The 115,343-nt window shown below is 68.4% G+C and carries 93 protein-coding genes and 5 pseudogenes (1 of these 98 running past the window's edge); 58 read left to right on the top strand and 40 right to left on the bottom strand.

The features are described 5' to 3' along the window. A pseudogene (locus BRW65_RS07435) lies at positions 1–364 on the top strand (HNH endonuclease signature motif containing protein); the annotation flags it as partial. A 10-nt stretch (positions 365–374) separates the two neighbouring features. Here the strand turns inward: BRW65_RS07435 and BRW65_RS07440 are convergent. The 3 genes and pseudogenes from BRW65_RS07440 to BRW65_RS07450 form a co-directional block, all read right to left on the bottom strand. Beyond that, positions 375–1,443: pseudogene (locus BRW65_RS07440) on the bottom strand (quinone-dependent dihydroorotate dehydrogenase); the annotation flags it as partial. Positions 1,444–1,469: 26 nt separating this feature from the next. Continuing rightward, positions 1,470–1,724, bottom strand: coding sequence for a DUF5703 family protein (locus BRW65_RS07445; RefSeq protein ID WP_073873071.1), 255 nt, complete (start codon positions 1,722–1,724; stop codon positions 1,470–1,472). Next, complete coding sequence (locus BRW65_RS07450; protein ID WP_073873074.1) at positions 1,721–2,788, bottom strand: YncE family protein; 1,068 nt, start codon at positions 2,786–2,788, stop codon at positions 1,721–1,723. Before BRW65_RS07450 ends, BRW65_RS07445 begins: the two co-directional genes overlap by 4 nt. Positions 2,789–2,914: 126 nt before the next feature. Here BRW65_RS07450 and BRW65_RS07455 point away from each other — a divergent pair, with 126 nt between their 5' ends. From BRW65_RS07455 to BRW65_RS07485, 7 genes are all read left to right on the top strand, one after another. Then, the gene (locus BRW65_RS07455; protein ID WP_073873077.1) at positions 2,915–3,217 is read left to right on the top strand and encodes a hypothetical protein; all 303 of its coding nucleotides are present in this window, start codon (positions 2,915–2,917) and stop codon (positions 3,215–3,217) included. Between the two features lie 73 nt (positions 3,218–3,290). Further along, the gene (locus BRW65_RS07460; protein WP_073873080.1) at positions 3,291–4,079 is read left to right on the top strand and encodes a histidine phosphatase family protein; all 789 of its coding nucleotides are present in this window, start codon (positions 3,291–3,293) and stop codon (positions 4,077–4,079) included. A 73-nt stretch (positions 4,080–4,152) separates the two neighbouring features. Then, positions 4,153–4,740, top strand: coding sequence for a DUF3090 domain-containing protein (locus tag BRW65_RS07465; protein ID WP_046186213.1), 588 nt, complete (start codon positions 4,153–4,155; stop codon positions 4,738–4,740). After that, complete coding sequence (locus BRW65_RS07470) at positions 4,724–5,539, top strand: SCO1664 family protein (RefSeq protein WP_073873083.1); 816 nt, start codon at positions 4,724–4,726, stop codon at positions 5,537–5,539. The genes BRW65_RS07465 and BRW65_RS07470 overlap by 17 nt, the downstream gene beginning before the upstream one ends. Positions 5,540–5,570: 31 nt before the next feature. Then, positions 5,571–6,359: a 3'(2'),5'-bisphosphate nucleotidase CysQ gene (locus tag BRW65_RS07475; protein WP_073873086.1), complete on the top strand. Its 789-nt coding sequence runs from the start codon at positions 5,571–5,573 to the stop codon at positions 6,357–6,359. A 24-nt stretch (positions 6,360–6,383) separates the two neighbouring features. After that, entirely contained in the window at positions 6,384–7,619 is a 1,236-nt protein-coding gene (gene mshC, locus BRW65_RS07480; protein ID WP_073873089.1) for a cysteine--1-D-myo-inosityl 2-amino-2-deoxy-alpha-D-glucopyranoside ligase, read from the top strand. 33 nt (positions 7,620–7,652) lie between these two features. Next, complete coding sequence (locus BRW65_RS07485; RefSeq protein WP_073873092.1) at positions 7,653–8,537, top strand: SDR family oxidoreductase; 885 nt, start codon at positions 7,653–7,655, stop codon at positions 8,535–8,537. Here the strand turns inward: BRW65_RS07485 and BRW65_RS07490 are convergent. Further along, positions 8,534–9,424 (bottom strand): PAC2 family protein, encoded by an 891-nt coding sequence (locus BRW65_RS07490; RefSeq protein ID WP_084187749.1) that lies wholly within the window; start codon positions 9,422–9,424, stop codon positions 8,534–8,536. The genes BRW65_RS07485 and BRW65_RS07490 overlap by 4 nt on opposite strands. A 366-nt stretch (positions 9,425–9,790) precedes the next feature. Between BRW65_RS07490 and metH the strand changes: the two genes are divergently transcribed. Beyond that, positions 9,791–13,558 (top strand): methionine synthase, encoded by a 3,768-nt coding sequence (metH, locus tag BRW65_RS07495; protein ID WP_073873095.1) that lies wholly within the window; start codon positions 9,791–9,793, stop codon positions 13,556–13,558. Between the two features lie 19 nt (positions 13,559–13,577). On the opposite strand, the gene BRW65_RS07500 is transcribed toward metH, so the two are convergent. From BRW65_RS07500 to BRW65_RS07545, 10 genes are read right to left on the bottom strand one after another with little or no spacing between them, the layout of a single operon-like run. Then, positions 13,578–14,336, bottom strand: coding sequence for a mannan-binding family protein (locus BRW65_RS07500; protein WP_073873495.1), 759 nt, complete (start codon positions 14,334–14,336; stop codon positions 13,578–13,580). Then, the gene (locus tag BRW65_RS07505) at positions 14,336–15,046 is read right to left on the bottom strand and encodes a tetratricopeptide repeat protein (protein ID WP_073873098.1); all 711 of its coding nucleotides are present in this window, start codon (positions 15,044–15,046) and stop codon (positions 14,336–14,338) included. The genes BRW65_RS07500 and BRW65_RS07505 overlap by 1 nt, the downstream gene beginning before the upstream one ends. Positions 15,047–15,070: 24 nt before the next feature. After that, positions 15,071–16,330 (bottom strand): MlaD family protein, encoded by a 1,260-nt coding sequence (locus tag BRW65_RS07510; RefSeq protein ID WP_073873101.1) that lies wholly within the window; start codon positions 16,328–16,330, stop codon positions 15,071–15,073. After that, positions 16,327–17,541 (bottom strand): MlaD family protein, encoded by a 1,215-nt coding sequence (locus BRW65_RS07515; protein WP_073873104.1) that lies wholly within the window; start codon positions 17,539–17,541, stop codon positions 16,327–16,329. The genes BRW65_RS07510 and BRW65_RS07515 overlap by 4 nt, the downstream gene beginning before the upstream one ends. Continuing rightward, on the bottom strand, positions 17,538–18,659 hold the full coding sequence (locus BRW65_RS07520) for an MCE family protein (protein ID WP_432206403.1): 1,122 nt from the start codon (positions 18,657–18,659) through the stop codon (positions 17,538–17,540). Before BRW65_RS07520 ends, BRW65_RS07515 begins: the two co-directional genes overlap by 4 nt. Continuing rightward, positions 18,650–19,696: an MCE family protein gene (locus BRW65_RS07525; RefSeq protein WP_073873109.1), complete on the bottom strand. Its 1,047-nt coding sequence runs from the start codon at positions 19,694–19,696 to the stop codon at positions 18,650–18,652. The genes BRW65_RS07520 and BRW65_RS07525 overlap by 10 nt, the downstream gene beginning before the upstream one ends. After that, positions 19,689–20,744: an MlaD family protein gene (locus BRW65_RS07530; protein ID WP_073873111.1), complete on the bottom strand. Its 1,056-nt coding sequence runs from the start codon at positions 20,742–20,744 to the stop codon at positions 19,689–19,691. The genes BRW65_RS07525 and BRW65_RS07530 overlap by 8 nt, the downstream gene beginning before the upstream one ends. Continuing rightward, positions 20,741–22,309, bottom strand: a complete 1,569-nt coding sequence (locus tag BRW65_RS07535) for an MlaD family protein (RefSeq protein WP_073873113.1) — start codon at positions 22,307–22,309, stop codon at positions 20,741–20,743. The genes BRW65_RS07530 and BRW65_RS07535 overlap by 4 nt, the downstream gene beginning before the upstream one ends. 11 nt (positions 22,310–22,320) lie before the next feature. Beyond that, positions 22,321–23,184 carry an ABC transporter permease gene (locus tag BRW65_RS07540; RefSeq protein ID WP_073873115.1) on the bottom strand — a complete coding sequence of 288 codons (864 nt, stop codon included), beginning with the start codon at positions 23,182–23,184 and terminating at the stop codon, positions 22,321–22,323. A gap of 18 nt (positions 23,185–23,202) precedes the next feature. Beyond that, entirely contained in the window at positions 23,203–24,042 is an 840-nt protein-coding gene (locus tag BRW65_RS07545; RefSeq protein ID WP_073873117.1) for an MlaE family ABC transporter permease, read from the bottom strand. A gap of 304 nt (positions 24,043–24,346) precedes the next feature. On the opposite strand from BRW65_RS07545, the gene BRW65_RS07550 reads away from it, so the two are divergent. From BRW65_RS07550 to hisG, 3 genes are read left to right on the top strand one after another with little or no spacing between them, the layout of a single operon-like run. Then, positions 24,347–24,946, top strand: a complete 600-nt coding sequence (locus tag BRW65_RS07550) for a TetR family transcriptional regulator (RefSeq protein WP_073873120.1) — start codon at positions 24,347–24,349, stop codon at positions 24,944–24,946. A gap of 56 nt (positions 24,947–25,002) precedes the next feature. Continuing rightward, positions 25,003–25,284, top strand: a complete 282-nt coding sequence (locus BRW65_RS07555) for a phosphoribosyl-ATP diphosphatase (RefSeq protein WP_067310353.1) — start codon at positions 25,003–25,005, stop codon at positions 25,282–25,284. Between the two features lie 2 nt (positions 25,285–25,286). Continuing rightward, entirely contained in the window at positions 25,287–26,144 is an 858-nt protein-coding gene (gene hisG, locus BRW65_RS07560; protein WP_073873124.1) for an ATP phosphoribosyltransferase, read from the top strand. Here the strand turns inward: hisG and BRW65_RS07565 are convergent. After that, positions 26,118–26,810: a TetR/AcrR family transcriptional regulator gene (locus BRW65_RS07565; RefSeq protein ID WP_244168024.1), complete on the bottom strand. Its 693-nt coding sequence runs from the start codon at positions 26,808–26,810 to the stop codon at positions 26,118–26,120. The genes hisG and BRW65_RS07565 overlap by 27 nt on opposite strands. Before the next feature lie 144 nt (positions 26,811–26,954). Here BRW65_RS07565 and BRW65_RS07570 point away from each other — a divergent pair, with 144 nt between their 5' ends. Both BRW65_RS07570 and BRW65_RS07575 read left to right on the top strand, forming a co-directional pair. Continuing rightward, on the top strand, positions 26,955–27,464 hold the full coding sequence (locus tag BRW65_RS07570) for a DUF4126 domain-containing protein (protein ID WP_073873127.1): 510 nt from the start codon (positions 26,955–26,957) through the stop codon (positions 27,462–27,464). Then, positions 27,461–28,843 carry an FAD-containing oxidoreductase gene (locus tag BRW65_RS07575; RefSeq protein WP_073873129.1) on the top strand — a complete coding sequence of 461 codons (1,383 nt, stop codon included), beginning with the start codon at positions 27,461–27,463 and terminating at the stop codon, positions 28,841–28,843. The genes BRW65_RS07570 and BRW65_RS07575 overlap by 4 nt, the downstream gene beginning before the upstream one ends. A 44-nt stretch (positions 28,844–28,887) precedes the next feature. On the opposite strand, the gene BRW65_RS07580 is transcribed toward BRW65_RS07575, so the two are convergent. Together BRW65_RS07580 and BRW65_RS07585 are read right to left on the bottom strand one after the other, a co-directional pair. Next, entirely contained in the window at positions 28,888–30,183 is a 1,296-nt protein-coding gene (locus BRW65_RS07580) for a DEAD/DEAH box helicase (RefSeq protein WP_073873132.1), read from the bottom strand. A gap of 268 nt (positions 30,184–30,451) precedes the next feature. Continuing rightward, entirely contained in the window at positions 30,452–31,366 is a 915-nt protein-coding gene (locus tag BRW65_RS07585; RefSeq protein ID WP_073873135.1) for a RecB family exonuclease, read from the bottom strand. A 73-nt stretch (positions 31,367–31,439) separates the two neighbouring features. On the opposite strand from BRW65_RS07585, the gene trmI reads away from it, so the two are divergent. Beyond that, the gene (gene trmI / locus BRW65_RS07590; protein WP_073873138.1) at positions 31,440–32,282 is read left to right on the top strand and encodes a tRNA (adenine(58)-N(1))-methyltransferase TrmI; all 843 of its coding nucleotides are present in this window, start codon (positions 31,440–31,442) and stop codon (positions 32,280–32,282) included. Between the two features lie 7 nt (positions 32,283–32,289). Here the strand turns inward: trmI and BRW65_RS07595 are convergent, their stop codons facing one another. Next, complete coding sequence (locus tag BRW65_RS07595; protein WP_073873141.1) at positions 32,290–32,583, bottom strand: DUF503 domain-containing protein; 294 nt, start codon at positions 32,581–32,583, stop codon at positions 32,290–32,292. An 8-nt stretch (positions 32,584–32,591) separates the two neighbouring features. Next, positions 32,592–33,212: a hypothetical protein gene (locus tag BRW65_RS31670; protein ID WP_073873144.1), complete on the bottom strand. Its 621-nt coding sequence runs from the start codon at positions 33,210–33,212 to the stop codon at positions 32,592–32,594. Between the two features lie 310 nt (positions 33,213–33,522). Between BRW65_RS31670 and arc the strand changes: the two genes are divergently transcribed. Next, positions 33,523–35,352, top strand: a complete 1,830-nt coding sequence (gene arc / locus BRW65_RS07605) for a proteasome ATPase (RefSeq protein ID WP_073873499.1) — start codon at positions 33,523–33,525, stop codon at positions 35,350–35,352. A 72-nt stretch (positions 35,353–35,424) separates the two neighbouring features. Here the strand turns inward: arc and BRW65_RS07610 are convergent, their stop codons facing one another. Together BRW65_RS07610 and BRW65_RS07615 are read right to left on the bottom strand one after the other, a co-directional pair. Then, positions 35,425–36,069 (bottom strand): hypothetical protein, encoded by a 645-nt coding sequence (locus BRW65_RS07610; protein WP_073873147.1) that lies wholly within the window; start codon positions 36,067–36,069, stop codon positions 35,425–35,427. A gap of 9 nt (positions 36,070–36,078) precedes the next feature. Beyond that, a complete protein-coding gene (locus BRW65_RS07615; RefSeq protein ID WP_073873150.1) occupies positions 36,079–37,263 on the bottom strand; it encodes a hypothetical protein in 1,185 nt (394 codons plus the stop codon). 89 nt (positions 37,264–37,352) lie between these two features. Between BRW65_RS07615 and dop the strand changes: the two genes are divergently transcribed. From dop to BRW65_RS07670, 11 genes are all read left to right on the top strand, one after another. Further along, positions 37,353–38,861: a pup deamidase/depupylase gene (gene dop / locus BRW65_RS07620; protein WP_073873153.1), complete on the top strand. Its 1,509-nt coding sequence runs from the start codon at positions 37,353–37,355 to the stop codon at positions 38,859–38,861. A 115-nt stretch (positions 38,862–38,976) separates the two neighbouring features. Beyond that, on the top strand, positions 38,977–39,171 hold the full coding sequence (locus BRW65_RS07625; RefSeq protein WP_073873156.1) for a ubiquitin-like protein Pup: 195 nt from the start codon (positions 38,977–38,979) through the stop codon (positions 39,169–39,171). Continuing rightward, positions 39,168–40,061 (top strand): proteasome subunit beta, encoded by an 894-nt coding sequence (gene prcB, locus BRW65_RS07630; RefSeq protein ID WP_073873159.1) that lies wholly within the window; start codon positions 39,168–39,170, stop codon positions 40,059–40,061. The genes BRW65_RS07625 and prcB overlap by 4 nt, the downstream gene beginning before the upstream one ends. Then, complete coding sequence (gene prcA, locus BRW65_RS07635) at positions 40,058–40,831, top strand: proteasome subunit alpha (RefSeq protein ID WP_073873162.1); 774 nt, start codon at positions 40,058–40,060, stop codon at positions 40,829–40,831. The genes prcB and prcA overlap by 4 nt, the downstream gene beginning before the upstream one ends. Positions 40,832–41,010: 179 nt before the next feature. After that, positions 41,011–42,369, top strand: coding sequence for a Pup--protein ligase (pafA, locus tag BRW65_RS07640; RefSeq protein ID WP_139272919.1), 1,359 nt, complete (start codon positions 41,011–41,013; stop codon positions 42,367–42,369). A 164-nt stretch (positions 42,370–42,533) separates the two neighbouring features. Beyond that, positions 42,534–43,526 (top strand): helix-turn-helix transcriptional regulator, encoded by a 993-nt coding sequence (locus tag BRW65_RS07645; protein ID WP_073873165.1) that lies wholly within the window; start codon positions 42,534–42,536, stop codon positions 43,524–43,526. After that, complete coding sequence (locus BRW65_RS07650; protein ID WP_073873168.1) at positions 43,523–44,494, top strand: helix-turn-helix transcriptional regulator; 972 nt, start codon at positions 43,523–43,525, stop codon at positions 44,492–44,494. Before BRW65_RS07645 ends, BRW65_RS07650 begins: the two co-directional genes overlap by 4 nt. A 72-nt stretch (positions 44,495–44,566) precedes the next feature. After that, on the top strand, positions 44,567–44,854 hold the full coding sequence (gene tatA, locus BRW65_RS07655) for a Sec-independent protein translocase subunit TatA (RefSeq protein ID WP_073873171.1): 288 nt from the start codon (positions 44,567–44,569) through the stop codon (positions 44,852–44,854). Positions 44,855–44,899: 45 nt separating this feature from the next. Continuing rightward, complete coding sequence (tatC, locus tag BRW65_RS07660; RefSeq protein WP_139272920.1) at positions 44,900–45,868, top strand: twin-arginine translocase subunit TatC; 969 nt, start codon at positions 44,900–44,902, stop codon at positions 45,866–45,868. Between the two features lie 96 nt (positions 45,869–45,964). Beyond that, positions 45,965–48,748, top strand: a complete 2,784-nt coding sequence (locus BRW65_RS07665; RefSeq protein WP_073873503.1) for a DEAD/DEAH box helicase — start codon at positions 45,965–45,967, stop codon at positions 48,746–48,748. An 80-nt stretch (positions 48,749–48,828) separates the two neighbouring features. Continuing rightward, positions 48,829–49,569, top strand: coding sequence for a DUF4333 domain-containing protein (locus tag BRW65_RS07670; RefSeq protein ID WP_073873175.1), 741 nt, complete (start codon positions 48,829–48,831; stop codon positions 49,567–49,569). A gap of 7 nt (positions 49,570–49,576) precedes the next feature. Here BRW65_RS07670 and BRW65_RS07675 read toward each other — a convergent pair whose 3' ends face one another. Further along, positions 49,577–50,557 carry a 5'-3' exonuclease gene (locus BRW65_RS07675; protein WP_073873179.1) on the bottom strand — a complete coding sequence of 327 codons (981 nt, stop codon included), beginning with the start codon at positions 50,555–50,557 and terminating at the stop codon, positions 49,577–49,579. A gap of 102 nt (positions 50,558–50,659) precedes the next feature. On the opposite strand from BRW65_RS07675, the gene BRW65_RS07680 reads away from it, so the two are divergent. From BRW65_RS07680 to BRW65_RS07705, 4 genes are all read left to right on the top strand, one after another. Continuing rightward, positions 50,660–51,787: a M24 family metallopeptidase gene (locus BRW65_RS07680; protein WP_073873183.1), complete on the top strand. Its 1,128-nt coding sequence runs from the start codon at positions 50,660–50,662 to the stop codon at positions 51,785–51,787. A 35-nt stretch (positions 51,788–51,822) separates the two neighbouring features. Further along, a complete protein-coding gene (locus BRW65_RS07685) occupies positions 51,823–54,078 on the top strand; it encodes an alpha/beta hydrolase-fold protein (protein WP_073873187.1) in 2,256 nt (751 codons plus the stop codon). 89 nt (positions 54,079–54,167) lie between these two features. Then, the gene (locus BRW65_RS32180) at positions 54,168–56,975 is read left to right on the top strand and encodes an ADP-ribosyltransferase (protein WP_244168025.1); all 2,808 of its coding nucleotides are present in this window, start codon (positions 54,168–54,170) and stop codon (positions 56,973–56,975) included. A gap of 397 nt (positions 56,976–57,372) precedes the next feature. Beyond that, the gene (locus tag BRW65_RS07705) at positions 57,373–57,594 is read left to right on the top strand and encodes a hypothetical protein (RefSeq protein ID WP_073873198.1); all 222 of its coding nucleotides are present in this window, start codon (positions 57,373–57,375) and stop codon (positions 57,592–57,594) included. Between the two features lie 14 nt (positions 57,595–57,608). On the opposite strand, the gene BRW65_RS07710 is transcribed toward BRW65_RS07705, so the two are convergent. Further along, a complete protein-coding gene (locus BRW65_RS07710; RefSeq protein ID WP_073873200.1) occupies positions 57,609–58,022 on the bottom strand; it encodes a F420-dependent biliverdin reductase in 414 nt (137 codons plus the stop codon). A gap of 35 nt (positions 58,023–58,057) precedes the next feature. Here BRW65_RS07710 and BRW65_RS07715 point away from each other — a divergent pair, with 35 nt between their 5' ends. From BRW65_RS07715 to BRW65_RS07730, 4 genes are read left to right on the top strand one after another with little or no spacing between them, the layout of a single operon-like run. Then, entirely contained in the window at positions 58,058–58,807 is a 750-nt protein-coding gene (locus BRW65_RS07715) for an SDR family NAD(P)-dependent oxidoreductase (protein WP_073873202.1), read from the top strand. Between the two features lie 46 nt (positions 58,808–58,853). Further along, positions 58,854–60,026 (top strand): precorrin-6y C5,15-methyltransferase (decarboxylating) subunit CbiE, encoded by a 1,173-nt coding sequence (cbiE, locus tag BRW65_RS07720; protein ID WP_073873204.1) that lies wholly within the window; start codon positions 58,854–58,856, stop codon positions 60,024–60,026. Beyond that, the gene (gene cobM / locus BRW65_RS07725; protein WP_073873206.1) at positions 60,023–60,778 is read left to right on the top strand and encodes a precorrin-4 C(11)-methyltransferase; all 756 of its coding nucleotides are present in this window, start codon (positions 60,023–60,025) and stop codon (positions 60,776–60,778) included. Before cbiE ends, cobM begins: the two co-directional genes overlap by 4 nt. After that, the gene (locus BRW65_RS07730; protein ID WP_073873209.1) at positions 60,778–61,503 is read left to right on the top strand and encodes a cobalt-precorrin-6A reductase; all 726 of its coding nucleotides are present in this window, start codon (positions 60,778–60,780) and stop codon (positions 61,501–61,503) included. Before cobM ends, BRW65_RS07730 begins: the two co-directional genes overlap by 1 nt. Here BRW65_RS07730 and sigC read toward each other — a convergent pair. Both sigC and BRW65_RS32615 read right to left on the bottom strand, forming a co-directional pair. After that, a complete protein-coding gene (sigC, locus tag BRW65_RS32185) occupies positions 61,500–62,057 on the bottom strand; it encodes an RNA polymerase sigma factor SigC (protein WP_244168034.1) in 558 nt (185 codons plus the stop codon). The genes BRW65_RS07730 and sigC overlap by 4 nt on opposite strands. 180 nt (positions 62,058–62,237) lie before the next feature. Further along, a pseudogene (locus BRW65_RS32615) lies at positions 62,238–62,873 on the bottom strand (DUF2275 domain-containing protein); the annotation flags it as partial. 134 nt (positions 62,874–63,007) lie between these two features. Here BRW65_RS32615 and BRW65_RS07740 point away from each other — a divergent pair. Further along, positions 63,008–64,588: a PPE family protein gene (locus BRW65_RS07740; protein WP_073873211.1), complete on the top strand. Its 1,581-nt coding sequence runs from the start codon at positions 63,008–63,010 to the stop codon at positions 64,586–64,588. On the opposite strand, the gene BRW65_RS07745 is transcribed toward BRW65_RS07740, so the two are convergent. The 3 genes from BRW65_RS07745 to cobG are packed head-to-tail and all read right to left on the bottom strand — an operon-like array spanning position 64,585 to position 67,791. Continuing rightward, entirely contained in the window at positions 64,585–66,066 is a 1,482-nt protein-coding gene (locus tag BRW65_RS07745) for a precorrin-2 C(20)-methyltransferase (RefSeq protein ID WP_073873213.1), read from the bottom strand. The genes BRW65_RS07740 and BRW65_RS07745 overlap by 4 nt on opposite strands. Beyond that, positions 66,063–66,689, bottom strand: coding sequence for a precorrin-8X methylmutase (locus BRW65_RS07750; RefSeq protein WP_073873214.1), 627 nt, complete (start codon positions 66,687–66,689; stop codon positions 66,063–66,065). Before BRW65_RS07750 ends, BRW65_RS07745 begins: the two co-directional genes overlap by 4 nt. Positions 66,690–66,693: 4 nt before the next feature. After that, a complete protein-coding gene (gene cobG / locus BRW65_RS07755) occupies positions 66,694–67,791 on the bottom strand; it encodes a precorrin-3B synthase (RefSeq protein WP_073873217.1) in 1,098 nt (365 codons plus the stop codon). Between the two features lie 67 nt (positions 67,792–67,858). On the opposite strand from cobG, the gene BRW65_RS07760 reads away from it, so the two are divergent. The 4 genes from BRW65_RS07760 (at position 67,859) to BRW65_RS07775 (ending at position 73,451) form a co-directional block, all read left to right on the top strand. Then, positions 67,859–68,527 (top strand): alpha/beta hydrolase, encoded by a 669-nt coding sequence (locus BRW65_RS07760; protein WP_073873219.1) that lies wholly within the window; start codon positions 67,859–67,861, stop codon positions 68,525–68,527. 3 nt (positions 68,528–68,530) lie between these two features. After that, positions 68,531–72,103, top strand: coding sequence for a cobaltochelatase subunit CobN (gene cobN, locus BRW65_RS07765; protein WP_073873220.1), 3,573 nt, complete (start codon positions 68,531–68,533; stop codon positions 72,101–72,103). Between the two features lie 100 nt (positions 72,104–72,203). Beyond that, a complete protein-coding gene (locus BRW65_RS07770) occupies positions 72,204–72,590 on the top strand; it encodes a PPOX class F420-dependent oxidoreductase (protein ID WP_073873222.1) in 387 nt (128 codons plus the stop codon). A 6-nt stretch (positions 72,591–72,596) separates the two neighbouring features. Next, on the top strand, positions 72,597–73,451 hold the full coding sequence (locus BRW65_RS07775) for a type 1 glutamine amidotransferase domain-containing protein (RefSeq protein WP_073873224.1): 855 nt from the start codon (positions 72,597–72,599) through the stop codon (positions 73,449–73,451). Between the two features lie 5 nt (positions 73,452–73,456). Here BRW65_RS07775 and BRW65_RS07780 read toward each other — a convergent pair whose 3' ends face one another. Continuing rightward, complete coding sequence (locus BRW65_RS07780; protein WP_073873226.1) at positions 73,457–74,164, bottom strand: dienelactone hydrolase family protein; 708 nt, start codon at positions 74,162–74,164, stop codon at positions 73,457–73,459. Between the two features lie 73 nt (positions 74,165–74,237). On the opposite strand from BRW65_RS07780, the gene BRW65_RS07785 reads away from it, so the two are divergent. From BRW65_RS07785 to lnt, 3 genes and pseudogenes are all read left to right on the top strand, one after another. Further along, a complete protein-coding gene (locus BRW65_RS07785; protein WP_073873228.1) occupies positions 74,238–74,774 on the top strand; it encodes an FxsA family protein in 537 nt (178 codons plus the stop codon). A gap of 106 nt (positions 74,775–74,880) precedes the next feature. After that, complete coding sequence (locus BRW65_RS07790) at positions 74,881–76,413, top strand: amidohydrolase (RefSeq protein WP_139272937.1); 1,533 nt, start codon at positions 74,881–74,883, stop codon at positions 76,411–76,413. A 274-nt stretch (positions 76,414–76,687) separates the two neighbouring features. Continuing rightward, positions 76,688–79,307, top strand: a pseudogene (gene lnt / locus BRW65_RS07795) (apolipoprotein N-acyltransferase). Here lnt and rbpA read toward each other — a convergent pair. Continuing rightward, the gene (rbpA, locus tag BRW65_RS07805; protein WP_007170328.1) at positions 79,282–79,617 is read right to left on the bottom strand and encodes an RNA polymerase-binding protein RbpA; all 336 of its coding nucleotides are present in this window, start codon (positions 79,615–79,617) and stop codon (positions 79,282–79,284) included. The pseudogene lnt and the gene rbpA overlap by 26 nt on opposite strands. 171 nt (positions 79,618–79,788) lie before the next feature. On the opposite strand from rbpA, the gene BRW65_RS32005 reads away from it, so the two are divergent. The 3 genes from BRW65_RS32005 to BRW65_RS07820 all read left to right on the top strand — a co-directional run bounded on the left by BRW65_RS32005 (position 79,789) and on the right by BRW65_RS07820 (position 95,628). After that, a complete protein-coding gene (locus BRW65_RS32005) occupies positions 79,789–80,139 on the top strand; it encodes a hypothetical protein (protein WP_073873233.1) in 351 nt (116 codons plus the stop codon). A gap of 329 nt (positions 80,140–80,468) precedes the next feature. After that, positions 80,469–93,005: a type I polyketide synthase gene (locus BRW65_RS07815; RefSeq protein WP_073873235.1), complete on the top strand. Its 12,537-nt coding sequence runs from the start codon at positions 80,469–80,471 to the stop codon at positions 93,003–93,005. Between the two features lie 25 nt (positions 93,006–93,030). Then, positions 93,031–95,628, top strand: coding sequence for a sugar epimerase family protein (locus BRW65_RS07820; protein ID WP_073873237.1), 2,598 nt, complete (start codon positions 93,031–93,033; stop codon positions 95,626–95,628). A 73-nt stretch (positions 95,629–95,701) separates the two neighbouring features. Here the strand turns inward: BRW65_RS07820 and BRW65_RS07825 are convergent, their stop codons facing one another. The 7 genes from BRW65_RS07825 to BRW65_RS07850 all read right to left on the bottom strand — a co-directional run bounded on the left by BRW65_RS07825 (position 95,702) and on the right by BRW65_RS07850 (position 101,132). Continuing rightward, the gene (locus BRW65_RS07825) at positions 95,702–96,133 is read right to left on the bottom strand and encodes a hypothetical protein (RefSeq protein ID WP_073873239.1); all 432 of its coding nucleotides are present in this window, start codon (positions 96,131–96,133) and stop codon (positions 95,702–95,704) included. An 18-nt stretch (positions 96,134–96,151) separates the two neighbouring features. Beyond that, positions 96,152–96,847, bottom strand: a complete 696-nt coding sequence (locus tag BRW65_RS07830; RefSeq protein WP_073873241.1) for a hypothetical protein — start codon at positions 96,845–96,847, stop codon at positions 96,152–96,154. Then, positions 96,844–96,972, bottom strand: coding sequence for a hypothetical protein (locus tag BRW65_RS32620; RefSeq protein WP_279627650.1), 129 nt, complete (start codon positions 96,970–96,972; stop codon positions 96,844–96,846). Before BRW65_RS32620 ends, BRW65_RS07830 begins: the two co-directional genes overlap by 4 nt. A gap of 15 nt (positions 96,973–96,987) precedes the next feature. Continuing rightward, positions 96,988–97,791, bottom strand: coding sequence for a CbbQ/NirQ/NorQ/GpvN family protein (locus BRW65_RS07835; RefSeq protein ID WP_073873243.1), 804 nt, complete (start codon positions 97,789–97,791; stop codon positions 96,988–96,990). Continuing rightward, the gene (locus BRW65_RS07840) at positions 97,788–99,317 is read right to left on the bottom strand and encodes a nitric oxide reductase activation protein NorD (RefSeq protein WP_073873245.1); all 1,530 of its coding nucleotides are present in this window, start codon (positions 99,315–99,317) and stop codon (positions 97,788–97,790) included. Before BRW65_RS07840 ends, BRW65_RS07835 begins: the two co-directional genes overlap by 4 nt. 188 nt (positions 99,318–99,505) lie before the next feature. Next, positions 99,506–100,153 (bottom strand): hypothetical protein, encoded by a 648-nt coding sequence (locus BRW65_RS07845; RefSeq protein WP_139272938.1) that lies wholly within the window; start codon positions 100,151–100,153, stop codon positions 99,506–99,508. A gap of 379 nt (positions 100,154–100,532) precedes the next feature. After that, a complete protein-coding gene (locus BRW65_RS07850; protein ID WP_073873249.1) occupies positions 100,533–101,132 on the bottom strand; it encodes a TetR/AcrR family transcriptional regulator in 600 nt (199 codons plus the stop codon). Positions 101,133–101,344: 212 nt separating this feature from the next. Between BRW65_RS07850 and BRW65_RS07855 the strand changes: the two genes are divergently transcribed. From BRW65_RS07855 to BRW65_RS07865, 3 genes are all read left to right on the top strand, one after another. Then, entirely contained in the window at positions 101,345–102,133 is a 789-nt protein-coding gene (locus BRW65_RS07855; RefSeq protein ID WP_073873251.1) for an SDR family NAD(P)-dependent oxidoreductase, read from the top strand. Positions 102,134–102,196: 63 nt separating this feature from the next. After that, positions 102,197–103,276, top strand: coding sequence for an NAD(P)H-dependent amine dehydrogenase family protein (locus BRW65_RS07860; protein WP_073873253.1), 1,080 nt, complete (start codon positions 102,197–102,199; stop codon positions 103,274–103,276). Positions 103,277–103,344: 68 nt separating this feature from the next. After that, entirely contained in the window at positions 103,345–104,568 is a 1,224-nt protein-coding gene (locus tag BRW65_RS07865) for a cytochrome P450 (protein ID WP_084187754.1), read from the top strand. Between the two features lie 18 nt (positions 104,569–104,586). On the opposite strand, the gene BRW65_RS07870 is transcribed toward BRW65_RS07865, so the two are convergent. After that, entirely contained in the window at positions 104,587–105,255 is a 669-nt protein-coding gene (locus BRW65_RS07870) for a hypothetical protein (protein ID WP_073873255.1), read from the bottom strand. Between the two features lie 79 nt (positions 105,256–105,334). Here BRW65_RS07870 and BRW65_RS07875 point away from each other — a divergent pair, with 79 nt between their 5' ends. From BRW65_RS07875 to BRW65_RS07885, 3 genes are read left to right on the top strand one after another with little or no spacing between them, the layout of a single operon-like run. Further along, on the top strand, positions 105,335–106,852 hold the full coding sequence (locus BRW65_RS07875; protein WP_073873257.1) for a carboxylesterase/lipase family protein: 1,518 nt from the start codon (positions 105,335–105,337) through the stop codon (positions 106,850–106,852). An 18-nt stretch (positions 106,853–106,870) separates the two neighbouring features. Further along, positions 106,871–108,883, top strand: coding sequence for a phosphotransferase (locus BRW65_RS07880; protein WP_073873258.1), 2,013 nt, complete (start codon positions 106,871–106,873; stop codon positions 108,881–108,883). Then, positions 108,880–109,371 (top strand): gluconokinase, encoded by a 492-nt coding sequence (locus tag BRW65_RS07885; RefSeq protein ID WP_073873260.1) that lies wholly within the window; start codon positions 108,880–108,882, stop codon positions 109,369–109,371. Before BRW65_RS07880 ends, BRW65_RS07885 begins: the two co-directional genes overlap by 4 nt. A gap of 3 nt (positions 109,372–109,374) precedes the next feature. Here the strand turns inward: BRW65_RS07885 and BRW65_RS07890 are convergent, their stop codons facing one another. Further along, a complete protein-coding gene (locus BRW65_RS07890) occupies positions 109,375–110,403 on the bottom strand; it encodes a DoxX family protein (protein ID WP_073873262.1) in 1,029 nt (342 codons plus the stop codon). A gap of 94 nt (positions 110,404–110,497) precedes the next feature. On the opposite strand from BRW65_RS07890, the gene pncA reads away from it, so the two are divergent. The 3 genes from pncA to BRW65_RS07905 all read left to right on the top strand — a co-directional run bounded on the left by pncA (position 110,498) and on the right by BRW65_RS07905 (position 112,607). Further along, positions 110,498–111,058: a pyrazinamidase PncA gene (gene pncA, locus BRW65_RS07895; protein ID WP_167374011.1), complete on the top strand. Its 561-nt coding sequence runs from the start codon at positions 110,498–110,500 to the stop codon at positions 111,056–111,058. Then, positions 111,058–111,858 carry a ketosteroid isomerase family protein gene (locus tag BRW65_RS07900; RefSeq protein WP_073873264.1) on the top strand — a complete coding sequence of 267 codons (801 nt, stop codon included), beginning with the start codon at positions 111,058–111,060 and terminating at the stop codon, positions 111,856–111,858. The genes pncA and BRW65_RS07900 overlap by 1 nt, the downstream gene beginning before the upstream one ends. A gap of 110 nt (positions 111,859–111,968) precedes the next feature. Beyond that, complete coding sequence (locus BRW65_RS07905; RefSeq protein ID WP_073873266.1) at positions 111,969–112,607, top strand: hypothetical protein; 639 nt, start codon at positions 111,969–111,971, stop codon at positions 112,605–112,607. A 6-nt stretch (positions 112,608–112,613) separates the two neighbouring features. Here BRW65_RS07905 and BRW65_RS07910 read toward each other — a convergent pair whose 3' ends face one another. Continuing rightward, positions 112,614–112,964, bottom strand: coding sequence for a DoxX family protein (locus BRW65_RS07910; RefSeq protein ID WP_073873268.1), 351 nt, complete (start codon positions 112,962–112,964; stop codon positions 112,614–112,616). A 238-nt stretch (positions 112,965–113,202) separates the two neighbouring features. Between BRW65_RS07910 and BRW65_RS32195 the strand changes: the two are divergent. From BRW65_RS32195 to BRW65_RS07925, 3 genes and pseudogenes are all read left to right on the top strand, one after another. After that, a pseudogene (locus BRW65_RS32195) lies at positions 113,203–113,492 on the top strand (RNA polymerase subunit sigma); the annotation flags it as partial. Next, positions 113,482–114,804, top strand: coding sequence for an ABC transporter substrate-binding protein (locus BRW65_RS07920; protein WP_073873272.1), 1,323 nt, complete (start codon positions 113,482–113,484; stop codon positions 114,802–114,804). The pseudogene BRW65_RS32195 and the gene BRW65_RS07920, both read left to right, overlap by 11 nt. After that, a protein-coding gene (locus tag BRW65_RS07925; protein ID WP_073873274.1) for a carbohydrate ABC transporter permease crosses the window boundary here: on the top strand, positions 114,801–115,343 show its 5' portion. The gene runs 405 nt beyond the window's last position; only the first 543 of its 948 coding nucleotides appear in the window; it begins with the start codon at positions 114,801–114,803; its stop codon lies off the right edge, out of view. Before BRW65_RS07920 ends, BRW65_RS07925 begins: the two co-directional genes overlap by 4 nt.

The raw sequence follows: 115,343 nt of genomic DNA on the forward strand, positions 1-115,343 counted from the left end.
GGTGGCGCTCTATCACGGCAAGCGTCTGGCCTCGCCCGGCCAGCGAATTGTCCTGTACGCCAAGGACCGCGGCTGTTCCCATCCCGGTTGTGATGTACCGGGCTACTACTGCGAAGTCCACCACGTCGAAGACTGGGCGGACACGCACCGCACCGACATCGACCAACTCACCCTGGCCTGCGGACCGCACCACCGGCTCCTCGAGAAGGGCTGGACCACTCGAAGACGTGCCAACGGCGACACCCAATGGATCCCGCCACCCCACCTTGACCGCGGACAGCCCCGCGTCAACAACTTCCACCACCCGGAAAAGATCCTCGCCCGGGAACACGCAGAAGACGACGAAGAAGAAGGCGCGGCTTAACTGGCCGCGTCGCCGGCCTTCGGCGCCGCCGACCCGACGGCGTCGCCGAGCGAGGCGAACCCGCCGTCGCGCAGCCGGCGCGCGATGCCGTCGTGAATGCGCTTGGGCCACAAGCCTCCTCCGTAGATGAAGCCGGTGTAGCCCTGCAACAGCGACGCGCCCGCGGTGATCCGCTCCCAGGCGTCGTCGGCCGTCTCGATGCCGCCGACGCTGATCAGTACCAGGCGGTCGCCGACGCGACGATAGAGCCGGCGAAGCACCTCGACGGCCCGGCCCGCCACCGGCGGCCCGGAGATGCCGCCCGGGCCCAGCGCGTCGACCCCCGGCGTCTGCAGGCCATCGCGCGACACGGTCGTATTGGTGGCGACAATGCCGGCCAGGCCGAGCTCGACCGCGAGGTCGGCGACGTCGTCCAGATCGGCGTCGGAAAGGTCGGGCGCGATCTTGACCAGCACCGGCTTCGACGTCTCGGCGAGGACGGCCGACAGGATGGGCCGCAGCGCCTCGACGGCCTGCAGGTCGCGCAGGCCGGGCGTGTTCGGCGAGCTGACGTTCACCACCAGATACGACGCCAGCGGCCCGACCAGGCGGGCGCTGGCCCGGTAGTCGCCGACGGCGTCGGTGGCAGGCGTGGTCTTAGTCTTACCGATGTTGACCCCGATCGGAACGTCGGGTCGGTGTCGCGCCAGTTGGACGGCCAGCGCGCCGGCGCCCAGGTTGTTGAAGCCCATCCGATTCAGCAGCGCGCGGTCGGCGGGCAACCGGAACATGCGGGGGGCCGGGTTGCCGGGCTGCGGGCTCGCGGTGACGGTCCCGACCTCCGCATAACCGAAGCCGAGCGCGCCCCAGGTCAGCAACCCCTTGCCGTCCTTGTCGAAGCCGGCCGCCAGCCCCAGCGGCGCCGGGAAACGCACCCCGAACACCGTGCTCGCCAGCACCGGATCCCTCGGGCCGAGCAGCCGGTGCAGCAGGCGCCGCGCCGGGCCGAGGGCGGTGGCGCCGCGCAGCACCGCGAAGACCAGCGTGTGGATGCGCTCGGGTGGAACCAGGAAGAGCAGCCGCCGCACCAGGCTGTACACCACGCGGTCGCGCGTTTGCGGCCCCGTCACAGTTCCGGCTGGTCCGGCCGCCGGGTGCCCAGCCGAGATTTCTTGCGGCGCAACAAAACTCGTCTGCTGCCGTCTGTGTAGAGCCGTACCCGGGTCAGCTCCCACCCGCGATATTCGGCCTCGATGGACAACCGGGTGGACGCGCTGAGCCGGGTGACTTCCGGCGGCAGGCGCAGCGGCACCCACTCGTACTCGTCGGACAGCTCGGTGTCCCAGCCCGCGGGCAGCCGACCGCTGCGCGGCGCGGTCAACGCGTACCCGCCGCGTGCTGGATCACCTGCACCCCCGCACCGGATCCCGACACCACGTACAAGGTGTCCGACGCTTCATCGAAGGCCAGTGAGTTCGGTTGCTGCACGGTTGGGTAACGCACCTTTTCGACTGGAATTCCGGTGGACAAATCGTAACCAACCACCATATTGGAAGCGGTCTGGGTTACCCAGGTCAACGCGCGGGAACCGGCCAGGCCGTACGGCGCCCGAGGCACGGGATAGGCCTGCCGCAGGATCAACGGATCCACGCCGTACACCAGCAGCTGGCCACCGCGGGTGTCGGCGACCAAGACCCGGCCCAGCGGATCCGCGGTCATGGTGGTCGCGCCTTCGCCGGCCCGCAGCGCTTGCTGGGCCTTGCCGTCGGCGCCGATCGTGGTCACCGATGTCTGGCCCCGGTCCAGGACCGCCGTCGTATTCCCTTGCGTGGCAAGCGAATCGACCCTTGCGAAGATCTTGCTGCGGGTGCCGACGGTCGCGGTGCTGACGGTGCCGGGCGTCGGCGAGGCCGGTGTTGGGGAAGTGAGGGTGTAGACGGTCCCGTCGGCGCTGCCCAGCACCAGCTTGCCGTCGGCACGCAGGGCGACCGCGGTGAAATCGGCCTGCTGGGCGTCGACGACGTTCACCTGCGTCGCCCGGCCGGCCGCCAGGTCGACGACGAAATAGGCACCCCGGGCGGCCAGGAACAGCGTGCCGTGGCCGTCATCGGTCAGCGCGGCCGCCGGCCCTGGCAGGGGGATGGCTTTCGGCTCGGCCTTCGGATTGCCGAAGACGGTGACGGTCCCCGGCCCCGCCGGGGCGGCGCCGGGCGCCAGCACCGCCAGCTGGTGCGTGCCACCGTCGTAGGTGGCTGCGGTCGCGGCGGCGGCCAGCTGCCGCACCTCGCCGGCCGGGCGCTGCGACGCCGGTGGAGACACCGCGGCCGTGGCCGGTTCGATGGTGGGCGGTGCGGATTTGAATGTATTGGACGAACATCCCGCGATCGCGCACAGCAAAAGCGCCGTGACAAGCAAACGGCGCTGAGCTGCCAATCGATGACGCATGTGCCGTGACAGCAATTATTTTCCCTCGCGTAATGACGGTGGAGTTCCGAGTCTAAGGAACGCCTTCGCATCCAATATGGCCATGTCGCCCACATCAAGTTCCGCGGGCGAGGTATCGTCGGTTTCATGGCCGTCATCGTTGACCGGCAGACCGCGGAAAAAGAGTTTGCTGTCGAAGATATGTCGACAGGAATCTTCGCCAGCGGGTATGGACAAGTCGGTGATGGGCGCAGTTTTTCGTTCCACATCGAACACCGCTCGCTCGTCGTCGAGATTTACCGACCGCGCCTCGCCGGGCCAGTTCCCCAGGCCGAAGAGGTGGTCGCCACGGCGGTCCGCAGCCTGGTCGAGATCGACCTGACCGACGAACGCAGCCTGGTCGCCGCCGTGCGCGACTCGGTGGCGCACGCTGTGCCGGTATCGCATTAGTCGGTAGCGCCTTCGCACCGGGTACGGTCGTGGTCGTGGTTGCCCCCGCCTGTCGGATGTTGGACACCGCGGCATGACGGTCATCCTGCTGCGGCACGGTCGATCCAGCTCGAACACCGCCGGGATCCTGGCCGGCCGCTCCGAGGGCGTCGACCTCGACGACAAGGGCCGCGATCAAGCCGCGGGGCTGATCGACCGGATCGGTGACCTGCCCATCCGCGCGCTCATCAGTTCGCCGTTGCTGCGCTGCCGGCGCACCCTCGAGCCGCTCGCCGAAGCGCTGTGCCTCGAGCCGCTGATCGACGACCGGCTGGCCGAGGTGGACTACGGGGACTGGACCGGCCGCAAGATCGCCGAGCTGGCCGGCGAGCCGCTGTGGCGGGTCGTGCAGGCGCACCCGAGCGCGGCGGTGTTTCCCGGCGGCGAGGGACTGGCGCAGGTGCAGGCGCGCGCCGTGTCCGCCGTCCGCGAACACGATCGGCGGCTCGCCCTGGAATACGGCGCAGAGAACGGCGGGGACGTCCTGTGGGTGGCCTGCACTCACGGTGATGTCATCAAGGCGGTCATCGCCGACGCCTACGGCATGCACCTGGACGCGTTCCAGCGGGTCACCGCCGACCCGGCGTCGGTGAATGTGATCCGATACACCGAATTGCGCCCGTTTGTGTTGCACGTCAACCACACCGGTGCGAGATTGGCTGCAGCGCTGCGGGCCGGGCCACCGCCAAAGAACGACACGCAAGACGGGGGGCAGGACAAGGGGGCGGCCAAGACCGATGGTGAGTCCCCGGTGCCCGCAACGGAACAGCCGGTCGCGGTCGTGCCGACCAGCGACGCGGTGGTCGGCGGCTCAACTGATTGATTCCGCTTAAAACAGGCGGAGCGGGGCAATCGAATCGCACGGCGAAGGCAACAGCCGGTATTTTGGAGGTGCCATGGCCCGCGCAATCCACGTCTTCCGCACACCCGACCGCTTCGTGGCCGGGACCGTTGGTCAGCCCGGAAACCGAACCTTCTACATCCAGGCGGTCCACGATTCCCGGGTGGTGTCGGTGGTGTTGGAGAAGCAGCAGGTTGCGGTCCTGGCGGAGCGCATCGGCGCGCTGCTGCTCGAGGTGAATCGCCGATTCGGCACGCCGGTCCCGCCGGAGCCCGCCGAGGTGGAGGACTTGAACCCGTTGATCACACCCGTGGATGCCGAGTTCCGGGTCGGAACCATGGGCCTGGGCTGGGATTCCGAAGCCCAGACCGTGGTGGTCGAGTTGCTGGCCGTCACCGACGCCGAGTTCGACGCATCCGTGGTGCTCGACGACACCGAGGAGGGGCCCGACGCGGTGCGGGTGTTCTTGACGCCGGAGTCGGCGCGGCAATTCGCCACCCGCTCCAATCGCGTCATCTCAGCGGGGCGGCCGCCCTGCCCGCTGTGCGACGAACCGTTGGACCCCGAAGGCCATATCTGCGCGCGCGCCAACGGCTATAGGCGCAGCGCGCTGCTCGGGCCTGACGATGAACTTGAGGCCTGACGACCGTGAGGTGTTGCGCAACGGTGAGCTGACGGTCCTCGGACGCATCCGCTCGGCCAGCAACGCCACCTTCCTGTGCGAGTCCACGCTCGGCGAATCCACGGTCCACTGCGTCTACAAACCGATCTCCGGTGAGGCCCCGCTGTGGGATTTCCCCGACGGGACGCTGGCGGGCCGCGAACTCGCCGCGTACCTGGTATCGACGCAGCTGGGCTGGAACATCGTGCCGTACACGGTGATTCGTCACGGGCCGGCCGGCCCGGGCATGTTGCAGCTGTGGGTGGAGCAGCCCGGCGACGCGGCCGACTCCGAGCCCAGGCCCGGCCCGGACCTGGTCGACCTGTTTCCCGCCAACAAGCCGGAACCGGGCTATCTGCCGGTGCTGCGGGCCTACGACTACGCCGGCGACGAGGTCGTCCTGATGCACGCCGACGACATCCGGTTGCGGCGCATGGCGGTCTTCGACGTGCTGATCAACAACGCCGACCGCAAGGGCGGTCACGTGCTGCGCGACATCGAGGGCCACGTCTACGGCGTCGACCACGGGGTGTCCCTGCACGTCGAGAACAAGCTGCGCACGGTGCTGTGGGGCTGGGCTCACAAGCCGGTCGACCAGACAATGCTGGAGGCGGTCGCCCGGCTCACCGAGGCCCTGGGCGGTTCGCTGTGCGACGAACTGGCCGAGCACATCACGCGTGCGGAGATCGCGGCGTTGCACAGGCGCGCGCACGCGCTGCTCGACGACCCGGTGATGCCCGGACCCAACCGGCAGCGCCCCATTCCGTGGCCGGCGTTCTAAAGCTCGGACCGGCGTCGGAGATACTGAACCGGTGAGCCAGGGCCCGGATGAGTTGACCGATGCCGCTCTGGCCGCCGAACTCGCCGCGGACGCGGGCGAACTGCTGCTGAACGTGCGCGACGAGATCGGCTTCGGACATCCGTGGGCGTTGGGCGACGCCGGAGACAGCCTGGCGAACGAGCTGATCCTGCGGCGGCTGCGCGTCGAGCGGCCCGACGACGCGGTCCTCAGCGAGGAGGCCTACGACGATCTGGTCCGGCTGAAGCACGACCGGGTGTGGATCATCGACCCGCTGGACGGCACCCGTGAGTTCTCCACGCCGGGCCGGGACGATTGGGCGGTGCACATCGCGCTGTGGCAGCGCCCCACGAACGGCCGGCGGGAGATCACGGACGCGGCGGTGTCGTTGCCGGCCCGCGGGAACACGGTGTACCGCACCGACACCGTCACCGCCGATACCGCGCGCGTCGGCATACCCCATACGTTTCGCATCGCGGTCAGCGCCACCCGGCCACCCTTCGTGCTGCACCGCATGCGCCAGTCGTTGGCCATCCAGCCGGTGGCGATCGGCTCAGCGGGCGCCAAGGCGATGGCCATCATCGACGGCGACGTCGACGCCTACCTGCACGCCGGTGGCCAGTGGGAATGGGACAACGCGGCGCCCGCCGGGGTGGTGATGGCCGCCGGCATGCACGCGTCGCGGCTGGACGGCTCACCGATGCGCTACAACCAGCGCGACCCGTACCTACCGGACTTCGTGATGTGTCGCGCGGAGGTGGCGCCGATCCTGCTCGCCGCCATCCGCGACGCGTGGCGCTGACTTCCCGCGTTTAGAGTCGTTGGCATGCAGTCGTGGCAGTCTCCACCGGTGCCGGTGTTGCCGGGCCGTGGCCCGGAACTGCGGCTGTTCGACACCTCCGACCGGCAGGTGCGGCCGGTGGCGCCCGGATCGACGGCGACGATGTACGTCTGCGGCATCACCCCGTATGACTCGACGCATCTGGGTCACGCGGCCACCTACCTGACCTTCGACCTGGTCTACCGGCAGTGGCTGGACCTGGGCCATGCCGTGCACTACGTGCAGAACGTCACCGACGTCGACGATCCGCTGTTCGAACGCGCGCAGCGCGACGGTGTCGACTGGCGTGAGCTCGGCGATCGTGAGGTCGCGCGTTTTCGCGAGGACATGGCGGCGCTGCGGGTCCTGCCGCCGCGCGACTACGTCGCGGCCACCCAGGCGATCCCCGAGGTGGTCGAGCTCGTCGAGAAGATGTTGGCGTCGGGTGCGGCATACGTCGTCGACGGCGACTTCCCGGATGTCTACTACCGCGCGGACGCCACGCCGCAGTTCGGCTACGAGTCCGGCTACGACCGCGAAACCATGCTTCGGCTGTTCGGGGAGCGCGGCGGCGACCCGGACCGGCCGGGCAAGACCGACGAGCTGGACGCCCTGCTCTGGCGGGCGGCCCGGCCGGGGGAGCCGAGTTGGCCCTCGCCCTTCGGGCCCGGCCGGCCCGGCTGGCATGTCGAGTGCGCGGCGATCGCGCTCAGCCGCATCGGCAGCGGCCTGGACATCCAGGGCGGCGGCAGCGACTTGATCTTCCCGCATCACGAATTCACCGCCGCACACGCCGAATGCGTAAGGGGCGAGCGGCGATTCGCCCGCCACTACGTGCACGCGGGCATGATCGGCTGGGACGGGCACAAGATGTCCAAGAGCCGGGGCAATCTGGTGCTGGTGTCGACCTTGCGCGCCCAAGGCATCGAGCCGGCGGCCATCCGGCTGGGCCTGCTGTCCGGCCATTATCGCGCCGACCGGTTCTGGAGCCAGCAGGTGCTCGACGAGGCCACCGCCCGGCTGGGGCGCTGGCGCACCGCGACGGGGCTGCCCGCCGGCCCGGACGCCGCCGACGTGGTCGCGCGGGTGCGCCAATACCTGGCCGACGACCTGAACACGCCCAAAGCGCTTGCCGCGCTTGACGGTTGGACAACCGACGCGCTCGAGTACGGCGGTCACGACACCGAGGCCCCGCGGCTGGTGGCAACCGCGATCGACGCGCTGCTTGGAGTGGAACTGTGAACACGGGGTTGTGAGCGCGGTACGTTGTCGGCCATGACGTCGCTGCAGGACAAGGTTGTTTTGATCACCGGCGGGGCCCGCGGAATCGGGGCCGACGTCGCCCGTCGGCTCGGCAACAAGGGCGCCAAACTGGTCCTCACCGACCTCAACGACGCCGAGCTGGCCGCGCTGGCGGCCGAAATCGGCGAGGACCGCGTACTGACCGCCGTCGCCGACGTCCGTGACCTGCCCGCCATGCAGGCCGTCGCCGCCCGGGCCGTCGAACGCTTCGGCGGCATCGACGTCGTGGTGGCCAACGCCGGCATCGCCAGCTACGGATCGGTGCTGCAGGTCGACCCCGAGGCGTTCAAGCGGGTCATCGACATCAACGTGCTCGGCGTGTTCAACACCGTGCGTGCCACGCTGCCCGCGGTGATCGAGCGCCGCGGCTATGTGCTCATCGTCTCGTCGCTGGCCGCCTACGCCGCGTGCCCGGGCCTGGCCCCCTACAACGCGTCGAAGGCCGCCGTCGAGATCTTCGCCAACGCGCTGCGGCTCGAGGTGGCGCACCGTGGCGTCAGCGTCGGCTCGTCGCACATGTCGTGGATCGACACCGCCCTGGTCCGCGACACCGAGGCCGACCTGCCGGCCTTCGGCAAGCTACTCGGCAGCTTCCCGTGGCCGCTGAACAAGACCACCACGGTCGACAAATGCGCGGACGCCTTCGTCAAGGGCATCCAGGCCCGCCGGAACCGGATCTACTGCCCGCGCTGGGTGGCCCTGTTCCGCTGGATCAAGCCGGTGCTGTCCACCCCGGCCGGGGAGCTGCCCTTGCACAAGCCCACCGCGGAGCTGTTGCCCCAACTGGACGCTCAGGTCGTCGCGCTCGGGCGCTCCACCAGCGCCTACAACCAGGGCCTGGGCAAGAAGCAGGGCTAGCGGCCGAAGCCGGGCCGCCGCCGGCGCAGGTAGCGCTCGAACTCCGCGGCCAGCGCGTCGCCGTCGATCTTGCCCAGGGCCTCGTTCATGTCGACCTCGGCGTCGCCGCGCTGTTCCAGCGACTGCACGTACTCGGCCAGGTCCTCGTCCTCGGCGGCCATCTCGGTGATGGCCTGCTCCCACTCCTCGGCGTCGGTGGGCAGGTCGGCCAGGGGTACCTCGATGTCGAGCACGTCTTCGACGCGGCGCAGCAACGCGACCGTCGCCTTCGGGTTGGGTGGCTGCGACACGTAGTGCGGCACCGCCGCCCAGAACGTCACGGCGGGGATCCCGGCGGCGACGCAGGCGTCCTGGAACACGCCGGCGATGCCGGTGGGCCCCTCGTAGCGGCTCTCCTCGAGCCCGAAGCGTTTCGCCGATTCGGGGGAGTAGGCGGCGCCCGAGACCGGGACGGGGCGGGTGTGCGGCGTGTCGGCCAGCAGGGCGCCGAGGATGACGACGGTATCCACGTTGAGCTTGTCGGCGATGGCGACCAGCTCGGCGCAGAAGGTGCGCCAGCGCATGTTGGGCTCGACGCCGTGCATCAACACGACGTCGCGGTCGCTGCCTGGCGGCCGGCAGTGCGAAATCCGCATGGCCGGCCACACCAGCTCCCGGGTGACCCCGTCGACCTGCCGAATGACCGGGCGGTTCACCTGGTAGTCGTAATACGCCTCGTCGTCGATCTCCAAGATCGGGTCGGCTTCCCAGATCGCCTCGAGGTGCTCAAGCGCGTCGCTGGCCGCGTCGCCGGCGTCGTTCCAGCCCTCGAACGCCGCCACGACGATGGTGTTGTGCAGCTCGGGCAGTGCCGCTTCGCCAAAGGGTGGGCCATCGGACGGGGTCACAGAATCAGCGTACGGCCTTTGCGGCCGATGTTCGGCCTTGCGTGGCAGGGATCTGTCGACCTCCCGGGGCATTGCATAGGACGACTATCCTTGTGGGGTGTGCGCCGACCTGACCCGCGACGACATCGACAGCCGGCGTCGACGCGGTCGGGGTGAAATACGTTCGGCTTCACACTGGTTAACCTTGGTAACTACCCCGTCGCAGGCAGGATCCACGGGCTGTCGATCGCGGCGATGAGTTGGGCGTCCAGACGTCGTCGGGGGACGACGTAGACTTTTTTGGTCGAGAGGCGTTGCAACGGATCTCCGGTCCACCGGTATCCGCCACGCTCGGCAGAGTCAAGGACGCCTTCCGCTACGGAAGGAATGCACGTGAACGTCCCCACAAACGCCCCGGCGCCAGAGACCTTCGTGCCCAACATCCGTCCGGACTGCACCGAAGAGCTGACGGCCGCTCTCCGTGAGCGGATCGTGGTGATCGACGGCGCGATGGGTACGGCGATCCAGCGTGACCGGCCCGACGAGGCCGGCTACCGCGGCGACCGCTTCACCGAGTGGCCGACCGCTCTGCAGGGCAACAACGACCTGCTCAACCTGACCCAGCCGCAGATCATCGAGGGGATCCACCGCGAGTACCTCGACGCCGGTGCCGACATCCTGGAGACCAACACGTTCAACGCGAACGCGATCTCGCTCTCCGACTACGGCATGCAGGATTTCGCCTACGAGCTGAACTACGCCGGCGCCGCCCTGGCCCGCAAGGCGGCCGACGAGTACAGCACGCCGGAGAAGCCGCGCTACGTCGCGGGCGCGATCGGTCCGACCACGCGCACCGCGTCGATCTCGCCGGACGTCAACGACCCCGGAGCCCGCAACGTCTCCTACGACCAGCTGGTCGCCGCCTACCTGGAAGCCGCCAACGGCCTGGTCGACGGCGGGGCCGACCTGCTCATCGTCGAGACGATCTTCGACTCGCTGAACGCGAAGGCCGCGGTGTTCGCCGTCGAGACCTTGTTCGAGGAGCGCGGACGCCGCTGGCCGCTCATCATCTCGGGCACCATCACCGACGCCTCCGGGCGGACGCTATCCGGTCAGGTCACCGAGGCGTTCTGGAACTCCATCCGGCACGCGAAGCCGATCGCGGTCGGCCTCAACTGCGCCCTGGGTGCGCCGGAGATGCGGCCTTACATCGCCGAGATGGCACGGATCGCGGACACTTTCGTGTCCTGCTACCCGAATGCCGGCCTGCCCAACGCCTTCGGCGAATACGACGAGACCCCGGAGCGCCAGGCCGGCTACATCGCCGACTTCGCCGAGGCCGGCTTGGTCAACCTGGTCGGTGGTTGCTGCGGAACGGCGCCGCCGCACATCGCCGAGATCGCCAAGGTCGTCGAGGGCAAGCCGCCGCGTGAGGTGCCGCAGATCCCGGTGGCCACGCGGCTCTCGGGCCTCGAACCGCTCAACATCACCGAGGACTCCCTGTTCGTGAACATCGGTGAGCGCACCAACATCACCGGCTCGGCCCGGTTCCGCAACCTGATCAAGGCCGAGGACTACGACACCGCGCTGTCGGTCGCCCTGCAGCAGGTCGAGGTCGGCGCGCAGGTGATCGACATCAACATGGACGAGGGCATGATCGACGGCATCGCCGCGATGGACCGGTTCACCAAGCTGATCGCGGCCGAGCCGGACATCAGCCGCGTCCCGGTGATGATCGACTCCTCCAAGTGGGACGTCATCGAGGCGGGCCTGAAGAACGTGCAGGGCAAGCCGATCGTCAACTCGATCTCCATGAAGGAGGGCGAGGAGAAGTTCATCCGCGAGGCCCGGCTGTGCCGCAAGTACGGCGCCGCCGTCGTCGTGATGGCCTTCGACGAACAGGGTCAGGCGGACAACCTGGAGCGCCGCAAAGAGATCTGCGGGCGCGCGTACCGGATCCTGACCGAAGAGGTCGGCTTCCCGCCCGAGGACATCATCTTCGACCCGAACTGTTTCGCGCTGGCGACCGGCATCGAGGAGCACGCGACCTACGGGATCGACTTCATCGAGGCCTGCGCCTGGATCAAGGAGAACCTGCCCGGGGTGCACATCTCCGGCGGTATCTCCAACGTCTCGTTCTCGTTCCGGGGCAACAACCCGGTGCGCGAGGCGATCCACGCGGTGTTCCTCTACCACGCCATCAAGGCCGGACTGGACATGGGCATCGTCAACGCCGGTGCGCTGGTGCCCTACGACTCGATCGACCCCGAGCTGCGGGACCGCATCGAGGACGTCGTCCTCAACCGTCGCGAGGACGCGGCCGAACGGCTCCTGGAGATCGCCGAGCGGTTCAACAAGTCGGATAAGGCTGAGGACCCGAAGGCGGCCGAGTGGCGCAGCCTCGGAGTCCGGGAGCGGATCACGCACGCGTTGGTCAAGGGGATCGACGCGCATGTCGACGACGACACCGAGGAGTTGCGGGCCGAGATCGCCGCGGCGGGTGGCCGCCCGATCGAGGTGATCGAGGGTCCCCTGATGGACGGCATGAACGTCGTCGGCGACCTGTTCGGCTCCGGCAAGATGTTTCTGCCCCAGGTCGTGAAGTCGGCCCGGGTGATGAAGAAGGCTGTCGCGTACCTGCTGCCGTTCATCGAGGCGGAGAAGGAGCAGAACGGCACAGCGGCGACGAAGGACACCAACGGCACCATCATCATGGCCACCGTCAAGGGCGACGTCCACGACATCGGCAAGAACATCGTCGGAGTTGTCCTGCAATGCAACAACTTCGAGGTGATCGACCTCGGGGTCATGGTGCCCGCGCAGAAGATTCTGGATGCGGCGAAGGAGCACGATGCCGACATCATCGGGCTGTCCGGCCTGATCACCCCGTCGCTGGACGAGATGTCGAACTTCGCCGTGGAGATGGAACGTGAGGGGCTGGAGATCCCGCTGTTGATCGGCGGCGCGACCACCTCGCGCGCCCACACGGCGGTGAAGATATCGCCGCGTCGCAGCGGTCCGGTGGTGTGGGTCAAGGACGCGTCCCGTTCGGTGCCGGTCGCCGCCGCGCTCCTCGACGACAAGCAGCGTCCGGCGCTGCTGGAGGCCACCGAGAAGGACTACGCATCGCTGCGCGAACGGCACGCCCAGAAGAACGAGCGGCCGATGCTGACGTTGGAGAAGGCCCGCGCCAACCGGACGCCGATCGACTGGGGCGGCTACACGCCGCCGGTGCCCGCCATCGGTGTGGGAGTGCGGGAGTTTCAGGATTACGACCTGGCCGAGCTGCGGGAGTACATCGACTGGCAGCCGTTCTTCAACGCCTGGGAGATGAAGGGCAGGTTCCCCGACATCCTCAACAACCCTGCCTCCGGCGAGGCCGCCCGCAAGCTCTACGACGACGCCCAGCAGATGCTCGACACCCTGATCAAGGAGAAGTGGCTGACCGCCAACGGGGTGATCGGCTTCTTCCCGGCCAATGCCGTCGGGGACGACATCGAGGTCTACACCGACGACACCCGCACCGAAGTGCTGGCCACGCTGCACAACCTGCGCCAGCAGGGCGAGCACCGCGACGGCATCCCCAACCGGTCGCTGGGCGACTTCATCGCGCCCAAAGAAACGGGCCTGCGGGACTACATCGGCGCCTTCGCCGTCACCGCGGGGCTCGGCAGCCAGGAGAAGATCGCGGAGTTCAAGGCGGCCCTCGACGACTACGACGCGATCCTGCTGGAGTCGGTCGCCGATCGGCTGGCGGAGGCGTTCGCCGAACGGATGCACCAACGCGTCCGTAAGGAGTTCTGGGGTTTCCAGCCCGACGAGCAGCTGGACAACGAGGCGCTCATCGACGAGAAATACCGGGGAATCCGCCCGGCGCCCGGTTACCCGGCCTGCCCGGAGCACACGGAGAAGGTGACGCTTTGGGAGTTGATGGACGTCAAGGAGCGGACCGGCATCGAGCTGACCGAGTCGATGGCGATGTGGCCGGGTGCCGCGGTCAGCGGCTGGTATTTCTCGCACCCGCAATCGCAGTACTTCGTGGTCGGCCGGTTGGGCCAGGACCAGGTCGCCGACTACGCGAAGCGCAAGGGCTGGACCCTGGCCGAAGCGGAGCGCTGGCTCGCCCCCAACCTCGGCTATAACCCCGAGGACTGAGCCCGAGCGGCTGCCAAAACTACACGCGCAGCACCGAACTCAAGGCCGCCAGCGGGATATGCGCTTGGACGGTGCCGCCGTCCATGTACCACTGGGGTAGGCCGGGTGAGAAGTTGATCGGCTCGTCATGGCCGACGGGGTAGTCGGGCATGTACAGGATCAGCTCGTCGGGTGTCACCGCCCACGCCTTGTAGGCCCCGGAGTAGACCTTGTCCGGCGTCCAGCGGTCGACCATGAACGGATACGTTCCCGGGTCGTGCGGCGGCGGCGCCTGGTCGAGCGCGGTTTCGATAAACGGTTGGGCCAGTGGGGGAATGGCGGTCAGCGGGTTCGACGTCGTCAGGTCCGCGAGCTGCACCCGCCGGCCGCTCGCCATGTCGAAGGTGAAGGTCCGGTAGGCGTTGTTGAACTTCGGCCCGTCGGCGTGGTAGTCCTCGTGGAACACGGCGCTGAGCAGGTTCTGGTGCCGGAACACCTCGAAGTTCTCCTCGCCGTAGCTGTCGGCCGCCATGCTGCCGTTAGCGGTCTTCCAATTGTTGACCAGGGTGTGCAGGTAGTCGCGGATCACCGGGCCCGTGGTGGGGTTGTCGACGAGGTCGTCGGGCACGGCGACCTTGATGTCCCGTACGGCTTTGCGTTCCGACGTGACGGAGGTGTGGCAGTACTGGCCGTCCCAGTCACCGCCCAACTCGCCGCAAAACGACGGCGCGGACGCGCGGGCGGTGGTCGGAACCGTTGTGGCGGCGACCAATACGAACGCCGCGAAGAGCCGCCGCATCACAGCAGCTGCACTTTGCTCGCCCGCCAGCGGCCGTCGACCTTCTCCATGGTCATCTTGATCCGGCTGCGGTCGATGCGCGGGTCGGGCGCGGCCGTGTTGGTGACCGTCTGGTCGATAAAGACCAGCACCACAACCTTGTTCGTCGACTCGGACTGGATCGCCGAGTCCACCACCACGCCGTGCGCGGTGGCCTTGTTGTCGATCAGCAGCTGCCGAAGCTTCACGCTGGACTGCGTGTACATGTCCTTGAACTCGCCCGTCGCGCCGTCGAGCACCTGCCGGAAGTTGTCGTCCACCTTGTTCGAATCGATGCTCGTCAGCACCTGCGCATACGCGATGGCGGCCTGTTGGGCCTGTTCGCCGGCGAGCTTGACCTGGTGCTCCTGCCACTGCCGCCAACCGAGTAAGCCCGAAACGGCAAGCGAGGCAACGAGCAACGCCGGCAGCGCGGCGCGGCGCAGGTAGTGCTTCCAGCGCCGCCCGCGGCGCTCGGTCTCGCGACGCTTGCCTTTGAGCAACACGCCCTCGTCGTCGCCCTGTTCGTCGTCTGGCTGGTCGTCGTCTGGCTGGTCGTCGTCTGGCCGTTCGTCGTCGACGCCCACCTCCTCGGCCTCTTCGGTTGCCGCTGAGGGCATTTCGTCATCCGGCTCCGCGCCGGCCCGCGCCTCGGCCTTCGGGTTCTTCTTGGTGGTCACGATCACGATCAGCTCCTCGAGATACGGGTTAATGGCTTAGTGCGGCGGTTCGATCGGCAGAACCGGGCCGCCGTAGGGGGTGGGAATGGTGTAGCGACCTTGCGGGGTCGGATCGGTTCGACGGCCCAGATCCGCACCCGGCGGGGGACCGGCGGTGTCGTCGCCGCCCGGCCGTGGCGCGTTCTTGGCGCCCCGGATCGAGACCGCGGGGTCGTCGTCGCGGCAGTAGGTGTACATGAACGGCTCGTAGTAATCGGCCGCGGAGGAGGCGTGCGACGGCGTCCCGTAGTCGCACACATAGCGCGGATACAGGTCGGCCGTCGCCCAGACCCCGTGATCGTGAAATGCGCTCGTCACCGCGTCCAGCACGGACCCACGGTAGTCGGGGAACAGCGCGTTGAGCGCCGGAACCCGTAGATAGAGCAGCTGCGACATGGTCGCCATGCTGCCCAGCAGTTGCACCATGGTGTCCGAATTGTCGGCGAACAGATTGTCGACCGCCGACAGGGTGCGTGGGGTTTGCCCGGTCAAGCGGCGGTAGCCGGCCTGCATCCTGGCCACGCCGGTCAGCGTTCGGTCGAGTTCCGTCGCGGTAGCGCCCAATCCGGCGTTCTTGTCGCTCGCCAGGGTGAGCACGACCCGGCTCGTCTTGATGATGCTGGTGGTTTGGGGCAGCACCGAGTCGAGCGTGGAAAGCAGGAACGTACCGCCGTCGACGATGGCGGTCAGCTTCGCGGGTCCCTCCTTGCTCAAGCTCAGTTCCTTCTTGATCAACTCGACTTTCCGGGGGTCGACCTGGGCCAGCAGCCCATCGGCGTCACCGAGCAGCTGTGCCAGGCTGACCGGAACGGTCGTGCGGTCGGAGGTGATGAGGCTGCCGTCGTGCAGATACGGCCCGGCGTCCGACGCGGCCTCGAAGTTGATGTACTGCTCGCCGGCCGGCGACAGCGCGGAGACGTGCACCACGCTGTTCGCCGGTATCCGCACGTTCGACGTGATGCTGGCGATGGCGTTGACGCCGTTGTCGGTGATCCGCAGCGACTCGACCCGGCCGACGCGGACTCCCCGCAGCGCGACATCCTGGTTGGGCAGCAAGCCGCCGGATTCCGGCAACTGCACGGTGACGCGGTAGGCCGAGGCGAAGGGTTTCACCCGCAGCGCGCCGATGAGCAGGTAGGCGGTGGCGACGACCAGGATGAGCGCCAATCCGGCCACCGACAGCCACACCTGTTGCCGGTGGCCGGTGCGCACCGCCCGGACGATGACGTTCGCGACGCTGTCGACGGCGCGGATCATGGTCGCGGTCCCGGGGGCGGCGGCTCGGGCGGCGGCCCGGGAGCGACGTCGATTTGGCCGGGGATGTTCGGGTCCGGAATGACCGGAACCTGCGGCGAATTCGGCCCGCGGCCGACCACGCGTTCCTGCAGACGCCACAGGGTGTACTTGAGGGTGCCGACGAGCAGGTTCACGTTGTAGTGGTGCGGCCCGTGCAGTCCGATGTCACCGGGGAATCCGATATCGGGAAGCGATCCGAGCATGATCTTGTCCACGCCCACGTGCACCGAAATCGAGTTTCCGGCGGTCGATTTGACCAACGGGGGGATCAGCCGGTTGAGCGCCAGCCAGCTGGTATCGGGGCTCACCGCAACGTCATTGGCCGCGCCGGCGACCGTGTTCAGGTCGCGGATGATGCTGCGGCCGCTGGTGTCGGTCCCGCCGATCGACGGGAACCGGGCCAGCAGCCGGGAGGTGTCGCCCACCTGGATGGCCACGGTGGAGAGCTGGGCGGTGTTGTCGGCCAGGGCGGCGGTGGCGGGACCGGCGGCCGCCATCAGGTCGCTGATGGTTTGGTTCTTGGCGTCGAGTTCATCGGCCAGGTGCGACAATTGGGTCAATGCGGTCGAGATCTGACCGGACCGGGAGTCCAGTGTCCCGAGCAGCTCGTTGGACTTGCGGATCATGTCCCCGAACGCCTGGCCCTGGTCACCGGTCGCCTTGCCGAAACCGTTGATGATGTTGGTGAAATTGCGCACCGCCCCGCCGTTCACCAGGATCGCCGCCGAGCTCAACACCGACTCGACGGTCGCGGCGGCCGCGGTCGAGTCCAGGCCGATGGTGTCGCCGTCCTTCAACAGTGGTGCGGCCGGATCACCGGCGGCCGGCGGCTTCAGGGCGACGAACACGTCGCCCAGCGGTGTCGCGGTTCGCAATTCGGCGGTACTGCCCCGGGGCAGTTGCACGCCATCGCGGATGCGCAGCCGGGTGACCGCGGTGTAGTTGCGCGCGACCATCGACTCGAGCTGCCCGACGTCGGCGCCGGCAAGTTTCACCTTGGCGTTCATCGGCAGGTTGAGCGCGTTGGAGAACACGGCGTTCAGCGAGTAGCCGCCCGAACCCAAGCCGGGGGCCGGAAGGGGCAGGCTGGCAAGGCCGTTGGTGGCGCACCCGGCGGTCACCACAGCCGCGGCCACCGCCGCCAGCACGCCCCGCGGGCCCGCGGCCATCATTTCTGCCCCATCGCTGCCATGCCGTCCAGCACATAGGTCAACCCGAAATCGGGGCCGAAGTCCTGTATCGTTCCGGTGCTGCAGCCGAGTTGCCGAAGGCCCATCAGGTTGCAGATCTCTTTGGTGTACTGGCTGTCGAAGAGCAACCGGTCCGTCAGGAATCGTGCGCGGACGCTGCCGTTCGCCCGGTCGATCATGTTGTAGGCGTTGTCGGCCACCAACGGGGCCAGGTCCAGGAGTTCGGCGAGGTCGCGCCGCTGGTCGGTCACCATCTGCAGCGTGGCGTTGCCACCCCGGGCGGTCTGCTTGATGTTGTCGCGGTTGGCGTCCAGCAGGTCACCCGCGCGTTGAATCAGTTCGTCGAGTTTTCGTCCCGTGGTGCCGCTGCCGAGGTCCTCGTCGTTCATGATCTGGCTGACTTGGTGGATGGTGGAGGCGAATTCGCGCAACTTGGTGTCGTTGGCGGCCACCGCATCGAACAGGGAGCTGATGTTTTTGACGATCGTGGTGATCTGCTCGCGAGTCGCCGCGCCGCCGTCGCTGGACAGGCGCAGCGCCTTGGACAGCTCGCCCAGCGCGGCTTTGATCCGTTCCCCGTTGCCGTTGACGACCTGGGTGCCGCCGCCCAGCACGTCGGCGATCGGGCCGCCGCCGTGGCCGTCGCCCTCGAGCGACTTGGTCACCTTGTCCAAAACGTTGAGGACGCTGCTGAACTCGACGGGCGTCTTGGTGCGCGGCAACCCGATGGTGTCGTGGTTCTCCAGGGTCGGTCCGCCGTGATACGGCGGTGTGAGCTCGATCTGCCGGTCGGTGAGGATGGAGGTTGACACCGTGACGGCCTGCACGCTGGCGGGAACTTTGACGTGGCGGTCGACGGTGAATTCGACTTCGACGTAGCCGCCCCTGGGGGTGATCTTGGTGATCTTGCCGACCGGCATGCCCAGCACCGCCACCTCGTTGCCCTCGTAAAGTCCTGAGGCGCTGTCGAATTGGGCGGTCACGGTGATCGTGTCGTCGTCGGGGCTTAGCCACCACCAGCCGATGCCGGCGACCGCGGCGATCACCGCGAGGGCGGCGATGATGGCCACTGATTTCGATGCGGGCCCCTTCACTTGCAGTCCTTGAAGTACTGGATCATGCCGAACTGCTTGGCGCGGCCGCTGATTGCGCACATCCACGAGTCGATCAGCGGGACGTTGGGGGCATTGAAATTGATCGCGTTCCCGTCACCCGTGAGGTTGGCCGCCTCGCGGAAGAAGATCGGGCTGGTTTGCAGCATGGTGTGCAGCAGGTCGTCGTGCGTGGACATCAGGTTGGTGAAGTCACGCATGTCCTTGATCAGCGCGTTCAGAGCCGGCCGGTCGGTGACCACGACCTGGCTCATGGTGTCGACGAGGCTCGACAGGGATTGCATCATCGCGTGGAAAACGGCTCGCCGCGCGACGAACTGGCCCAGCAGGTCCTGGCCCTGGTTGACCAGGGTGCCGATGTCGGCCTGCTGGCGCCGCAGCGTGTTGGTGACCTGCTCGGTGCTGCGCAGCAGCTGACCCAGCTGGTCACGTCGCACCGCGATGATCGACGACAAGGTGTGAATGTTCGAAATCGCTTGCGGGACAACGGTCGGCAGCCCCTCGAGCTGCTTGCCGAGCACCGCGAGCGATTGCGCGAACCGGTCGGAGTCGACCTGCTCGAACGTGGTGGTGGCGTCCTGCAGCGCGGCTTGAAGGTCGTAGGGCACCTCGGTGTGCGCCAGGTCGAAGGTGTTGTCGGGCAGGTGCGCCGGACCGGCGGGTTCCAGCGCGAGGTACCGCGAACCCAGGATGGTGGTGACCTTGATCTGCGCCCGCGAATCCCTGCCGAGCGCGATATTGTCCCGGATCTTCAGCCCCGCCTCGACGTGGTCGCCGACGAGTTTCATGCTGGTGACGTTGCCCACCGGGATGCCGGCCACCACGATCGGGTTGCCGGCCCGCAGCGAGGCGGCTTGCAGGAACTCGGCGGTGTAGTGCCGATATCCGGCGCCGAGCGCGTGCACCAGCAGCATGACCCCGATGATCACCGCGACCACCGCGACGGCGATGAACCCGAGCCAAGTCTTGTTGTAGCTTTCCAGCGGACGCTTGCGCATCCGCTGCCACACCGACGCGTCAGCCATCGGCGGTGCTCCGACATCTCGGGCTGTGCCACGCCTTGTTGCCCGGCGTCGCGGCATTGACGATGATCGGCACCACGTCGTTGAGGCCGGGGAAGAACCCCATGAAGTTCACGTCGCACACGTAGGCATTGCCGTAGGCGCCCTGGTTGCCGACCCGGGCGAGCCCCTTCAGCAGCAGCGGGATGTTGTCGCCGAAGAACGCCACCTGCGGCTCGACCTCCATGATGTGTTTGGTGGCACCGGGCTGGCGGTCGATGAATTCGCGCAGCGCCGGGTACACATCGGTCGCCGAGGCCGACAGCCGGCCGGTCACCCGGGCCAACGAACCCACCGAGGCGACCAGGTCGGGCCGCCGGACGTCGAGCTCGCCCACGACGCTGCGGGTTTGGGTGATGACCCCGTCGAGGTTGTCGTTCTGCTGGGCGAGGTTGGCCATCACCTTGTTGAGATTGGTGATCACGCTGCCGAGGGCCTGGTCCCGGCCCGCGAATGTCTCGGTGAGCGTGGAGGTCTGGCCGACCAGCGTGGTCAGCGACGACGTGTCGCCCTGCAGCGAGGCGATGATGCCCTTGGTGAGGTTGTCGGCGTCGTGGGGGTTCAGCAGGCTGAACAACGGTTCGTAGCCGTTCAACAGCGTGGTGACGTCGAAGGAGGGTTCGGTGCGTTCCAGCGGAATCGTGCTGCCCGGTGGGAGTTGTTGCGGGCTGCCTTCCTTGCCTAGAGAAAGGCCGAGGTAACGCTGCCCGACGATGTTTTGATAGGTGACCGACGCGAGGGTGTTTCCGAACAGCCGTTGTTCCTGCTGCACCACGAACGAGACCCTCGCGAGATTCCCGTCAAGCTCGATGTTTTCGACCCGGCCGACGCGCACCCCGGCCATTCGGACGTCGTCGCCTTCACGCAGCCCGTACACGTCGCTGAACACCGCCGAATACTTCGCCGTGTTGCCGGCCACGTCACGCCGCAGGCTCACATACACCAGCCACGTCAGCGTCAACGAGACGACCATGAACAGGGTCAGTGCGATGAGCGGGCCTCGAAACCTCATTTCGCCTCCCCGGGTGGATGCGCCGGCGCCTGGGTGATGGACACCGTGGTGCCCCGCGCGACCGGGCCCAACAGCAGCTCGGTGGCCGCGGTCGCCGGCGCGCCGGTGATCACGCCCAACATGTTCCGTTCGTACTGGCTCCCAACGGGTCCCACGTTTCCGCCGAACGAGGCCTGCGGGATCCACGGCGCCTTGGGCGCCACCGGGGCGACCCACGGTTCGTGGGGCTGCGGCGTGGCGGGTGCCCCCGGTGACGGGTTGTCGGGGTTCGCACTCCCGGGCACCGGGGGCGACGGCGTGATCCCCGCGGGCAGCGGGGGATTGGGATCGGACAGGTTGGGGTTGGGGTTGATCAGCGGCGGACCGACGGCGACGAGATTTCCGTCCGGGCCGATCACCGTGCCCGGGGGTGGGGCCAGATCCTTGGGCGGCTGATAGTTCTGGGGCAGCAGGACGTCGGGCAGATCGGGCCGCACCGGGATCAGCGGTGCGGTGAAACAGCTGGGTCCCTTCAGCTCACCGTAATGGGGGCAGTCAGCGCGGGTATAGGTGGAACTGGGTGTGAACGTCAGCATCGCGCGCATGTTGCCGACGTTGGTCTCGGGGTTCCAGACCTGCTCCATGAACTGGTTGGCCAGGTTGTCCAGCTTGGCGACCGCGGGCACGAAGTTGTTGGACTTCTGCGCCAGCACGCCGAGCACGGGCGTCAATTCGGTTGTGATTCTGATGAGTTGGTCGATGTGGTTGCCCAACGATTGGTGCGTGGTGTCGACTGTATAGTCGGCGCCCGACAGCAGCGCAGCCAGCTGCCCCCGCGTCTCGGCGAAGGTGCGCATCGGTTCGACGGCCTGGTGCAGTGCGTCGAGCAGGTCGGGGGCGGTCTGCGCCAGCCCGCGCGTCGCATCCAGCAGCGCGGACACCGTCGAGGGGCCCGAGTCGGTGCTGACGATCGAATTAAGCTGGTCGAGAAGACGATTCAATTGCGCGCCGGCGTTCAGCAGGCTCACGCGGCGGTGGTCGGTGGCGGCGCCCAACGCGGCCAGGATCCCCACCGACCGGTCGTCCCGGTCGCGGCCCGCGGCCGCGAGCACGTCGCGCAACTTGGTCACGGTCGTCTCGAACAGCACGGTCGGAAGCCGCTTGTCCTCCGGAATATGCGCGCCGTCGCGGATCGTCGACCCGGGGCCGTTCCCCACCAACTGGACCGATGACACAGCGAAGACATTGCTGGGCACCACGCGCGCGGTCACGTTGGCCGGAATCGAGCCGGCGAATTCTTCCTTGAGGTCGATGTGGACATAGTTGGGATTGCCGTGCGCCGCGGGCACCACGCCGTTGACCGTGCCGACCAGCACGCCGTGATATTTGACGTCCGACTTCTGCGGCAGGCCGTCGCCCACGTTCACCAGATCGGCGACCACGCGGACGTAGTCGTTGAGCCTGCCGGTGGATTTGACCAACATCGCGGTGGTGAGCAGCGCGCTGACCACCACGACAGCGATACCGATCCCGAACAGCTGCCGGTCGGAGGGGCCGCGCCCGTCCAGCTCAAGGGAATTGGGCATGATCGACCGGCCTACCCGCCGAACCGTGCGCCGGAGTCGACGCCCCAAAGCGCCATGGTCAGCAGCATGTTCACGATGATCACGACGGTGATGCTGGCCCGCATGCCGTGGCCCGCGGCGACGCCGACGCCCTCCGGGCCGCCACCCGCGTAGTACCCGTAGTAGCACTGGATCGTGGAGGCGATCCAGACGAAGATGACGGCCTTGATCAGGGAGTAGACGATGTCCTGGCCGGCCAGCATCAGCGTGAAGTAGTGCAGGTAGGAACCGGTCGAGCCGCCGCTGCCGATGCCCACCACCACTTGCGTGCTGAGGTAACCGATCGCCAGGCAGGCGGCGTACAGCGGGACGATGGCGACCACCGAGGCGATCAGCCGGGTGGTGACCAGGTACGGGATCGGCCGGATCGCAATCGATTCCATGGCGTCGATCTCTTCGGCGATGCGCATGGAGCCCAGCTGGGCGGTGAAGCGGCAGCCACCCTGCATGGCGAAGGCCAGCGATGCCATCAGGGGAGCCAGCTCGCGGGTGTTGACCAACGACGAGACGAAACCGGTTGCGGGTCCCAGGCCGAGCAGATCCAGGAAGTTGTAGCCCTCGATTCCGACCAGTGCCCCGACCGTCATGCCGAGCACGACGGCCACGCCGGCGGTGCCGCCGCCCACCACGATCGAGCCGTTGCCCCAGGTGATGTTCGACAGCAGCCGCAAGAACTCGCCCCGGTACTGGCGCAGGGCGAGCGGGACCGCGACCAGCGCCCGGACGAAGAAGACCAGCATGTGCCCGAGCCGAATGATCGGTACCTTGCCCCGGCGGTAGAGCCGGACGAGCGGGACCGAAATCGGTGCCAACGGTTGATAAGCGGCCGCCGTCATGTCATAGCTCCGTCCATGTCATAGCCCCGTCCTGGGCGACAACATGATGTAGAGCTGGCTGATGGCGACGTTGACGATCATCAGCAGCAGGATGGCCTCGACCACCGCCGCGTTCACCGAATTCGCGACACCCGTCGGCCCGCCCTTGGTGGACAAGCCTTTCTGGCTCGACACGATGGCCACGATGGCGCCGAACACGACCGCCTTCACCAGCGCCAGGATCATGTCGTCGGTGGTCGCGAAGGAGGCGAACGTCGACACGAAGCTGCCTGGGGCCCCGTTCTGGAAGTACACGTTGAACATGTAGCTCGCGAAGAATCCGGCGAAGCACACGACGCCGGTGAGGGCCACACCGATCATCACCGCGGCGGCGAAGCGGGGGACGACCAGCCGGCGGATCACCGACACGCCCATCACCTCCATCGCGTCGGTCTCCTCGCGCATCGTTCGCGAGCCCAGGTCGGCGGTGATCGCCGATCCGACCGCCGAGGCCATCAGCACCGCGGCCACCAGTGACGCCCCCTGCCGGATGACCGCGAGCCCGCTGGCGGCCCCGGCCAGCGACGTGGCGCCGACCTGGCCGGCCAGCAGGGCGAACTGGATGGACAGCGTGACGCTGATCGGCAGTGACACCAGGATGGTCGGCAACACGGCGGTGCCGGCCATGAATGCGCCCTGGCGGACGAACTCCTGCCATTGGAATCGCCCGGTCATCAGGTCGAAGAAGAAATATTGGGCGGTGCGCACGCCGAGGACGAATTGTTCGCCGACGGTGGTCAATGACGCGACCGGGTGACGCTTGACGTATCCGATGGACCATTGCTGAATGGCGGTGACGCCGTCGTATCCGGTGGTCATAGCGCGGCTATTCGTCGTATGTCTAGCAAACTCACGGCGGCCATCATCGAATACCAGCTACGGCTTCCATCGGCCCTCTTTCCCCCCAGATTCCATGAGTGCCGTGCAGGCGCGCTCGGGCGCCGTCGAAAGTCATCTTTATTAAAATAGTGTCAACAGGCTCCACGATTACGCAGTTCAACGGTGTGTGCCGCATCACACTAGCCTACTTGATAGGGACTTTCAATAGTGTAGAGTCACTCATCTGAGTTCGTTGCTGCACGACGCCGCGGGGTCGAACTGTCGGATTGACGAAGGTGAAGGCATGCCCTCAGCAAACACCGGCTCGTTACGAGACCGCCGTCGTGCTGAGCTAGTTTCGCAGATCCAGCAGACCGCCCAGCGGCTTTTCGCCGAACGCGGCTTCGACGCGGTGACGACCGAGGAGATCGCCGCGGCGGCCGGCGTATCGATCAGCACCTATTTCCGGTACGCGCCCACCAAGGAGAGCCTGCTGGTCGGTCCAGTCCGGGAGGCCAGCGCCGAGATCGTCGAGTCCTACGGCGCGAGACCACCGGACGAGTCACCTGTCGAGGCGTTGATCCGGCTATTCGTCGCGCGCGCCAAAGAGGTCATCGAAGTCCAGACGCTGGACACCTGGCGCCTGGCCATCGCCACCGCCCCGCGCCTGTTGAGCCAATCGGTGCTGGTCACCGAGACCGAACATCGTGAATTCGTCGAGCAAGTGGCGTCCCGCATGGGCGTCGACGCAGCGGCGGACATCCGGCCCGCGCTGTTGGTGCACACCAGCTTGGCCACGGCCAAATTCGTCATCGACCGCTGGCTCACCCAGCCCGCCGACGGCGCGGAGTTTCACGTTCAGCTCGAAGAGGCGCTGCTCATGACGCTCGCCGGGTTCGGCTGATCGGGCGGCTCAAAACGTCGCCGGCGGGAAACCGCCGTGACTGTGCGCGCTGCCGCGTGAAACAATCGCTGGCCGTGAAGACGTTTGAGGATCTGTTCGCCGAATTGGGCGAGCGCGCCCGTACCCGGCCGGCCGGCAGCGCGACGGTTGCCGCGCTGGACGGTGGCATCCACGGGTTGGGCAAAAAGATCCTCGAGGAGGCTGGCGAGGTGTGGCTGGCCGCCGAGCACGAACCCGACGAGGCGCTGGCCGAAGAGATCAGCCAGTTGCTCTATTGGACGCAGGTGTTGATGATCGCGCGTGGCCTGTCGCTCGACGACGTCTACCGGAAGCTGTGACGATGCTGCGGGTAGCGGTTCCCAACAAGGGCACGCTGAGCGAGCCGGCCAGCGAAATTCTGGCGGAGGCGGGCTACCGCCGCCGCACCGATTCCAAGGACCTCACCGTCATCGACCCGGTCAACCAGGTCGAGTTCTTCTTCCTGCGGCCCAAAGACATTGCGATCTATGTGGGTTCGGGGCAGCTCGATTTCGGGATCACCGGACGCGATCTGGTCCGCGACTCGGATGCGCCGGTGCGCGAGAGGCTGGCATTGGGTTTCGGGTCTTCGAGCTTTCGCTATGCGGGCCCGGCCGGGCGTGAGTGGACGACGGCGGATCTGGCAGGGAAGCGGATCGCGACCGCCTACCCCAATCTCGTCCGAAAAGATCTGGCGGAGCGTGGCATTGAAGCGACCGTCATCAGACTCGACGGGGCGGTGGAGATCTCGGTGCAGCTCGGGGTGGCCGACGCCATCGCCGATGTGGTCGGCTCCGGGCGCACCCTGAGCCTGCACGACCTGGTGGCCTTCGGCGATCCGCTGTGCGACTCGGAGGCGGTGCTGATCGAGCACGCCGGCCCAGAGGGTCCGAACGGGACGCGGGCGGCGCACGATCAACTGGTGGCGCGCATCCAGGGTGTGGTGTTCGGGCAGCAATATCTGATGCTCGACTATGACTGCCCGCGTTCGGTCGTGGAACGGGCCACGGCGATCACGCCGGGTTTGGAGTCACCGACCATCGCGCCGCTCGCCGATCCGGACTGGGTCGCGATCCGCGCGCTGGTGCCCCGCCGCGGCGTCAACGAGATCATGGACGAGCTGGCCGCCATCGGCGCCAAAGCAATTCTGGCTTCAGACATCCGGTTCTGCCGGTTCTGATCGGCCGTCCAGGGGCATGTCGATCAGGGTCTGAATAACCGCCGTCACCGCGTCCGTCAGGCGGTCTGCCGCGGCTTCGGTGAGTCCGGGCGTCTGGATGACGCTGCGCATCAACCACACCCCGGCGATGACCGACAGGATCAGCTCCGCGCGGAGGGACTGGTCCGGTTCGGGTAGCCGCGAGGCGAGCCGTCTCCCCACATGGCGCCCGAGAGCATCGCGCACGATCTCGGCGGCGCGGGGGTTCGGTACCGACCGCAGCATGATGGGGAACCTGCCCAATTGCTCGATCTCGGGTGCGCTTAACGCGACAAGGTTGTCGGCGGCATCGTGTGCCAGTGACCCCGAGTCATCGCCGAAGAACGCCGGCGGCGCGAACGCGGCCTCGACCACCTCGGCGAAGAGTTGTTCCTTGGATCCGAAGTAGCGGTTGATCAGCATTGCGGTCACCCCGGCGTCGCGCGCGATTTCGCGGACCCCGGCGCCGTCATAGCCATGCCGTGCGAAGGCCTGCAGTGCCGAGGCCAGGATGTCGGCGCGGGTCTTGGCCGCGTTGCGAGGGCGAGGCGCTGCGGACTGCTTCTTGGCATTGGCCATATCTGCAAGTGTAGACAACGGTGCCATGTCAGGTCTACAGTCGTATACATTCCAGCGAGTCGTCTCCATGCTGAGCTGAGACCACACGGGTCGCCGCCGAAGAAAGGAGCCGATCGCCGTCTCGCTGGCTACGCTGGCGCCCGCACCCACCCGATGAAAGACTCTTACCGCCGGGGGACCGACTCTGGTGGTCCACCTCCACAGGAGCTACCCATGACACATTTCCTGATTCTGCTGCTGGCTCTACTGATTGGTGTCGTCGCCGGGCTGCGTTCGCTGACGGCCCCCGCGGTGGTCGCTTGGGCGGCCTATCTCGGCTGGCTCGACCTGCATGGCACGTGGGCGTCGTGGCTGGCGAACATCATCACGGTCGTCGTCTTCACCGTCCTCGCGGTCGGCGAGCTGGTCAACGACAAGCTGCCCAAGACGCCGGCCCGCACGGCGCCGCCGATCTTCGCCGCCCGGATCGTCATGGGCGGACTGGCGGGCGCGGCGCTCGGTGCCTGGCCGCACTGGACCTTCACCGCGCTGGGAGCCGGCGTCATCGGCGCGGTGCTCGGCACGCTCGGCGGCTATCAGGCGCGCAAGCGGCTGGCCGCCGTGGCCGGCAAGGACCTGCCCATCGCGCTGCTGGAGGACGCGGTCGCGATCGTGGGCGGGTTCGCCATCGCCGCGGTCACGGGTCACGTGTTGACGGAATACCTGCTGACGGCGGTTAAGTGACACAGCATTTCGACGCGATCATCGTTGGCGCCGGGCAGGCCGGCCCACCGCTGGCGGGGCGACTGACGGCGGCCGGGCAGCGGGTCGCGCTGGTGGAGCGCAAACTGATCGGTGGCACCTGCGTGAACACCGGGTGCATCCCGACCAAGACCCTGGTGGCCAGCGCGTACGCCGCTCACCTCGCGCGCCGCGGCGCGGATTACGGTGTGGCGACCGGACCGGTCAGCGTGGACATGGCGAAAGTCAAGGCGCGCAAGGACGAAATCATGTTGAGCGACCGTAAGGGCATCGAGGACTGGTTGGCGGGAATGGACGGTTGCACCGTCTTTCGCGGGCACGCCCGGTTCGAGGATCCGCACACGTTGCGTGTCGACTACCAAGACGGGCACGACGTGCTACACGCCGACCGGATCTTCCTCAACGTCGGCGGTCGCGCGGTGGTACCGGAAATCCCCGGGCTCTCCGACGTGGAATTCCTCACCAACGTCTCGATCCTCGAACTCGACGCGCTGCCAAGCCATCTCGTCATCCTCGGCGGCAGCTACATCGCGCTGGAGTTCGCCCAGATGTACCGGCGCTTCGGCGCCCGGGTGACTGTCGTCGAGCGGGGTTCGCGGCTGGCGTCCCGCGAGGACGAGGACGTGTCGGCCACCGTCCGCAGCGTCCTGGAGGAAGAGGGCATCGACGTCGTGGTCGGTGCCGATGACGTGCGAATCACCAAGACCGACAATGGTTTCGAGCTGACCCCGAGCGCCGGCGGCGCTCCGATTGCCGGGAGTCACCTGCTGCTGGCCGTGGGCCGGCGGCCCAACACCGACGACCTGGGCCTCGAGGCGGCCGGCGTGCGGACCGACACCCGCGGCTACATCGTCGTCGACGACCAGCTCAAGACCAACGTCGACCACATCTGGGCGATGGGGGACTGCAACGGCAAGGGCGCCTTCACCCACACCTCTTACAACGATTTCGAGATCGTCGCGGCCAACCTGCTCGACGACGACCCACGCCGGGTCAGCGACCGCATCCCCACCTACGCGCTCTACATCGACCCCCCGTTGGGGCGGGCCGGGATGACCGTCGACCAGGTCCGTGCGTCGGGACGCAAAGCGCTGGTGGGCAAGCGGCCGATGACACGGGTCGGCCGCGCGGTGGAAAAGGGTGAGACGCAAGGCTTTATGAAGGTGGTTGTGGATGCCGACACCCAGCAGATCCTGGGAGCGGCCATCTTCGGCGTCGGCGGCGACGAGGCCGTTCACGAGATCCTGGACGTCATGTCGGCCAAAGCGCCCTATACGACGCTCGCTCGCACCATGCACATCCATCCCACCGTCAGCGAGCTCATCCCCACGATGCTGCAGGAGATGACCCCGCTCGACTAGACGGCATGGGGGCTGGGCGGATCGCCACCGTGGGGCGCGACCGCTTACCGGGACGCGGTGGCGGGGCGACGGGACCGCCGCCGCCTGGGACGCGTGGCCGATGCGCCGCGCGGGGAAGCGAGGGTGGCCGAGGACCGACGGACCTCCACCGGCGCCGGTGCGACGGACTGGCGGGGCGCGGGCTCACCGGCTAGGGCGTGGATGACGGGCGACGCCGCGGTGACCTGCTGGGGAACGGCGCGGATGGCGGCCTTGCGCATCATCGACTCGGTGTCCCGGCGCTGCTCGGGCAGCGCGATGGTGACCACGTCACCGGAGGCGCCGGCCCGGGCCGTGCGGCCGGATCGATGCAAATAGGCCTTGTGCTCGGCGGGCGGGTCCACGTGGACCACGAGCTCGACGTTGTCCACGTGTACGCCGCGCGCGGCGATGTCGGTCGCGACGAGCACTCGCGCCTGTCCAGTCGCGAACGCCGCCAGGTTCCGGTCGCGCACGTTCTGGGACAGGTTGCCGTGTAACTCCACCGACGCGATGCCCGATTGGGTGAGTTGGCGGGCCAGCTTCCGGGCCTGGTGCTTGGTGCGCATGAACAGGATTCGCCGGGAATCTCCCGCGGCCAGCCGGTGCACCAACTCCTTCTTGGCCTGCGGCCCGTCGACACAGAAGAGGTGATGTGTCATGGCGGGAGTCAGGGACGTCGGTTCTGCGATCGATCGTGTCACGGGGGTGGTGAGGAATCGCTTCACCAGGGTGTCGACCGCGGCATCGAGGGTGGCCGAGAACAGCATCCGCTGCCCGCCCGTGGGCGTGGCCGCGAGGATGCGGGTAACGGTGGGCAGGAAGCCCAGATCGGCGAGGTGGTCCGCCTCGTCAATGACCGTCACCTGCACCGCGCTCAGCTTGACGATGCCTTGCTTCATCAGGTCTTCCAGCCGGCCCGGGCAGGCGACGACGATGTCGACGCCGGATTTCAGCGCCGAAGCCTGCTTGTGCTGCGGCACGCCGCCGAAGACGGTGGTCACGCGCAGGCCCCGAACCGCGGCGAGCGGCGCGATGGTCGCGGCGATCTGGGTCGCCAGTTCGCGCGTGGGCGCCAACACCAGGCCGGTCGGCTTGCCGGGCCGGCGATTACCGGCGTCGAGCCGGCTCACCAGGGGGATCGAGAAGGCGAGCGTCTTGCCGCTGCCGGTCTTGCCGCGGCCCAACACATCTCGGCCGGCAAGCGTATCCGGCAGTGTTTCAATCTGGATCGGGAACGGCCGATCGACGCCGCCCTTGGCGAGCGCGTCAACCAGCGATGGGCTCACCCCGAGGTGAGCAAATGTAGTGTCTTCAAGCATGTTTCACTGTCCCTAAAGCGTCGGTGGTAGCGAGATTGCCTGTCTGGCAACATCGATCGCCGCGACTCGAGGCTGTGCGGTGCGCACCTGGTCATCTCGGACTCGGCGCCCCGCGGGGATCTGAGAGGAAATAACGAATCGATCACGACGTATTGGCGAGCCATTCGGCGCCAACGTTGACAACAGCCTACCGCACTTGCCGGTGAACTATTGCGTCCGGGCGCTCACGCCGTAATGACTCTCGTCACACCGGTGGACCGCCCGGCGGTCACGCCGCCGGTTCGGTCGGTTGCGAAACACCTTGCGCCAGAGCGATATCCGGCCACCCGGGATAGGTTGGCGGGGTTCCGCCGAACAGCGGGCAGTGCTGCTGGTGGGGGCACCAGTCGCACAACCGCGACTGGCTGGGGCGGAAATCGCCGGTTTGGCCGGCGGATTGAATCGCGCGCCAGATCGCCATCAGGGTTTTCTCGAAGCGCAGCAACTCGTCGTGGTCGGGCGAATAGTCCAACACCTGCCCGTCGGCGAGATAGATCAGCCGCAGCCGGGCGGGTGGGACCCCGCGCGTGCGCAGCAGGGCCACCGCGTAGAACTTCATCTGGAACATCGCCTTGAACTCGGCCAGGGCCCGCGCCGCAGGCGGGGCCTTGCCGGTCTTGTAATCGACCACCCGCACCTCCCCGGTGGCGGCGAGGTCGATCCGATCGATGAATCCGCGCAGCAGGGTGCCGTCCGCGAGCTCGACCTCGACGCGCTCCTCGCAGCACTGCGGGTCGAAGCGGGTCGGGTCCTCGAGCCGGTAGTAGCCGGAGAGCAGCGCCCGAGCCTCGGTGATCAGCTGGCCGCGCTGGTCCGGATCGAACTCGCCGGCCAGCTCGGGCGCCGCGGCGATTACCTGGTCCCAGGCCGGCTCGACCAGTGCCAGCGCGGTGTCGGGACCCCGCTGGGCGGCGGGCAGCCCGTAGAGCTGCTGCAGGGCGGCGTGCACCACCGAGCCGCGCAGCTGTGCCGCCGACGGCGCCTCGGGCAACCGGTCGATCGCCCGGAAGCGGTACAGCAGCGGGCACTGCTTGAAGTCCGCCGCCCGCGACGGCGACAACGCCGGTTTCGAAGCCGGTTTGGAAACCGGTTTCGAAACCGGTCGCGCAGCCGGCCGCGCGAGTGCCTGCGGCTGGTCGGTCATGTGCGCAGCGTAGAACCGAGTGCCGACAACCCCGAGCACCGCCCACGGCGAGTCGGCTGGCACGCTAGACGGCGTGTCCGCAACCGGCCCGTTCACCGTCGGGGAACGCGTTCAACTCACCGACGCCAAAGGCCGGCACTACACGATGGCGCTCACGCCCGGCGCGGAGTTTCATACCCATCGCGGCTCGATCGCCCACGACGCGTTGATCGGGCTGGAGCAGGGCACTGTCGTCAAGTCCAGCAACGGTGCGCCCTTCTTGGTGCTGCGGCCGCTGCTGGTCGACTACATCATGTCGATGCCCCGCGGGCCGCAGGTCATCTATCCCAAAGATGCCGCGCAGATCGTGCACGAGGGTGACATGTTCCCGGGTGCGCGGGTGCTGGAGGCCGGGGCCGGGTCGGGGGCGCTCACCTGTTCGCTGCTGCGCGCGGTCGGCCCCGACGGTCGGGTGGTCTCCTACGAGCAGCGCGCCGACCACGCCGAGCACGCTCGCCGCAACGTCTCGGTGTTCTATGGGCGGCCGCCGGACAACTGGGAGCTGATCGTCAGCGACATCGCCGACTCCGATTGGCCCGACGCTTCGTTCGACCGGGCCGTGCTCGACATGCTCGCGCCGTGGGAGGTGCTCGACGCGGTCGCCCGGTTGCTGATCCCCGGCGGCGTTCTGATGGTCTACGTCGCCACGGTGACCCAACTGTCGCGGGTCGTCGAGGCCCTGCGGGCCCAGCAGTGCTGGACGGAGCCGCGGTCGTGGGAGACGCTGCAACGCGGCTGGAACGTCGTCGGCCTGGCCGTTCGGCCGCAGCACTCCATGCGCGGGCACACGGCGTTCCTGGTTTTCGCGCGGCGGCTCGCGCCGGGCGTCGTCGCGCCTGCGCCGTTGGGGCGCAAACGCGAGGGCCGCGACGGCTAGCCAGCCCTTAATCGTCGCTGCGCTGCAGTCCCCGTCGCACCGACAGCAGCTCGAACTCGGGGTGCGCGGCCACCAGCCGCTCGGCCGCATCCAAAACGTCGACCGCATGGCTGCGGTCGCCGGACACCGTTGCCACGCCGATGCCGGCGCGTCGATACAGGTCGTGCGAACCGGTCTCGGCCGCCGACACGCTGAACTTGCGTTGCAGCTCGGCGACGACGGGACGGATCACCGACCGCTTCTGTTTGAGTGACCGGACATCGCCGAGCAGCACGTCGAACTCGAGCCAGCCGATCCACATGCCGCGGGTCAACCGGGTGGAGTCGGGGTCGGGCCGGGCGCGGGAGCCGGGGCGGGGCCGGGTGGCGGTGCGGGGGTGGGCTCGGGAACGGGTGCAGGGGTGGGCGGCGGTGTCACCGCGGGTGACTTGCCCAGCACCAACAGCATCTCGGCGGTTCGCCGGGACAACTGCCAACCGCCTTGGAAGGGCGTGAATTCCATCGGGAAGTGGAAGCTGGCGTTGGCCCGCTGCGCGGTGTTGACGTCGATGTTGGCCACCACGTTGGCGGGGGTCTTGTCCGACCAGGCGATGTCGTGCGCGACGAAGGTCATCGGCAGGTAGCCGTTGTCGCGCAACGCGTTGGTGAACTTGTCCAAGGTGTCCGCGCTCTCGGGGGTGGCGCCTTCGACCAAACTCACCTTGTTGATACCGGGTACGTTCGGGTCGGCTAACCGGGTCAAGATGTCGGTAAGGGCTTCAGGCGTCGGCAGCGGGGTAGTCGGAGGTACGACAACCGTGCTCGACGTGGCCGGGGGCGCCGCAGGCACGGAGGAGGCGATGCGGGGTTGTTGATGCGACGAACATCCCGAGATCCCGACCGCCGCCAAGACAGTGGCGGCGCTCACGGCTGCGGACAGGTGTCGGCGCATCCAGTCGATCAGGCCGGCCGGGGGGTGGGGACGCTTCCCGACGCGGGCACCCGCCGCGCGGTCGAGCCAACGGGTGCAACTGAACTCACACCCGCGGTCGCCACGCCGACCGCGGCCGTGCCGAGAAAGCCTGTGGCGAGGCTTTTTGCGGTCACGGCGGCCCTTTCGATCAGCGAGATTAGTGGCCGAGACTACCAGCGAGACGAAAATCTTAACTTTTCGTGGGTATTTGACTCCGCGCATCATTGGCCAATCGCCGGTAGCGTTGAAGTATCCACCGCGCCAATTCGGTGTGGGAAAGGAGCGCAACATGGGTGGCTCAGAGCGTTCTGAATCATTCGGTACCCCCCGCGAGTCAGGCATGTCCAGCGGCGATGCTGCCGAATTGGAAGAATTACGCCGCGAGGCAGCGTTGCTGCGCGAGCAACTCGAGCATGCAGCCGGGGCGCAAGGCAGCGCCCGCTCTGCGCGCGATGTGCATCAGCTCGAAGCCCGGATCGATTCGCTGGCGGCCCGCAACTCGAAGTTGATGGAGACGCTCAAAGAGGCGCGCCAGCAACTACTCGCGCTGCGTGAGGAAGTCGACCGGCTCGGGCAGCCGCCGAGTGGCTACGGCGTGTTGCTGGGCTCGCACGAAGACGAGACGGTCGACGTGTTCACCTCGGGTCGCAAGATGCGGCTGACGTGCTCTCCCAACATCGACGTCGGATCGCTGCGGAAGGGCCAGACGGTGCGGCTCAACGAGGCGCTGACGGTCGTCGAGGCAGGCACGTTCGAATCCGTCGGCGAGATCTCGACGTTGCGCGAACTACTGGCCGACGGACACCGGGCGTTGGTCGTCGGTCATGCCGACGAAGAACGCATCGTGTGGCTCGCCGAGCCGCTGGTGGCCGAGGACCTGCCGGAGGGTCATCCCGACGCGCTCAACGACGACACCAGGCCGCGCAAGTTGCGGCCGGGCGACTCGTTGCTGGTGGACACCAAGGCCGGCTACGCGTTCGAGCGCATTCCCAAGGCCGAGGTCGAAGACCTGGTGCTGGAAGAGGTGCCCGACGTCAGCTACCAGGACATCGGTGGTCTGACGCGCCAGATCGAGCAGATCCGCGACGCCGTGGAGCTGCCGTTCCTGCACAAGGAGCTGTACCGGGAGTACGCGCTGCGCCCGCCGAAGGGTGTGCTGTTGTACGGCCCGCCCGGCTGCGGGAAGACGCTGATCGCCAAGGCGGTGGCGAATTCGTTGGCCAAGAAGATGGCCGAGGTCCGGGGTGACGACGCCCGCGAGGCGAAGTCTTACTTCCTCAACATCAAGGGCCCCGAGCTGCTGAACAAGTTCGTCGGTGAAACCGAGCGTCACATCCGGCTGATCTTCCAGCGGGCGCGGGAGAAGGCGTCCGAAGGAACGCCGGTGATCGTGTTCTTCGACGAGATGGACTCGATCTTCCGTACCCGCGGCACCGGCGTCTCGTCGGACGTCGAGACCACCGTCGTCCCGCAGTTGCTGAGCGAGATCGACGGCGTGGAGGGCCTCGAAAACGTCATCGTGATCGGCGCCTCCAACCGTGAGGACATGATCGACCCCGCGATCCTGCGGCCCGGCCGTCTGGACGTGAAGATCAAGATCGAGCGGCCGGATGCCGAAGCGGCGCAAGACATCTTCTCGAAGTACCTGGTCGAGTCGCTGCCGGTGCACGCCGACGACCTCGCCGAGTTCGGGGGCGACCGGGCGGCCTGCATCGCCGCGATGATCGAGAAGGTCGTCGAGCGGATGTACGCCGAGATCGACGACAACCGGTTCCTGGAGGTCACCTACGCCAACGGTGACAAGGAAGTCATGTACTTCAAGGACTTCAACTCCGGGGCGATGATCCAGAACGTCGTCGACCGGGCGAAGAAGAACGCGATCAAGTCGGTGCTCGAGACCGGGCAACCGGGTCTGCGCATCCAGCACCTGCTCGACTCGATCGTCGACGAGTTCGCCGAGAACGAGGACCTGCCCAACACCACCAACCCCGATGACTGGGCGCGGATTTCGGGCAAGAAGGGCGAGCGGATCGTCTACATCCGCACCCTGGTCACCGGCAAGAGCTCGAGCGCATCGCGGGCCATCGACACCGAATCCAACCTGGGTCAGTACCTGTAGGGCTCCGCGCCGCGCCGCGCCTGAGGCCACGCACACGTCGTGGTTCGAGCGTGGCGCGGTGCCGCCTCAGGGTCAGTCGGTCACCAGCGAATAGCTGTTGGTCAGGTTGTCCTGCAACACCTGGGCCGCCCGGGTCCGCGTGTCGACGCGTAACTCGTCGGTGAGCACGCGCGGTTGGTAGGTCCACCCCGCCGGGAGGTCGAGCCGCTCGGCGAGCCCGGGCAGATCCGCTTGCGAGAGGTTGGGGTCGGCGACCTGGCTCAGGGTCTGCATCACCCAGTGCTGTCCTTGGGGGTCGATGAGCTCGTAGACCTGTTCGCCGGCGTTGAAGACGAAGATCGTGTGGCGATTGACCTTGTTGGGGATGTAGGGCGCGGGGTTCATCGACGACAGCAGCACCGTGGCCTGCTGGATCATCTCGATCCCGCCGAAGGTCTTGGTGATCTGGGGGCCTTGGGCGTCCTTTTCGATGGCGTTCATCAGCCAGTACCGCGGACCGTTGAGCAGGGCTGCGGCCACGCCGTTTTCGGCGGCGATGGCGTGCGGGTCGAGCGCGGACCACAGCTCGGCGGGACAGTCGTTGAGCGGGAAGCTGTTGTAGACCGTTGCCTGCGGGCCGGCCTCGCCGGCGGTTACCAGCAGCACTTCGCCGTAGCGTTTTCCTGCCAGGTCGAGTGCGTGTTTGCCGACGGCGCGGTCGGACTCGGGGGCGGACACACGGTGAAGTTAGTCACTACCGTCGGTGCCGTCAACAGCGCGCGCGGTCGGCGCGACGGCGCCGCGGTAGCGGTTGCGGGCCGCCAGGGCCGTGTGCAGGTCGTCGATCAGCGGGTCGAGGAACATTCCCCGGTACTCGGCGTCGTCGACCGCGCGGGCGCTGATGTACATGAACGTCAGCGCGCCAAGGAACAGGCACATGTGGATCAGTGAATCCGGCGCCGGAAACGTGAAGCCGAACACCGTCGACGTGGTGGCGGTGTTGTGCGCCCATTCCTTGAGCAGCGGTGGCGTCAAGATGATCAGGCCGAGGATCAGATACATCGTCGCGCCGACGGCGGCCACCACCAGGATCTCGATGAGTTGTGAGGTCGCCAGCAGGAACACCACGTTGAGGCGTTCCGCGCGTTTCAGCGGGGTGCCGGCCGCGGGCTCATGCATCGTCGCAAACGGCGTGCCGGCAAGGTTGTCGCTGCCTTGGGGCAGCGACGCCGTCGACTTCAGCAGCGGCCGGACCCGTTCCACGGTCTTGGACACGACGAAGGTCCCCGCGATGCCGAGCAGGAAAATTATTGCGAGCGAGAGCCTTTCGCCGTTGATGTTCGCCGCCATCAGCCAGACGTAGGTGTTGAAGAACACCAACGCGGTCAGCAGCACGATCGGTAAGGCGCGCACCGCCAGCGTGCCGACGGTGGATAGGTGCTCCATCGTCATGCGCACCGCCCAGGCGACCACCGACCCGACGCCGGTGCCTGTCAGCACCACCACCAGCACCAGGATGACGGCGTCCCGGGTCAACTGGACGGGGCCGGATTCGATGACACCGCACGCGACCGCGAGGGCCAGTGCCGCGGTCGCGACGGTCGCGCGGCTGCCCCCGCTCGACGTCCGCGACACCAGCCAACCGGCGAGCGCGGCCAGTGGGAGAGCGATCGCGAGCAGCGTCAGGATCACCCACTGGTGGGCCGTCGGCGTTCCGTTGATGAAGACTTCGTTGCCGTCGCTGATGAAATAGACGCCCAGCAGGCAGAGCTCCACCGCCGCCCAGGCCGCCAGCGCGGGGGCGCACCGCGGCCACAATCGTCGCCACCGGCCCCGTCGGGTCAGCACCGACGGCAACCCGCGCTCCAAGAACCACTGTTCAGCCGCCGCTGCCCGCCCGCGGTCCGGCGTGCGGCGCCGAGTTGCGTTCACATCCGGTCACCCTAGTGGCGCAGCGACCTCCTGCCCGGCAGATTTCCCCCTGCGCGAGGGCAGATCGTCGTCCGGCCTACGCTGAACGCATGCAACGGATTATCGGGACGGAGGTCGAGTACGGCATCTCGTCGCCGTCGGACCCGACCGCCAACCCGATCCTCACCTCGACCCAGGCGGTGCTGGCCTACGCGGCGGCCGCCGGCATTCAGCGCGCGAAGCGCACTCGCTGGGACTACGAGGTGGAATCACCGTTGCGGGACGCCCGCGGTTTCGACCTGAGCCGTTCGGCCGGGCCGCCGCCGGTGGTCGACGCCGACGAGGTCGGCGCGGCCAACATGATCCTGACCAACGGCGCGCGCCTCTACGTCGACCACGCCCACCCCGAGTACTCGGCGCCCGAGTGCACCGACCCGCTCGACGCGGTGATCTGGGACAAGGCCGGCGAACGCGTCATGGAGGCCGCGGCCAGGCACGTCGCCAGCGTGCCCGGGGCCGCCAAGTTACAGCTCTACAAGAACAACGTCGACGGCAAGGGCGCTTCTTACGGGTCGCACGAGAACTACCTGATGTCGCGGCAGACGCCGTTTTCGTCGATCATCGCGGGACTGACCCCTTTTCTGGTGTCTCGCCAGGTGGTGACCGGCTCCGGCCGGGTCGGCATCGGGCCCTCCGGTGACGAGCCCGGCTTCCAGCTGTCGCAGCGCTCGGACTACATCGAGGTCGAGGTCGGCCTCGAGACCACCCTCAAGCGCGGGATCATCAACACCCGCGACGAACCGCACGCCGACGCGGACCGGTACCGCCGGCTGCACGTCATCATCGGCGACGCCAACCTCGCCGAGACGTCGACCTACCTGAAGCTGGGCACGACGGCGCTGGTGCTGGATTTGATCGAGGTCGGCCCGGAACACGGGATCGACTTGAGTGACCTGGTACTGGCGCGGCCGGTGCACGCCGTCCATGCGATCAGCCGCGATCCGTCGCTGCGAGTCGCCGTGGCGCTGGCCGACGGGCGGGAATTGACGGGCCTTGCGTTGCAACGGATTTACCTGGATCGGGTGGCGAAGCTCGTCGACAGCCGTGACCCCGATCCCCGCGCGGCCGACATCGTGGAGACCTGGGCGCAGGTGCTCGACCAACTCGAGCGGGACCCGATGGAATGCGCCGAGGTGCTCGACTGGCCCGCCAAGCTGCGGCTGCTCGAGGGTTTCCGCCAGCGCGAGAACCTGAACTGGTCGGCGCCGCGGCTGCACCTCGTCGACCTGCAGTATTCCGATGTCCGGCTGGACAAGGGCCTGTACAACCGGCTCGTCGCCCGCGGTTCGATGAAGCGGCTGGTCACCGAGCACCAGGTGCTGGAGGCGGTGGACAACCCGCCGACCGACACGCGGGCGTACTTCCGCGGCGAGTGCCTGCGCAGGTTCGGCGCCGACATCGCCGCGGCCAGCTGGGACTCGGTGATCTTCGACCTCGGCGGTGATTCGTTGGTGCGCATTCCGACGCTGGAGCCGCTGCGGGGCAGCAAGGCGCACGTCGGGGCGCTGCTGGACTCGGTGGATAGCGCCGCGGAACTGGTTGAACAACTCACCAGCTGAGCCGGTTAAACCGGGGAACGCCGGCGTTGACCGGTAGGGTAGAGATACCAGCGAGCAGTGTGGCTTAAAGGCAAGCAAGCCGCTGAACAAGTTCAGATGAAGCAGGAGGCCGGCGATGGCTCAAGAGCAGACCAAGCGTGGCGGTGGTGGTGGCGACGACGACGATCTCGCCGACGGCACGGCCGCGGGCCAGGAGCGCCGCGAGAAGCTCGCCGAGGACACCGACGATCTGCTCGACGAGATCGACGACGTCCTCGAAGAGAACGCCGAAGATTTCGTCCGGGCGTACGTCCAAAAGGGCGGACAGTGACCTGGCCCTCCTCCGATCGCCTGTCCACTAACTTCCCATTCCCGGGTTCGGCCCTTTCCAGAAATCCCGCCGTAGACCTGTCGTCGTTTGCTGAATTCCTGCGCCGCCAGGCGCCGGAGCTGCTGCCGGCGAGCCTCGGCGGCAGCGCCCGTTCCGATGGGATGGGCTCGCAGCTGCCGCACGGCACCACGATCGTCGCCCTGAAATATCCGGGCGGCGTCGTCATCGCCGGGGACCGCCGCTCCACCCAGGGCAACATGATCGCCGGGCGCGACGTGAAAAAGGTGTATATCACCGATGACTACACCGCGACGGGCATCGCGGGCACCGCGGCGATCGCCGTCGAGTTCGCCCGCCTCTACGCCGTGGAACTCGAGCACTACGAAAAGCTCGAGGGAGTGCCGCTGACGTTTGCCGGCAAGGTGAACCGGCTGGCGATCATGGTGCGCGGAAACCTGGCCGCCGCGATGCAGGGCCTGGTGGCTCTACCGTTGCTGGCGGGCTACGACATCCACTCGCCTGACCCCGAGGGCGCCGGCCGGATCGTCTCGTTCGACGCCGCCGGCGGCTGGAACTTGGAGGAAGAGGGCTATCAGTCGGTGGGGTCGGGCTCGATCTTCGCCAAGTCCTCCATCAAGAAGTTGTACTCGCGGGTCGTCGACGCCGATTCCGCGGTGCGGGTGGCCGTCGAGGCGCTCTACGACGCCGCCGACGACGACTCCGCCACCGGCGGGCCCGACCTGGTGCGCGGCATCTACCCGACGGCGGTCACCATCGGCGCCGAGGGGGCGACCGAGGTGCCCGAGCGCCGAATCGCCGAGCTTGCCCGCGAGGTGATCGAAAGCCGCTCACGCGCAGACACTTTCGGCCCCGATGGCGGTGAGAAGTGAGTTTCCCGTATTTCATATCGCCCGAGCAGGCGATGCGCGAGCGCAGCGAGCTCGCCCGCAAAGGCATCGCACGCGGCAAGAGCGTGGTGGCGCTGGTCTACGCCGGAGGTGTGCTTTTCGTGGCGGAGAACCCGTCGCGATCCCTGCAGAAGATCAGTGAGCTCTACGATCGCGTGGGCTTCGCGGCCGCCGGCAAGTTCAACGAATTCGACAACCTGCGCCGCGGCGGAATCCAGTTCGCCGACACCCGGGGCTATGCCTATGACCGCCGCGACGTCACGGGACGCCAGCTGGCCAACGTGTACGCGCAAACCCTGGGCACCATCTTCACCGAGCAGGCCAAGCCGTACGAGGTGGAATTGTGCGTCGCCGAGGTCGCGCACTACGGCGAGACGAAACCACCTGAGCTGTACCGCATCACCTACGACGGGTCGATCGCCGACGAGCCGCACTTCGTGGTGATGGGCGGCACTACCGAGCCGATTACCACTGCGCTCAAGGATTCCTACGCCGAGAACGCCGACCTGCGCGAAGCGACCAAGATCGCCGTCAAGGCGCTGCGCGCCAGCGGCACGGACGGTTCCGGCGGGGATCAGCCCTCTCCGGACGTGGGCAGCCTGGAGGTCGCCATCCTGGACGTCAACCGGCCGCGACGCGCCTTCCGGCGCATCAACCGGGCCACGCTGGAAGGCCTGCTGCAAGAGGGCGATTCGAAGCAGCCGGGAACCAACGGCGAAGCGCGCGAATCCAACGGCGACTCCGCGGGCTGACTCGGGCCCACCTCGTCCGCTTTTCGCTATGGGCTGAACATCGGGGCCGCTGGTGTCGGAGCTGCCGACGTCCCGTTACGGTCCCCAAGTGCGGTCCTGGCGGGCCGCGCGAAACTCGTTCGCAACCGTAGGCGCGGCTTCCGCACCGTCCCGGTCGGACAACCAGTACCCTCGATTACGTGCAGCGACGAATTATGGGCATCGAGACCGAGTTCGGTGTCACCTGCACCTTCCACGGTCATCGCCGCCTGTCCCCGGACGAGGTCGCCCGCTATCTCTTCCGGCGGGTCGTGTCGTGGGGGCGCAGCTCCAACGTTTTTCTTCGCAACGGCGCCCGCCTGTACCTTGACGTGGGCAGTCACCCCGAGTACGCGACGGCCGAGTGCGACAGCCTGGTGCAGCTGGTCACCCATGACCGGGCCGGCGAATGGGTGCTGGAAGACCTGCTGATCGACGCCGAGCAGCGCCTGGCCGACGAGGGCATCGGTGGCGACATCTACCTGTTCAAGAACAACACCGACTCGGCCGGCAACTCCTACGGCTGCCACGAGAACTACCTGATTGTGCGGGCCGGTGAGTTCTCCCGGATCTCCGACGTGCTGCTGCCGTTCCTGGTTACGCGCCAGCTGATCTGCGGGGCCGGCAAGGTGCTGCAGACCCCTAAGGCGGCGACGTTCTGCCTGTCCCAGCGGGCCGAGCACATCTGGGAGGGCGTCTCCTCGGCCACCACCCGCAGCCGGCCGATCATCAACACCCGGGACGAGCCGCACGCCGACGCCGAGAAGTACCGGCGGCTGCACGTGATCGTCGGCGACTCCAACATGTGCGAGACCACCACCATGCTCAAGGTGGGAACCGCCGCGTTGGTGCTGGAGATGATCGAGGCCGGCGTCCCGTTCCGCGACTTCTCGCTGGACAACCCGATCCGCGCCATCCGCGAGGTCAGCCACGACGTCACCGGTCGGCGGCCCGTGCGGCTGGCCGGCGGCCGGCAGGCCAGCGCCCTGGACATCCAGCGCGAGTACTACACCCGTGCCGTCGAACACCTGCAGACCCGGGAGCCCAACGCCCAGATCGAGCAGGTCGTCGACCTGTGGGGGCGTCAGCTCGACGCCGTCGAGAGCCAGGACTTCGCCAAGGTGGACACCGAGATCGACTGGGTGATCAAGCGCAAGCTGTTCCAGCGCTACCAGGACCGCTACAACATGGAGTTGTCCGACCCCAAGATCGCTCAGCTGGACCTGGCCTACCACGACATCAAGCGCGGGCGCGGCGTGTTCGACCTGCTGCAGCGCAAGGGCCTGGCGGCCCGCGTCACCACCGACGAGGAGATCGCGGAGGCCGTCGACCACCCGCCGCAGACCACCCGGGCGCGGCTGCGCGGTGAGTTCATCAGCGCCGCTCAGGCCGCGGGCCGCGACTTCACCGTCGACTGGGTGCACCTCAAGCTCAACGACCAGGCCCAGCGGACCGTGCTGTGCAAGGACCCGTTCCGGGCGGTCGACGAGCGGGTCAAGCGGCTGATCGCCAGCATGTAGCTCGACCGCTCCGGTGCTCGAGCCACAAACTTGATATCGCGGGCGCTATCAAATCCGTCGAGCCGGTGGTCCCGGCGAACCCGTGACTGATGTGCCAATTGTGAAAATTGCGACGCGCCAACCGGTGCAGGCGCGCGGCGGGCGCCGGCTATAACCTGGTGCGAATGGCAACCTCGAAAGTCGAGCGGTTGGTCAATCTCGTCATCGCCCTGCTGTCCACCCGCGGCTACATCAGCGCGGAGAAGATCAGGTCCAGCGTGGCCGGTTACGCGGACAGCCCGAGCGCCGAGGCCTTCTCGCGCATGTTCGAGCGGGACAAGAACGAGCTGCGCGACCTGGGCATCCCGCTCGAGGTCGGCCGGGCGTCGGCGATGGATCCGACCGAGGGATACCGGATCAACCGGGACGCCTACGCGCTGCCGGCGGTCGAGCTGACCCCCGACGAGGCGGCCGCGGTAGCCGTCGCGACCCAACTGTGGGAGTCACCCGAATTGATCACCGCCACCCAGGGTGCGCTGCTCAAGCTGCGTGCCGCCGGCGTGGACGTCGACCCAGATGCGCCGGTGGCCATCGCCTCACCGGCCGGGGTGCCCGGGCTGCGCGGCTCGGAAGAGGTTCTCGGAGTCCTGCTGTCGGCCATCGATTCCCGGCAGGCGGTGCAATTCCCGCACCGGCCGTCGCGCGCCGAGCCGTACAGCCTGCGCACCGTGGAGCCGTGGGGCGTCGTCACCCAGAAGGGCCGCTGGTACCTGGTGGGGCACGATCGCGACCGCGACGCCACCCGCACCTTCCGGCTGTCGCGGATCGGCGCCGAGGTCCGGCCGATCGGGCCGCCCGGGGCGGTGGTGGTGCCCGCGGATGTGGACTTGCGCCAGATCGTGGCCCGGACGATCGCCGAGACGCCGACCGGTGGGCTGGCGCGGGTCTGGGTCGCCGACGGACGGGCCACCGCGCTGCGCCGCGCCGGGAGGTCTACCGGCACGCGGCAACTGGGCGACCGCGACGGCGAGGTGATCGAACTGGAGATCGGGTCCAGCGATCGGCTGGCGAGCGACATCGCCGGTTATGGGGCCGACGCGGTCGTGCTCGAGCCGCAGCAGCTGCGCGAGGACGTGCTGGCGCGGCTTCGCTCGCACGTGGACGGGGGGCTGTCGTGACTGCCATATCCACGCGCCTGATCCGGCTGCTCAACATGGTGCCGTACTTCCAAGCCAACCCGCGGGTCACCCGGACCAAAGCGGCCGCCGACCTCGGAGTGTCCGCCAAGCAACTGGAAGAGGATCTCAACCAGCTCTGGATGTGCGGGCTGCCCGGCTACTACCCGGGCGATTTGATCGACTTCCAGTTCGCCGGCGACACCATCGAGGTCACCTTCTCCGCGGGCATCGACCGGCCGCTGAAGCTCACCTCGCCGGAGGCCACCGGTCTGCTCGTGGCCCTGCGCGCGCTCGCCGACATTCCCGGCGTGGTGGATCCGGAGGCGGCGCGCAGCGCAATCGCCAAGATCGAGGCCGCGGCCGGCGCCGTCGGGCACGACGCCACCGGGTCGGCGGCTGCGGTCGCGGAGCAGGCGCCCGCGGAGAGCCACGCCGCGGCCGCGGTGCGCACGGCGGTGCAGTCCAAACACGCGCTGGCCATCGACTATTACTCCGCCTCGCACGACACCTTGACCAGCCGGATCGTCGACCCCATCCGCGTGCTGCTGATCGGCGGCCACAGCTACCTGGAGGCCTGGTCGCGGGAGGCCGAAGGGGTGCGGCTGTTCCGCTTCGACCGGATCGTCGACGCCACCGAGTTGGACGAGCCGGCCGCGCCACCCGAGCTGGCGCTGCAGGCGCCGCCGGACACATCCCTGTTCGACGGCGACCCGTCGCTCCCGTCGGCGAAGCTGCGGATCGCGCCGTCGGCGTCGTGGATGTTCGAGTACTACCCGATGCGCGAAGTGCGTGAGCTGCCGGACGGTTCCTGGGAGGCGGTGATGACCTACGCCTCCGAGGACTGGATGACCCGGCTGGTGCTGGGCTTCGGGGCTGCGGTGCGGGTGCTTGAACCGGAGTCCCTGGCAGGTCGTGTCCGGGGTGCGGCGGCGGAGGCCCTCGACTCCTACCGGGACCTCACCCCCTGAGGCCACGGCGCGGTCGGTCCGGTGTATCGCCGCACTGCGGTAGCATCGGGTAGACGTCTGGAGGTAATCAAAGTGGGCAGTCTTAGTCCGTGGCACTGGGCGATCCTCGCTGTGGTGGTGATCCTGCTCTTCGGTGCCAAGAAGCTCCCCGATGCAGCACGTTCGTTGGGCAAGTCGATGCGCATCTTCAAGTCTGAGCTGCGCGAAATGCAGACCGAGAACAAAGCCGAGTCGTCGGCTTTGGAGACCAACAGCACGACCAACAGCGCCCCCTCCGCGGCGAACCCCACTCCCGTGCAGTCGCAGCGCGTCGACGCTCCGGCGGCCGAGCAGGGGCACTCCGAAGCCCGCCCTGCGTAGCCCGTCGTCATCGTCGCGGGGCCCGAGCGCTACTGAACGAGCGTCGTGAAATTTTTCAAGGTTTCAGCGCGCACTGCCGGCGTGCTGAAGCGCCTAAATCCGCGTAACAGGCGCAGCCGAACCAATCCCGACGCGACGATGTCGCTCGTCGATCACTTGACCGAGCTGCGCACCCGGTTGCTGCTCTCGCTGGCCGCCATCCTGATCACCACGATCTTCGGGTTCTTCTGGTATTCGCACTCGATCTTCGGGCTGGAAAGCCTCGGCGAGTGGCTGCGCCACCCGTACTGCTCCCTGCCGCAGTCGGCGCGCGCCAGCATCAGCGCCGACGGCCAATGCCGGCTGCTGGCCACGGCGCCGTTCGACCAGTTCATGTTGCGGCTCAAGGTCGGGCTGACCGCCGGGGTGGTGCTGGCCTGCCCGGTGTGGTTCTACGAACTCTGGGCGTTCATCACGCCGGGGCTGTACCAAAAGGAGCGTCGCTTCGCGGTCGGATTCGTGATTCCCGCAGCGGTGCTGTTCGTCACGGGCGCGATCCTGGCCTACTTCGTGCTGTCCAAGGCGCTGGGCTTCTTGCTGACCGTCGGCAGCGACGTGCAGGTGACCGCGCTGTCCGGGGACCGGTACTTCGGGTTTCTGATCAACCTGTTGGTCGTGTTCGGCGTCAGCTTCGAATTCCCGTTGCTCATCGTCATGCTCAACATGACGGGTGTGCTGACCTATGAGCGGCTCAAGTCCTGGCGGCGCGGCCTGATCTTCGGGATGTTCGTGTTCGCCGCGGTTTTCACGCCCGGGTCCGACCCGTTCTCGATGACCGCGTTGGGCGTGGCGTTGTCGGTGCTCCTCGAGTTCGCCATCCAGATCGCCCGCCTGCATGACAGACGGAAGGCCAAGCGCGAGGCGCAGACCGCGATCCCCGACGACGAGGCCTCGGTGATCGAGGCGCCCGCACCGATACCCGAACCGGCGCGGGAGCCGTCGTTCACCGCCGGTCAGCATGACGATGTCACGTAGCCGCCCTTGGCGCGAGCGTGCGTGTCTGTGCACCGACACGCCGATGTCGATGTACATTTGCGCACCCTCGCCGGATCCGGCGGCGGCGTGACGGAGCTGACCGAGCTGCCCGAGCTGACCCGGTTCACCGCCGAATTGCCTTTCGCGCTCGACGGTTTCCAGCGGCGTGCATGCGCGGCGCTGGAACGAGGCCACGGCGTGCTGGTCTGCGCGCCGACCGGCGCCGGCAAGACGGTGGTGGGGGAGTTCGCCGTGCACCTGGCGCTGGCCGCCGGCGGCAAGTGCTTCTACACCACGCCACTCAAGGCGCTGAGCAATCAGAAGCACACCGATCTGACCGCGCGCTACGGCCGCGACCGGATCGGCCTGCTGACCGGTGACATGTCGGTGAACGCAGACGCTCCCGTGGTGGTGATGACCACCGAGGTGCTGCGCAACATGCTCTACGCCGATTCGCCTGCCCTGCAAGGGCTTTCCTATGTCGTGATGGACGAGGTGCATTTCCTGGCGGACCGGATGCGCGGCCCGGTGTGGGAGGAAGTGATCCTGCACCTGCCCGACGAGGTGCGCGTGGTCAGCCTGTCTGCCACGGTGAGCAACGCCGAGGAATTCGGCGGCTGGATCCAGACGGTGCGCGGCGATACGACCGTGGTGGTCGACGAGCATCGGCCGGTGCCATTGTGGCAGCACGTCTTGGTGGGCAAGCGGCTCTTCGACCTGTTCGACTACCGCAGCTCGGAAGCCGGCGGACAGCCGGTCGCCGGCCAGGAGTCACGCGTGAGCCCGGATCTGGTGCGCCACATCGCGCATCGGCGGGAGGCCGACCGGATGTCGGACTGGCAGCCGCGGCGAGGGCGCGGCGGACGCGGTGCGCCCGGTCGGCCGCGGTTCTACCGACCGCCCGGGCGGGCGGATGTGATCGCGACGCTGGACTCCGAGGGGCTGCTGCCGGCGATCACGTTCGTGTTCTCCCGCGCCGGCTGCGACGCCGCCGTGCAGCAGTGCCTGCGCTCGCCGCTCCGGTTGACCACCGAGGAGGAGCGGGCGCAGATCGCCGAGGTGATCGACCACCGCTGCGGTGATCTCGCCGACGCCGACCTGGCGGTGCTCGGGTACTACGAGTGGCGGGAGGGGCTGCTGCGCGGCCTGGCCGCCCACCACGCCGGGATGTTGCCGGTGTTCCGGCACACCGTCGAGGAGCTGTTCACCGCCGGTCTGGTAAAGGCGGTGTTCGCGACCGAGACCCTGGCGCTGGGCATCAACATGCCCGCCCGCACGGTGGTGCTCGAGCGGCTGGTCAAGTTCAACGGCGAGCAGCACATGCCGCTGACGCCGGGGGAGTACACGCAGCTGACCGGCCGCGCCGGGCGGCGCGGCATCGACGTCGAGGGCCACGCGGTAGTGCTGTGGAATCCCACCGACGAGAACACCGAGCCGGCCGCCGTGGCGGGCCTGGCCTCCACCCGCACCTTCCCGCTGCGCAGCTCGTTCGCCCCGTCGTACAACATGACGATCAACCTGGTGCAGCAGATGGGGCCCGAGCAGGCGCACCGACTGCTGGAGCAGTCGTTCGCCCAATATCAGGCCGACCGCTCTGTCGTCGGCCTGGTCCGCGGAATCGAGCGCGGCAACGCGATGCTCGCCGAGATCGCCGCCGAGCTGGGCGGCCCGCAGGCGCCGATCCTCGACTACGCGCGGCTGCGCGCCCGCATTTCCGAGATGGAGCGCGCGCAGTCCCGCGCGTCACGACTGCAACGCCGCCAGGCGGCCAGCGACGCGCTGGCCGCGCTGCGGCGCGGCGACATCATCAACATCACCCACGGTCGGCGCGGCGGGCTGGCGGTGGTGCTGGAATCGGCCCGCGACGGCGACGACCCGCGCCCGTTGGTGCTCACCGAAAACCGTTGGGCGGGGCGAATTTCCACGGCCGACTACTCGGGCGCGACGGCTCCGGTCGGATCGATGCCGTTGCCCAAGCGGGTCGAGCACCGCCAGCCGCGGGTGCGGCGCGACCTGGCATCGGCGCTGCGGTCGGCGGCCGCCGGGCTGGCCATTCCGGCCAGGCGCCGCGGCGGCCGCGGGGATCACGACGGCGCCTACGGTGGTTATCAGGACCCGGAATTGGCGTCGCTGCGGGACGAGCTGCGCCGACACCCGTCGCACAACAGCGCCGGGCTGGAGTCCAAAGTCCGGCAAGCCGAGCGCTACCTGCGCATCGAACGGGACAATGCGCAACTGGAGAAAAAGGTTGCCGCCGCGACGAATTCGCTGGCGCGGACGTTCGACAGGATCGTCGGCCTGCTCACCGAGCGTGCTTTCATCCAGGGTCCGGACACCGATCCACGCGTCACCGACGACGGCCGCCTGCTGGCCCGCATCTACAGCGAGAGCGACCTGCTGGTCGCCGAGTGCCTGCGCACCGGCGCGTGGGCCGATCTGAAGCCGCCCGAGCTGGCGGCGGTGGTCTCGGCGGTCCTGTACGAAAGCCGGGGTGGCGAAGGCCCGCGGGCGGCCTTCGCCGCCGAGGCGCCCACCCAGCGGGTCCGACAGGCGCTGCAGCAAACGTCACGGCTGTCGGATGCCCTACGCGCCGACGAGCAGACCCACCGGATCGCGCCGAGCCGGGAACCCGACGACGGCTTCGTCAACGTCATCTATCGCTGGGCCAAGACCGGCGACCTGCCCGCGGCCCTGGCGGCCGTCGACCCGGCGGGCGCAGGCTCGCCGCTGCTGGCGGGGGATTTCGTGCGCTGGTGCCGCCAGGTGCTGGATCTGTTGGACCAGGTCCGCAACGCCGCACCGGATGCTGAGTTGCGGGCAACGGCCAAGCGCGCCATCAATGACGTTCGGCGCGGCGTCGTAGCTGTTGACGCCGGGTAGGCTGTGCCGAAGCTACCGTAGATCCATCAATCACAACGCCGAGAGTGCGTGCCAAGACACTAAGGGGCTGAGGAGAGACGATGAGCGGACCGCAGGGACCGGAGCAGCAGTGGCAACCGCCCGGCCAAGGTAGCGATCAGTCCTCCGAGCCGACCCAGGTCGGTTCGCCGTGGCAGCAGCAACCGGGCCAGGAGGCGACGTGGCAGGCCCCGGCCTACACGCCGCCCGCCGAGTACCCGCAGTACCAGCAGCCGGCCGAACAGGCCTATCCGCAGCAATACCCGCAACAGCCCGGCTATGGGCAGCCTGGGCAGTACGCGCAGCCGGGCCAATACGGTCAGCCGGGGCAGTACGCGCAGCCCGGCCAGTACGGCCAGCCCGGCCAGTATGGTCAGCCGGGCCAGTATGGTCAGCCAGGGCAGTACGGCCAGCCGGGCCAGTACCCGCAGCAGTACCCGCCCTACGAGCAGCAGCCGGCGAAGAAGCGGTCGGTCGCCCTGATCGCCGGCGTGGGCGGGGTGATCGCCTTTCTGCTCATCGCCGTGGTGCTGGTGCTCGGCTTCTGGGAGCCCGGGTTCTTCGTCACCACCAAGCTGGACGTCAACAAGGCGCAGGCCGGTGTGCAGCAGGTCCTTTCCGACGAGACCAACGGCTACGGCGCCAAGAACGTCCAAAACGTCAAGTGCAACCACGGTCAGAACCCGACCGTCAAGAAGGGCGCAACGTTCGACTGCGACGTCAGCATCGATGGTGCCCCGAAACACGTCACGGTGACCTTCCAGGACAGCAAGGGCACCTACGAGGTAGGCCGCCCGCAGTAGTAGTCGGTCACTCCGGCAGCGCGTCGAGCGCTTTCTGCAACCGCCCTATCGACGACCCGACGCCCAGTTCGGTCGCCAGCTTCGCGGTGCGGTGCGGGTCGTCGGCCGCCAGGGGCAGCGCGTCGGTCGGGGTCGACAGCCTGACCGGTGCGTCGGTGGCCACCCGCACGACTTGTTCCGCGGCGTCGATGTAGTCCGTCGCGCCCAGCAGTTTCGAGCGCAGACCCTTGGGCATCTTCGATTTCGGGTCGCGGGCGGCCGCCAGGATCCGTTCCAGCGACCCGTGCTGGGCCAGCAGGGTGGCGGCCGTCTTCTCCCCGACGCCGGGGACGCCCGGCAGGCCATCGGACGGATCGCCGCGCATCAGCGCGAACTCGGCGTAAGCGGGGCCCGCCCGGTGTTTCGGCACGCCATAATGTTCGGCGACCTCCGCCGGTCCGAACAGGGTGGCTTTGGTCAGCCCCCGGCCCAGATAAAGCACTCGGACCGGCACCGGGTCGTCGGACACCACCTGCAGCAGGTCGCGGTCGCCGCTGACCACCACCACGGGGTCACGGCGTTCGCGCGCGGCCAGCGTGCCCAGCACATCGTCGGCCTCGAAACCCTCGGCGCCCGCCGTCGGGATCCCGAAGGCGTCCAGCAGCTCCATGATCATGTCGATCTGCGGCGTCAGGTCGTCGGGCACCTCCTCGATGTCCGGTTCGCCCTCGGGCTCCGGTTCCGCGACGCGATGCGCCTTATAGGACGGCACGAGGTCCACCCGGAACTGGGGCCGCCAATCCAGGTCCAGGCAGACCACCAACCGGCTGGGACGCTGCTGGCTGATCACGACGGCCATCGAGTCGATGAACCCCCGGACGGCGTTGACCGGCCGGCCGTCGGGGGAGGTGATCGACGACGGCACCCCGAAATACGACCGGAACCACATGCTGGCCCCGTCGAGCAGCAATAGCGGCGGGTCGCCGCTGGTACCTGGGGCCGATCGCATCCCGGTATCGTCTCACGTCGCCGAGCGTCGACTTGTTGTCGGCCGTCCGTTCGAATGGACACAACAAGTCGACGCTGGGCCCACCGGGTTAGCCTGGCTGCCATGGAATCTCATCGGTTCGACGCCGGGGTGTATGCCCACCGGCTGGCGGCGGCCGCCGCCGCGACCGCCGACGCGGGGTTGTCCGGGCTGGTGATCACCCCCGGGTACGACCTGCGCTATCTCGTGGGGTCGCGCGCCCAGACGCTCGAGCGGTTCACCGCGCTGGTACTGCCGGCGGTCGGCGACCCGACGGTGGTCGTCCCGCGGCTGGAGCTGGCCTCGCTCAAGGGGTCCGCCATTGCGGAACTGGGGCTGGCGGTGCGGGATTGGGTCGACGGGGACGACCCCTACCAACTGGTGGGCGCCGCGTTGGGCGGTGCTCCATCCGCGACCGCCGTCACCGACTCCATGCCGGCCCTGCACCTGCTGCCGCTGGCCGGTGTCCTCGGGGTCCTGCCGATCCTGGCTACCGACGTCATGCGGGAGCTGCGGATGGTCAAGGAGGAATGCGAGATCGACGCCCTGCGCAAAGCCGGCGCGGCCATCGATCGCGTACATGCGCGGGTGCCGGAGTTTCTGGTCCCCGGCCGGACGGAGGCCGATGTGGCCGCCGACATCGCGGAAGCAATTGTGGCCGAAGGGCATTCGGAAGTGGCATTCATCATCGTCGGTTCCGGGCCGCACAGCGCCGACCCGCACCACGGCTATTCGGACCGTGAACTGCAGGTGGGTGACATCGTCGTCATCGACATCGGCGGCGCCTACGAGCCCGGATACCACTCCGACTCGACGCGCACCTACAGCATCGGTGATCCGGAACCGGAAGTGGCACAGCAGTATTCGGCGCTCCAGCGGGCGCAGCGGGCGGCCGTGGACGCGGTGCGCCCGGGCGTGACGGCCGAACAAGTCGACGCGGCCGCGCGCGATGTGCTGGCCGACGCCGGACTCGCGGAGGTCTTCGTGCACCGCACCGGCCACGGCATCGGGCTATCCGTGCACGAGGAGCCCTACATCGTCGCGGGCAACGACCTGCCGCTCGCCGCTGGCATGGCCTTCTCGATCGAGCCGGGCGTTTACTTTCCGGGCCGGTGGGGCGCCCGCATCGAGGACATCGTCGTCGTGACCGAAGACGGCGCCCTGCCCGTCAACAACCGGCCCCACGAGCTCATCGTGGTGCCCGTGCCGTAGCAGCCGAGGCCCACCGGCGCGTACGTTGGGGCTTGATGTCACTTCTGGATTTGACTCTCCTTCCGATCCGCATCGCCCGCCACATCGCCGACACGCTGGCGCATCCCGCCGCGACGGCACCGGCACCTCCAGCTGACCTCGTCGTGGTCGACGGCATGCCCGAGGGGGTGCCGCCGGCGGCGCTGCGCCCGGAGCCGCAGTTACCGGTGCCGTCGGGATGGCCGTTCGGGGAAGACTTTCCACGCACGTGCGGCGCGGGCCGCCTGGCCGGCGGCGCCCTGTTTTGGACCGACTTCCTGTACGACGACCACGGCGCGACCGGCCTGCCGATCGGCGACCTGAAGGTGCAGGCGCCGCCGCGCGGCACCTACATCTATCCGGACGGCCCGGCGGCCCGCAACGGCGCCGACATCTTCCGTGTGGCGGTCGGGCTCACCACGACCGACACGTGGTGGCGGATCGACTGGAACACCTTGCTGGACGCGTCGGTTCCCATCGCGCTATTCGGCCTGGACACCCACCCGACCCGGACGGCGCCGGAGCAGTGGCCCGCGGGGGCCGGGGTGCGCTCGGCCGGGATCGACATGGCCCTGCTGGTCTCGGGCCGTAGCGCCGCGCTGATCGACCTGACCACGCAGTCGACGACACCGGTGCAGCACAGCGTCGACCTGGGATCCCGATCGTTTCTCGCGCGGGTGCCACGGACCTTGCTGGAGCCGGCCCGCACCTGGACGGTGCGGTTGGCAGCCGGGTTGGCCAATGCGGCGGGCGATGGGTTCGCCGACGTGCCCGCCGAGCATGGCGCCCTGCCCGGGCAACCCAACGTCTACAACGTCGCGTTCCGCACCACCGAGCAAGAGGCGCCGCGCCTCAATTTCTGGTCGGACTCCGCCCAGGCCGACGCCTTGACGCGCGGCGACGTGTCGAAGTTCGCCCTGACCGTGGACTGGGACCGGTTGGCGGCCGGGGACACCGAGCCCGAGCCGGTGATCACCGGTCCGTCGACGCGGTGGTACGTGTCGTCGGTCGAGCTGGGCCAGGGTGTGGCCGCCGACGACATTTTGAGCACCCAGCCGCAGTTCCTCGGTCGGGTGCAGCCGTATTCGGTGTGCCTGCCTTCGAGTTTCAAGCCGGGCCGGATGCTGCCGTTGACACTGTTGCTGCATTCGCTGGCGCTCGGGCAGAGCCAGTTCGCCGCGATCGACCCCCGCCTGCTGCACCAAGTGTGCGAGGCGCGCGACTCGGTGGTGATCACGCCGCTCGCCCGCGGCCCGTCGACGTGGTACTTCGACACGGGAGAACTCGACGTCTGGGAGGTGTGGGCGCGCGTCGCCGAACAACTGGGCACCGATCCCAATCGCACGGTGATCTCCGGCTACTCGATGGGCGGCTATGCGGCCTACAAGCTGGGATTGACCTACCCGCAAGTGTTTTCGCAAGCGGTCGTGCTCGCGGGGCCGCCGACCTGCGGGGTACGGCTGCTTCCCGACGTCGACATCCCGGCCGACCTCGACCCGGACTCTCGCTGTGCCCGCGAGGGCGACACCTGGAAGCTCCTGGTGAACGCCCGCTGGCTGCCCTATGTCATCGCACACGGGCTGGTCGACGAACTCGTGCCGCTCCCGTCGGCGGCCGAGCAGGTGCTCGAACTCGACCGGCTGGGCTACCGGCACCGCTTCACGGTGTATCCGTTCGAGGACCACATCGCCTGGGTGTTGCAGGACAAGTTCGAAGACCCGATCGCCCACATGGAAACCGGTCTGCGCCAGGCCGATCCGGGCCACATCACGTTCGCCTGGCATCCGCAATTGGTGCGCGACGACCTGGGCATCGGGCCGCATCGGGTCTGGTGGTTGTCGGGCCTGAGCGCGGACCCGGCGGTGACCGCGCGGCGTGGGGCCATCGCCGAAGTCGACGCACGTTCGTATGCGCGCCCCGACCCCTCACACACCGTTCGGCATCATCGCGGGTTCATCCTGAACTTCGACCCAACCCCTAGCGTGTACAGCGAGTTGGACTGGCGGGTGGGCCCGCCCGTGGGTCCGTTGCCGTATCTCACGCTGCGGCTCACCGGCGTCGCCGACATCACGGTGGATGTCCAGCGGGCCGGCCTGGCCGCGTTGCCCGCGTCGACGATCACCGTGGCCACCGACACCGCCGCGCGGATCACCCTGGGCGGCTTGCCCGCCGGGGTCAGGGTCCAACTCGACGGTGAGCCGGCGGAACCGACCTTGGCGGTGTCGGTGGGGCGGCACCGCATCACGCTGACCGCGCGGGCTGTTGATGAATGAGTTGTGGCTTTTCGGTGATCCTCGCTAGCGTTTCAAAGCCAGCATTGGGTGAATAGCGGCGGCGTGCGGTCTCGGCGAGAATTTCGCGCGTGGCTCCGTTGGTCGTCGATCCCGAGGCGATGTTCGCTGCGGGCAGCGCGGTGGATGCTGTCGGCGAGGGGCTGGCCGCCAATCTGACGATATTGACGGCTGGCTTTTCGGCGCACACCGGTGTTGACCGGGCCGGCGAGGTGTTCGGCTTGGCGTATCAAGAGAAGGCCGAGTCGGTGCTCAAGGCGGCCGCTGCCGCCGTCAACGCTTGCCGCAAAAGCGGCGCCGTCATCCAGCAAGGCGCCTCGAACTACTCCCACGTCGACGCGGCTTCGACGCTGGGCGGCGGAAGCGGAGCTTTAGAACCACCATCCCCGCCGGCCGAGCTTGCCGCACCCAGGCCGCCTGGGACGTGGGGGCCGGGCCAGCCGCCCCCACCGCTGTGGTCGCTCGTCCAATCGTTCGTCCTCGAGGCGTGGCCCGACGGCGATGTGGCGGGTCTGCGTGCGGCCGCATCTCGTTGGCGTGCCTTCGGTACGGCGGCCAGAGGTGTCAACGGAACTCTCGCTGCATCGAAGACGCTCTTCGACGGTCAACACGTCCCTGAAGGCGACCATATCGACAGGGCCTTGACTGAAATTGGCCATAGCACAGCGGCTATCGGTCAGCTGTGTGACGCGCTGGCCCGTACCATCGACACGTTTGCCAACAGGGTCGACCACGCGCAACGTGCGATACGGGATCTGCTGCATCGCATCGAGTCGCTGGGCGACCTCGGTCACGACGTCATGCTCATCATCCACGGTGACGCTTGGGATGAGATCAAGCAGATCGTCAAGGACATCAACGCGGTGCTGCAGCATCTCGGGCAGGAAGCCAGGGCCTGCGAGGACGCGATCAAGTTCGTCGTGCAAGCGGCCGATCGCGAGGTCGTCACATGCGAAAAGTACGCGCGCCGTGGCCTCGTCAAATTTCTCGGTGAGGACGTCGGTAACGCGGTCGCCACCGTAGCCGACACCTGGATCAACGCCCATGAGGGTGTCCTCAAAGGTGCCGCCGGCATCGGGCTGGGTCTCGTCGACCTGAGCCCGCACTGGATCGCCGCCGATCCACACGGAGCGGCCGCCACCTGGACCGGCTTGGTGAAAAACAGCTGGAAAGAAAGTCTCATCAATGCCGCGGTCAATCCCAAAGAATTCTCGGAAGCGCGCCTGCAGGAGCTGAAAGGCCTTGTACACGCCGAGGATTGGAGTACGGCTCGGCCCGGATTGGGCGCCGGTGAAGTAGCGTTCGACGGTGCCACGCTGATCGCCCCGGGCCTCGGAGAGGCGGGTGCGGCGGCCGATGGCGTGGGAGCCGCTGCGCGCGGCGCTGAGGAGGAGGCGGAAGCCGCGCGTGGGGCTGCTGGACGTGCCGGTGGGGAAGGCGCGGCGGGAGCGCGCGGCGCGCTGACCGACATCACCAAGGCCGGCGGCGATGTGACCAAGAACCTCGAAGGGGCTACGGCTGATCTGCCGGAAATCAAAGCACCTGGCGCTCCCGTGGGTTTGCCAGCCGGCAAGTCGCTCGAGGCGCCCGTCGAGGCGACACCACACCCGGCCGAGGGTGTGCCGGGTGCGGCGCACGGCCCGACTGATCCGCCAGGGTCAACGCCCCCCGAGGCTTCGTCACCCGCGGCTGGGGGTGGTCCGCACGACGCGGTTTCGGAGCCCGCGGCACCAGCGCCCGCGAGTGGTGGTGGTCCTCACGAGCGGCTGTCGCCTGCCGAGGCGCGGATGGAGGGTCAACCTGAGCCCTCGCCCGAAGCAAGTCCGCGCGAAGCAGCTTCCATGCCGGGAACCGGTACGCACGACCCCACATCGCTGCCCGCGGAAGGTCCTCAAGAACCAGCAGCGAAAGCTGCTGCGGCCCCGCACGAGACCCCTTCGGTGCAAGCGGAACGGCCGCATGAACCGATGGCAGTCCACCACGGCCGTGCGACTCTTACCTCTGTGCCCGCGACTATGGCTGAGCGGGTGCCGTCTTCCATCCCACAGTTGGCCGACCATTCGCCCGGTCACGCACCAGCACAGCCTGGCGCATCACCTGTCGAACCAGCGCCAGTTGTTCCGAACTCAGCGCAACCCACTTCGGTGGCGAAGTCGGCCTCACATTCGTCACCTCCCGGCGGTGGCCCGGGCGAAACACCGGCGCCAGGTCGCAGTCCGCATGTGTCCGGTGACGGGGGGCCTAGCAGCGGTCAGCCAAAACCACCGTTCGATGGTTTGTCAAAGCCTGGCGAGACCGTCCCGCTTGGCTACACCCCAGCAAAACTGCCGCCCCACGACGGTGGGCCTCCTGCACCCGGCGCCAAGGGTGGCCAGCACGACGGTCCGGTTGAAGGCGGCCATGATGGAGGCCTGCCAGGCCCGCTGAACGCAGATGATCTCTCCGCATTTGCTGACTACACTGGTATGGGCCACAGAGGCCTAAACGAGGCGTTAAGGAGCGGAGCTTTGGACGCGTCTCAAGTCGCTCGAGTTGAAGCACTTATGAATGCGTTGAAAAAACTCCCTCCGTATGAAGGACCAGTGGTCCGTGGCACAAATCTCCCGCCCGAGGTACTTGCTCAGTATCGGCCAGGCGAATACATCGTGGAAAAAGCGTTTCTAAGTACTACAAGAAATCCAGTGGTGGCGCAGTCGTCCGCGTTCGCCGGGAACGTCGAGTTCAGGATTGTGTCGCTTAGCGGCCGTGACGTGTCCGCTGTTTCGATGTTTCCGGGGGAGCAGGAGATTTTATTTCCGGCGCATACAAGGTTTTTGGTATTAAGAAAAACAATCGACTCGCGAACCGGTCGGACAATTATCGACATGGTCGAAGATTAAACTAATGAAATCGACCAACGCTCAAAGGAGGCGCAATTGAGAGAGATCGCGGGAAAAATATTCTTAACGCGAGAAGAGGCGGGTACCCCACCGCCTTCGCCGGAAAAGCTTGCGCGTGCACGACAACTACTCGATGAGTTTCAGGAGAAGGTAGATGCGGTAGCCGACGAGGATCGGCCTACGGAGATCTCGCCAAAATTTTGGGACGACATTTCGGGTACCGAGTACGACCCGCGAAGGAAAGATGGATAGGCGCCAACTCAAGTACGTGGCAGCCGAGCACGACGAACTTCTTCTGCGGAAGCCGGGCGCTGCTGCGGAACATCGGTATAGGCGCAATTAATCGAAAGCACCTTGGCAAGCGAGAGCACGAATCCAGTACGCGATTCGAGGGATCATGACGAAGAGGAAAATCGCGGGAAAGACCTTCTCCACGCCGGAAGAGGCGGGCGTGACTCCGCCTACAGAAGAGGAGTTGGCAGAGGCGCGCAGGAGTTTCGATGAATTTGAGCAGAAAATAAGCGCTGTAGCTCCGGAAGACAGGCCGACCGACGTCTCGCCAAAATTCTGGGACGACATATCCGGTACCGAGTACGATCCGCGGAGGAAAGATAGCTAAGCGACGAACAGCCGCTACTGCTCGCCCCGGTCCAGCAGATCCGACGACCCCAGCACCCGCTCCACGTGCACCTCGATGACGACCCGCCGCGGGTTAGGCCGCGGGGTGCGATAGCGCTGCGCGTACCGCAGTTCGGCATCACGCACGGCATCGACATCGCTGTTGACCTTGGACCGGCCCTCCAGCGACAGCCACCGCGCGCCGTCCACCTGGCTGAGCACCGCAACCCCGCCGCGGTCGGCGTTCACCGCCTTCTGCGATCCGCCGGTGGTGATGACCCGCGCGATGTGCGTCTTCGGATCGAAGGTGAACCCCACGGCCACCACATGCGGCGAATTGTCGGCTCGCAGCGTGGTCAGCATCGCCAGATGCCGTTCGGACAGAAACGCCAACGCATCGTCGGTGAGCCGGGTAGTGGTATTCGCCATCACCGCCCACGCTAGCGCAGGACATAATCGCAGCCGTGGACGACACGGGCGCGGGACCAGTACTAGTCCTGGGCGGGCGCAGCGAGATCGGCATCGAGCTGGCCCGCCTCCTGGCGCCCGGAGCGCCGGTGGTGCTGGCCGCGCGCAAGGCCGACCAACTCGACGAGCAGGTCGCCACGCTCGAAGCCGCCGGGGCCAAAGCGGTGCACACCACGGAGTTCGACGCCGACGACCTGGCCTCCCACGGCCCACTGGTCGCGGGGGTCGTCGCCGATCACGGACCGATCGCCACCGCGGTGCTGGCCTTCGGAATCCTCGGCGACCAGGCCCGCGCCGAGGCCGACGCCGCCCACGCGGTCGCCGTCGTGCACACCGACTACGTCGCCCAGGTCAGCATGCTCACCCACCTGGCGGCCGCGATGCGGGAAGCCGGCAGCGGCCAACTGGTGGTCTTCTCCTCGATCGCCGGCGCGCGCGTGCGTCGGGCGAACTACGTCTACGGCTCGGCCAAGGCCGGCCTGGACGGCTTCGCGAGCGGGCTGGCCGACGCATTGCACGGCACCGGCGTGCAAGTGCTGATCGCCCGGCCGGGTTTCGTGATCGGACGTATGACGCACGGCATGGAACCCGCGCCGCTATCCAGCACGCCCGCCCAGGTGGCCAAAGCGACCGTGCGTGCGCTGGCCAAAGGCCGGCGCACCGTGTGGATCCCGTGGGCGCTGGGGCCCGCCGCCGCCGTGATGCGGCTGGTGCCGCAGCCCTTATGGCGCAGGATGCCGCGATGATCCACGCCGTTGACGAGGCAAACCGCAGCGATGAGGAACGGCGCTCATGATCATCGTCGTGGGCATCGGCGCCGACGGCATGGCTGGGCTGGCTCAATCAGCTCGCGATGAATTACAAAGGGCGACAACAATCTACGGCTCCAAGCGGCAACTCGACCTGCTCGACAAGACCGTGCCCGCACCCCGCCGACAATGGCCCTCCCCGATGTTGCCCGCGCTGGAGACGTTGCTCGACGACCACACCGGGGACGTGCACGTGGTGGCCAGCGGCGACCCGCTCCTGCACGGCATCGGGGGCACGTTGATCCGGCTCTACGGCCCCGGCCAAGTCCGGGTGCTGCCGCATGTGTCTTCGGTGACGCTGGCGTGCGCGCGAATGGGCTGGAACGCCCACGACACGGAGGTGATCAGCCTCGTCACCGCGCCACCGCACATCGCGGTACGCCGCGGCGGCCAAGCCATCGTGCTGTCGAAAAACTCCGCCACACCGAAGGAAGTCGCCGCACTCCTCGACGCGCATGGCCGCGGCGACTCCGAGTACACCGTCCTGGAAAACCTCGGCGGTCCAACCGAACACCGCCGCGACGGCACCGCACACCACTGGGCTAACGGCGCGGCGACGGATGTCGACGACCTCAACGTCATCGCTATCCGGTACCTGCCCGACGAGCGCCTCTCGCCGCTGCCCGACGACGCGTTCGTCCACGACGGGCAGATCACCAAGCACGGAATCCGCGCGGTGACGCTCGCGGCGCTGGCCCCGTGCCCGGGCGAACGCCTCTGGGACGTCGGCGCCGGCTCCGGCGCCATCAGCGTCGAATGGTGTCTAAACGGAAGGGGTTGCACCGCGGTCGCGTTCGAACGTGACGAACGACGCCGCCACAACACCGGGTTCAACGCCGCGGCCTTCGGCGTGCCCGTCGACGTGCGCGGCGAGGCCCCCGACGCGTTCGGTGGGCTCGCGCCGCCGTCGGCGATCTTCATCGGCGGCGGCCTCACCCAAGCCGGCCTGCTGGACGCCTGCCTAGACGCCCTGCCGGCCGGCGGTCGCCTCGTCGTCAACGCGGTCACCGCGGAATCCGAAGCCGTTTTGGCGCAGTCACATTCGCGCCTGGGAGGCCAACTGCGGCGGTTCCAGCATTATCACGGCGAGCCGCTCGGCGGCTTCACCGGATGGCGGCCGCAGTTGCCGGTCACCCAGTGGGCGATGACGAAATGACGATCTATTTCATCGGCGCGGGCCCGGGCGCCGCCGACCTGATCACCGTCCGCGGCCGGCGGCTGCTCGAGGCCTGTCCGGTATGCCTGTACGCCGGGTCAATCATGCCCGACGACCTGTTGGCACTATGCCCCCCCGGCGCCAAAGTCGTTGACACCGGACCGCTGACGCTGGAGCAGATCATCACCGAACTGGCCGACGCCCACGCGTCCGGCCACGACGTGGCGCGTCTGCATTCGGGTGACCCGTCCCTCTACAGCGCGCTGGCCGAACAATGTCGCCGGCTCGACGCGCTCGGCATCGACTACGAGATCGTGCCCGGGGTACCGGCTTTCGCAGCGGCGGCGGCCGCGCTCAAGCGTGAGCTCACCGTCCCCGGCGTCGCGCAGACGGTGACGTTGAGCCGAGTCGCCACCCTGTCGACCGCTATGCCACCCGGTGAAGAGCTGGCCGGCCTCGCACGATCCGGCGCGACGCTGGTCTTGCACTTGGCGGCTGCCCAGATCGACGCCATCGTCCCGCAACTCCTCGACGGCGGCTACCGATCCGAAACACCCGCCGCCGTCGTGGCTTTCGCGAGCTGGCCGCAAGAGGTGGTGCTGCGGGGCACGCTCGGCGACCTCGCCGACCAGATGCACCGGGCCGGCATCACCAAGACCGCGGTGATCATCGTCGGCGACGCGCTGGCCGCCGAGGGGTTCGCCGACAGCTACCTTTATTCGTCCGGACGGACGCGGGGGAGCAGGCACTGATGCGAGTGCTGCTGCTCGGCGGGACGGCCGAAGGTCGCGCACTGGCGAAGGCGCTACACCCGGACGTCGACGTCGTCAGCTCCCTCGCGGGGCGGGTGCCCGATCCCGCGCTACCGGTCGGTCCGGTCCGCGTTGGCGGCTTCGGCGGCGTCGACGGGCTTCGACGCTGGCTGCTCGAGGAACGCATCGACGCGGTGATCGATGCGACGCATCCCTTCGCGGCGACCATGACGGCGCACGCCGCCGAGGTTTGCGCCGAGCTGCGGATGCCGCACCTCGTGCTGGCCCGTCCGGCGTGGGACCCCGCCGATGCGATCGTCGTGGAATCCGACTCGCAGGCGGCGGAAGCTGTTGATCGACAGGGGTTTTCGCGGGTGTTTCTCACCACCGGCCGTTCGGGGACCAGGGCCTTCACGGACAGCGATGCGTGGTTTCTGATCCGGGCGGTCACCGAACCCGATTCCGCCTCGTTGCCGCGGCGCCACCGGCTGGTGCTGTCCCGCGGGCCTTACAGTTATGACGGCGAGGCCGCGCTGATGCGGGAACACCGCATCGACGCCCTGGTGACCAAGAACAGCGGTGGGCAGATGACGCGGGCGAAGCTGGATGCGGCTGTGGCCCTGGGCATTCCGGTGGTGATGGTCGCGCGGCCGCCGCTACCGCCGGGGGTGACGGCGGTAGGCAGCCTCGAAGAGGCCGTCGAATGGGTGACGCGGCTGAATTAGCCCGTCAGGTCGTCGCGTTCGACGTCTGCGGCCAGCAGCGCGTCACGGGCGCGCGCGACGCGCGACCGGATGGTGCCGACCGGGCAGCCGCACACCGCCGCGGCGTCGGCGTAGGGCAGGCCCAACAGTTGGGTGAGCAACAGGGCTTCGCGCTGCTCGGTGGTGAGGCCCGCGATCATCGTCGTGACCTCGACCAGGTCTTCGAACCCCCGGGCGTGGCGATCGCCGCGCATCACGTGTTCCGGGTCGGCGCCCAGGGCGGCGCGCGGTCGCGACTGGACGTGGCGGATGTGGTCGGCCACCACGCGGCGCGCGATGGAAAGCAGCCACGTCCGGGCACTTGAGCGCCCGGAGAATCGTCCGATGGCGCCGATCGCGCGCAGGAACGTCTCCTGCGTCAGGTCGTCGGCGCTGCCCGCGTCCGACAGATACGTGACGAACCGCCACACGTCCTGCTGGGTGGCCTTGATGAATGCCTCGAGCGCCCGGTCGTTCCCACGCGCGGCGGCCAATGCGAGCTCGGTAACGGCCTCGTCATCGCTGGACGCGATCATGGCGAACCACCTTTGTTTCGCGGGCTCCGTGAGTCTACGACGGCCTGTCGTAGCGGTTGCGGCGGGGTCAACGGCGGACCTGTTGATGGGCCACAGGTGAGTGCGGCGCCGCGCGGCGGGGTTCTCGGCCGGCCACGCCACGTCGTCCGCGACAACGGCGGCGCCCATCCGGTCCGACCTCACTCGTTCCCGCGCCACCAACAACGCGAACGCAAGGCCCAACAGCAGCGGCATGTGGCTGGCGATACGTGTCGCCGTGACCTCGCCGGCGAACGCGTCGACGATCACGTAACCAAGCAGCGCGACCGAATAGACGCCCGTAATCGCAGCCACGCCAATGGCGGTGACCGGCCAGACGCCTGCGGCGACCATCGCCAGCCCCAATGCCAGCAGCCAGGCGGTGGACTCGTGCATCAGATGCTCCCCGGACATCGCGCCGTGCATGTGGCTCGACACCATGCCGAAATCGATACCGCTGATCTGCGCGGCGGCGATCGCCACCTGGAACAGCCCGACCGCCATCAGGCCCCACCGCCGGTAATGCGAACGCAGCCAACGCATCCTGCGCTGGTGCCCGGAGGACTCTTCGCCGAGATTCGCCATGATTCGCGAGACCAGGTCGGGCCCGTCGACCGGCTCGACCGAGGCGAGCCGACGGGTCTGCGCCGCGGCGCCGATGAGCCAGGAGCGGCAACGCCGGCACGATTCGAGATGGGCATCCACCTGCTGCGCGAGCGCCTGGGGACGCTCGCCGTCCAGTCGAGCCGAAAGCGCCTCACGCGCCGCGTCACACCGCATCCCTGCATCGTTGCGCATGCCCGCTCCGGGCGCAAAGAGCACTCGAATTCGAACGGCGGGAACTAATCCGTCCGGCGAACCGACCACTGGACGTCAACAGCCCCCACATTCACCGAAGAGGTGTTCGTGTTTCTGCCCGAAAACCCCCGACGATGACCGCCCCGATCTGGATCGCCTTTCCGCCCGAGGTGCACTCGACCCTGCTCAGCAGCGGCCCCGGACCCGGGCCGATGCTCGCTGCGGCAGCGACGTGGTCGTCGATGAGCAGCCAATACGCCGAGGCCGCAGAGGAACTGACCGGGCTGCTGGGCGCCGTGCAGAGCGGCGCGTGGGAGGGGCCCAGCGCCGAACAGTACGTTGCGGCCCACGCCCCGTATCTGGCCTGGCTGCTGGAGGGCTCCGCCAAGAGCGCGACGGCCGCGGCGCTGCACGAGACGGCGGCCGGGGCTTACACCGCGGCGCTGGCTGCCATGCCGACGATGCCCGAACTCGCGGCCAACCACGCGACGCATGCCGCGCTGGTGGCGACGAACTTCTTCGGCATCAACACCATTCCGATCGCCGTGAACGAGGCCGACTATGCGCGCATGTGGGTGCAAGCCGCCACGACGATGACCTCCTACCAAGTGACCGCAGAATCCGCGCTCGCCGCGGTGCCCGCCACCACGGCTGCGCCCACGATCGTCACCCCCGGCGCGGAGGCGAGCGTCGCGACGGTGCAGGCCGCCGACACCCAGCAGCAGGCCACCCGGACCTACCCGTCCTGGCAGGATCAGCTGACCGCGTGGTTGCAGCAGTACACGAAGAATTTCGCGTGGCCGGTTTCCAAGGACCTCAATCCCGGTGGCTGGCCGTTTCCGCCGGTGCCGTTCGTCAACGGCCTCGCCTCGTTCTTCGGTCAGCTGGGCTTCTCGCCGGCGCTTTCCAGCGCCCTGGGCTGGGCGATTTTTCACACCCTGATGATCTTCTGGCCCTTCATGCAGGCCGCCATCCAGATGGCGGTGGTGCTGGCGCCGATGGTTGTTTCGGTCCTGGGCGCCGCCGCGGCGGGGGGAGCGGCGGCCGCTGTCACCGCGATCAGCGTCGCGGCCCCGCTGTCGGCCGCCGCACCGCTGCCGGCGCCCGCCGCCGCGGCGGCACCCTTGGCGACCGCGCCGGCGCCGGCGATCGGCACCGCTCCAGCCGGCGTGAGCAACGCCCCGACGATGTCCAGCGCCCCCGCATCGACGGTGGCCACCCCGGCCGGCGGCGGACCGGTCGGTGGGGGGCCGGGCGCCGGGTTCAGTCCCACCGCCACGGACGGCATCGGCGCGGGCATGTCCGACGCGCTGTATGCCGTGGGACTGTCCGGGCTGGCGGCGCGCGGCAGCGCCAGTGGCCGGGCACGCCGCAAGTCGGAGGAGCCGGCGCCCGACGACGTCGACGCACCAGCCGCGGCAGGCGCGGCGGCCGCAACCAAAAAGAAGGCGCGGGCGCGGCGACGCCGCGCCGGAACGGCGACCGACCGCGCGTACCGCTACGAGTTCATGGACCTCGATCAGGATTCGCGTGTGGACGACGAAGATCCGGAAGCCGTGAGCCCGTCCGATCAGGGCGGCGGACCGCTCGGATTCGCCGGGGCCGCAGCGAGATCCGGTCTCCCACAGCCGACCGGGTTGGCGACGCTGACCCGCGAAGGCTTCGGTGACGGACCCACCGTGCCGATGATGCCCAGCAGCTGGGGCAACGACTAACCGGGCGGGTAGCGGCGGGGCGTGAACACTCGGTCACCGGAATCGCTTGCATGCCATTGGGTTTGGGAAGAACCCACGATCAGCAGGCAACGCATGTCCACGTCGGCTGGGTCGAGATCGGCCAGCCGCACCACGCGAACGTTCTCGTCGGGTCCGGAGACGTTGCGGCCGATCACCACCGGCGTCCCGGGTTCGCGGTGTTCCAGCAGCAGGTCGCGCATCGCGCCGACTTGCCACGTTCGCGTCTTGGACGCCGGGTTGTAGATGGCCAGCACCAGGTCGGCGGCGGCCGCGGCGGCCAGCCTCTCGGCGATGATCTCCCACGGCTTGAGGCGGTCGGACAGCGAGATCACCGCATAGTCGTGGCCCAGCGGAGCGCCGACCCGGCTGGCGACGGCCTGGGCGGCAGTCATCGCCGGAATCACCCGGATCGCCACTCCCGGCCACTCTTTGGCCTCTTCCAGCACCGCGGTGGCCATCGCGAACACGCCGGGGTCTCCCGAGGACACCACCGCGACGGCGCACCCTTGCTCAGCCAGCGCGCAGGCGAGTCGGGCCCGCGCGGGTTCGTCGGTGTTGTCGCTGGGGTGTCGCCGTTGCCCGTCGCGCACCGGGACGCGGTTCAGGTAGCCGGCATAGCCGATCAGGTCGGTGGCGCCGGCCAGCTCGCGCCGGCTCTGTGGGGTCATCCAGTCGTGGTCGCCGGGCCCCAGGCCGACCACCGCGACGGTGCCGGCTGTCGCTGAGCGCCGTCCGCGGCGCCCACCCGGCAGCATCGCCAGCGAGAAGTAGGGCACGCCGGCCTCGTCGACGTCGGCGGCGGGCAGTATCCGCTGCCCGACGGTGCTGGCCCGCTCGACGTAGTACGCGTCGTCGAGCTGCCCGGACGCCGAAAGCGCTTCGCGCACAGCGTGATACGAGCGTCCCAGCTTCAGCACCACCGCGGCGTCCGCGTCGGCCAGGCGGCGGGTCAGCTCGGCGACCGGCAGGGTGCCCGGCAACACCGAGAGCACCTCGTCACCGGCCACCAACGGCGTCGCGATGGCCGCCGAGGCGGCGCTCACCGACGTCACCCCCGGCACGATGACCGCGTCGAACCGCTGCGTCAGCCGGGTGTGCAAATGCATGTAGGAGCTGTAGAACAGTGGGTCGCCCTCGGCGAGCAACGCCACATTGCGGCCCGCGTCGAGATGTGCGGCGATGCGCGCGCTGGCTTCCACATAGAAGTCCTCGATGGCCCCGGCATAGCCGCCGGGGTGGTCGGTCACCTCGGTGGTCACCGGGTAGACCAGGTGCTCCTCGATCTGCCCGGGCCGCAGGTACGGTTCCGCGATACCCCGCGCGATGCTGCGGCCGTGCCGGGCGCTGTGGTAGGCCACCACGTCGGCCTCGCCGATCACCCGGGCCGCCTTGACGGTCACCAGTTCCGGGTCCCCGGGCCCCAGCCCGACGCCCCAGAGCGTGCCCCGCGGTGTCATTCGCGGTCGCTCGCGATCGCATTGACGGCGGCGGCGGCCATGGCGCTGCCACCGCGACGGCCCCGCACCACCAGATACGACATCCCGCGTGGACGCTCGATGAGTTCCTGCTTGGACTGGGCCGACCCGACGAATCCGACCGGTCCGCCCAAAACCCCGGCCGGTGGGGAGACGCCTTCGTCGATCAGCTCGAGCAGCCGGAACAGGGCGGTGGGCGCGTTGCCGATGGCGAGCACGGCCCCGGGCAGCCGGTCGGCCCACAGCTCCACCCCCGCGGCCGAACGAGTGGTGTGCCGGCGCGCGGCCAGCTCCGCGGCGCGCGGGTCGGCCACCAGCGACACCACCTCGTTGCCGGCCGGCAGGCGCGCGCCGGTGATTCCGGCGGCCACCATCGACGAATCGCACAGCACTGGAGCGCCGCCGCGCAGCGCCGCGCCGACACGCGCGGCGACATCGTCGGTGTAGGCGACGTGGTCGGCGACGTCGACCTGCCCACAGGTGTGGATCAATCGCACGACCACCCGCGCGATATCGTCCGGGAAGCGGCTCAGGTCGGCTTCGGCCCGAATGGCCGCGAACGACTGGCGATAGATCTCAGCTGCGTCGCGGATGTAGTCGAGCACCCGATTACCGTAGCGGGCGGTATCCGTCACCAGTCGCCAGCAGCACCTCACCGGTCAGCGGGCTGCCGCACGCGCGGTCGCAGCCGACGAAGTGACGATGCACACCGGCATCCCCGCCCACCGCCGCGGCCGCGTCGGCCCGGACATCGGCGAGCGAATGCGCACACCCGGGGCTGCCAGTGCAGGCGCTGACGTTCAGCCAGGGGGAGTTCTCGTCGAAAACCAAACCCAACGGGGCCAGCACCCGCAGCGCGACGTCGGCGACCCCCTCGTCGAGATCACACACCAGCACCGAGCGCCAAGGCGTGATCACCAGCGGCGCCTCGACCGCCGCCAGGTATTCCGCGACGTCCGCGGACAGCACCCCCAGTGGCACCGCGGCACCGAGCGCCACCCGGCCGTCATCCTGGTTGATCCAGCCCACCGGCGGCCTGGTGACCGCGGGAAAGCCGACGGCACCGAGCTCGACACCGGGCAGCAGGCTCCCCACGTCGTCCAATTCCTTGACGCGCCAAGCGTTTCCACGCGTCGCCGCAAAACGTTTCGCGATGACGACCAGCGTCTCGATCACCTCGCCGGCGGTCAGCCGGACGCCGGTGTCGCGTCCGGCGAGCAGCAACGCCCAACCATCGGAGAGCGCGTGCACACCGACATCGGCGCACAGCCCCGAGACGTCGGCGCGCCCGTCATCGAGGCTGAACCAAAATCGCCCGCCCAGCTCGACGAGGCTCGGCTCGGCGCAGATCGCCGCGTCCAGCTCGCCGACCCACGGCCGCACGTCACCGGCCCCACCGGCGCGGCCGGACAGCGGGGACGCGACGATGTTGCGTACCCGCTCATGGGTTTGGGAGGGCAAGAGTCCCGCAGCGGCGATCGCCTCGGCCGCCGCCGTCACATCGGTGATCCCGCGCAGCTGCACATTGCCGCGCGCCGTGAGCTCCAGCGTCGCCGAGCCGTGTTCGCGCGACACGCGCGCGAGCGCCCTCAGCTGGGCGGCGGTCAGCATCCCGCCGGGCAGCCGGATCCGCGCCAGAGCGCCGTCGGCGGCCCGGTGCACCTGCAGCGCACCCGGGCATGCGTCGGTGTCGCGTGTCCTGGCCATGCGTCCACGGTACGGCCCTGATCCGCCTGACGATTGGGACCACACCCTGCCGGGCACCCTCGTCCGCATGCGGACAGTGGAATACGCCCCGGGCCGGTTGGCCGATGTCTACGGCGACTCGACGCAGCCCACGGTCCTGCTGTGGCACGGCATGCAGACCGACGCCCGCGCCGCCTTCCGTCCCCTCGCCGGCATGCTCGCCGAGCGCGGCGCCGCAGTAGTGGCGCCGGACTGGAACTCCCACGCCGACGACGGCGGGCGCGGGGATCTGTTGGCATCGCTCGACTTCACCCGAGAACGCGCCAGCGACCCCGACGGCATCGTGCTGGTCGGATGGTCGATGGGTGGGTGCGCGGCTGCGGGTCTGACGCTGCGCGGCGACGTCGACTTGGCGCACACCGTCTGCCTTGCCGGGGCGTTCATGGTGCCCGACCCGTTGACCGGTCGGGTGCCGACCGACGCGTTGACGGCGGACCGAGCCGGTGCGCCGTTCACGTTGCTGCACGGCCTGGCCGACGACGTCGTCCCGGTAACGGCCAGCAGGGACTTCGCCGCTCGGCTCCGGCAGGTCGGCTGGCCGGTCGAGTTGGTCGAGCTCACCGCCGACCACGGGTCCATCGCCGGCGCCGACTACGACCCGGTCGCCGACCGCTACGAACCCGGCACGAGCGACGAGGCTTTGCGGGCCGCCGAAGAGGTCGCCGCCCGGATCGCGGCGACCCTACGGTACGAATGAGGGGTGGCTGAGCCGAGCATTTTGCTGCTGTCGACGTCCGACACAGACCTGATCAGCGCCCGCTCCAGCGGGAAGAACTATCGGTGGGCCAACCCTTCACGCCTCGACGAAAGCGAGCTGCCGGGCCTGCTCGCCGACGCCGCGATCGTCGTGGTCCGGATCCTCGGCGGGTACCGCGCCTGGCAGAGCGGCATCGATGCTGTGATCGCCAGCGGGGTACCGACGGTGTTGGTCAGCGGCGAGCAGGCCGCCGACGCCGAGCTGACCGGCCTGTCCACGCTCGCCGCCGGTATCGCGGTGCAGGCGCACATTTACCTGGCGCACGGCGGCGTCGAAAACCTGCGCCAGCTGCACGCCTTCTTGTCCGACACCGTGCTGATGACGGGCTTCGGCTTCAGCCCGCCCGTCGTGACACCGACCTGGGGCGAGCTGGAGCGGTCGAACGCCGAAACCGACGGCCCGACAATCGCCGTCCTGTACTACCGCGCACAGCAGCTGGCCGGCAACACCGGCTACGTCGAGGCGCTCTGCCGCGCCATTGAGGCCGCCGGCGCGCGACCGCTGCCGATCTACTGTGCGTCGCTGCGGACCGCCGAACCCGAACTGCTGCAGCGGCTGGGCGACGCCGACGCCATGGTCGTCACCGTCCTGGCCGCCGGCGGACTGAAGCCGGCCACGGTGTCGGCCGGCGGCGATGACGACAGCTGGAACGTCGAACACCTTGCCGCCCTGGACATTCCGATCCTGCAGGGGCTGTGCCTGACCAGCTCGCGGGCTCAGTGGAGTGAAAACGACGACGGGCTCAGCCCGCTCGACGTGGCCACCCAGGTGGCGGTGCCCGAGTTCGACGGCCGCATCATCACGGTGCCGTTCTCCTTCAAGGAGATCGACGACGACGGCCTGATCTCCTACGTCGCCGACCCGGAGCGGTGCGCACGGGTCGCGGGCCTGGCGATCCGGCACGCGCGGCTGCGCCATGTCGCCCCGGCCGACAAGCGGGTGGCCCTGGTGTTTTCGGCCTATCCGACCAAGCACGCCCGGATCGGGAACGCCGTCGGCCTAGACACTCCGGCCAGCGCGGTCGCGCTGCTGCGGGCGATGCGCGAGCGCGGATATCAGGTGGGAGAGCTCCCCGGGGTCGACGCCAACGACGGTGACGCCCTGATTCACGCCTTGATCGAACGCGGCGGTCAGGACCCCGACTGGCTCACCGACGGGCAATTGGCGGGCAATCCAATCCGGCTGTCCGCCAAGGACTATCGCGCCTGGTTCGCGACGCTGCCCACCGAACTGACCGACGAGGTGGCACGGCATTGGGGCCCGCCGCCTGGGAACCTCTTCGTGGATCGCACACGAGACCCCGACGGTGAAATCGTGATCGCCGCGATGCAAGCGGGCAACGTGGTGCTGATCGTGCAGCCACCCCGCGGGTTCGGCGAGAACCCGGTGGCGATCTACCACGACCCCGACCTGCCGCCCAGCCACCACTACCTGGCCGCCTACCACTGGCTGGACGCCGGATTCGGTTCGCACGCGGTGGTGCATCTGGGCAAGCACGGCAACCTGGAATGGCTGCCCGGCAAGACGCTGGGCATGTCGGCGGCGTGCGGATCCGACGCCGCGCTGGGGAATCTGCCCCTGATCTATCCCTTCCTGGTCAACGACCCGGGTGAGGGGACCCAGGCCAAGCGGCGGGCGCACGCGGTGCTCGTTGACCACCTCATTCCGCCGATGGCGCGCGCCGAAACTTACGGCGACATCGCCCGGCTGGAGCAATTGCTCGACGAGCACGCCAACGTCGCCGCGCTGGATCCCGTCAAGTTGCCCGCCATCCGCCAACAGATCTGGACGCTGATCCGGGCCGCGAAGATGGACCACGATCTCGGGCTGACCGAGCGGCCCCCGGAGGACTCCTTCGACGACATGCTGCTGCACGTCGACGGCTGGCTCTGCGAGATCAAGGACGTGCAGATCCGCGACGGCCTGCACATCTTGGGCCAAAAGCCCTCCGGGGAAACCGAACTCGACCTCGTGCTGGCGATCCTGCGCGCCCGTCAGCTGTTTGGGGGCCAGCACGCCATCCCGGGGTTGCGGCAGGCGCTGGGCCTCGCGGAGGACGGCACCGACGAGCGCGCCTCGGTCGATTCGGCCGAGGCGGCGGCACGCGAACTCGTGGCCGCGCTGCAGGCTAGCGGCTGGGATCCCGTTGCGGCCGAACGCATCACCGACAACCCTGAGGTGGCCGCGGTGCTGCGGTTCGCGGCCACCGAGGTGGTGCCCCGGCTGGCCGGCACCGCGGCAGAGATCGACCAGGTGCTCAACGCGTTGGACGGCCGGTTCATCGCGGCCGGCCCTTCGGGCTCACCGCTGCGCGGCCTGGTGAACGTGTTGCCCACCGGCCGAAACTTCTATTCCGTCGACCCCAAGGCGGTGCCGTCGCGGCTGGCCTGGGAGGCCGGTGTGGCCCTGGCGGATTCGTTGCTGACCCGCTACCGCAACGATCATGGGCGGTGGCCCCAGTCGGTGGGGCTCTCGGTGTGGGGCACGTCGGCGATGCGCACCGCCGGGGACGACATCGCCGAAGTGCTTGCGCTGCTGGGAGTCCGGCCCGTCTGGGACGACGCGTCGCGGCGCGTCGTCGACCTCACCGCCATCCCGCTCGCCGAGCTGGGGCGTCCGCGCATCGACGTGACCGTGCGAATCTCGGGCTTCTTCCGCGACGCCTTCCCGCACGTGGTGACGATGCTCGACGACGCGGTGCGGCTGGTGGCCGGTCTCGACGAGCCGGCCGACGACAACTACGTGCGGGCGCACGCGCAGGCCGACCTGGCCCAGCACGGCGACGAGCGCCGCTCCACGACAAGGATCTTCGGCTCCAAGCCGGGCACCTACGGCGCGGGGCTGCTCCAGCTGATCGACAGCCGCAACTGGCGCGACGACGCCGACCTGGCTCAGGTCTACACCGCGTGGGGCGGCTTCGCCTACGGCCGCGACCTGGATGGCCGCGCGGCGGTCGACGACATGAACCGCCAGTACCGGCGCATCGCGGTGGCCGCCAAGAACACCGACACCCGCGAACACGACATCGCCGACTCCGACGACTATTTCCAGTACCACGGCGGCATGGTGGCCACGGTCCGCGCGTTGACCGGGCAGGCACCGGCCGCCTACATCGGTGACAACACCAGGCCCGACGCGATCCGGACGCGGACGCTGTCCGAGGAGACCACCCGGGTGTTTCGCGCCCGCGTGGTCAATCCGCGCTGGATGGCGGCGATGCGCCGGCACGGTTACAAGGGTGCGTTCGAGATGGCGGCGACGGTGGACTACCTGTTCGGCTACGACGCGACCGCGGGGGTGATGGCCGATTGGATGTATGAGCAGCTCACCCAGAGTTACGTGCTGGACCCCGAAAATCGGAAGTTCATGGCGGAGTCCAATCCCTGGGCGCTGCACGGCATGGCCGAACGACTGCTGGAGGCCGCCGGCCGCGGCATGTGGGAACAGCCGCAACCCGAGACCCTCGATGGCCTGCGCCAGGCGCTGCTGGAAACCGAGGGGGACCTGGAGGGCTGACCCCTGGGCGAACGTGCGGCTGGCCGCACACTCGGCACCGAACGTGCGGTTGGCCGCACACTCGGCACCGCGAGGGGGGCCCGCGGCGTACGTTGTTACCGTGACGCCCACCTTCGCCGATCTCGCCAAGGCGCAATACATCCTGCTGACCACGTTCACCAAGGACGGCAAGCCGAAGCCGACGCCGATCTGGGCGGCCGCCGACCAGGATCGGCTCGTGGTCATCACCCAGGCAAAGTCGTGGAAGGTCAAGCGGATCCGCAACACGCCGCGGGTCACGCTGGCCACCTGCACGATGCAGGGCAAACCGACCAGCGAGGCCGTCGAAGGCACCGCCGCCATCCTCGACAAGTCGCAGACCGCCGCCGTGTACGACGCGATCGGGCGGCGTTACGGCGTGGTGGGCAAGGTCTTCAACTTCTTCAGCAAGCTGCGCGGCGGCATGGAGAACAACGTCGGGCTCGAGCTCAAAGTGGCCCCCACGTAAAGGCACATGGGCACCGTCCTCGTCCCGATCCCGGACCGCGACTTCGACCCGACTGAGGTCGCCGTCAGCTGGCGCGTCCTGACCGACAACGGTCATGGGGTGGTGTTCGCCACCGAAAGTGGAGCGCCCGGCGCGGCGGACGACATCATGGTGACCGGCCGCGGCCTGGACGTCTGGTCCGGCCTGCCGGTGCTGGGCGCCATTCCCGTCATCGGGCTCGCGCTGCGCGCCAACTCCGACGGGCGCAGCGCCTATCGGAACATGTTGACGTCAAACGAATTTCAGCACCCAATCGCGTGGGCGGAGGCCACACTCGACGGCATCGACGCGCTGCTGCTGCCCGGCGGGCATCGGGCCCGCGGAATGCGCAGCTACATCGACAGCGGCATCCTGCATCGGCTCGTGGTGGACGCCTTCAGCGGCGGCATCGTCGTCGCCGCCATCTGTCACGGCGTGCTGCTCGCGGCGCGCAGCGTCGACCCCGACACGGGCCGCTCGGTGCTCCACGGGCACCAGACCACGGGCCTGACGTGGGCGATGGAGCGCCTGGCGTGGCGGTTGACGCGCGTCACCCGGTTCTGGGACCGAAACTACTACCGCACCTACACCGAGCAGCCCGGCCAGGCGGACGGTTACATGTCGGTGCAGGCGGAAGTGACTCGCGCACTTGCAGATCCGACGGACTTCCGCGACGTGGTGCGCGGTTCGCCGGACTGGCGGCGCAAAACCTCCGGCATGGCGCGCGACACCGCCACCGACCCGCGGCCCGCGTTCGTGGTCGACGACGGCAGGTACGTATCGGCGCGTTGGCCGGGGGACACCCACACTTTCGCGACGGTCTTGTCACGCAAGCTCAACTGAGGCAACTACGTTGACGCGCCCGACGCCAAATGTTCGCCGAAGAACGCGAAGACGCGGCGCCAGGCGTCCTCGGTGGCGTCCCGGTCGTAGCCGAAACCGGTGATCCGCAGCAGTGATTGGGCGGGCAGCTCGTTGGCGAAGCTGTGCCCCACGCCGGGGTAGACCTTCACGTCGGCGGTGATGTTCTTCTTGGCGATGGTCTCGCGCAGTTTCTCGGGCGCGCCCCGTCCCAGCGGGTCTTTGGCGCCCAAACTGGCCACGATCGGGCACGCCCCGTCCAGCGTCTTGTCGAGGTTGCGGGGCAGGGGAGTGCTGTAGAACGGGGCCGAGGCGCCAAAACCTTTGGGAGACATGACCAGCGCGAACTGGCCACCCATGCAGAACCCCGCGATGCCGACCTGGCCGGAACATTCCGGCATGGCTTGCAGGTGATCGCGCGCCGCCAGGATGTCGGACAGGGCGCGGCCGCGCTGCGTCTGCAGCTCCTTCATCACCCGGGTGATGCAGCGGATACGGCCACCCCGCGCGTACATGTTGGGGGTGATCGCCAGATAGCCGGCCTGGGCGATGCGCTTGTTCGTCGACTCCTTGTCGTGGGCGTATCCGAACAAGTCATGAATCACGACGACGCCGGGCCACGGGCCCTGACCCGAGGGAATGTCCAGCAGCGCGTCGATCGGTCCGTCGGGCGTGTCGATCTCAATCGTGGTCATAGCGTCATCTAACTGCAATCGCCCCGGACCCCACCATGGGAACTTCGACGCGGTCGACGGACGTTGCCCTGGCATGCTGTCACGGCTGTTTCTCGGCTACGCCGCCGTCGAACTGGCGGCGATCATCGCCCTGGTTTCGACGCTCGGGTGGGGTTGGACGCTGCTGGCGCTGGCGGGCACCTTCCTGCTCGGATGGGGCCTCCTGGTGCCGATGATGGGCTCGCACCTGCTGCGCCAGGTCGGCGAGCTCCGCTCCGGTCTCGCCGAGCCGCGCACCGCGGTGCGGGACGGGACGCTGGTCTCGTTGGCCGCCGTGCTGGTCCTGGTGCCCGGGCTCGTGACCACGGCGCTCGGGCTGCTGCTGATGGTTCGGCCCGTGCGGTCGGCGGTCGGACCCGGTTTGGCCTCGGTCGCCATGCGCGGCCTGCGGCGGCGAATGCCGCTGCTCGCCGACAGCACGCCGTTCGGCGTCGGCGTGCGCCAGGCCGGCGGCGCCGCGGCCGACGACTACATCGACGGCGAGGTCGTCGACGTCCGGGACTACCGGCCGCCCGCCCTCGACAACGAGCCGGTCCGCGGCGGATTCCCCGGCCGGCCCGCCTGGGACTGAACGCCCCGCCCCGAAGCCCACGTAGTTTTGCCCTGTGAGCCACACGCCCACCACGCTGCTGGTCAATGGCCGGGTGCACAGCCCGACCCATCCGGACGCCACCGCCATGGCGGTGCGGGGCGACGTCATCGCGTGGCTCGGTAGCGACGACGTCGGCCGCGGCCTGTTTCCCGAGGCCACGATCGAGGACCTAGATGGCGGCTTCGTGGCGCCGGGATTCGTGGACAGCCACATCCACCTGACCGCCACCGGCCTGACGCTCAGCGGTCTCGACCTGCGCGCGGCCGGCTCCCGATCGCAGTGCCTTCAGCTGCTCGCCGACCACGCGGCCGCCCACCCGGGCCGGCCCGTCTGGGGGCACGGGTGGGACGAGTCGTCATGGCCCGAGAACAGCGCGCCAAGCACCGCCGACCTCGACGCCGTCCTGGGAGACCGGCCCGCCTACCTGTCCAGGATCGACGTCCACTCCGCGCTGGCCTCCACGGCCCTGCGCCGACGGGTCGCCGACCTGCCGGCGGCGGCCGGCTTCGACCCGGACCGGCCACTCACCGCCGACGCGCACCACCTGGTCCGTGCCGTCGCCCGCGACCTGCTCACGCCCGAGCAGCTGGCCGAAGCCCGCACCGCCGCCCTGCGGGCCGCCGCGGCGGCCGGCATCGTCGCGGTGCACGAATGCGCCGGACCCGAGATCGGCGGCCTCGACGACTGGCTGCAGCTGCGATCGCTCGATGAGGGCGTCGAGGTGACCGGTTACTGGGGTGAGGCCGTGAGCACCCCGGCGGGGGCGCGCGCGCTCATCGAGGAGACCGGAGCCAGGGGGCTGGCCGGCGACCTGTTCGTCGACGGCGCGCTCGGGTCGCGCACCGCCTGGCTGCACGAGCCGTACGCCGACGCCGCGGACCGGTCCGGCACCTGCTACCTCGAGCCCGCCTTGGTGGAGGCGCACCTGCGCGCGTGCACCGAGGCTCAGGTGACGGCCGGTTTCCACGTCATCGGCGATGCCGCGGTGTCGGCCGTGGTGACCGCCCTCGATCGGGTGGTGGCCGACCTCGGGGTGGTGGCCGTCGCCCGGTGCGGGCACCGTCTGGAGCATCTCGAAATGGTCACCGCCGAGCAGGCCGCCCAACTCGGGCAATGGGGCGTCATCGCCAGCGTGCAGCCCAACTTCGACGCGCTGTGGGGCGGCGCCGACGGCATGTACGCGCGGCGCCTCGGCGCCGAACGAGGCAGTCGGCTCAATCCGTTTGCGCTGTTAGCATCCCAAGGCGTGCCCCTCGCGCTAGGTTCCGATGCACCGGTCACGGGCCTCGACCCCTGGGCGAGCGTGCGCGCGGCGGTCAACCACCAGACTCCCGGCAGCGCGGTCTCCGCGCGGGCCGCGTTCGCCGGCGCAACCCGCGGCGGTTGGCGCGCAGCCGGCATTCACGACGGCAAGACGGGAACCCTGGTGCCCGGCGCGCCGGCCTCCTACGCCGTCTGGGATGCCGGGACCCTGGACGTCCGCGCACCCAGCGACGCCGTCCAGCGCTGGTCAACCGACCCGCGGGCGCGCGTCCCGGCCTTGCCGCGCTTGGGCCCGACCGACGCCCTGCCGCGGTGCCGGCGAACGGTACATCGGGGCGCTGTCATCCATGGCTAAGGAATGGTTCGGCCGAAAAGACCGCCCCGGCCAAGCCGACGAGCCCGACCCGGCGGCCGACGACCTGGGGGCACATCCGGACACGGACCCGATCAGCGACGAGGCCGAATCGGATCGCGACGACGAGCCCGCCGACGTCGCCCCGGAACCCCGAGGCGGTGACGGCACCACCGAACCCGGCGCCCTAACGCACCGCTTGGGCGGGGTGGCCCGCCGGGCGGTAGCGGGGCTCGGGGCGGCGGCGCTCGCACGGCTGCCGGGCGTCCGGGCCGCCATGCTGCCGCGGCTGACGCGGTTGGCGTGCGCCATAGCGGGTGGCGTACTGCTGTTCACCAGCTTCCCGTCGCTGAACTGGTGGTGGGGCGCGGTCGTCGCGGCCGCGCTGCTGGCCTGGGTGCTCAAGCATCCGGCTACGTCTGCGGGCGGTGGCCTGGGCTACGGGTTCCTGTTCGGGCTGGCGTTCTATCTGCCGCTGCTGCCCTGGGTCAGCACGCTCGTCGGCGCCGTGCCCTGGACGGTGCTGGCGATGACGTGTGCGCTCTTTCCCGCGCTTTTCGGCCTGTGCGCCGTGCTCGTGCGCGGGCTGCCGGGTTGGCCCGTCTGGTTCGCGCTGGTGTGGGCGGCCCAGGAGTGGCTGAAATCGATCGTCCCGTTCGGCGGATTCCCCTGGGGAGTGGTGGCGTTCGGGCAGGCGCAGGGCCCCTTCTTGCCGTTGGCCAAGCTGGGGGGCCCCGCGCTGCTCTCGATGGCGATCGTGCTGATCGGGTTCAGCGCGACCGCCATCGAGCTGGAGATCGTCAAGTGGTGGCGCACCGGCCAGCGGGCGCAGCGCGGCGCCCGCGGAGAGGAAGCGGCGAAGGCCGATGCGGCGCCGCCGGCGGTGGTGCTGCCGGGCGTCTGCATCTGCCTGGTGCTGTTCGTGTCCGTCGTCGTCTGGCCGCAGGTTCGGCACGCCGGCACCGGGTCGGGCGGCGAGCCCTCGGTCACCGTCGCCCTGGTGCAGGGCAACGTGCCGCGCCTCGGGCTGGACTTCAACGCGCAACGGCGGGCGGTGCTCGACAACCACGTCCGTCAGACGCTGCGGTTGGCCGAGGATGTGCGCGCGGGACGGGCGCCACAACCCCAGTTCGTCATCTGGCCCGAGGATTCCTCCGACATCGACCCGCTGGCCAACGTTGATGCCGCGCTGGAGATCTCCCAGGCCGCCGCCGCGATCGGCGCGCCGATCCTGATCGGCACGGTGTCGGAACTGCCCGGCAGCCCGCCGGAGAACCCCCAGTACACCAACACGATGATCGTGTGGAATCCGGCTACCGGGCCGGCCGACCGGCACGACAAAGAGATCGTGCAGCCATTCGGCGAATACCTGCCGATGGCGTGGCTGTTCAAGCATCTATCCGGCTACGCCAACCGCGCGGGGAACATGGTGCCCCGACCGGGCAGTGACATCGTGCACATCGCCGGGGTGCCGATCGGGGTGGCCACCTGCTGGGAAGTGATCTTCGACCGCGTCCCGCGCAAAGCTGTCCTCAATGGCGCCCAATTGCTGGCCGTGCCGAGCAACAACGCCACCTTCAACAAGACGATGAGCGAACAACAGCTGGGCTTCGCCAAGGTGCGGGCCGTCGAGCACGATCGCTACGTGTTGGTCGCCGGCACCACCGGGATCAGCGCCGTGATCGCCCCCGACGGTGCCGAGCTGGTCCGCACCGACTTCTTTCAGCCCGATTACCTGGACATTCAGGTGCGCCTGAAGACGAAACTGACGCCGGCGACGCGGTGGGGCCCGATGCTGCAGTGGCTTCTGGTCGCGGTGGCTGCGGCGGCGATCTTGGCCGGGATACGGCAGAATGGTTGGTTCGCGCGTCCGGTTCGTCGGAGGTCCGATGCCCCGAGCGAATCCCCAGACGCAGGTGCGCCCTCGGGCGAAACCCCGCTTGACGAGGACAGTCCGCCCGCCGAGGGCGGGGACCAGGCGCCGCCGGAGGACGGCGGTGACTACACTCCGCCCCACGAGGGCGGCCAACGACCGTCGCGCAATTACGGGCGACACAGAGGAGCTACATGACCACCGGCCAGCCGGCGCCCCGCGGCCCGGGGAATCGTCCCAGCGAGCGCGTCCTGGTGATCATCCCCACGTACAACGAGCGGGAGAACCTGCCGGTGATCCACCGGCGGCTGAAGGACGCATGCCCCCACGTGCACCTGCTGATCGTCGACGACAGCAGCCCCGACGGCACCGGCGAGCTCGCCGAGGAGCTCGCGGCGGCGGACGCGGGCCGCACCCACGTGATGCACCGCACCGCCAAGGACGGCCTGGGCGCGGCGTATCTGGCGGGCTTCGCATGGGGCCTGAGCCGCGACTACTCGGTGCTGGTGGAAATGGACGCCGACGGCAGCCACGCGCCCGAGCAGCTGCACCGGCTACTGGACGCGGTCGACGCCGGAGCCGATCTGGCGATCGGGTCGCGTTACGTCGAGGGCGGGGCGGTGCGGAACTGGCCGTGGCGGCGCTGGGCGCTGTCCTGGACGGCGAACACCTACGCGCGGCTCGCGCTGGGTATCGGTGTCCACGACATCACCGCGGGCTACCGCGCCTACCGCCGGGAAGTCCTCGAGGCGATCGGTCTCGAGGCGGTCGACTCCAAGGGCTACTGCTTCCAGATCGATCTGACCTGGCGCACCGTGTGCAACGGATTCTCGATCGTCGAGGTGCCGATCACCTTCACCGAGCGGGAACTCGGCGTCTCCAAGATGAGTGGATCGAACATCCGCGAGGCGTTGGTCAAGGTCACCCGCTGGGGGATCGACGGCCGCAAGAGCGGCGCCGGCAGCCAGCGCGCCAAAAACCCGACGTAGGCGGCCGGGTCAGCCGCGGCGGCGGGTCCGGATGATCTCGAGCCGCTCCTTGAGCAGCTCTTCGAGTTCTTCGACGCTGCGCCGTTCCAGCAACATGTCCCAGTGCGTGCGCGGCGGCTTTACCTTCTTCGGCTCGGGCAGGTCACCCTCGATCAGGGTGCCTTCCATGCCGTTGCGGCACAGCCAGGTGCCGGGGATCTCGGCGTCGTCGGCGAACGGAACCTCGAATTCCTCGCCGTTCTCGGTCCGGTACCGCGCGATCTGACGCGGCGCGAGGTCGTGGTTGCGGTCGGTCTCGTAGCTCACGGCTCCGAGGCGACTGCCCCTAAGGACGCGATCAGCCATGTTGCTACTCCTCTAGGTGCTCTGAGCTGTCGGGCTGCTGTAGTGCGTTTTGTGTCCGTCTGCCAAACGTCGCGGTGCTCTGCCTAGTTCCCGTTTACGGCGGCCGGCGAACGCGACGCGACCTTCAATGATACCGGGATCGCCACGGGATCCCGATTAAAGTCGGCAGGCGTGAGTCGTCGTACCCATCCGCAGCCCTGCCGCTGGTGCGGTCGAGACGTGTCCGATGCCGGGATGGGACGTCGCCGCCAGTACTGCAGGCAGTCGTGCCGGCAGCGGGCGTACGAACAACGCGCCTCGCTGACCCGCGGCGCCGCGCTGGCCCTTCCCCCGGACGCGGTGGTTCTGTCGGCCGATGACGCGGCCGACCTGTCCGACCGGGTCTACCAGGTGCGGTGCGCGGCCGAAGATGTCGTCACCGCCCTCGACGAAGGCGCCCGGGCGAGCGAACTGCGTGAACTGTGCGACGTGCTGATCCGCGCCGCCCGCGCCGCCGACGGCTGGCGGCGGGTGGGTGTCTGACCCGTCCTGACCACCCTCGATGCACAGCCGGGTACAGTCGCGCCATGGACGGCGCGTCAGCTGTCTCCCCGGGGATGGGAGATACCGATACCCACGGGCGCAACGACGCGTTCCGTACCCCCCAGGACAAGGCGTTCCTCACGCCGAAGCCGATCCTCCTCTAGCAGCCGGGAGCATCGGACGTTTTGAAATCCCGTCGGAGTTGGCCATACTCACCAGCGACATTCTTGGGCCGGAGAGCGGCACGACATCGCATCGTGCAGCAAATTCCGTGACTCGGCGAGAGTCGCATCGAGGCAGCTGACGGCCAAGTTAGGCGAGAGGTATTGATGGTGGATCAACTCCAGCATGCGACCGAAGCGCTGCGGAAAGCGCTGGTCCAGGTCGAACGCCTGAAACGCACCAACCGTGCGCTGCTGGAGCGGTCGAGCGAGCCGATCGCGATCGTCGGGATGTCATGCCGCTTCCCCGGTGGAATCGAGACACCCGAAGACCTGTGGCAGATGGTGGCCGACGGCCGCGACGTGATCACGGAATTTCCCGCCGACCGTGGCTGGGACCTGGCGAGCCTGTTCGACCCGGATCCCGACGCGCGCCACAAGACGTACGCGCAGACCGGTGGCTTCGTGGACGGTGTCGCCGACTTCGACCCGGCTTTCTTCGGCATCGCTCCGAGCGAGGCGCTCGCGATGGACCCGCAACATCGGATGTTGCTGGAACTGTCCTGGGAGGCGCTCGAGCGCGGCGGCATCGATCCGAGCGGCCTGCGGGGCACCGCGACGGGTGTGTTCGCCGGCCTCATCGTCCAGGGCTACGGCATGCTCGCCGAGGAGATCGAGGGCTACCGCCTGACCGGCATGACGTCCAGCGTCGCCTCCGGGCGAGTGTCCTATGTGCTGGGTCTGGAGGGCCCGGCGGTGTCGGTGGATACCGCGTGTTCGTCGTCGTTGGTGGCGTTGCACATGGCGGTGCAGTCGCTGCGCTCCGGTGAGTGCGATTTGGCGCTGGCCGGCGGCGCGACCGTCAACGCCACCCCGACGGTCTTCGTCGAGTTCAGCCGGCATCGGGGGCTGGCACCGGACGGCCGGTGCAAGGCGTACGCGGGCGCGGCCGACGGCGTCGGCTGGTCGGAGGGCGGCGCGATGCTGGTCGTCGAGCGGCTCTCGGACGCGCGGCGGCTGGGCCATCCGGTGCTGGCGCTGGTCCGGGGCACGGCGGTCAATCAGGACGGCGCGTCCAACGGGTTGACCGCGCCCAACGGCCCGTCTCAGCAGCGGGTGGTGCGGGCGGCGCTGGCCAACGCCGGTGTGTCGACCGCCGACGTCGACGTGGTCGAAGGCCACGGGACCGGGACCACACTGGGCGACCCGATCGAGGCACAAGCTCTGTTGGCGACGTACGGCCAGGACCGTTCGGAGCCCCTGTGGCTGGGCTCGATCAAGTCGAACATGGGTCACACCCAGGCCGCCGCGGGCGTGGCGGGCGTCATCAAGATGGTCCAGGCCATGCGCCACGAAATGCTGCCCGCGACACTGCATGTGGACGCGCCCAGCCCGCACGTCGATTGGTCGGCGGGATCGGTGTCGTTGCTGACCGAGCCGCAGCCGTGGCCGGCGAGCCGCGCGCGCCGCGCAGGCGTCTCGTCGTTCGGGATCAGCGGCACCAACGCCCACGTGATCATCGAGGCGCCCCCCGTGGCCGAACCGCAGGAGGCCCGCCCGAAGCCCGTGACGGTGCCGTGGGTGTTGTCGGCAAAGTCCCTGGCGGCGTTGAGGTCTCAGGCTGGGCGGCTGGCCGGGTACGTGCGCGGCCATGACGAGCTCGACGTCGCCGATGTGGCCTTCTCGCTGGCGGGCCGCGCGACCTTCGAGCACCGGGCCGTCGTCGTCGGTGGCGATCGGAACCGGTTGCTGGCCGGTCTCGATGAGTTGGCCGCCTCCGAAATTGAGGCCCCGACCGGTTCGGCCATTCAGGGCAGCGCGCCACCTGCGGGCAAGAACGTCTTCGTGTTTCCCGGCCAGGGCTCGCAATGGCTGGGCATGGGAATCGAATTGCTGGAAACCGCACCGGTGTTCGCGCGGCAGATCGATGCGTGCGCGGAAGCATTCGCGGAATTCGTCGACTGGTCGCTGATCGACGTGCTGCGCGGTAATCCGGACGCCCCGGGTCTGGACCGGGTCGACGTGGTGCAGCCGGTGCTGTTCGCGGTGATGGTGTCGCTCGCAGAATTGTGGAAGTCGGTCGGGGTCAACCCCGACGCGGTGATCGGCCATTCGCAAGGTGAGATCGCCGCCGCCTATGTCGCCGGTGCCCTGTCGCTGCGCGACGCCGCTCGGGTGGTCACGTTGCGCAGCAAGCTGTTGCGGTCGCTGGCCCACTCCGGAGGCATGCTGTCCATCGCATGCAGCACCGAACGGGCACGGGAGCTGTTGGCGCCCTACGGCAATCGCGTCAGTATCGCGGCCGTCAACGGCCCCTCGGCGGTGGTCGTCTCGGGTGAAGTGGCCGCGCTCGACGAACTCGTCGGCTTCTGCACCGACCTGGAGCTGCGCACCCGCCGCATCGACGTGGACTACGCGTCGCACTCGGTCGAGGTGGAGGCCATCCGTGCCGAGCTCGCCGAGGCCCTCACCGGTATCGAGCCGCAGTCCTCGCGCGTCGCCTTCTTTTCCACGGTGACCGGAAGTCGTTTGGACACGGCCGGTCTGGACGCGGCGTATTGGTATCGCAACATCCGGCAGACCGTGCAGTTCGACCAGGCGGTGCGCGCCGCCTGCGAGCACGGGTATCGCACCTTCATCGAATCCAGTCCGCATCCCGCACTGATCGCGGGCATCGAAGGCACCGCCGACGAGTGCCTGAAGACCTCGGCCGGCGACTCCGAGGCCATCGTGGTGCCCACCCTGGGCCGTGACGACGGCGGCCTCGAGCGCTTCCTGACGTCGGCGGCCGCCGCGTTCGTGGCGGGCGTGAGCGTCGATTGGCGCGGCGTGTTGGCCGGGGCGGATTTCGTGGAGCTGCCGACGTACGCCTTTGACCGGCGCCGGTTTTGGCTGTCCGGCGAGGGTGTCGGAGCCGACGCCGCCGGCCTGGGTTTGGGCACCAGCGAGCACGCGTTGCTCAGCGCGGTCGTTGAGCTGCCGGCCTCGGACGGGGTGCTGCTGACGGGCCGCCTCTCGCCCAGCCTTCAGGGCTGGCTGGCCGATCACGCTGTCTCCGGTGCCGCGGTGTTCCCGGGCGCGGGGTTCGTCGAGTTGGCGATCCGGGCCGGCGACGAAGTCGGCTGCTCGGTGGTCGACGAACTGACGCTGCAGGCGCCGCTGATGCTGCCGGCCGCCAGTTCGGTTGCCGTGCAAGTGGTTGTCGGTCCCAGCGAAGAATCGGGCCGACGCTCCGTGGCGGTGTTCTCCCGCACCGACGCCGGTTCGGGGTGGGTGTGTCACGCGGAGGGAGTCCTGAGCTCGCGGTCCGTTGAGCCCCGCGCCGACCTGTCGGTGTGGCCGCCCGAGGGCGCCGTCGCGGTGGACGTGACCGACGGCTACGACCAGCTCGCGACGCACGGGTACGGGTACGGACCGGCGTTCCGGGGTTTGACAGCGACGTGGGTCCGCGGCGACGAGGTGTTCGCCGAGGTGCGGCTGCCGGACGCGGCCGGCGGCGTCAGCGGGTTCGGGGTGCACCCCGCGTTGCTCGACGCGGCGATGCACGCCGTCATCATGGCGCACCAGGCGGCGGGCCGGCCCGTCGAATTGATGTTGCCCTTCTCGTGGCAGGACGTGTCGTTGCATGCCGCGGGCGCGACCGCGGTCCGTGCGCGGATCGCGCCGACCGAGCGTGGCCAACAGGACGGTGGGGGAACCACCTCGATCTCGATCGAGCTCGCCGACGGGCTGGGCTTGCCGGTGCTGTCGGTCGGGGCGATGGTCGCCCGGCCGGTGAGCGAGCGGCAGCTGCGCGCGGCGGTGTCCAGCTCCGGCCCCGAGCGAATGTTCGAGGTCGCCTGGTCGCCGGCGTCCGCGCCGACGGCCGAGGGCCGGGTGCCGGCCCACGAGATTGTGGAATCCGTTGTCAGCGAACAGGATCCGGTCACCGCAACCTACGAGCGCACCCACCGGGTGCTGGCCGCCGTGCAGGCATGGCTGACCGAGCATGACTCGGGCGTGCTGGTCGTGGCCACCCGGGGCGCGGTCGGATTGCCGGGGGAGGACGTCAGCGATCTGCCCGGCGCGGCGGTATGGGGTTTGGTGCGCTCGGCGCAGACGGAGCATCCGGGACGCATCGTCCTAGTGGATTCCGATGCGCCGCTCGATGATCGGGTGGCCGGTTTGGCGCTCGCGACCGGCGAGCCGCAGGTCTTGCTGCGCGACGGCCAGGTCTACACGCCGCGCGTGCGGCCCAGCCGCGCGGTAGACGATCTCTTGGTGCCGCCGGGCGATGGGCCCTGGCGACTGGGCATCGGCAGCGCGGGCACCTTCGAAAACCTGCGGCTCGAGCCGGTTCCCAATGCCGACGCACCGCTGGGGCCGGGTCAGGTGCGGGTGGCGCTGCGCGCCATCGCCGCCAACTTCCGCGACATCATGATCACCCTGGGCATGTTCACCCATGATGCGTTGCTCGGCGGTGAAGGCGCCGGAGTGGTGGTCGAGGTCGGTCCAGGCGTTACCGAGTTCGCGGTCGGAGACTCGGTTTACGGGTTCTTCCCCGACGGGAGCGGCACGCTGGTGCCCGGCGATGTTCGCCTGCTGCAGCCGATGCCGGCGGGCTGGTCCTACCCCGAGGCCGCCGCGATCTCGGCGGTCTTCACCACCGCCTACATGGCCTTCGTGCACCTGGCGGAGGTGAAGCCGGGACAGCGCGTGCTGGTGCACGCGGCGGCCGGCGGTGTCGGCATGGCGGCGGTTCAGCTCGGCCGGTACTTGGGTCTCGAGATCTTTGCGACGGCCAGTCGCGGCAAATGGGACACGTTGCGGGCCATGGGGTTTGACGAGGACCACATCGCGGATTCCCGCAGCCTGGACTTCGAGGACAAGTTTCGGGCGGTGACTGGCAGGACCGGCATGGCTGGAATGGACGTCGTGCTGGATTCGCTGGCGGGCGACTTCGTGGACGCCTCCCTGCGCCTGGTGGCCCCCGGCGGTGTGTTCCTGGAGATGGGCAAGACCGACATCCGCGACCCGGGTGTGATCGCCCAGCAATACCCGGGCGTGCGCTACCGCGCCTTCGACCTCTTCGAGCCCGGCCGTCCCCGGATGCACCAGTGGATGATCGAGTTGGCCGGGCTTTTCGAAGCCGGCGCGCTGCGGCCGTTGCCGGTGACCACCTTCGATATCCGGCGCGGTCGTGCGGCGTTGCGGTACCTGAGCCAGGCCCGCCACATCGGCAAGGTCGTCATGACCATTCCAGGCGGACTGGCGGCGGGCACCGTGCTGATCACCGGTGGTACCGGGATGGCGGGTTCGACGCTGGCCCGCCACCTCGTGACGCACCACGGTGTGCGAAACATGGTGTTGCTCAGCCGCAGCGGTCCCGATGCGCCCGGGTCGGCCGAGCTCGTCGCGGAATTGGCGGAAGCCGGTGCCCGGGTGCGCGCGGTCGCGTGCGACGCGGCCGACCGGGAGGCGTTGGCCTCGGTGATCGCCGACATTCCGGCGTCGCACCCGCTGAGCGGGGTGATCCATGCCGCGGGTGTGCTCGACGACGCGGTGGTCACCTCCTTGACTGCGGAGCGAGTGGACGCGGTGTTGCGCTCCAAGGTCGACGCGGCCTGGAACCTGCACGAGCTCACCCGCGACCTCGATCTCCCGGCGTTCGTGATGTTTTCGTCGATGGCCGGGCTGGTGGGCTCGTCGGGCCAGGCCAACTACGCGGCGGCCAACTCCTTCCTCGACGGGCTGGCCGCGCATCGCCGGGCTCTGGGATTGCCCGCGATCTCGCTGGCCTGGGGCCTGTGGGATCAGGCCAGCGCCATGACCGGTGGGCTGGACGCCGCCGACCGCGCCCGGCTCGGTCGCGACGGGATCCTGGCCTTGTCGTCGGACGAGGCGATGGAGTTGTTCGACACCGCGCTGATTGTCAACGAGCCCTTCCTGGCGCCCGCCCGCATCGACCTGAACGCGCTGCGAGCCCACGCCGCCGCCGTGCCGCCCATGTTCGCCGACCTGGTCCACGCGCCCGCGCGGCGTCAGGTCGACGACTCGCTGGCGGCCGCCAAGTCGAAATCCGCGTTGGCGCACCGGCTGCACGGCCTGCCCGAACCGGAACAGCACGCCGTGTTGCTGGGCCTGGTCCGTTCGCACATTGCGACCGTGTTGGGTAACACCACGCCCGAGGCGATCGACCCCGACAAGGCGTTCCAGGACCTGGGCTTCGACTCGCTGACCGCGGTCGAAATGCGAAACCGGCTGAAAACCGCGACCGGGCTTGCTCTTTCACCGACCCTCATCTTCGACTACCCGACCCCGAACGGCCTGGCCGGCTACATTCGCGGCGAACTCGCCGGGGTGCCGCAGGAAGTCGCGCCCGCCCCGGCCGTTCGCGCCGTTGGCGACGACCCGATCGTGATCGTCGGCATGGCGTGCCGGTACCCGGGCGGGGTCAATTCTCCCGATGATCTGTGGCGGATGCTCGTCGATCAGCGCGACGTGCTCTCGGACTTCCCCACCGACCGCGGCTGGGACCTGGCCGGCATCTACAACCCGGACCCCGACGTCCCGGGAACCTGCTACACCCGCACCGGCGGCTTCGTGGAGGGTGTGGCGGACTTCGATCCCGCCTTCTTCGGGATCGCACCTAGCGAGGCGCTGGCGATGGACCCGCAGCAGCGGATGTTCCTCGAGCTGTCCTGGGAAGCCTTGGAGCGGGCCGGAATCGACCCCGGCGCATTGCGCGGCAGCGCGACCGGCGTCTTCGCCGGGGTGTACACGCAGGGCTATGGCATGGGCGCGGCCCCGGCCGCGGAGGGCTTCCGCCTGACCGGGCAGTCGTCGAGTGTGGCGTCGGGCCGGGTGTCGTACGCGCTGGGCCTGGAGGGCCCAGCGGTGTCCGTGGACACGGCGTGCTCGTCGTCGCTGGTGGCGTTGCACATGGCCGCGCAGTCGCTGCGCTCGGGCGAATGCGACCTGGCGCTGGCCGGCGGCGTCACCGTCAACGCCACACCCGACATCTTCGTGGAGTTCAGCCGCATGCGGGGGCTCTCCGCCGATGGGCGGTGCAAGGCGTACGCCGGGGCCGCCGATGGCACCGGCTTCTCCGAGGGCGGCGGGATGCTCGTCGTCGAGCGGTTGTCGGATGCGCAGCGGCTCGGGCACCCGGTGCTGGCGATGGTGCGCGGCTCGGCGATCAACCAGGACGGGGCATCCAACGGGCTGACCGCGCCCAACGGCCCGTCCCAGCAGCGGGTGGTCCGCGCCGCGCTGGCCAACGCCGGCTTGTCCGCCGCCGACGTCGACGTGGTCGAAGGCCACGGCACGGGAACGACTTTGGGCGATCCGATCGAGGCCCAGGCGTTGTTGGCGACGTACGGCCAGGGCCGCGCCGAGCCGCTGCTGCTGGGCTCGATCAAGTCGAACATGGGCCACACGCAGGCCGCCGCCGGTGTGGCCGGCGTGATCAAGATGGTGCTGGCGATGCGGCACGACCTGCTGCCGGCGACGCTGCACGTCGACCAACCCAGCCCGCACGTCGACTGGTCGGTGGGCTCGGTGTCGCTGCTGACCGAACCGCGGTCCTGGAAGGCGGATCATCCGCGCCGGGCCGGGGTGTCGTCGTTCGGGATCAGTGGCACGAACGCGCACGTGATCATCGAGGCCGCGCCCGTCGAGCCCCCGCGCGCCGTGGAACGCGCCAAGCCGCCGGTGTTGCCGTGGGTGGTGTCGGCGAAGTCGTTGCCGGCGTTGGGTTCCCAGGCCGCGCGGCTCGCCGAGCACCTGCGCGAGCGCAGCGAGCTCGACGCCGCCGACGTGGCGTGGTCGCTGGCGGGCCGGTCGAACTTCGAGCACCGGGCCGTCGTGGTCGGCGGCGACCGCGATCAGCTGCTGGCCGGCCTCGACGAGTTGGCCACCGGTCAGGCCGGATCGGTCATCCAGGGCACCGCCATGCCCGGCGGCAAGACCGTCTTCGTCTTCCCCGGTCAGGGCGCCCAGGTCCTCGGGATGGGGATGGGCCTGCACGCCGCGTATCCGGTGTTCGCCGAGGCGTTCGACGCCGTCGTGGCCGAGCTGGACCGGCACCTGCTGCGGCCGCTGCGCGAGGTCATGTGGGGCCACGACGAGGGTCTGTTGAACACCACCGAATTCGCCCAGCCGGCGTTGTTCGCGGTGGAAGTCGCCTTGTTCAGGTTGCTCGAATCGTGGGGTATCCACCCCGACTTCGTGCTGGGCCACTCGATCGGCGAGTTGGCGGCCGCGCACGTCGCTGGCGTCCTGTCGCTGGAGAACGCGGCGGTACTCGTCGCCGCCCGCGGCCGATTCATGCAGGCCCTGCCTGAGGGCGGGGCGATGATCGCAGTGCAGGCCGCAGAATCCGAAGTGCGTCCGCTCCTGGAACCCAACAGGGTGGACATCGCCGCCGTCAACGGGCCCACCTCCGTTGTCATTTCGGGCGCCGAGGACGAGGTGGCCGCCATCGCGGCCCAACTCCGCGCCGATGGCCGCCGCGTCCACCAATTGGCGGTGTCCCACGCGTTCCACTCGCCGTTGATGGCTCCGATGCTCGACGAATTCGGCACGGTCGCAGCCGGTCTGGCCATCGGCAGACCGATGATCCCGATCGTGTCGAACGTGACCGGGCAACTGGCGGATGACGACTTCGCTTCGCCCGCCTACTGGAAGCGGCACATTCGCGAAGCGGTGCGGTTCGCCGACAGCGTGCGTTTCGTGCACGCGGCCGGCGGCAACCGTTTCCTCGAGGTGGGTCCCGGCAGCGGGCTGACGGCATCGATCGAAGAATCGCTGCCGGACGTTCCGGTGGTCACCATGTCGGCGCTGCGGAAGGACCGCCCGGAACCGGCGACGCTGACCAACGCGGTCGCGCAGGGGTACGTCGCCGGGATGGACGTGGATTGGCGCGGCGCGATCGACAGTGCCGGTTTCAAAGCCGATTTCGTCGAGCTGCCCACCTACGCGTTCGAGCGCCGGAGATTCTGGCTGTCCGGCGACGGCGCCGCCGTCGACGCCACGGGCTTGGGTTTGGCGCCCGGTGAGCACGCGCTGCTCGGTGCGGTGGTGGAGCTGCCGGCCTCCGGTGGGGTGGTGCTCACGGGCCGGTTGTCGGCCGGCGCGCAGAGCTGGTTGGCCGACCACGCCGTCGGCGGCGTGGTGCTGTTCCCCGGTGCCGGATTCGTGGAACTGGCCATCCGGGCCGGCGACGAAGTGGGCTGCGGCGTGGTCGACGAGCTGAATCTGGCCGCCCCGCTGGTGCTTCCGGCGTCGGGATCCGTGGCGGTCCAGGTCGTGGTGGGCGGTGCCGACGACACGGGGGCCCGTGCGGTGTCGGTGTTTTCGCGCGCCGACTCCGGTACGGGCTGGTCGTTGCACGCCGAGGGCGTGTTGCGCGCCGGATCGGTGCAGCCGAGCGCGGACCTGTCGGCCTGGCCGCCGATCGGTGCCACGCCGGTCGATGTCGCCGACGGCTACGAGCGGCTGGCCGAGCGCGGGTACGGCTACGGGCCCGCGTTCCGCGGCCTGACGTCGATGTGGCGCCGCGGCGACGAAGTCTTCGCCGAAGTGACCCTGCCCGCCGACGCGGGAGTCTCGGCGTCCGGATTCGGCGTCCACCCGGTGATGCTCGACGCGGCACTGCACGCGGTGATCTTGACCTCCGACGGCGCCGAGCTCCCCGAAGGTTCGATGCTGGTGCCGTTCTCGTGGCAGCAGGTGTCGCTGCACGCCGCGGGGGCGACGGCGGTGCGGGCAAGGATCGTGCCGGTGAGCGATTCGGCGGTGTCGATCGAACTCGCGGACGGATTGGGCCTGCCGGTGCTCTCGGTGGCGTCGATGGTGGCCCGGCCGGTGACCGACCAGCAGCTGTTGGCCGCGGTGTCGAATTCGGGGCCCGACCGCCTCTTCGAGGTCATCTGGTCCGCTCAGCGTTCGACCTCGGTGCAGCCCGTCTCGGTATCCGCCTGGGGCGCACCAGAAGTGGACGACGCCGGGGCACAGCAGTCGGCGGTGGTGTTCGAGTCGGCGCCCGTCGTCGGCGACGTCGTTGCCGACGTGTACGCGGCCACCCGCGCGGTGCTGCCGGTCCTGCAGTCGTGGCTGGCCCGTGACGGGGCGGGCACCCTGGTCGTCGCGACCCGCGGCGCGATGGCGTTGCCGGGGGAGGACGTCACCGATCTGGCGGGCGCGGCGGTGTGGGGACTGGTGCGGTCGGCGCAGACCGAGCACCCGGGTCGCATCGTGCTCGTCGACACCGACGGTCCGTTGGACGACGAGTCCGTGGCCGCGCTCCTTGCGGTCGGTGAACCGCAGGCATTGGTGCGCGGCGGGGCGGTGTACACCGCCCGGGTCCATGGGAGTCGCACCGTCGGCGGCCTGTTGGTCCCCCCGAGCGATGGGCCCTGGCGACTCGGCATGAGCAGTCACGGCACCTTCGAGAATCTGCGGTTGGAGCGCATCCCGGACGCCGACGCCCCGTTGGAGGCCGGGCAGGTTCGGGTTGCGCTGTCGGCCCTGGCCGCCAACTTCCGCGACGTGATGATCGCGCTGGGCCTTTACCCGGATCCAGACGCCGTGATGGGTATCGAGGCCTCCGGCGTGGTCATCGAAACGGGCCCGGCCACTGCACGTTTCGCGGTCGGCGACCGTGTCATGGGCTTGTTCCCCGACGGCACCGGCACGGTCGCGAGAACCGACCAGCGCCTGCTCGCCAAGGTGCCGGTCGGATGGTCGCACACCGCGGCCGCCACCACCACCGTGGTGTTCGCCACCGCCTTCTACGCGTTGGTGGATCTGGCCGCCGCCAAGCGAGGTCAGCGGGTGTTGGTGCACGCCGCCGCCGGCGGCGTCGGAATGGCCGCCGTGCAGCTGGCCCGACACCTGGGCCTGGAGGTGTTCGCCACCGCCAGCCGAGGCAAGTGGGACACGTTGCGGGCCATGGGGTTTGACTCCGACCACATCTCGGACTCGCGCAGCCTGGAGTTCGAGGACAAGTTCCGGTCCGTCACCGGCGGACGCGGCATGGACCTGGTGCTGGACTCGCTGTCCGGCGACTTCGTCGACGCCTCGCTGCGGTTGGTTGCCCCCGGCGGTGCGTTCCTGGAGATGGGCAAGACCGACATGCGCGAGCCCGACGCGGTCGCCCGGGAGCATCTCGGCGTGCGCTACCGCGCTTTCGACCTCTTCGAGGCCGGGCCGGACCGCATCGCGCAAATACTCGACGAGCTGGCCGCGATGTTCGCCGACGACGTGCTGCGGCCGTTGCCGGTTACCAGGTTTGACGTGCGGCGCGCGCCCGCCGCGTTGCGGTATCTGAGCCAGGCCCGGCACGTCGGCAAGGTCGTCATGACCATGCCGGATGCCTGGGCTACCGGCACGGTGTTGATCACCGGCGCCACCGGCATGGCGGGTTCGGCGCTGGCCCGCCATGTGGTGACGCGCCACGACGCGCGCAACCTGGTCTTGGTGAGCCGGCGTGGTCTGGACGCGCCTGGTGCCGCGGAATTGGTGACGGAGCTCAGCGGCGCGGGCGCCCAGGTGCAGGTGGTGGCCTGTGACGCCGCCGATCGCGAGGCGCTGGCGAAGGTGATCGCCGACATCCCGGTGCACCGGCCGCTGTCGGGGGTGATCCACGCGGCCGGCGTGCTCGACGACGCGGTGATCTCGTCGCTGACTCCGGAGCGGGTGGCGTCGGTGTTGCGGGCCAAGGTCGATGCGGCCTGGAACCTGCACGAGCTGACCCGGGACCTGGATGTGTCCGCGTTCGTGATGTTTTCGTCGATGGCGGGCTTGGCGGGCGCCTCGGGTCAGGCCAACTACGCGGCGGCCAACTCGTTCCTGGACGGATTGGCCGTGCACCGGCGCACACACGGCTTGCCGGCGATGTCGCTGGCGTGGGGTCTGTGGGATCAGGCCAGCGCCATGACCGGCGCGCTCGGGGCGGCCGACCGTGCCCGGTTCGGCCGCGACGGAATCGTCGCGATGTCCTCCGACGAGGCGCTGGAATTGATGGACACCGCGCTCATCGTCGACGAGCCGTTCCTGTTGCCCGCCCACATCGACCTCGCCGCGCTGCGGGTCAAGTTCGATAGCGGGACGCTGCCGCCGATGTTCGTCGATCTGATCAACGCGCCCACCCGGCGTCAGGTCGACGATTCGCTGGCCGCGGCGAAGTCGAAATCCGCACTGCTGCAGCGCCTCGAAGGGCTTCCGGAGGACGAGCAGCAGGCGGTTCTGCTGGACTTGGTGCGGGCCAACATCGCCACCGTGCTCGGCAATTCCAGCCCGGAATCGATCGATCCCGACCGCGCTTTCCAGGAGCTGGGTTTCGACTCGTTGACCGCGGTCGAGATGCGCAATAGGCTGAAATCCGCTACCGGACTGGCGCTGTCACCCACGCTGATCTTCGACTACCCGAACTCCGCCGCGCTGGCCGGTTACATGCACCGCGAACTCGTCGGCGCGGCCGAGCAGCAGACTCCGGCCGCCGCGCCCGGGGAGGCCGAGATCCAGCGCGCCGTGGGATCGATTCCGGTCAAGCGCCTGCGGCAGGCCGGGGTGCTGGAGCTGTTGCTCGCCTTGGCGAACGAAGCGGACGGCGGCCGAGGTGACGGGCAGTCGCCGGCCGCCGCAACGAGCTCGGAGAAGGACATCGCGGACATGGATCTCGAGGATCTGGTCAACGCGGCTCTGATGGACGACGACGAATAGTCATGGGCTTGCGCAAGGGCAATCAATGAAAATCGCGGTCACCGGGGCCAGCGGTGTGCTCGGCCGGGGCCTCACCGTCCGCCTGCTGAGCCAAGGCCACGACGTCATTGGAATCGCCCGGCATCGGCCCGAAAGCTGGCCGGGCGCGGCCGAATTCGTCGCGGCCGACATCCGGGACACCGCCGCGGTCACCCGCGCGTTGGCTGGCGCGCACGTTGTCGCCCACTGCGCATGGACATCGACTCCGGCCCACGACGAGCGCGTCAGCCGGCAGGTCAACATCGACGGCACCCGCAATGTGCTGGCGGCAATGGCTGAGACCGGGGCCAGACGAATCGTCTTCGCGTCGTCGGCGCACGTTTACGGCGGCGGGGACGCGCCGAAGACCGAGCACGACGTCAGAGCGCCGGTCAGCGCCGAGGGTCGATACCAGGCAATGGTCGAGCGGATGCTCGAGGACTCGGAGCTGGAGTGGGTCGCGATCCGCTCCGCGCTGATCGTCGGCCGAAACGTCGATAACTGGGTGCGCCGGCTGCTGGCGCTGCCGGTATTCCCCGACGGATCGGCCGACCGTCTGATGCAGGTCGTCCACTCCGACGACGCCCTTCGGCTATTCAACCGGGCGATAGTCGACAACGAAATCGGCAGCGGCCCAGTCAACCTTGCCGCACCGGGCGAGCTGACCTTCCGTCGGATCGCCGCGGCGCTCGGACGCCCCATCGTGCGGTTGGGCTTCGGACTGGCCGAGCTCGAACTGGTGCACGGCGCCGCGTTCATGGATACGGCGCGGTTACGTGAGCAATGGGGATTCCGGCCGGCGTGGAACTCCAGTGAATGTGTCGAAGATTTCGCGCTCGCGGTGCGCGGTCGCCTCACCGTGGGCAAGCGGGTGGTGTCGCTACCGTGGCGGATGGCCACCATCGGTGACCTTCCGTCCGTCGATGCGCCGACCGAGGACGGGGTGAAGCCCGATTGGGCTGGCCCGGTCGGCGATAACGGGGAATTCGACACCCCCATCGATCCACGCTTTCCGACTTTTCTGGCCACCAACCTGTCGGAGGCGCTGCCCGGCCCGTTTTCCCCGGCCTCGGCCTCGGCGACCGTGCGCGGGTTGCGCGCCGGCGGCGTGGCCATCGCCGAGCGGCTGCGCCCCGGCGGCATCGTCCAGCGCGAAATCGCCACGCGCACCGTCGCCGTCTTCGCCCACCGGCTCTACGGGGCCATCACCTCGGCGCATTACATGGCCGAAACCGTACCGTTTGCCAAACCGGCCACGATCGTCAGCAACAGCGGATTCTTCGGCCCCAGCATGGCGTCGCTGCCGATCTTCGGTGCGGAGCGTCCACGCTCCGAGACGAGCCGAATCCGCAAGCAACTGAGGACCATTCGCAACATCGGGGTCTTCGGCGTCAACCTCATCGGCCTGTCCGCGGGTTCATCCAAGGACACCCACGAGTTCGTCGCCGATGTCGACCGGCTCGAACGCCTGGCCGAAGACGTCACCCGGGTGGACGATCGTCGGCTGCTCAGCCTGATCATGTTGGCGCGCGACGAGGTGGTGCATGGCTGGGTGCTGGCGTCGGCGTCGTTCATGCTGTGCGCCGCGTTCAACGTCCTGCTGCGCGGTTTGTGTGGGCGGGACACCGCCGCGCCGGCGGGACCGGAGTTGGTCAGTGCGCGATCCGTCGAGGCAATGCAGCGGTTGGTGGTTGCCGCACAGGGCGATCCGAAAGTGACGGCACTGCTCGCCGAGCCGGGGGAGCGGCTGGGCAAGCTGGCCGTCGAGGCGCCGGAGTTCCACGCCGCGGTATTGGCCGAGCTGGCGTTGATCGGGCATCGCGGCCCCGCGGAACTCGAGATGCTGTCTATCAGCTACTCCGATGATCCCGAGTTGCTGGTCCGGATGGTGACCAGAGCGATGAGCGCCGCTGCGGCGCCTGAGCCGCAGCGCCCCCGCATTCCATTGCACGCCAAGCCCGTTGCGCAGTTGGCAGGACACCAGCTCCGCGACCGCGAAGTCCGCCGTGACAAGGTGGTGCGGGCCAACTGGGTGCTGCGCAACCTGATGCGCGAATACGGGCGGCGGTTGGTCGACGCCGGAGTCTTCGGCACCGCCGACGACGTGTTCTACCTGCTCGTCGACGAGCTCGACGCGCTGCCAACGGATGTCGGGGCGCTGGTGGCGCGGCGCCGTGCCGAACAGCGCCGGCTGGCCGCCGTCGTTCCGCCGACGGTTTTCAGCGGGAGCTGGCAACCGACCACCACCCCGTCGGCGACGCTCACCAGTGGGGAGACTCTGCGCGGTGTCGGCGTGTGCGGGGCGAAGGTGCGCGGCCGGGTGCGTATCGTGCGGCCCGAAACGATCGACGAGCTGCAGCCGGGCGAGGTCCTCGTCGCGGAGGTCACCGACGTCGGCTATACCGCGGCTTTCTGCTACGCCGCCGCCGTGGTGACCGAACTCGGCGGCCCGATGTCGCACGCCGCGGTGGTGGCCCGCGAATTCGGGTTCCCCTGTGTGGTGGACGTGCAGGGAGCCACCAAGTCGTTGCCGCCCGGTGCGCTCGTTGAGGTCGACGGCGCGACCGGGGAGATCCGGGTGCTGGATCTGGCGCCGGGCGGTTAGGACTCGGCTGGCTCGGCTTAGGCATCGAATTCGATGTCGAGATCGAGCGGCCCGCTCAGCACGACCCGATGGGTCACGGGTGCGGCGCCGCGTGCTGTTGGGCCGCCTGGCGGGCCAGCCTTTCGTCGTGGATCCGGACGAGTTCACGGAACCCGAGCCGGTGGTACTTGGGGATAGGCTGGATGCCCCACACATCCTGGGCGGTGGCCTTGCCCTCCGCGCCCTCCGGCGGACCGAACGGCGGGTAGGGGTACTTGCACTCCAAGGTGTCGTTGGAGTAGCGAATCTTCAAGAGTTCGCTGCAGATTTCGGTGAGACTCAGCGTCGGGTAGCCGTAGTAGACCGCCATGAACGGCAGAGTGAAGGCGCCTTCGATCACCAGTGCCACCAGGCACACCAGGACGGCTCGTTTGATCCATTTGTGCATCCGCGCGTAGTACGGCGTGGTCCCCGGCTCGAGATCCGCGGTGGGGTCTTGTTCTTCGGTGGGGGATGGGGCGGTCATCGCACGGCTCCTTGTGGCCTAGTCGGTAAAGATTTCGCGGTTGACGGTGTGCAGGTAGGGGATCGCGAGGAAGGGGGTGATGTAGAAGATGTCGTAGAGCCACCAGCCGATGACCGGGAAGACGACGCCGGCGTAGCGGACGTCGGCGAACATCGTCATGTTGAACACGTAGGCGGTCCAAATGACCACGCCCATCCAGCAGGTGACGACCATCCACTGGTGACCCCACCGCTTCATCTGCAGGAACCCGATCGCCGCGGCCACCCGCATGGCGAACACCGTGAGGATCAGGCCCGCGACATACGCTTTTTCGCCCGGCCCCGCGGCGCCGCCGACCCACAGCTCGTTGTAATGCCAGAAGTACCCCGCATCAAACATGTTGCCCCAGCCCACCATCAGCACCCGGTTGATCAAGGTGTGGTTGGCGACCAGGTCTAGCGCCCAGCCGAGACTGTTGAGCATGCCGTCGATCAGGACCAGATAACCGATCAGCGTCACGATCATGGGCCGGACCGACAAGCCGGCGCGCAGCGCCTGGCGCTGCAGCCATACCCCGCGCATGAAGACGGGGAATCCGATCAGACCGGGCGCCCACATGCCCATCAACGCGGCGCCGACGATCATCCACTTGTCGGCGTGGCGCTGCGCGTGGCGGGATTCGTCGTGGTGTTCCTCGAGTCCGACCGCATTCGCTTGCGCGGCAGACACGGTCACAGATCCCACCACCCGCGGGCGAACGACATGTAGAGCTGAACCCCGAACATCACCAGCAAGTAGCCGTAGATGAATAGCTGGAAGATGATGAGCGCCCTCTTGCGCTTCCTCTCCTGTTGGTCCATGCCGTCAGCTCCTTCCTAGGGGCGTGCACTCGGGGCGTCGGTGGTGGTCAGGCTGGCCGCCGCGACTTCACGTAGGCCGTCGGTGACCGCGCCATCGAGACTCAGCGGCGCGAGGATGCAGGCCTCCGCTGCATCCAGTTCGCTTGCGCCGGCGGCTATCAGGTGCGCGGCGGTGACCAGCACCCTGGTGGACGGCGGCTCGAAGTGAAAGGCTGCGTCGGCGGTGCGGATCGCCACCGCACATCCGACCAGCCGACGCGCCGTGGCGAGAGGGATTCCCGCTTCGGCGACGATCACCTCGGCCTCACGGTCGGGCGGCAGGTACCTCATCGCAAGTGTGACAAATCGCTGCCGGAAGGACGGCTTCAATTCCTTCAGCGAGCTGCGATATGCCGGGTTGTAGGATCCCACCAGCATGAAATCGTCCGGCGCCGTCACGACTTCGCCAGCTCGATCCAGGTAGAGGGATCGCCGGTGGTCGGTGAGCGAATGCAGGATGGCCAGCGAATCGTGGCGGGCTTCGACTACCTCGTCGAGGTAGCAGATCGCGCCGGCTTTGACAGCACGGGTCAGCGGGCCGTCGGTCCAGACCACATCGCCGCCGGTCACCATGAAGCGGCCGACCAGATCGGAGCTGGTGAGATCGTCGTGGCAGCTGATCGTGACCACGGGGCGCTGCAACAGCGAGCCCATGTGCTCGACGAACCGGGTCTTGCCGCACCCGGTCGGTCCCGTGAGCATGACCGGGATGCGGCGGTGGAAGGCCTGCTCGAACAGCTGAACTTCGTTGCCGTTGGCGAAATAAGTTTCGGTAGTCATGCGGCGACCAGTTCACGATGGACATGGGCCAACACTCGCGGCAGCTCCTCTACGCGTCGGATGCGTTGTGATCGTCGGGGTCCGAAGACCTCCGGTAGCGGATCGACCCGGGTGGGTCCGACGCCGACGTAGTAGATCGACACGCCGGCCTCGTTGGCCTCCTCGACGGCGTGCGCCGTGTCGGCCCAGGCATAACGGCCCTCGTAGCCCTCGTCGGAGATCAGTCCGTCACCGATGACGATCAGCAGCCGACGTTCCGAGGGTTGAGCGAGCAGCCGGCTCGTCAAATGACGCAGCGGCGCGCCGAGTCTGGTGTATCCGCGGGTGGACAGGCCCAGCCCGCTCGGCGGCACGAAGCGACGATCTTCGAAGTCCTTCAAACAACGCACCTCGACGCGATGACGTGTGTTGCCGGTGAACACGAAAACACCGTGCCGCTCGCGAGCCAGCGTCATGGCGCGCGAAAGCGCATCGGCACAAGCCAATTCCAGCTGGAAGACTCGACCGCCGTGCACGCCCAACGACGAACTGCCGTCGAGCAGTAAGGCGGTGGTCACATCGCGGCTGCTGGGCAGCAGCTCGCGGAACACCCTCGGTTCCTTGGCCTCGCCGGTGGAGAGGTCGATGTAGTGGCTGACGTACTGGTCAACATCGAGGTCCGATCCATCTTCGAGACGGTTGGTCATCGCCCGATGGGTGTGTTCTTCGAACCACTTGCGGACGTCAACGGCCACGGGCACCGGGCTGGGGGTGCGCCGGGCATCGGCGAATTCGACGACGGCGACGTGGTCGCGCATGAACCGCTGGGTCCACATGTTCCATTCGGGATAGGGAATCCCCGGCCGGTGTTGCGGGGTGACGTCGAGATCGTTGTCCTGCCCCCGGCTCGGCGGAGGCAGGTTCGGATTGCGCACGCCGCCGTCGCCGCCGACGGGAACCGAGTACGGTCGCGGAATACGCTTCTGCGTCGTCGTCCACGGCATCCGGCCAAAGCTGCGCCGCAGTTTGTTCGCCAAACCGTGCGGTGCCGTGTACGCCAGCGGCAGGCTGCCGAGCAGCGGCGGAATCGTCAATGCTTGGCCGGTGCTTGCCAATGCGATTGCGCGGCCGAGAATTTCCGAGGCGCCCATGTCACCGGCTTCGATATGGACTTCGGGAAGCAGCCGCTGGGCATCGGGGAGCAGGCCCGGCCAGCGCGACGCGATCCAGCCCAGCGCGACACCGGCCTCGACGAGCGTCAGCGCTTGCAGCTCCCGGGCGGTGAGCTCGTTCAGGCGGTAGGAGGTAACGCGTTCTTTCGACGGCGAACACTGAAGGGCAACACCGCATGTCAAAGATCGACGCGTCCAGTGGGGCAGCGCCGGATAGGGGACATGAACGAACGTCAGCGCCGCGTTCAACCCGAAGCCTCGCCGTTCACCCGTGACGAGCCGCGCGCCCTCGCGGCGTTGCTCGCTCAGCGCGACCGCCGTGACGGCGCAACTGCGTTCCAGCGCCATCGCATGCGCATCGGAATACTCAGTCATCGGCCGAGTCCCGCGTTGCCCACCTGTCCGATCCGCGGTTCAGAACGTGCCGATGTTGGAGAACAGCCAATACCAGAACCAGATGATCAGTCCGGTACCGCCCCACGCGGCGACGTAGCGAAGGATCTCCCACAGATAACCCACGATGTGACCTCCTCAGTGACGTAAGGTTTTTCGGCTCGCGCATCTCAGTCGGAGAAGAGCTCGCGGTTGACGGTGTGCAGGTAGGGGATCGCGAGGAAGGGGGTGATGTAGAAGATGTCGTAGAGCCACCAGCCCACGACCGGTAGCACGACGCCGGCGAAGCGCACGTCGGCGAACATGGTCATGTTGAAGACATAGCCGATCCAGATCACCACGCCCATCCAGCAGGTGACGACCATCCACTGATGGCCCCAACGTTTCATCTGCAGGAAGCCGATGGCGGCAGCGATGCGCATCGTGAAGACGGTCAGAATGAGGCCGACCTCCCAGGCCTTTTCACCCGGACCGGCCGCCCCACCGATCCACAGCTCGTTGTAGTGCCAGAAATAGCCGGCGTCGAACATGTTGCCCCAGCCGTTGAGCAACACGCGGGCCAGCAGCGTGTGGTTGGCGACCAGGTCAAGCGCCCATCCGACGGTGTTGATGGCGGCGTCGATGATGACCAGATAGCCGAGCAACGTGACCAACATCGGCCGTACGGAGAGGCCGTCTCGCCGGGCCCGGCGCAGCAACCGGACTCCCCAAAGAAACAGCGGCAACCCGAAGACCCCCAGCGCCGCGGTGCCGATCAGGAGACTCCCGGAGATGAGCCATTTGTCGGCCCGGCGCTGGGCGAGTTGCGACCGCTCCATGTGCTCGTCGATGGTCAGACCTGAGGCTGGCGCGGTCGAGTGGGTGGCGGTACGAGCATCGCGGTCCAGCTTCGGCGGATTCACGAACCCTCCCCGTCATCGACGCTGATTGGATCGGCGTCTGCACTATAACAGGCTGACTGTAGTCAGCATACTATGGACGCAGCGAGCCGCAGGTGCCGATAGATACCTGCGGCTGCGCCAACGAAAGCTCAGAAATACACTGAATCTCGCTGTTCTGCCGGCCCGGTGGATGGCCATCCACTGAAGATCCCGGGCTCCATAACTGACACAAGTCAGGCCCTACATCGTTGATATGCCCTGTCCCACACCGGATTTCGGCTGGTGCGCGGCGTGATACGCCCTTGACGCCCCCGCCTCAGGGCCGCATGCTCCGCAACGTCCGAGCGACGTAATCCTCCAACAATGCGCGGCCCGTCGGCCAGTGATTGGTCGTGATCAACAGGGAGTAGAGGCCGAGCAGGAAGAACACCGCACTGTTCATGGGGCTGACGTCAGGGTCAACCTCGCCGCGTTCTTGCGCCTGTGCGATCTCCTGGGCGACCAGGACGATCAGCGGATGATCCCTGCCGTCTTCGGTTGGCGGACGGGTTTGGGAGAAATGCAGCGCGAGAAAGTCATTGAAGAGCATATCGCCCAGTCGGCGTTCCAATCCGATCACCAGTCGAGCCGCCTCATTCAGCGCGGAAGCAAGATCGTGCTTGGACTTCAAGAATTGCGCGAACTGCTTGGCGATCCGGTCCTCTTCCCGACGCTCCAACTCCAGCAGCACATGCTCCTTGGTGGGGAAGTGGAAGAAGAACGTCCCGTGTGCGACGCCTGCGGCGGCCACGATGGCGCTGACGTCCGCTTTGGCCATCCCGGCACGGGCGAACTCGGCGATTGCGGCGCCCATCAATCGCTCCCGTGTCTGCAGGCGCTTTGCCTCTCGCGCGGACAGCCGGTCTGTCACAGCCATTTCGATCCTTACAAATTGACCCAACTCATGCATGAGTTTCAGCGCTACCTTGACCAGTATGCCGCGTTCCGCTCAGAATGGCCTGCATTACTTGGCCATCAATTCAGTCACGCGCGTACGTTCCAAGCATGAAATCGGAATCATATTGACTTAAGTCAGCAAGGTTCATAGATTGAACGGCGCACCGTCACACGGCGCCGAAGGAGCCCGGCATGGCCTTGGAGCAGTTCCGCTTGGACGGACAGGTCGCGATCGTCACCGGCGCCGGGAAGGGCGTGGGGGCAGGCATTGCGCGGGTATTGGCGGAGGCTGGCGCCTCAATCGTGGGCACGGCGCGCACCGAGGCGGATATCGTCGGAACGATTGACGGTATCGAGGCCGCCGGCGGCAACGGGCTGCCGCTCGTCGCGGACGCGATGAGCCGTCCGGACGGGGAGCGGGTCGTGAATACGGCCATGGAGCGCTTCGGGCGCATCGACATTCTTGTCAACAACGTCGGCGGGTCGACCTACGCACGATTTCTGGACATCACCGATGAGGACTTTCGGCACACCTTCGACTGGTGTGTGACGTCGGCCTTCATCATGAGCCAGCTCGCCGCCCCGCACATGCTCACCGCCGGGCGCGGTTCGATCATCAATATTTCGTCGGGCTCGGCGCGGTTCGGCATCCGGGCGCTGACCGCCTATTGCGTCGCAAAGGGCGGCCTCGAAGCGCTCACTCGAGCCATGGCGCAGGAACTGGCCCCAAAGATTCGCGTCAACGCCATCGCCCTAGGGTCGTTCGCCACCGACGGCCTGAAGGGCAGCCTGGATCTGATGCCGGGATCGCTGGAGAAGATGCAGGAGGCCACCCCGCTGCACCGGCTGGGCGACGTCGAGGACCTCGGGCGGCTCGCGGTGTATCTTTGCACGCGCGATTGTTACGCGACCAACGCGACCTTCCACGTCGACGGCGGCATCGATTCGAACAATTCCCCGTTGCCAATACCCGATTACTGACCTGCGATGCGCTCGAACGCGTCATGATGGGTCGGCGGAACCGCTGGAAGGGCGAGGGTAACCGTGCGCAGAGTCATTCAATTCTCCACCGGAAACGTGGGTCGGCACTCGTTGCGGGCGATCATCGGCAGGCCGGATCTCGAACTGGTCGGCGTGCACGCCGCCAGCGCGGAAAAGATCGGTCAGGACGCGGCGCGGCTGTGCGGACTGGACAAATCAACCGGCATCGTTGCCACCGACGACATCGACGCGCTGGTCGCCCTCGGCGCCGACTGTGTGGTTTACACGTCTCAAGGTGAGACTCGGCCGATGGAAGCCATCGAGCAGATGGCCAAGTTCCTGGCCGCGGGGACCAACGTCGTTGGCACGTCGATGGTCTGGCTCGTCACTCCTCGCCACGCCGACGACTGGCTGCGCGAGCCGTTGGAGCGTGCCTGTGCGGCCGGCAACACGTCGCTGTACATCAACGGCATCGACCCCGGCTTCTCCGGCGACACGCTGGTGCACTCGGCGGTGAGCCTGACCACCCGCGTCTCGTCGATCACGGTGCAGGAGATTTTCGACTATGGAAACTATGACGACGCCGAGTTCACGGGTACCGCAATGGGATTCGGGACTGCTCCGGACGACGACCCGCCGATGATGTTCCTGCCCGGCGTGATCGTGTCGATGTGGGGCGGTCAAGTCCGCAGCCTCGCGGACAATCTCGACATCAAGCTCGATGACGTGCGCCAGCGCGTCGAACCCTGGTACACGCCCGAGCGAATCGAATGCACGATGATGACGGTGCAGCCCGGGCACATGGCCGCCGTGCGCTTTGCGACCGAGGGCATCCGCGACGACAAGCCGGTGATCACCCTCGAGCACGTCACCAGGCTCACCCAGGCCGCCGCGCCAGGCTGGGAGTTCCCGCCCGAGGGGCACACCGGCGTACACCGCGTCGTCGTCGAGGGCGAACCACGGGTGGAAATCAACACCCACGTTTCTCACCCCCTTTTCGACTCCACGGATGCCGGCTGCATCTCGACGGCGGGCCGCGCCGTCAATGCGATCGACTGGGTGTGCCGCGCGCCGCAGGGGCTGATCGGTGTGGAGGACATCCCACTGTCCGCGACGATGCGCGGCCTGATGTGGGACGAGTAGTAGCAACTATCCGGGCTCTACCCTCTACAAACTGGCAGACAGCTGAGACGTAGTCAGAAACACGGGTCATGTCAATAACTTTCGAAGCCTCCGAATCCTTCTCCGACGCAGAGCTCCCAGTGCTGCCCCTTCCTCGGCCGACGCACTGTCCGCTCGCGGCGCCGCTCGAGTTCGCGGAGTGGCGCGAACAGCCCGGACTGCGGCGGGCGATGTTTCAGGGCAACCAGGTCTGGGTGGTCAGCCGTTACCAGGACATCAGGGCGGCGCTGGTCGATCCGCGGTTATCCGCGAAGACGATTCCGGACTCGATCCTGCCGACCGACGCCGACAACAACGTCGCGGTGATGTTCGCGCGGATCGACGATCCCGAGCATCACCGGTTGCGCCGCATGATGACGAGCAACTTCACCTTTCGGCGTTGCGAATCGATGCGGCCGCAGATTCAGGACATGGTCGACCACTACCTCGGGGAGATGATCGCCCAGGGTGGGCCGGCCGATCTGGTGCGTGAATTCGCCTTGCCGGTGCCGTCGATGGTGATCGCACTGTTGCTGGGGGTCCCGCCCGAGGACCTCGAACTCTTCCAGCGCAACACCACGAAGGGGCTCGACCAGGGATCCACTGACGAGGAAAAGGGTCAGGCGTTCGGGGCCATGTACGCCTACATCGAGGAGTTGGTGCACCGCAAAGCGTGCGAACCCGGCGATGACTTGATCAGTCGCCTGCTCATCGAATACGTGGCGACCGGCCAACTCGACCACACCACTACGGCCATGAACAGCGTGATCATGATGCAGGCCGGCCATGAAACCACCGCCAACATGATTTCGTTGGGAACTGTTGCGCTGCTGGAACATCCGGAGGTGTTCGAGCGACTCGGGCGGACGGAAGACCCGGCCGTCATCGCCAGCACCGTCGAAGAGCTCATGAGGTACCTCACCATTGTGCACAGCCAGGTCGATCGCGTGGCGACCGAGGATCTGATGATCGGCGATCAGCTGATTCGCGCCGGGGAGTACGTCGTTATGAGCTTGCTCGCCGGGAACTGGGACGCCGAGTTCGTCGACCATCCGGAATCGTTCGATGTCGACCGGAACACCCGCGGACACTTGGGCTTCGGTTATGGGGTGCATCAATGCATCGGGGCCAACCTGGCCCGCGTCGAGATGCAGGTGGCGTTCGCCACGCTGGCGTGCCGCTTACCCGGGCTCAAACTCGCGGTATCGCCGGCGGAACTGAGGTTCAAAGACGCCAACATCTATGGCATGAAAGAACTTCCGGTCAGTTGGTGACCATCGCCTCCCAGGGGATCAGCAACTGAACGCCGTGCCGACGCCGTCCGGCGCCGGCGCCGGCTTGAGGCAGCCGAACGGGTCGACGCCCGCGGGACCCAGCCGTGCGGCGGACTGGTGCGCGTAGTTGACGCAGTACACCGCGTCGGGATCGGCCCGGCAGCGATAGTCGCCGAATGACAGCGAGTCACCGTTCGCCAGCTCCGAACCGTTGCCGTTGATGAATGGACCGGGGTCGGCACGCGACGCACCCACCTGCAGGTTCACCCCGTCGAAGGTCACCCAACCGCCCTGCCAATCGCCGTAGGAGGTCGTGGGTTCGGGCGGCGGATTCGTCAGGCTCACCAGGCATAGCAGGGCGGGCCCCGTGTGCTTGGAATCGGTCGTGCACGATGCCTTGCCGGCGGCGGCGGTGAAGGCGACGTCGTTGCCGAGGGGCGTGGCCGCACCGTCGCGAATCGCATTGTGATAACGACCGGGGTCGGCGGGATGGCCGGCCTCGACCCACGCGATGACGTCGGAGATCGAGGCCCCGGCCGCCGGCGCCGCCGAGGGGGCCGGCGGTTTGCTCCCGGACGGGGAGGAGACGGCGCTCGTCGGCGTCTGAGTTTGCTGAGACTGGCCGCCGACCGTGTGGGAGCAGCCGGCGACCAGTGACGACGCTGCGAGCAGCGCGACGATCCGCATGCAGTCAGGCTAAACCGCCATGCCCGCAAATAAGGCGCTGCGCGCGCGTTACGCCCGTCATGTCGGCTAACGTCGGGTTATGCATCAGCGCACCGTCCGCGCACGCACGACCATCGGCACCGTGGAAGGTTTCACTCGCGACGGCGTCCACCGCTGGCGATCCATCCCGTATGCCCGGCCGCCGGTGGGGCCGCTGCGATTCCGCGCGCCCCACCCGGCACAGCCGTGGTCGGGTGTGCGGCACTGCCACGGCTTCGCCAACTGCGCACCCCAGCAGCGCCGCTACACCATGCTCGGCTGGTCGGGTCTTGGAGGCCGCTATCAGCCGATGGGGGAGGACTGCCTGACCCTCAACGTCGTCACCCCCGAGGGCCCCGCCGAAGAGCCGCTGCCCGTGATGGTCTTCATTCACGGCGGAGGCTACATCCTGGGCAGCTCGGCCACGCCGCTATACGACGGCGCCGCATTGGCGCGCCGCGGTTGCGTATACGTATCGGTGAACTACCGGCTGGGCGCGTTGGGATGCCTGGACCTGTCGTCCCTTTCGACCCCGGACATCACCATCGACAGCAACCTGTTCCTGCGCGACCTGGTGATGGCGTTGCGCTGGGTCAAAGACAACATCTCCGCGTTCGGTGGCGACCCGGACAACGTCACCATCTTCGGGGAGAGCGCCGGAGCGCACATCACCGCCACCCTGTTGGCGGTGCCCGCCGCCGAAGGCCTCTTCGCCCGGGCCATTTCGGAGAGCCCGGCCTCCGGCATGGTTCGCTCGCGAGAGACCGCGGCGGAATTCGCGACGCGCTTCGCCGAGCTGCTGGGCGCTCGCCCGGAGAACGCCGCCAAGGTCTTGATGCAGGCGTCCCCGGCGCAACTGGTGGACACCCAACACCGGCTGATCGACCAGGGCATGGAGGACAGGCTGGGCGCCTTTCCGATCGGCCCGGTCGCCGGCGACGACGTCGTGCCCACCGATCCGGTGGAGGCGATGCGCGGCGGCAGGGCGCACAGGGTGCCGCTCATCGTCGGCACCAATGCGGAAGAGGGACGGCTGTTCACCCGCTTCCTCAAGATGCTGCCGACCAATGAAGCCATGATCGAGGAGCTGCTGGCCGACACGGAACCGGCTGCGCGCGAACGCATTACCTCCGCCTACCCGGACTATCCCGCACCGTCGGCGTGTATCCAGCTCGGCGGCGACTTCGCCTTCGGCTCGGCCGCCTGGCAGATCGCCGAGGCGCACAGCGCCCACGCACCCACCTACCTCTACCGGTACGACTACGCGCCCCGCACGCTGCGCTGGTCGGGGCTGGGCGCCACCCATGCCACCGAGCTGCTGGCCGTCTTCGACGTCTATCGCACCCGATTCGGCGCCCTGTTGACCGCCGCCGCCGACCGGCGCGCCGCCCTTCGGGTCAGCAACCAGGTGCAACGGCGGTGGCGATCCTTCAGCCACACGGGCGCGCCGGGCGACGACTGGCCCACCTACACCACCGCCGACCGCGCCGTCATGGTCTTCGACCGTAAGAGCCGCGTCGAGTTCGACCCACACCCACACCGCCGGATTGCCTGGGACGGCTTCTCCCTGGCGCGGTGAGCTGGCACGCTGACCCTCATGCATGCCGACACCGCACAAGTCATCGAACGGCCCGCCGACCTCACCGCCGCATGGCTGGAAACGGCGGTCGGCGCGGGGCCCGTCGCCGATTTCTCCGTAGAACGCATCGGCACTGGGCAGATGAGCGAGTGCTACCGCGTCCGGCTCGGCTACGCCGATGGCGCCGCGACGCCCGGGAGACCCGAGTCGGTCGTCCTCAAGGTCGCGGCGACCGACCCGGTGAGCCGGCAAACCGGGCTGGCGCTCGGCCTTTACGAGCGCGAGGTGCGTTTCTACGCCGACATCGCGCCGCGCCTGGGCGGCCCGATAGCGCCCTGCTACCACGCCGCCGTGGACACCTCGACGGGGGCGTTCGATCTTCTGCTCGGCGATGCCGGGCCGGCGGTCGTCGGGGACGAAATCACCGGTGCCACAGCCGAACAGGCCCAGCTCGGTGTGGTCGAGCTGGGGCGGCTGCACGGACCGCTGCTCGGCGACGCTGCGCTTGCCGAGGCGCCGTGGCTCGACCGGGAATCGCCGCTCAACCAGGCGATGATCGCCCCGCTCTACGCGGGCTTCATCGACCGTTATGGCGACCAGATCGCACCGGAGCACCGCATGGTGTGCGAACGCCTGGTCGCGTCCTTCGACGGATACCTGGCCCAGGAAGGGGCGCCGGACCGCATCCAGGGCCTGATGCACGGCGATTACCGGCTGGACAACCTGTTGTTCGGCACCGCCGGGGCGGACCGCCCGTTGACGGTCGTTGACTGGCAGACGGTTTCGTGGGGCCCGGCGTTGACCGATCTCTCCTATTTCCTCGGCTGCGCCCTGCCGACACAGGATCGTCGGGAGTACTACGACGCATTGTTGCGGGCCTACCACCACGCGCTGGGCCCCGCGGCGCCGCTGTCGCTCGCCGACGTCACCGAAGGTGTCCGCAGGCAGAGCTTTTTCGGCGTGATGATGGCGATCGTCTCCTCGATGCTGGTGGAACGCACCGAGCGGGGCGACCGGATGTTCATGACCATGCTGCAACGGCACTGTGACCACGTGCTGGACACCGACGCGCTGGCGACGTTGCCGGCCGCCCAGACGCCCGAGCCCCTGCGGCCCACGGAGGAGGACGAACTCGCGCACGCTCCGACCGCCGAGCCGCTGTGGAGCGAGAGCTGGTACTCCGACTTCGCCGATGTCGCACAGGGATTGGGTGGCTGGTTCCGCCTCGGCCTGATCGCGAACGAGCAGAAGGCATGGGTGCACGCGCTGCTGTGCGGTCCCGGCATGCCGACCGTCGCCGTCGACGCGCAGGTGCCGCTGCCTTCGGACCCGTGGGAATTGCGCACCGACGCCGTCGAACTCGCCCACTCGGCCACCACGCCGCTGCAGGCTTACCGCGTCGACCTGCGTGCGCGGGCCCAGGCGTATTCCGACCCGTCGGCGCTGTTGCGCGGGGAGCCGGGTACCCCCGTCGAGATGACCATGAGCTTGGTGTGGGCCACCGACGGCGTGCCGTACGAGTACCGCCTCACGACGCGTTACGAGATTCCGTGCACGGTGTCGGGCACGGTCACCGTCGACGACGCCAGTTATCGCCTCGAGTCGGTCGCCGGCCAGCGCGATCACTCCTGGGGCGTGCGCGACTGGTGGAGCATGGACTGGCTGTGGAGCGCCCTGCACCTTGACGACGGCACGCATCTGCACGGGGTGAACATCCGGATCCCCGGGGCGCCGGCGTTCAGCATCGGCTACGCCCAGGATGCCGACGGCACGGTCACCGATCTGGAGACCGTGGAATCGCGAGAGTGCTTCGGCGCCAATGGGTTACCCCATAACGCCACGCTGAACCTCAACCCCGGCGGGATCACCGCGGACGTCGAGGTCCACGGCCACGCGCCGGTGCTCCTGACCGCCGCGGACGGGCGCGTGAGCCAATTCCCGCGGGCCTGGGTCACCGTCGAGACGGCCGACGGCCGACGCGGGGCCGGCTGGATGGAGTGGAACCGCAATCTCGGCGCACGGTCCGAATGAGCGGACCGGCGCCCGTCGTGGTGATGGGCGTCTCAGGATCGGGCAAGTCGACCGTGGGAGTGGCGCTCGCGCAACGCTTGGGGGTGCCGTTCGTGGACGCCGACGCCCTGCACCCGCCGGCCAACATCGCCAAGATGGCCGCGGGCGAACCGCTCGACGACGACGATCGCCGCCCATGGCTGGACAAGGTCGGCGAATGGCTGGCCGGCCACCGCGACGGCGGTGTGGTCAGCTGTTCGGCGTTGAAGCGCAAGTACCGCGACCAGTTGCGCACGCACTGCCCGGAGGTCGAATTCCTGCACCTCGCCGGCTCACCCGCACTCATCGGCGCTCGGCTGGCCGCCCGCACCGGTCACTTCATGCCGCCCGCGCTGCTGCGCTCGCAGTTCGACGCGCTGCAGCCGCTCGGCGCCGACGAGGCCGGCGCGATCGTCGACGTCGGTCAGGGCGTCGACGGGATCATCGACGCCTTCCTAAGCCGCGGTTGACGGTCAGGACAGCTTGCGCCGTCCGGCCTGGACCTGCTCACCGAGTCGGTCGCGGGCGGTGTCGGCCAGGTAGCCGCCTCGTGCGCGGGCCGTCTCGGCCAGGTAGGTCCCACGCGCCCGGGCGGTCTCGGCGAGGTCCTCGCCGCGATCCAACGCCGTGCTGGCCAGGTCTTCGCCGCGCTTGCGCGCCTTCTTAGCCAGCTTCTCGCTGCGCTTGCGCGCCTTCTTCGCCAGGGGTGCGGCCCAGTCGGCGGCTTCGTCGGCGAGCTCTTCGCTGCGCTTGCGCGCCTTCTTGGCCAGCGGCGCCGCGCGTTCGGCCGCCTCTTCGGCGAGCTCTTCGCCGCGCTTGCGCGCCTTCTTGGCCAGCGGCTTGCTTCGATCGGCGGCGGTGCTGGCGAATTCGCGGCCCCGTTCGAGCGCGGCCTCGGCGTACGGCGCCCCCCGTTCCGCGGCGGTGCTCGCCAATTCGCGGCCACGCTCGGCGCCGATCTGCAGGCCATGCACGATCTTCTCGCCCAACTCCGATAAGTCCGTATCGAAGCCGTCGTCGGAGCCGGGCAGCGCCGACGACACTCGCTCGGAGAGCCGTTCGGCCGCGCGGCGGCCGCGCCATCCGAGTGACGGCTTGCCCGCGGTGTCGGCCGACGCGATCAGCAACCCGCCCAGCAGGCTGAGGTCGGTGAGGAACTGCTGGCGCTTCTGCGCTTTGGCCTGCGGGTCGCTTTCGTTCCAGAACGAGTGCGCCCCGAGGTTGGCAGGCAGCACGGTGACGGCGAGCGCCGCCGAGGCGATGCGCGGCAGCTTGCCGGTGGCCAGCAGCAGGCCCCCACCGATCTGAACAGCGGCGTTGATTTGCGCGAACGTCTCGGGGTCGCTCGGGATGTTGCCGCTCACGGAATTCGGCAGCGCCTGCAAACCATCCACCGCCGGCGCGGCAGCCGCCGCAGCCGACTTGGGGTTGAGCAGGGAATTGACTCCTTGGCCGATGAAGGCAACTGAAAGCAATGGGCGCGCGATTCTCCGGATCACCATGGCCGGGGGATTACCCGACTGGTTGGCGAACAAACCGCCCGGCCCATATGCGCAGCTGAGCGCCGTACGGGGCGGCACCGTTAGGGTGAGACCCGTGAGGGCGTTGATCATCGTCGACGTGCAAAACGACTTCTGCGAGGGCGGCTCGCTGCCGGTGCCCGGCGGCGCCGCCGTGGCGGCCGCCATCAACGACTATCTGAGCGGCGAGCCGGGCTACCAGCACGTCGTAGCAACCCAGGATTTTCACGTTCGGCCGGGTGACCACTTCTCCGACCGGCCGGATTACTCGTCGACGTGGCCGCCGCACTGCATCGCCGGCAGCCCGGGCGCGGACTTTCGGCCCGACCTCGACACCAGCCGGATCGAGGCGGTCTTCCGCAAGGGCGCCTACGCCGCGGCATACAGCGGGTTCGAGGGCGTCGACCAGAACGGGACCCCGCTGCTGGACTGGTTGCGGCGGCATGGGGTGGACCAAGTCGACGTGGCCGGCATCGCCACGGACCAGTGTGTGCGAGCGACGGCCGAGGACGCCGCGCGGGCGGGCCTGTCCACCAGGGTGCTGGTGGACCTCACCGCGGCCGTGGCCGCGGATTCGGCCGCGCAAGCGCTGGCCCAGCTGCGGTCCGCGGGCGTCGAGCTGGTCGGGGGTCCGTGATGGGCGTGGCGCGGGAGCGGGAACGCCTCCTCGCTGCCGTCGAGCGCTCGCCGCGGGCGGCCGCCGCGCACGACCGCGCCGGTTGGGTGGGGCTGTTCACCGACAACGGCCGCGTCGAGGATCCGGTCGGCTCGCGGCCGCACGTCGGGCGCGAACAGATCGGCCGTTTTTATGACACCTTCATCGGTCCGCGCGATATCAAATTCCATCGCGATCTCGACGTCGTCTTCGGCACCGCGGTTCTGCGCGACCTCGAGCTCGAAGTCGCCATGGGCGCCGGCGCCACCATGTACATCCCCGCGCTCCTGCGCTACGACATGCGAGAGACCGACGGCGACTGGCGCATTGGCGAATTGCGGGCGTACTGGGAACTGCCGGCCATGATGCGACAATTCCTCCGAACCGGACCACGCGCGGTCTCGCCCGGCCTCAAACTGTCCGGCAGCCTGTTGAGCAATCAGCGGCTGCGCGGCACGGTGGGCTTCATGGCGGGATTCCGGCGGGTCGGCGCGCGTGGCAAGAGGATGGTGCGTGCCTTTGTCGATGCCATCGCCAAGGGCGACCAGCAGGCCGCCTTGCGTTCCTTAACATCAAGCAACGCAATAACTTTGGGTGATAACGACCCACTTGCCGTAGCCGAACTCGTCGAGCGGCTCGACTGCGCCCGCAGCACCAAGATGATCGGTGCCGGCACCGCCGTGGCGGTTTCGCTGACCTCGACTCGCGGGCGCGCCATCATGTTCGCCGACATGACGCGGCGGACAAACGCTATCAACCGAATCCGGTATTTTCCGGCCTGACGGGCACGCCGCCCCGCGCGCGCCACCAAATTTGCTCAAAGGTCGCGCCGACCTATTGCCCCCGCGCTGGCCGGTGCCGTAGAAATAGCTGTCCCCGAAGGGAGGCGACGATGAGTCTGGTGCGAATCTTCGGCGTGGGAATGGCGGTCACCGCCGCGCTGAGTATTGTCACGGCTTGCGGCGGTAAGGGCGACACCGCTGCGTCCTCAAGCTCGTCGAAAGCGACGTCGTCGACCTCGACGACACCCTCGAGCTCCGCGGCGTCGACGACGTCGAGCGCCCCACCGTCGGGTGTGGCGCCACTCGGCGACTACACGTACCTCCTGCTGCAGGCGAGCGACGTCGGCATCGACGTCGCGACCACGGGTCCCCCCACGCAGAATCCCGGCGGCATCGCCGGAGCCGGGGTGACTTTCACCAACCCGCCCCGCACGCGCAGCATCGACGACGTCGTCGTCGTCTTCACCGACCCGGCGACCGCCGCGCAGCAGGCGAAAGAGCGCGCCCAATCGTTCGGCAAGTACGTCACCGGCGCCCCGCAGCCCTTCGAGGTCGGAACCAACGGTCTGATCGCGGTGGGGACATCGCCCGACAACTCGAAATCGGTGACCTATGTGACCTTCGCCGAGGGCAGGGTGGGCGTCGACCTGGAGTTCGACAGCCCACCCAACGACCCCGCCCCGCGGGACGTCGTGCTGGACATGGCCAACAAACAAGACCAACTCGTCAAGGACCGTTTGCCCAGCTAGAGCGGTTCAGCGCCCGACGGTCAACGCCAGCGTGGCCGCCGACAGGCACAGGTAGGCGCCGGGAAACGCGATGTTGTAGAGGATTCGCGCCCGCAGGTGTGTCACGACCGCGCCGACGAAGAACAACACCAGGCCGGTAGCGGCCGCGATTCCCAAGGCGCGCAGACCGATTACCCCGACGACCAGCCCGGCCGCCCCGGCCAGCTTGAGCGTCCCCAGCGCCGGCAGCCACGACCGAGGCACTCCGACTTCGGCCGAGTTGGCCAAGACAAACCTCGCCGGCACGAGATCGGCCACGGCGATCCCGGCGGTGATGGCGGCGGTGAACAGGGTGATCACGACGTATGCGGTGTTCATCGTTGTCAAACCCTTGCCGCGCAGTCGGTTTTGCGGCGGCGAGCCGAACGATCGCCGCGCATTCCGCGGCGCACAATCGATAGGGTCATGGTGCTGGCCTCCTTCGCAACAGAGGGCTCGATGGACGCGGTCATTCTCTTGACGGTTCCTCTGCGGAAAACGTGACCGATGAGCGCCCATAAAAATCTGGCCGATCTCGCGCGGTGCTTCGACGCGGACCGGCGGCACCTGAGGTCTCCTCGCCGAGGAGACCCGCCGATTCGCGCGGCGGGCCCGCGCCGGCACCGGGCATCGTGATAGCGCCACACGGTCACGCGGAGGTGCTGCTGCTGATTGCCCTGGACGGCCGATGACCGCGTCCACGCGATCGACATCACCGGGGATCGTGAGCGTATCGAGTCGGCCGTTCTGGCGCTCCCGGGCGGGGCCATCCAGCAACACCACAGCCGCATCGGGTACCAAGGACATCAGACGCCGCCGGCGGGGCGGCCGGCAACGGGGCGAGAACGGAAGGACCATGCTCGATAAGCCCTTCGCGCGGCGCGGCCTGCTGCGCGGCGCCGGCGCGCTCACGGCGGCATCGATCGCGCCATGGGCCGCAGGCTGCGCTCCAGAAGAGGACGCGTTGACGTTCTTCTTCGCGGCCAACCCCGACGAACGCGATGCCAGGATTCGCATCGTCGACGAGTTCACGCGGCGCCACCCCGACATCAAGGTGCGCCCGGTGCTTTCGGCCCCGGGCGTGATGCAGCAGCTGTCGACGTTCTGCGCAGGCGGCAAGTGCCCGGACGTGTTGATGGCGTGGGACCTGAGCTATGCCGAGTTGGCCGCCCGCGGTGTGCTGCTGGACCTCAACACGATGCTGTCCCGCGATCACGCCTTCGCGGCCGAGTTGAAGTCCGATGGCATCGGGGCGCTGTATGACACCTTCACGTACAACGGTGGCCAGTACGCGCTTCCGGAGCAATGGTCCGGCAACTACCTGTTCTACAACAAGCGGCTGTTCGCCGAGGCGGGGGTGCCGCCGCCGCCCAGTTCGTGGCAACGGCCATGGAGTTTCGCCGAATTCCTGGACACCGCCACCGCGCTCACCAAGCGAAGCGGAACTGGGCGAGCCACCCAATGGGGGTTCGTGAACATGTTCGTTTCGTACTACTCGGCCGGGCTGTTCGCCATGAACAACGGCGTGCCGTGGTCCACCCCGCTGAAGAACCCGACCCACTTCAATTTCGGTGACGACGCGTTCACGGAGGCGGTGCAGTTCTACGCCGACCTGGCCAACAAGCACAAGGTCGCGCCCAACGCCTCCGACGTCCAGTCGATGTCGACGCCGGACCTGTTCGCGGCGGGCAAGGCGGCCATGGCGATGGGTGGCCACTGGCGATACCAGACCTTCATCCGGGCCGACGGCCTGGACTTCGATGTCACCTCGTTGCCGGTTGGGCCCCGACGGCAGGGACAGGCCGCGCACTCCAACATCGGCTCCACCGGACTGGCCATCTCCGCGAGCAGTCAACGCAAGGAACAAGCATGGGAATTCGTGAAGTTCGCGGCCGGCCCGGTCGGGCAGGCGTTGATCGGTGAGTCCAGCCTCTTCGTTCCGGTACTGCAATCCGCACTCGACTCGCCCGGATTCGCCGCTGCACACCGCAACGTCGGCAACCTCGCCGTGCTGACGCAAGGCCCGGCCTACTCCGAGGGGTTGCCGGTCACCCCGGCGTGGGAGAAGATCGTCGCCTTGATGGACCGCAGCTTTGGGCCCGTGCTGCGCGGATCGCGGCCCGCCACATCGCTGGCGGCCCTGTCGCCCGCCATCGACGAGGTGTTGCGCACCCCATGACGTCGATCGACATCGGCCCCGCCACCCGCAAACCCGCCAAGGGCGCGGGCCCTTGGCGACGCCGCGCCCGGGCCGGCCGCCTCTTCGTGGCGCCGAACCTGGCGGCCGTCGCGCTGTTCATGCTTTTCCCGCTGGGATTCTCGCTCTACATGAGCTTTCAGCGGTGGGACGTCTTCACGCCACCGAAGTTCGTGGGCCTGAAGAACTTTCAGGAGCTCTTCACCTCCGACCCGCTCTTCCTCATCGCCATCCGCAACACCGTCATTTTCACGCTCGGAACGGTCGTGCCGACCATCGTCGTCAGCCTTGTCGTGGCCGGCGTGCTGAACCGCAAGGTCAAAGGCATCGGCATTTTCCGTACCATTGTCTTTCTGCCGCTGGCCATCTCGTCGGTGGTGATGGCGGTCGTCTGGCAGTTCGTGTTCAACACCGACAATGGACTGCTCAACATCATGCTGGGCTGGGTCGGGATCGGTCCGGTGCCGTGGCTGGTCGAACCCCGGTGGGCCATGGCGTCACTCTGCATCGTCAGCGTGTGG

Source organism: Mycobacterium paraffinicum, from assembly GCF_001907675.1.
Taxonomy (GTDB): Bacteria; Actinomycetota; Actinomycetes; order Mycobacteriales; family Mycobacteriaceae; genus Mycobacterium; species Mycobacterium paraffinicum_A.

Excerpts from the sequence above, each read along its gene's own strand:
- BRW65_RS07450 (WP_073873074.1), bottom strand. The coding sequence starts at position 2,788 with ATGCGTCATCGATTGGCAGCTCAGCGCCGTTTGCTTGTCACGGCGCTT.
- BRW65_RS07455 (WP_073873077.1), top strand. The coding sequence starts at position 2,915 with ATGGCCGTCATCGTTGACCGGCAGACCGCGGAAAAAGAGTTTGCTGTC.
- BRW65_RS07460 (WP_073873080.1), top strand. The coding sequence starts at position 3,291 with ATGACGGTCATCCTGCTGCGGCACGGTCGATCCAGCTCGAACACCGCC.
- BRW65_RS07465 (WP_046186213.1), top strand. The coding sequence starts at position 4,153 with ATGGCCCGCGCAATCCACGTCTTCCGCACACCCGACCGCTTCGTGGCC.
- BRW65_RS07470 (WP_073873083.1), top strand. The coding sequence starts at position 4,724 with ATGAACTTGAGGCCTGACGACCGTGAGGTGTTGCGCAACGGTGAGCTG.
- mshC (WP_073873089.1), top strand. The coding sequence starts at position 6,384 with ATGCAGTCGTGGCAGTCTCCACCGGTGCCGGTGTTGCCGGGCCGTGGC.
- BRW65_RS07485 (WP_073873092.1), top strand. The coding sequence starts at position 7,653 with ATGACGTCGCTGCAGGACAAGGTTGTTTTGATCACCGGCGGGGCCCGC.
- metH (WP_073873095.1), top strand. The coding sequence starts at position 9,791 with ATGCACGTGAACGTCCCCACAAACGCCCCGGCGCCAGAGACCTTCGTG.
- BRW65_RS07500 (WP_073873495.1), bottom strand. The coding sequence starts at position 14,336 with ATGCGGCGGCTCTTCGCGGCGTTCGTATTGGTCGCCGCCACAACGGTT.
- BRW65_RS07510 (WP_073873101.1), bottom strand. The coding sequence starts at position 16,330 with ATGATCCGCGCCGTCGACAGCGTCGCGAACGTCATCGTCCGGGCGGTG.
- BRW65_RS07515 (WP_073873104.1), bottom strand. The coding sequence starts at position 17,541 with ATGATGGCCGCGGGCCCGCGGGGCGTGCTGGCGGCGGTGGCCGCGGCT.
- BRW65_RS07525 (WP_073873109.1), bottom strand. The coding sequence starts at position 19,696 with ATGGCTGACGCGTCGGTGTGGCAGCGGATGCGCAAGCGTCCGCTGGAA.
- BRW65_RS07530 (WP_073873111.1), bottom strand. The coding sequence starts at position 20,744 with ATGAGGTTTCGAGGCCCGCTCATCGCACTGACCCTGTTCATGGTCGTC.
- BRW65_RS07535 (WP_073873113.1), bottom strand. The coding sequence starts at position 22,309 with ATGCCCAATTCCCTTGAGCTGGACGGGCGCGGCCCCTCCGACCGGCAG.
- BRW65_RS07540 (WP_073873115.1), bottom strand. The coding sequence starts at position 23,184 with ATGACGGCGGCCGCTTATCAACCGTTGGCACCGATTTCGGTCCCGCTC.
- BRW65_RS07545 (WP_073873117.1), bottom strand. The coding sequence starts at position 24,042 with ATGACCACCGGATACGACGGCGTCACCGCCATTCAGCAATGGTCCATC.
- BRW65_RS07550 (WP_073873120.1), top strand. The coding sequence starts at position 24,347 with ATGCCCTCAGCAAACACCGGCTCGTTACGAGACCGCCGTCGTGCTGAG.
- hisG (WP_073873124.1), top strand. The coding sequence starts at position 25,287 with ATGCTGCGGGTAGCGGTTCCCAACAAGGGCACGCTGAGCGAGCCGGCC.
- BRW65_RS07565 (WP_244168024.1), bottom strand. The coding sequence starts at position 26,810 with ATGGAGACGACTCGCTGGAATGTATACGACTGTAGACCTGACATGGCA.
- BRW65_RS07570 (WP_073873127.1), top strand. The coding sequence starts at position 26,955 with ATGACACATTTCCTGATTCTGCTGCTGGCTCTACTGATTGGTGTCGTC.
- BRW65_RS07580 (WP_073873132.1), bottom strand. The coding sequence starts at position 30,183 with ATGCTTGAAGACACTACATTTGCTCACCTCGGGGTGAGCCCATCGCTG.
- BRW65_RS07585 (WP_073873135.1), bottom strand. The coding sequence starts at position 31,366 with ATGACCGACCAGCCGCAGGCACTCGCGCGGCCGGCTGCGCGACCGGTT.
- BRW65_RS07595 (WP_073873141.1), bottom strand. The coding sequence starts at position 32,583 with ATGTGGATCGGCTGGCTCGAGTTCGACGTGCTGCTCGGCGATGTCCGG.
- BRW65_RS31670 (WP_073873144.1), bottom strand. The coding sequence starts at position 33,212 with ATGCGCCGACACCTGTCCGCAGCCGTGAGCGCCGCCACTGTCTTGGCG.
- arc (WP_073873499.1), top strand. The coding sequence starts at position 33,523 with ATGGGTGGCTCAGAGCGTTCTGAATCATTCGGTACCCCCCGCGAGTCA.
- dop (WP_073873153.1), top strand. The coding sequence starts at position 37,353 with ATGCAACGGATTATCGGGACGGAGGTCGAGTACGGCATCTCGTCGCCG.
- BRW65_RS07625 (WP_073873156.1), top strand. The coding sequence starts at position 38,977 with ATGGCTCAAGAGCAGACCAAGCGTGGCGGTGGTGGTGGCGACGACGAC.
- BRW65_RS07645 (WP_073873165.1), top strand. The coding sequence starts at position 42,534 with ATGGCAACCTCGAAAGTCGAGCGGTTGGTCAATCTCGTCATCGCCCTG.
- BRW65_RS07670 (WP_073873175.1), top strand. The coding sequence starts at position 48,829 with ATGAGCGGACCGCAGGGACCGGAGCAGCAGTGGCAACCGCCCGGCCAA.
- BRW65_RS07675 (WP_073873179.1), bottom strand. The coding sequence starts at position 50,557 with ATGCGATCGGCCCCAGGTACCAGCGGCGACCCGCCGCTATTGCTGCTC.
- BRW65_RS07680 (WP_073873183.1), top strand. The coding sequence starts at position 50,660 with ATGGAATCTCATCGGTTCGACGCCGGGGTGTATGCCCACCGGCTGGCG.
- BRW65_RS07685 (WP_073873187.1), top strand. The coding sequence starts at position 51,823 with ATGTCACTTCTGGATTTGACTCTCCTTCCGATCCGCATCGCCCGCCAC.
- BRW65_RS07705 (WP_073873198.1), top strand. The coding sequence starts at position 57,373 with ATGACGAAGAGGAAAATCGCGGGAAAGACCTTCTCCACGCCGGAAGAG.
- BRW65_RS07710 (WP_073873200.1), bottom strand. The coding sequence starts at position 58,022 with ATGGCGAATACCACTACCCGGCTCACCGACGATGCGTTGGCGTTTCTG.
- cbiE (WP_073873204.1), top strand. The coding sequence starts at position 58,854 with ATGATCATCGTCGTGGGCATCGGCGCCGACGGCATGGCTGGGCTGGCT.
- cobM (WP_073873206.1), top strand. The coding sequence starts at position 60,023 with ATGACGATCTATTTCATCGGCGCGGGCCCGGGCGCCGCCGACCTGATC.
- BRW65_RS07730 (WP_073873209.1), top strand. The coding sequence starts at position 60,778 with ATGCGAGTGCTGCTGCTCGGCGGGACGGCCGAAGGTCGCGCACTGGCG.
- sigC (WP_244168034.1), bottom strand. The coding sequence starts at position 62,057 with ATGATCGCGTCCAGCGATGACGAGGCCGTTACCGAGCTCGCATTGGCC.
- BRW65_RS07740 (WP_073873211.1), top strand. The coding sequence starts at position 63,008 with ATGACCGCCCCGATCTGGATCGCCTTTCCGCCCGAGGTGCACTCGACC.
- BRW65_RS07745 (WP_073873213.1), bottom strand. The coding sequence starts at position 66,066 with ATGACACCGCGGGGCACGCTCTGGGGCGTCGGGCTGGGGCCCGGGGAC.
- cobG (WP_073873217.1), bottom strand. The coding sequence starts at position 67,791 with ATGGCCAGGACACGCGACACCGACGCATGCCCGGGTGCGCTGCAGGTG.
- BRW65_RS07760 (WP_073873219.1), top strand. The coding sequence starts at position 67,859 with ATGCGGACAGTGGAATACGCCCCGGGCCGGTTGGCCGATGTCTACGGC.
- BRW65_RS07775 (WP_073873224.1), top strand. The coding sequence starts at position 72,597 with ATGGGCACCGTCCTCGTCCCGATCCCGGACCGCGACTTCGACCCGACT.
- BRW65_RS07780 (WP_073873226.1), bottom strand. The coding sequence starts at position 74,164 with ATGACCACGATTGAGATCGACACGCCCGACGGACCGATCGACGCGCTG.
- BRW65_RS07785 (WP_073873228.1), top strand. The coding sequence starts at position 74,238 with ATGCTGTCACGGCTGTTTCTCGGCTACGCCGCCGTCGAACTGGCGGCG.
- BRW65_RS07790 (WP_139272937.1), top strand. The coding sequence starts at position 74,881 with ATGGCGGTGCGGGGCGACGTCATCGCGTGGCTCGGTAGCGACGACGTC.
- rbpA (WP_007170328.1), bottom strand. The coding sequence starts at position 79,617 with ATGGCTGATCGCGTCCTTAGGGGCAGTCGCCTCGGAGCCGTGAGCTAC.
- BRW65_RS07815 (WP_073873235.1), top strand. The coding sequence starts at position 80,469 with ATGGTGGATCAACTCCAGCATGCGACCGAAGCGCTGCGGAAAGCGCTG.
- BRW65_RS07820 (WP_073873237.1), top strand. The coding sequence starts at position 93,031 with ATGAAAATCGCGGTCACCGGGGCCAGCGGTGTGCTCGGCCGGGGCCTC.
- BRW65_RS07825 (WP_073873239.1), bottom strand. The coding sequence starts at position 96,133 with ATGACCGCCCCATCCCCCACCGAAGAACAAGACCCCACCGCGGATCTC.
- BRW65_RS32620 (WP_279627650.1), bottom strand. The coding sequence starts at position 96,972 with ATGGACCAACAGGAGAGGAAGCGCAAGAGGGCGCTCATCATCTTCCAG.
- BRW65_RS07835 (WP_073873243.1), bottom strand. The coding sequence starts at position 97,791 with ATGACTACCGAAACTTATTTCGCCAACGGCAACGAAGTTCAGCTGTTC.
- BRW65_RS07840 (WP_073873245.1), bottom strand. The coding sequence starts at position 99,317 with ATGACTGAGTATTCCGATGCGCATGCGATGGCGCTGGAACGCAGTTGC.
- BRW65_RS07845 (WP_139272938.1), bottom strand. The coding sequence starts at position 100,153 with ATGGAGCGGTCGCAACTCGCCCAGCGCCGGGCCGACAAATGGCTCATC.
- BRW65_RS07850 (WP_073873249.1), bottom strand. The coding sequence starts at position 101,132 with ATGGCTGTGACAGACCGGCTGTCCGCGCGAGAGGCAAAGCGCCTGCAG.
- BRW65_RS07855 (WP_073873251.1), top strand. The coding sequence starts at position 101,345 with ATGGCCTTGGAGCAGTTCCGCTTGGACGGACAGGTCGCGATCGTCACC.
- BRW65_RS07865 (WP_084187754.1), top strand. The coding sequence starts at position 103,345 with ATGTCAATAACTTTCGAAGCCTCCGAATCCTTCTCCGACGCAGAGCTC.
- BRW65_RS07870 (WP_073873255.1), bottom strand. The coding sequence starts at position 105,255 with ATGCGGATCGTCGCGCTGCTCGCAGCGTCGTCACTGGTCGCCGGCTGC.
- BRW65_RS07875 (WP_073873257.1), top strand. The coding sequence starts at position 105,335 with ATGCATCAGCGCACCGTCCGCGCACGCACGACCATCGGCACCGTGGAA.
- BRW65_RS07880 (WP_073873258.1), top strand. The coding sequence starts at position 106,871 with ATGCATGCCGACACCGCACAAGTCATCGAACGGCCCGCCGACCTCACC.
- BRW65_RS07885 (WP_073873260.1), top strand. The coding sequence starts at position 108,880 with ATGAGCGGACCGGCGCCCGTCGTGGTGATGGGCGTCTCAGGATCGGGC.
- BRW65_RS07890 (WP_073873262.1), bottom strand. The coding sequence starts at position 110,403 with ATGGTGATCCGGAGAATCGCGCGCCCATTGCTTTCAGTTGCCTTCATC.
- BRW65_RS07900 (WP_073873264.1), top strand. The coding sequence starts at position 111,058 with ATGGGCGTGGCGCGGGAGCGGGAACGCCTCCTCGCTGCCGTCGAGCGC.
- BRW65_RS07905 (WP_073873266.1), top strand. The coding sequence starts at position 111,969 with ATGAGTCTGGTGCGAATCTTCGGCGTGGGAATGGCGGTCACCGCCGCG.
- BRW65_RS07910 (WP_073873268.1), bottom strand. The coding sequence starts at position 112,964 with ATGAACACCGCATACGTCGTGATCACCCTGTTCACCGCCGCCATCACC.
- BRW65_RS07920 (WP_073873272.1), top strand. The coding sequence starts at position 113,482 with ATGCTCGATAAGCCCTTCGCGCGGCGCGGCCTGCTGCGCGGCGCCGGC.